The sequence below is a fragment of the uncultured Rossellomorea sp. genome, from assembly GCF_947488365.1.
GTDB lineage: Bacteria > Bacillota > Bacilli > Bacillales > Bacillaceae_B > Rossellomorea.
This window is the reverse complement of record NZ_CANKZT010000001.1, coordinates 633,207-748,549: the sequence shown is the minus strand read 5'-3', so window position 1 is coordinate 748,549 and position 115,343 is coordinate 633,207. Positions and strand designations below refer to the sequence as shown.

116 protein-coding genes, 1 tRNA gene, 1 pseudogene and 1 riboswitch (2 of these 119 cut by a window edge) are annotated in these 115,343 nt (G+C 41.0%); of the genes and pseudogenes, 96 read left to right on the top strand and 22 right to left on the bottom strand.

Going from position 1 to position 115,343, the window contains the following annotated elements:
• From Q1B03_RS04045 to Q1B03_RS04035, 3 genes are all read left to right on the top strand, one after another.
• A protein-coding gene (locus Q1B03_RS04045; RefSeq protein WP_299738448.1) for a metal ABC transporter permease crosses the window boundary here: on the top strand, positions 1-82 show its 3' portion. The gene continues 776 nt to the left of window position 1, outside the view; 82 of the gene's 858 nt are visible here — the last part of the coding sequence; its start codon lies beyond the left edge, outside the window; it ends in the stop codon at positions 80-82.
• A gap of 3 nt (positions 83-85) precedes the next feature.
• On the top strand, positions 86-502 hold the full coding sequence (locus Q1B03_RS04040) for a Fur family transcriptional regulator (RefSeq protein WP_299738446.1): 417 nt from the start codon (positions 86-88) through the stop codon (positions 500-502).
• Positions 503-609: 107 nt separating this feature from the next.
• Complete coding sequence (locus Q1B03_RS04035; protein WP_299738444.1) at positions 610-969, top strand: DUF1499 domain-containing protein; 360 nt, start codon at positions 610-612, stop codon at positions 967-969.
• A gap of 31 nt (positions 970-1,000) precedes the next feature.
• Here the strand turns inward: Q1B03_RS04035 and Q1B03_RS04030 are convergent, their stop codons facing one another.
• The gene (locus Q1B03_RS04030; RefSeq protein WP_299738443.1) at positions 1,001-1,570 is read right to left on the bottom strand and encodes a hypothetical protein; all 570 of its coding nucleotides are present in this window, start codon (positions 1,568-1,570) and stop codon (positions 1,001-1,003) included.
• A gap of 557 nt (positions 1,571-2,127) precedes the next feature.
• Here Q1B03_RS04030 and Q1B03_RS04025 point away from each other — a divergent pair.
• Positions 2,128-2,508, top strand: coding sequence for a DUF4190 domain-containing protein (locus Q1B03_RS04025; protein WP_299738441.1), 381 nt, complete (start codon positions 2,128-2,130; stop codon positions 2,506-2,508).
• An 84-nt stretch (positions 2,509-2,592) separates the two neighbouring features.
• Here Q1B03_RS04025 and ispG read toward each other — a convergent pair whose 3' ends face one another.
• Entirely contained in the window at positions 2,593-3,705 is a 1,113-nt protein-coding gene (gene ispG, locus Q1B03_RS04020; RefSeq protein ID WP_299739614.1) for a flavodoxin-dependent (E)-4-hydroxy-3-methylbut-2-enyl-diphosphate synthase, read from the bottom strand.
• A gap of 123 nt (positions 3,706-3,828) precedes the next feature.
• A complete protein-coding gene (locus tag Q1B03_RS04015; protein ID WP_299738439.1) occupies positions 3,829-4,194 on the bottom strand; it encodes a hypothetical protein in 366 nt (121 codons plus the stop codon).
• Positions 4,195-4,250: 56 nt separating this feature from the next.
• Between Q1B03_RS04015 and Q1B03_RS04010 the strand changes: the two genes are divergently transcribed.
• Both Q1B03_RS04010 and Q1B03_RS04005 read left to right on the top strand, forming a co-directional pair.
• A complete protein-coding gene (locus Q1B03_RS04010) occupies positions 4,251-5,432 on the top strand; it encodes an MFS transporter (protein WP_299738438.1) in 1,182 nt (393 codons plus the stop codon).
• Between the two features lie 80 nt (positions 5,433-5,512).
• The gene (locus tag Q1B03_RS04005) at positions 5,513-7,252 is read left to right on the top strand and encodes a methyl-accepting chemotaxis protein (protein ID WP_299738437.1); all 1,740 of its coding nucleotides are present in this window, start codon (positions 5,513-5,515) and stop codon (positions 7,250-7,252) included.
• 75 nt (positions 7,253-7,327) lie between these two features.
• Here Q1B03_RS04005 and Q1B03_RS04000 read toward each other — a convergent pair whose 3' ends face one another.
• Entirely contained in the window at positions 7,328-8,101 is a 774-nt protein-coding gene (locus Q1B03_RS04000) for a DUF1189 domain-containing protein (protein WP_299738436.1), read from the bottom strand.
• Positions 8,102-8,346: 245 nt separating this feature from the next.
• Here Q1B03_RS04000 and Q1B03_RS03995 point away from each other — a divergent pair, with 245 nt between their 5' ends.
• The 10 genes from Q1B03_RS03995 to phoU all read left to right on the top strand — a co-directional run bounded on the left by Q1B03_RS03995 (position 8,347) and on the right by phoU (position 19,745).
• Positions 8,347-9,975, top strand: coding sequence for a Na/Pi cotransporter family protein (locus Q1B03_RS03995; protein ID WP_299738435.1), 1,629 nt, complete (start codon positions 8,347-8,349; stop codon positions 9,973-9,975).
• Between the two features lie 72 nt (positions 9,976-10,047).
• Positions 10,048-10,527, top strand: coding sequence for a DUF456 domain-containing protein (locus tag Q1B03_RS03990; protein ID WP_299738434.1), 480 nt, complete (start codon positions 10,048-10,050; stop codon positions 10,525-10,527).
• Positions 10,528-10,700: 173 nt separating this feature from the next.
• Positions 10,701-11,309, top strand: coding sequence for a superoxide dismutase (locus tag Q1B03_RS03985; RefSeq protein ID WP_044339644.1), 609 nt, complete (start codon positions 10,701-10,703; stop codon positions 11,307-11,309).
• Between the two features lie 105 nt (positions 11,310-11,414).
• Positions 11,415-12,629, top strand: coding sequence for an MFS transporter (locus Q1B03_RS03980; RefSeq protein WP_299738433.1), 1,215 nt, complete (start codon positions 11,415-11,417; stop codon positions 12,627-12,629).
• A 132-nt stretch (positions 12,630-12,761) separates the two neighbouring features.
• Positions 12,762-14,936, top strand: coding sequence for a penicillin-binding protein 2 (locus Q1B03_RS03975; RefSeq protein WP_341356598.1), 2,175 nt, complete (start codon positions 12,762-12,764; stop codon positions 14,934-14,936).
• Between the two features lie 346 nt (positions 14,937-15,282).
• A complete protein-coding gene (locus Q1B03_RS03970; protein ID WP_299738432.1) occupies positions 15,283-16,218 on the top strand; it encodes a PstS family phosphate ABC transporter substrate-binding protein in 936 nt (311 codons plus the stop codon).
• Between the two features lie 92 nt (positions 16,219-16,310).
• Entirely contained in the window at positions 16,311-17,258 is a 948-nt protein-coding gene (pstC, locus tag Q1B03_RS03965) for a phosphate ABC transporter permease subunit PstC (RefSeq protein ID WP_299738431.1), read from the top strand.
• 2 nt (positions 17,259-17,260) lie between these two features.
• Complete coding sequence (gene pstA, locus Q1B03_RS03960) at positions 17,261-18,139, top strand: phosphate ABC transporter permease PstA (protein WP_299738430.1); 879 nt, start codon at positions 17,261-17,263, stop codon at positions 18,137-18,139.
• Between the two features lie 46 nt (positions 18,140-18,185).
• The gene (pstB, locus tag Q1B03_RS03955) at positions 18,186-18,998 is read left to right on the top strand and encodes a phosphate ABC transporter ATP-binding protein PstB (protein WP_299738429.1); all 813 of its coding nucleotides are present in this window, start codon (positions 18,186-18,188) and stop codon (positions 18,996-18,998) included.
• Positions 18,999-19,085: 87 nt separating this feature from the next.
• Complete coding sequence (phoU, locus tag Q1B03_RS03950) at positions 19,086-19,745, top strand: phosphate signaling complex protein PhoU (RefSeq protein ID WP_299738428.1); 660 nt, start codon at positions 19,086-19,088, stop codon at positions 19,743-19,745.
• Between the two features lie 87 nt (positions 19,746-19,832).
• Here phoU and Q1B03_RS03945 read toward each other — a convergent pair whose 3' ends face one another.
• Entirely contained in the window at positions 19,833-20,180 is a 348-nt protein-coding gene (locus Q1B03_RS03945; protein WP_299738427.1) for a helix-turn-helix domain-containing protein, read from the bottom strand.
• A 352-nt stretch (positions 20,181-20,532) separates the two neighbouring features.
• Here Q1B03_RS03945 and Q1B03_RS03940 point away from each other — a divergent pair, with 352 nt between their 5' ends.
• The 9 genes from Q1B03_RS03940 (at position 20,533) to Q1B03_RS03900 (ending at position 28,722) form a co-directional block, all read left to right on the top strand.
• The gene (locus tag Q1B03_RS03940; protein WP_299738426.1) at positions 20,533-21,240 is read left to right on the top strand and encodes a DUF4912 domain-containing protein; all 708 of its coding nucleotides are present in this window, start codon (positions 20,533-20,535) and stop codon (positions 21,238-21,240) included.
• The gene (locus Q1B03_RS03935) at positions 21,237-23,552 is read left to right on the top strand and encodes a glycosyltransferase (protein ID WP_299738425.1); all 2,316 of its coding nucleotides are present in this window, start codon (positions 21,237-21,239) and stop codon (positions 23,550-23,552) included. The genes Q1B03_RS03940 and Q1B03_RS03935 overlap by 4 nt, the downstream gene beginning before the upstream one ends.
• A complete protein-coding gene (locus Q1B03_RS03930; protein ID WP_299738424.1) occupies positions 23,549-24,556 on the top strand; it encodes a nucleotidyltransferase family protein in 1,008 nt (335 codons plus the stop codon). The genes Q1B03_RS03935 and Q1B03_RS03930 overlap by 4 nt, the downstream gene beginning before the upstream one ends.
• A 6-nt stretch (positions 24,557-24,562) precedes the next feature.
• Positions 24,563-25,144 carry a hypothetical protein gene (locus Q1B03_RS03925; RefSeq protein ID WP_299738423.1) on the top strand — a complete coding sequence of 194 codons (582 nt, stop codon included), beginning with the start codon at positions 24,563-24,565 and terminating at the stop codon, positions 25,142-25,144.
• Positions 25,145-25,201: 57 nt separating this feature from the next.
• A complete protein-coding gene (gene rpmG / locus Q1B03_RS03920) occupies positions 25,202-25,351 on the top strand; it encodes a 50S ribosomal protein L33 (RefSeq protein ID WP_064091498.1) in 150 nt (49 codons plus the stop codon).
• 111 nt (positions 25,352-25,462) lie between these two features.
• Positions 25,463-26,029: a 5-formyltetrahydrofolate cyclo-ligase gene (locus Q1B03_RS03915; protein WP_299738416.1), complete on the top strand. Its 567-nt coding sequence runs from the start codon at positions 25,463-25,465 to the stop codon at positions 26,027-26,029.
• Complete coding sequence (locus Q1B03_RS03910; RefSeq protein ID WP_299738414.1) at positions 26,019-26,801, top strand: DUF92 domain-containing protein; 783 nt, start codon at positions 26,019-26,021, stop codon at positions 26,799-26,801. Before Q1B03_RS03915 ends, Q1B03_RS03910 begins: the two co-directional genes overlap by 11 nt.
• An 87-nt stretch (positions 26,802-26,888) precedes the next feature.
• Entirely contained in the window at positions 26,889-27,068 is a 180-nt protein-coding gene (locus tag Q1B03_RS03905; protein ID WP_299738412.1) for a hypothetical protein, read from the top strand.
• Positions 27,069-27,096: 28 nt separating this feature from the next.
• Positions 27,097-28,722, top strand: a complete 1,626-nt coding sequence (locus Q1B03_RS03900) for a rhomboid family intramembrane serine protease (protein ID WP_299739610.1) — start codon at positions 27,097-27,099, stop codon at positions 28,720-28,722.
• Here the strand turns inward: Q1B03_RS03900 and Q1B03_RS03895 are convergent.
• Positions 28,719-29,597 (bottom strand): hypothetical protein, encoded by an 879-nt coding sequence (locus tag Q1B03_RS03895; protein WP_299738410.1) that lies wholly within the window; start codon positions 29,595-29,597, stop codon positions 28,719-28,721. The two genes, Q1B03_RS03900 and Q1B03_RS03895, sit on opposite strands and share 4 nt — an antisense overlap.
• A 141-nt stretch (positions 29,598-29,738) precedes the next feature.
• On the opposite strand from Q1B03_RS03895, the gene Q1B03_RS03890 reads away from it, so the two are divergent.
• The 7 genes from Q1B03_RS03890 to Q1B03_RS03860 all read left to right on the top strand — a co-directional run bounded on the left by Q1B03_RS03890 (position 29,739) and on the right by Q1B03_RS03860 (position 38,725).
• Entirely contained in the window at positions 29,739-31,199 is a 1,461-nt protein-coding gene (locus Q1B03_RS03890; RefSeq protein ID WP_299738409.1) for a spore germination protein, read from the top strand.
• A 793-nt stretch (positions 31,200-31,992) separates the two neighbouring features.
• A complete protein-coding gene (locus tag Q1B03_RS03885; RefSeq protein WP_299738407.1) occupies positions 31,993-32,199 on the top strand; it encodes a YqgQ family protein in 207 nt (68 codons plus the stop codon).
• A gap of 5 nt (positions 32,200-32,204) precedes the next feature.
• Positions 32,205-33,173, top strand: coding sequence for an ROK family glucokinase (locus Q1B03_RS03880; protein ID WP_299739608.1), 969 nt, complete (start codon positions 32,205-32,207; stop codon positions 33,171-33,173).
• A 359-nt stretch (positions 33,174-33,532) separates the two neighbouring features.
• Complete coding sequence (locus Q1B03_RS03875; RefSeq protein ID WP_299738405.1) at positions 33,533-35,401, top strand: LTA synthase family protein; 1,869 nt, start codon at positions 33,533-33,535, stop codon at positions 35,399-35,401.
• A gap of 101 nt (positions 35,402-35,502) precedes the next feature.
• Entirely contained in the window at positions 35,503-36,696 is a 1,194-nt protein-coding gene (locus tag Q1B03_RS03870) for a M14 family metallopeptidase (protein WP_299738403.1), read from the top strand.
• Positions 36,697-37,298: 602 nt separating this feature from the next.
• On the top strand, positions 37,299-38,411 hold the full coding sequence (locus Q1B03_RS03865; protein ID WP_299738402.1) for a hypothetical protein: 1,113 nt from the start codon (positions 37,299-37,301) through the stop codon (positions 38,409-38,411).
• On the top strand, positions 38,411-38,725 hold the full coding sequence (locus tag Q1B03_RS03860; protein WP_044339666.1) for an MTH1187 family thiamine-binding protein: 315 nt from the start codon (positions 38,411-38,413) through the stop codon (positions 38,723-38,725). Before Q1B03_RS03865 ends, Q1B03_RS03860 begins: the two co-directional genes overlap by 1 nt.
• A 56-nt stretch (positions 38,726-38,781) precedes the next feature.
• Here Q1B03_RS03860 and Q1B03_RS03855 read toward each other — a convergent pair whose 3' ends face one another.
• Positions 38,782-39,135, bottom strand: a complete 354-nt coding sequence (locus tag Q1B03_RS03855; protein ID WP_044339667.1) for a helix-turn-helix domain-containing protein — start codon at positions 39,133-39,135, stop codon at positions 38,782-38,784.
• Positions 39,136-39,343: 208 nt separating this feature from the next.
• Positions 39,344-39,517 (bottom strand): DUF2759 domain-containing protein, encoded by a 174-nt coding sequence (locus tag Q1B03_RS03850; RefSeq protein ID WP_148969664.1) that lies wholly within the window; start codon positions 39,515-39,517, stop codon positions 39,344-39,346.
• Between the two features lie 205 nt (positions 39,518-39,722).
• Here Q1B03_RS03850 and Q1B03_RS03845 point away from each other — a divergent pair, with 205 nt between their 5' ends.
• Positions 39,723-40,358 (top strand): MBL fold metallo-hydrolase, encoded by a 636-nt coding sequence (locus Q1B03_RS03845; protein WP_299738390.1) that lies wholly within the window; start codon positions 39,723-39,725, stop codon positions 40,356-40,358.
• 46 nt (positions 40,359-40,404) lie between these two features.
• Here the strand turns inward: Q1B03_RS03845 and Q1B03_RS03840 are convergent, their stop codons facing one another.
• Entirely contained in the window at positions 40,405-40,650 is a 246-nt protein-coding gene (locus Q1B03_RS03840) for a DUF2626 domain-containing protein (protein WP_113970494.1), read from the bottom strand.
• An 81-nt stretch (positions 40,651-40,731) separates the two neighbouring features.
• Positions 40,732-41,430, bottom strand: coding sequence for a metalloregulator ArsR/SmtB family transcription factor (locus Q1B03_RS03835; RefSeq protein WP_299738385.1), 699 nt, complete (start codon positions 41,428-41,430; stop codon positions 40,732-40,734).
• A gap of 218 nt (positions 41,431-41,648) precedes the next feature.
• On the opposite strand from Q1B03_RS03835, the gene Q1B03_RS03830 reads away from it, so the two are divergent.
• Positions 41,649-42,029, top strand: a complete 381-nt coding sequence (locus Q1B03_RS03830; protein WP_299738382.1) for a Spx/MgsR family RNA polymerase-binding regulatory protein — start codon at positions 41,649-41,651, stop codon at positions 42,027-42,029.
• 233 nt (positions 42,030-42,262) lie between these two features.
• Here the strand turns inward: Q1B03_RS03830 and Q1B03_RS03825 are convergent.
• Positions 42,263-42,334: transfer RNA gene (locus Q1B03_RS03825), tRNA-Gln, on the bottom strand.
• Between the two features lie 81 nt (positions 42,335-42,415).
• Entirely contained in the window at positions 42,416-43,054 is a 639-nt protein-coding gene (locus Q1B03_RS03820; RefSeq protein WP_299738380.1) for a cupin domain-containing protein, read from the bottom strand.
• A 218-nt stretch (positions 43,055-43,272) separates the two neighbouring features.
• On the opposite strand from Q1B03_RS03820, the gene Q1B03_RS03815 reads away from it, so the two are divergent.
• Both Q1B03_RS03815 and Q1B03_RS22145 read left to right on the top strand, forming a co-directional pair.
• Positions 43,273-43,425: a hypothetical protein gene (locus tag Q1B03_RS03815; RefSeq protein ID WP_299738378.1), complete on the top strand. Its 153-nt coding sequence runs from the start codon at positions 43,273-43,275 to the stop codon at positions 43,423-43,425.
• Positions 43,407-44,002, top strand: a pseudogene (locus Q1B03_RS22145) (ATPase, T2SS/T4P/T4SS family). Before Q1B03_RS03815 ends, Q1B03_RS22145 begins: the two are co-directional and overlap by 19 nt.
• 128 nt (positions 44,003-44,130) lie before the next feature.
• On the opposite strand, the gene Q1B03_RS03800 reads toward Q1B03_RS22145, so the two are convergent.
• The 4 genes from Q1B03_RS03800 to Q1B03_RS22135 all read right to left on the bottom strand — a co-directional run bounded on the left by Q1B03_RS03800 (position 44,131) and on the right by Q1B03_RS22135 (position 45,661).
• Positions 44,131-44,367: a WGxxGxxG family protein gene (locus Q1B03_RS03800; RefSeq protein ID WP_299738374.1), complete on the bottom strand. Its 237-nt coding sequence runs from the start codon at positions 44,365-44,367 to the stop codon at positions 44,131-44,133.
• A 128-nt stretch (positions 44,368-44,495) separates the two neighbouring features.
• Positions 44,496-44,735 (bottom strand): hypothetical protein, encoded by a 240-nt coding sequence (locus Q1B03_RS03795; protein WP_299738372.1) that lies wholly within the window; start codon positions 44,733-44,735, stop codon positions 44,496-44,498.
• Between the two features lie 104 nt (positions 44,736-44,839).
• On the bottom strand, positions 44,840-45,058 hold the full coding sequence (locus Q1B03_RS22140) for a zinc ribbon domain-containing protein (RefSeq protein ID WP_366141277.1): 219 nt from the start codon (positions 45,056-45,058) through the stop codon (positions 44,840-44,842).
• Positions 45,059-45,373: 315 nt separating this feature from the next.
• A complete protein-coding gene (locus tag Q1B03_RS22135) occupies positions 45,374-45,661 on the bottom strand; it encodes a cytochrome c biogenesis protein CcdA (protein ID WP_366141271.1) in 288 nt (95 codons plus the stop codon).
• A 594-nt stretch (positions 45,662-46,255) separates the two neighbouring features.
• Here Q1B03_RS22135 and comGA point away from each other — a divergent pair.
• From comGA to Q1B03_RS03755, 8 genes are all read left to right on the top strand, one after another.
• Positions 46,256-47,296, top strand: coding sequence for a competence type IV pilus ATPase ComGA (gene comGA, locus Q1B03_RS03790; protein ID WP_299738370.1), 1,041 nt, complete (start codon positions 46,256-46,258; stop codon positions 47,294-47,296).
• Positions 47,280-48,302, top strand: coding sequence for a competence type IV pilus assembly protein ComGB (gene comGB / locus Q1B03_RS03785; protein WP_299738368.1), 1,023 nt, complete (start codon positions 47,280-47,282; stop codon positions 48,300-48,302). The genes comGA and comGB overlap by 17 nt, the downstream gene beginning before the upstream one ends.
• A 115-nt stretch (positions 48,303-48,417) precedes the next feature.
• A complete protein-coding gene (gene comGC, locus Q1B03_RS03780) occupies positions 48,418-48,723 on the top strand; it encodes a competence type IV pilus major pilin ComGC (RefSeq protein WP_299738365.1) in 306 nt (101 codons plus the stop codon).
• Positions 48,723-49,163: a competence type IV pilus minor pilin ComGD gene (gene comGD / locus Q1B03_RS03775; protein WP_299738363.1), complete on the top strand. Its 441-nt coding sequence runs from the start codon at positions 48,723-48,725 to the stop codon at positions 49,161-49,163. Before comGC ends, comGD begins: the two co-directional genes overlap by 1 nt.
• Positions 49,147-49,473, top strand: coding sequence for a hypothetical protein (locus tag Q1B03_RS03770; protein WP_299738361.1), 327 nt, complete (start codon positions 49,147-49,149; stop codon positions 49,471-49,473). The genes comGD and Q1B03_RS03770 overlap by 17 nt, the downstream gene beginning before the upstream one ends.
• Complete coding sequence (gene comGF / locus Q1B03_RS03765; RefSeq protein WP_299738359.1) at positions 49,400-49,903, top strand: competence type IV pilus minor pilin ComGF; 504 nt, start codon at positions 49,400-49,402, stop codon at positions 49,901-49,903. Before Q1B03_RS03770 ends, comGF begins: the two co-directional genes overlap by 74 nt.
• Positions 49,904-50,255: 352 nt before the next feature.
• Positions 50,256-50,765: a shikimate kinase gene (locus tag Q1B03_RS03760; protein ID WP_299738356.1), complete on the top strand. Its 510-nt coding sequence runs from the start codon at positions 50,256-50,258 to the stop codon at positions 50,763-50,765.
• A gap of 48 nt (positions 50,766-50,813) precedes the next feature.
• Entirely contained in the window at positions 50,814-50,993 is a 180-nt protein-coding gene (locus Q1B03_RS03755) for a YqzE family protein (RefSeq protein WP_044340022.1), read from the top strand.
• 82 nt (positions 50,994-51,075) lie between these two features.
• Here the strand turns inward: Q1B03_RS03755 and Q1B03_RS03750 are convergent, their stop codons facing one another.
• Both Q1B03_RS03750 and Q1B03_RS03745 read right to left on the bottom strand, forming a co-directional pair.
• Positions 51,076-51,867, bottom strand: coding sequence for a YqhG family protein (locus Q1B03_RS03750; protein ID WP_299738352.1), 792 nt, complete (start codon positions 51,865-51,867; stop codon positions 51,076-51,078).
• Complete coding sequence (locus Q1B03_RS03745; protein WP_299738350.1) at positions 51,836-53,536, bottom strand: DEAD/DEAH box helicase; 1,701 nt, start codon at positions 53,534-53,536, stop codon at positions 51,836-51,838. The genes Q1B03_RS03750 and Q1B03_RS03745 overlap by 32 nt, the downstream gene beginning before the upstream one ends.
• 174 nt (positions 53,537-53,710) lie before the next feature.
• Positions 53,711-53,802: riboswitch (glycine riboswitch) on the top strand.
• Positions 53,803-53,981: 179 nt separating this feature from the next.
• Between Q1B03_RS03745 and gcvT the strand changes: the two genes are divergently transcribed.
• Genes gcvT through gcvPB form a run of 3 tightly spaced genes read left to right on the top strand, consistent with a single transcriptional unit; the run spans position 53,982 to position 57,907 of the window.
• On the top strand, positions 53,982-55,088 hold the full coding sequence (gene gcvT / locus Q1B03_RS03740; RefSeq protein WP_299738348.1) for a glycine cleavage system aminomethyltransferase GcvT: 1,107 nt from the start codon (positions 53,982-53,984) through the stop codon (positions 55,086-55,088).
• A gap of 16 nt (positions 55,089-55,104) precedes the next feature.
• On the top strand, positions 55,105-56,451 hold the full coding sequence (gene gcvPA, locus Q1B03_RS03735) for an aminomethyl-transferring glycine dehydrogenase subunit GcvPA (RefSeq protein WP_299738346.1): 1,347 nt from the start codon (positions 55,105-55,107) through the stop codon (positions 56,449-56,451).
• Positions 56,444-57,907: an aminomethyl-transferring glycine dehydrogenase subunit GcvPB gene (gene gcvPB, locus Q1B03_RS03730; RefSeq protein WP_299738345.1), complete on the top strand. Its 1,464-nt coding sequence runs from the start codon at positions 56,444-56,446 to the stop codon at positions 57,905-57,907. Before gcvPA ends, gcvPB begins: the two co-directional genes overlap by 8 nt.
• A 192-nt stretch (positions 57,908-58,099) precedes the next feature.
• On the opposite strand, the gene Q1B03_RS03725 is transcribed toward gcvPB, so the two are convergent.
• The gene (locus Q1B03_RS03725) at positions 58,100-58,336 is read right to left on the bottom strand and encodes a hypothetical protein (protein ID WP_299738344.1); all 237 of its coding nucleotides are present in this window, start codon (positions 58,334-58,336) and stop codon (positions 58,100-58,102) included.
• Between the two features lie 64 nt (positions 58,337-58,400).
• Positions 58,401-58,784: a rhodanese-like domain-containing protein gene (locus Q1B03_RS03720; protein ID WP_044340028.1), complete on the bottom strand. Its 384-nt coding sequence runs from the start codon at positions 58,782-58,784 to the stop codon at positions 58,401-58,403.
• A gap of 212 nt (positions 58,785-58,996) precedes the next feature.
• On the opposite strand from Q1B03_RS03720, the gene Q1B03_RS03715 reads away from it, so the two are divergent.
• The 3 genes from Q1B03_RS03715 (at position 58,997) to Q1B03_RS03705 (ending at position 63,742) form a co-directional block, all read left to right on the top strand.
• A complete protein-coding gene (locus Q1B03_RS03715) occupies positions 58,997-59,833 on the top strand; it encodes a biotin/lipoate A/B protein ligase family protein (protein ID WP_299738342.1) in 837 nt (278 codons plus the stop codon).
• 350 nt (positions 59,834-60,183) lie between these two features.
• On the top strand, positions 60,184-62,754 hold the full coding sequence (locus Q1B03_RS03710) for a vitamin B12-dependent ribonucleotide reductase (RefSeq protein WP_299738340.1): 2,571 nt from the start codon (positions 60,184-60,186) through the stop codon (positions 62,752-62,754).
• A gap of 106 nt (positions 62,755-62,860) precedes the next feature.
• A complete protein-coding gene (locus Q1B03_RS03705) occupies positions 62,861-63,742 on the top strand; it encodes a patatin-like phospholipase family protein (RefSeq protein WP_299738338.1) in 882 nt (293 codons plus the stop codon).
• A 16-nt stretch (positions 63,743-63,758) separates the two neighbouring features.
• Here Q1B03_RS03705 and Q1B03_RS03700 read toward each other — a convergent pair whose 3' ends face one another.
• Positions 63,759-64,124, bottom strand: coding sequence for an SA1362 family protein (locus tag Q1B03_RS03700; RefSeq protein ID WP_299738335.1), 366 nt, complete (start codon positions 64,122-64,124; stop codon positions 63,759-63,761).
• A 310-nt stretch (positions 64,125-64,434) separates the two neighbouring features.
• Here Q1B03_RS03700 and Q1B03_RS03695 point away from each other — a divergent pair, with 310 nt between their 5' ends.
• The 29 genes from Q1B03_RS03695 to Q1B03_RS03555 all read left to right on the top strand — a co-directional run bounded on the left by Q1B03_RS03695 (position 64,435) and on the right by Q1B03_RS03555 (position 90,840).
• Positions 64,435-65,004, top strand: coding sequence for a YqhR family membrane protein (locus Q1B03_RS03695; RefSeq protein ID WP_299738333.1), 570 nt, complete (start codon positions 64,435-64,437; stop codon positions 65,002-65,004).
• A gap of 94 nt (positions 65,005-65,098) precedes the next feature.
• Positions 65,099-65,557, top strand: coding sequence for a type II 3-dehydroquinate dehydratase (aroQ, locus tag Q1B03_RS03690; protein WP_299738331.1), 459 nt, complete (start codon positions 65,099-65,101; stop codon positions 65,555-65,557).
• On the top strand, positions 65,547-66,611 hold the full coding sequence (locus tag Q1B03_RS03685) for a Xaa-Pro peptidase family protein (protein ID WP_299738329.1): 1,065 nt from the start codon (positions 65,547-65,549) through the stop codon (positions 66,609-66,611). The genes aroQ and Q1B03_RS03685 overlap by 11 nt, the downstream gene beginning before the upstream one ends.
• Positions 66,612-66,650: 39 nt before the next feature.
• Positions 66,651-67,208 carry an elongation factor P gene (efp, locus tag Q1B03_RS03680; protein WP_034757996.1) on the top strand — a complete coding sequence of 186 codons (558 nt, stop codon included), beginning with the start codon at positions 66,651-66,653 and terminating at the stop codon, positions 67,206-67,208.
• Between the two features lie 314 nt (positions 67,209-67,522).
• Positions 67,523-68,446, top strand: coding sequence for a stage III sporulation protein AA (gene spoIIIAA / locus Q1B03_RS03675; RefSeq protein WP_299738324.1), 924 nt, complete (start codon positions 67,523-67,525; stop codon positions 68,444-68,446).
• Positions 68,447-68,962: a stage III sporulation protein SpoIIIAB gene (gene spoIIIAB / locus Q1B03_RS03670; protein ID WP_299738323.1), complete on the top strand. Its 516-nt coding sequence runs from the start codon at positions 68,447-68,449 to the stop codon at positions 68,960-68,962.
• A gap of 72 nt (positions 68,963-69,034) precedes the next feature.
• Positions 69,035-69,241, top strand: a complete 207-nt coding sequence (gene spoIIIAC, locus Q1B03_RS03665; protein WP_034758004.1) for a stage III sporulation protein AC — start codon at positions 69,035-69,037, stop codon at positions 69,239-69,241.
• A gap of 14 nt (positions 69,242-69,255) precedes the next feature.
• Entirely contained in the window at positions 69,256-69,648 is a 393-nt protein-coding gene (gene spoIIIAD, locus Q1B03_RS03660; RefSeq protein WP_172655798.1) for a stage III sporulation protein AD, read from the top strand.
• A gap of 25 nt (positions 69,649-69,673) precedes the next feature.
• The gene (gene spoIIIAE / locus Q1B03_RS03655) at positions 69,674-70,873 is read left to right on the top strand and encodes a stage III sporulation protein AE (protein ID WP_299738312.1); all 1,200 of its coding nucleotides are present in this window, start codon (positions 69,674-69,676) and stop codon (positions 70,871-70,873) included.
• 18 nt (positions 70,874-70,891) lie between these two features.
• Positions 70,892-71,515: a stage III sporulation protein AF gene (gene spoIIIAF / locus Q1B03_RS03650; RefSeq protein WP_299738310.1), complete on the top strand. Its 624-nt coding sequence runs from the start codon at positions 70,892-70,894 to the stop codon at positions 71,513-71,515.
• A complete protein-coding gene (gene spoIIIAG / locus Q1B03_RS03645) occupies positions 71,505-72,158 on the top strand; it encodes a stage III sporulation protein AG (RefSeq protein ID WP_299738308.1) in 654 nt (217 codons plus the stop codon). The genes spoIIIAF and spoIIIAG overlap by 11 nt, the downstream gene beginning before the upstream one ends.
• A 14-nt stretch (positions 72,159-72,172) precedes the next feature.
• Positions 72,173-72,721, top strand: a complete 549-nt coding sequence (locus Q1B03_RS03640) for a SpoIIIAH-like family protein (RefSeq protein ID WP_299738306.1) — start codon at positions 72,173-72,175, stop codon at positions 72,719-72,721.
• Positions 72,722-73,439: 718 nt separating this feature from the next.
• A complete protein-coding gene (accB, locus tag Q1B03_RS03635; protein ID WP_299738304.1) occupies positions 73,440-73,949 on the top strand; it encodes an acetyl-CoA carboxylase biotin carboxyl carrier protein in 510 nt (169 codons plus the stop codon).
• 15 nt (positions 73,950-73,964) lie between these two features.
• Positions 73,965-75,317 (top strand): acetyl-CoA carboxylase biotin carboxylase subunit, encoded by a 1,353-nt coding sequence (gene accC, locus Q1B03_RS03630; RefSeq protein ID WP_299738302.1) that lies wholly within the window; start codon positions 73,965-73,967, stop codon positions 75,315-75,317.
• A 23-nt stretch (positions 75,318-75,340) separates the two neighbouring features.
• Positions 75,341-75,751: an Asp23/Gls24 family envelope stress response protein gene (locus Q1B03_RS03625; protein ID WP_034758025.1), complete on the top strand. Its 411-nt coding sequence runs from the start codon at positions 75,341-75,343 to the stop codon at positions 75,749-75,751.
• A gap of 452 nt (positions 75,752-76,203) precedes the next feature.
• Positions 76,204-76,590 (top strand): transcription antitermination factor NusB, encoded by a 387-nt coding sequence (gene nusB, locus Q1B03_RS03620; protein ID WP_299738299.1) that lies wholly within the window; start codon positions 76,204-76,206, stop codon positions 76,588-76,590.
• Between the two features lie 22 nt (positions 76,591-76,612).
• Positions 76,613-77,479, top strand: coding sequence for a bifunctional methylenetetrahydrofolate dehydrogenase/methenyltetrahydrofolate cyclohydrolase FolD (gene folD, locus Q1B03_RS03615; RefSeq protein ID WP_299738297.1), 867 nt, complete (start codon positions 76,613-76,615; stop codon positions 77,477-77,479).
• Positions 77,480-77,597: 118 nt separating this feature from the next.
• The gene (gene xseA / locus Q1B03_RS03610; protein ID WP_299738295.1) at positions 77,598-78,965 is read left to right on the top strand and encodes an exodeoxyribonuclease VII large subunit; all 1,368 of its coding nucleotides are present in this window, start codon (positions 77,598-77,600) and stop codon (positions 78,963-78,965) included.
• Positions 78,952-79,185 carry an exodeoxyribonuclease VII small subunit gene (gene xseB, locus Q1B03_RS03605; RefSeq protein WP_299738293.1) on the top strand — a complete coding sequence of 78 codons (234 nt, stop codon included), beginning with the start codon at positions 78,952-78,954 and terminating at the stop codon, positions 79,183-79,185. Before xseA ends, xseB begins: the two co-directional genes overlap by 14 nt.
• A 21-nt stretch (positions 79,186-79,206) precedes the next feature.
• Positions 79,207-80,079, top strand: coding sequence for a polyprenyl synthetase family protein (locus tag Q1B03_RS03600; protein ID WP_341358005.1), 873 nt, complete (start codon positions 79,207-79,209; stop codon positions 80,077-80,079).
• Between the two features lie 703 nt (positions 80,080-80,782).
• Complete coding sequence (locus tag Q1B03_RS03595) at positions 80,783-81,406, top strand: hypothetical protein (protein WP_299738291.1); 624 nt, start codon at positions 80,783-80,785, stop codon at positions 81,404-81,406.
• Positions 81,407-81,427: 21 nt separating this feature from the next.
• Positions 81,428-83,320, top strand: coding sequence for a 1-deoxy-D-xylulose-5-phosphate synthase (gene dxs, locus Q1B03_RS03590; RefSeq protein ID WP_299738288.1), 1,893 nt, complete (start codon positions 81,428-81,430; stop codon positions 83,318-83,320).
• Positions 83,321-83,322: 2 nt separating this feature from the next.
• The gene (locus Q1B03_RS03585) at positions 83,323-84,156 is read left to right on the top strand and encodes a TlyA family RNA methyltransferase (RefSeq protein ID WP_299739600.1); all 834 of its coding nucleotides are present in this window, start codon (positions 83,323-83,325) and stop codon (positions 84,154-84,156) included.
• 556 nt (positions 84,157-84,712) lie between these two features.
• Complete coding sequence (argR, locus tag Q1B03_RS03580) at positions 84,713-85,162, top strand: transcriptional regulator AhrC/ArgR (RefSeq protein ID WP_044340153.1); 450 nt, start codon at positions 84,713-84,715, stop codon at positions 85,160-85,162.
• A 124-nt stretch (positions 85,163-85,286) separates the two neighbouring features.
• Positions 85,287-86,996, top strand: coding sequence for a DNA repair protein RecN (recN, locus tag Q1B03_RS03575; protein WP_299738286.1), 1,710 nt, complete (start codon positions 85,287-85,289; stop codon positions 86,994-86,996).
• 125 nt (positions 86,997-87,121) lie between these two features.
• Positions 87,122-88,411 carry a SpoIVB peptidase gene (gene spoIVB, locus Q1B03_RS03570; RefSeq protein WP_299738284.1) on the top strand — a complete coding sequence of 430 codons (1,290 nt, stop codon included), beginning with the start codon at positions 87,122-87,124 and terminating at the stop codon, positions 88,409-88,411.
• A gap of 315 nt (positions 88,412-88,726) precedes the next feature.
• Positions 88,727-89,506: a sporulation transcription factor Spo0A gene (gene spo0A / locus Q1B03_RS03565; RefSeq protein WP_299738282.1), complete on the top strand. Its 780-nt coding sequence runs from the start codon at positions 88,727-88,729 to the stop codon at positions 89,504-89,506.
• Positions 89,507-89,733: 227 nt separating this feature from the next.
• The gene (locus Q1B03_RS03560; RefSeq protein ID WP_299738280.1) at positions 89,734-89,919 is read left to right on the top strand and encodes a hypothetical protein; all 186 of its coding nucleotides are present in this window, start codon (positions 89,734-89,736) and stop codon (positions 89,917-89,919) included.
• A 186-nt stretch (positions 89,920-90,105) separates the two neighbouring features.
• Positions 90,106-90,840 (top strand): glycerophosphodiester phosphodiesterase, encoded by a 735-nt coding sequence (locus Q1B03_RS03555; RefSeq protein WP_299738278.1) that lies wholly within the window; start codon positions 90,106-90,108, stop codon positions 90,838-90,840.
• Positions 90,841-90,854: 14 nt separating this feature from the next.
• Here the strand turns inward: Q1B03_RS03555 and Q1B03_RS03550 are convergent, their stop codons facing one another.
• On the bottom strand, positions 90,855-91,094 hold the full coding sequence (locus tag Q1B03_RS03550; protein WP_299738277.1) for a DUF2627 domain-containing protein: 240 nt from the start codon (positions 91,092-91,094) through the stop codon (positions 90,855-90,857).
• 133 nt (positions 91,095-91,227) lie between these two features.
• On the opposite strand from Q1B03_RS03550, the gene Q1B03_RS03545 reads away from it, so the two are divergent.
• From Q1B03_RS03545 to Q1B03_RS03465, 17 genes are all read left to right on the top strand, one after another.
• Positions 91,228-93,297, top strand: coding sequence for a sigma 54-interacting transcriptional regulator (locus Q1B03_RS03545; RefSeq protein WP_299739598.1), 2,070 nt, complete (start codon positions 91,228-91,230; stop codon positions 93,295-93,297).
• 136 nt (positions 93,298-93,433) lie between these two features.
• Entirely contained in the window at positions 93,434-94,342 is a 909-nt protein-coding gene (yqiS, locus tag Q1B03_RS03540; RefSeq protein WP_299738275.1) for a phosphate butyryltransferase, read from the top strand.
• A 42-nt stretch (positions 94,343-94,384) separates the two neighbouring features.
• Entirely contained in the window at positions 94,385-95,482 is a 1,098-nt protein-coding gene (bcd, locus tag Q1B03_RS03535) for a branched-chain amino acid dehydrogenase (protein ID WP_299738273.1), read from the top strand.
• Positions 95,483-95,618: 136 nt separating this feature from the next.
• Entirely contained in the window at positions 95,619-96,740 is a 1,122-nt protein-coding gene (buk, locus tag Q1B03_RS03530) for a butyrate kinase (protein ID WP_299738271.1), read from the top strand.
• A gap of 19 nt (positions 96,741-96,759) precedes the next feature.
• Positions 96,760-98,184 (top strand): dihydrolipoyl dehydrogenase, encoded by a 1,425-nt coding sequence (gene lpdA, locus Q1B03_RS03525; RefSeq protein WP_299738269.1) that lies wholly within the window; start codon positions 96,760-96,762, stop codon positions 98,182-98,184.
• 225 nt (positions 98,185-98,409) lie between these two features.
• Positions 98,410-99,408 carry a thiamine pyrophosphate-dependent dehydrogenase E1 component subunit alpha gene (locus tag Q1B03_RS03520; RefSeq protein ID WP_299738267.1) on the top strand — a complete coding sequence of 333 codons (999 nt, stop codon included), beginning with the start codon at positions 98,410-98,412 and terminating at the stop codon, positions 99,406-99,408.
• 14 nt (positions 99,409-99,422) lie between these two features.
• A complete protein-coding gene (locus Q1B03_RS03515; protein WP_299738265.1) occupies positions 99,423-100,406 on the top strand; it encodes an alpha-ketoacid dehydrogenase subunit beta in 984 nt (327 codons plus the stop codon).
• A 43-nt stretch (positions 100,407-100,449) separates the two neighbouring features.
• On the top strand, positions 100,450-101,760 hold the full coding sequence (locus Q1B03_RS03510) for a dihydrolipoamide acetyltransferase family protein (protein ID WP_299738264.1): 1,311 nt from the start codon (positions 100,450-100,452) through the stop codon (positions 101,758-101,760).
• Between the two features lie 514 nt (positions 101,761-102,274).
• Positions 102,275-106,624: a S8 family serine peptidase gene (locus Q1B03_RS03505; protein ID WP_299738262.1), complete on the top strand. Its 4,350-nt coding sequence runs from the start codon at positions 102,275-102,277 to the stop codon at positions 106,622-106,624.
• A 211-nt stretch (positions 106,625-106,835) separates the two neighbouring features.
• Positions 106,836-108,632: a methylmalonyl-CoA mutase family protein gene (locus Q1B03_RS03500; RefSeq protein WP_299738260.1), complete on the top strand. Its 1,797-nt coding sequence runs from the start codon at positions 106,836-106,838 to the stop codon at positions 108,630-108,632.
• A gap of 37 nt (positions 108,633-108,669) precedes the next feature.
• A complete protein-coding gene (scpA, locus tag Q1B03_RS03495) occupies positions 108,670-110,769 on the top strand; it encodes a methylmalonyl-CoA mutase (protein ID WP_299739596.1) in 2,100 nt (699 codons plus the stop codon).
• Positions 110,769-111,806: a methylmalonyl Co-A mutase-associated GTPase MeaB gene (gene meaB / locus Q1B03_RS03490; protein WP_299738258.1), complete on the top strand. Its 1,038-nt coding sequence runs from the start codon at positions 110,769-110,771 to the stop codon at positions 111,804-111,806. The genes scpA and meaB overlap by 1 nt, the downstream gene beginning before the upstream one ends.
• A gap of 117 nt (positions 111,807-111,923) precedes the next feature.
• Positions 111,924-112,361: a BrxA/BrxB family bacilliredoxin gene (locus Q1B03_RS03485; protein WP_299738256.1), complete on the top strand. Its 438-nt coding sequence runs from the start codon at positions 111,924-111,926 to the stop codon at positions 112,359-112,361.
• 585 nt (positions 112,362-112,946) lie between these two features.
• Positions 112,947-113,729, top strand: a complete 783-nt coding sequence (locus tag Q1B03_RS03480) for a transporter substrate-binding domain-containing protein (RefSeq protein ID WP_299738253.1) — start codon at positions 112,947-112,949, stop codon at positions 113,727-113,729.
• A gap of 69 nt (positions 113,730-113,798) precedes the next feature.
• The gene (locus Q1B03_RS03475) at positions 113,799-114,458 is read left to right on the top strand and encodes an amino acid ABC transporter permease (RefSeq protein WP_299738251.1); all 660 of its coding nucleotides are present in this window, start codon (positions 113,799-113,801) and stop codon (positions 114,456-114,458) included.
• Positions 114,451-115,167, top strand: coding sequence for an amino acid ABC transporter ATP-binding protein (locus Q1B03_RS03470; protein ID WP_299738249.1), 717 nt, complete (start codon positions 114,451-114,453; stop codon positions 115,165-115,167). Before Q1B03_RS03475 ends, Q1B03_RS03470 begins: the two co-directional genes overlap by 8 nt.
• A gap of 107 nt (positions 115,168-115,274) precedes the next feature.
• Positions 115,275-115,343 carry the start of an aromatic acid exporter family protein gene (locus Q1B03_RS03465; RefSeq protein ID WP_299738247.1) on the top strand. The gene runs 918 nt beyond the window's last position, so 69 of the gene's 987 nt are visible here — the first part of the coding sequence; the start codon lies at positions 115,275-115,277; its stop codon lies beyond the right edge, outside the window.

Here is a 115,343-nt window from a genome sequence, read left to right as displayed (position 1 = left end):
GACGGCGATTTTAATCCTTCTCATTACAATTGTGATTAAGAAAATAAGAACGTCGAGTCATTCTTCTAAAGTTGAGGTGTAGAAATTGAATGTAACGGAAGCAATGGACCTGTTAAAATCAAAAGGATATAAGCATACAGGAAAACGGGAGCAATTACTTGAACTGTTTTCCAGCTCTAATAAATATTTGACGGCCAGGGATGTTTTGGAAAATATGAAAGCTGATTATCCGGGGCTCAGTTTTGATACAATCTACCGTAATTTGAGCTTGTTTGTTGAACTTGAGATCTTGGAAGAGACTGAACTCTCAGGTGAAAGACATTTTCGGTTTACATGTGAAAGCCATCACCATCACCATCATTTCATTTGTATGGATTGTGGAAAAACGAAAGAAATTCATACATGTCCCATGGAAGCATTAAAAGAAAATTTATCGGATACAGGGTATGATATATCCGGTCATAAATTCGAAATATATGGTAAATGTCCTCAATGTCAGTAGAGAGATCCTTTTAGGGTCTCTTTTTCTTTAAAATGTTCATAGTTTAAGTGAAGGTAAAAGAGGGAAAAAATGCATTTATACGGAAGAAATTGAGAGGAGATGCAGCCATGGAACCAGTGCCTTTTACTCACTGCCCAACGAATAAAAAAAACTGTGTGAGCACAATTGATCTCACATCATATCATCGAATAGCACCACTTCCCATAAATGGAAGCGTAAAGGATACGAAGGCGAAAATCCACAGCACCCTGGGGAAGTTCGATCATGTAGAGATCAAGGAAGAGAAATCACATTATGTACAAGCGGTTTTTACTTCAAAGTGGTTGAAATTCAAGGATGACCTGGAACTTTATATTGATGAAAACACGAATCTTCTACATATTAAGTCAGGTTCCCGTTTTGGCTATTATGATTTCAAAGTGAACAGAAAGCGCGTGGAACGCTTTAAATCCTTATTTAATGTGTAATAGAAAAAGCCTCTTATGTCAGAGGCTTTTTCTACGATTGATTTTGAAGCCAGCCTTGAACCCAGGTGTTTGCTTCATGCCAGTCATTTACGCGAATGACTCCATCAGGGATCGGCTTTTGATTGTAAGGTGTGTTGAATAACAGAACAGGGATTGACAATTCTTCAGAAATCGAAACGGCATTATCATGTTTATCTTCAAAGAAAATATCGACTTCATGTTTTTTCGCTGTTGAAATTTTATCATGGGAGCCAATTAATTCGATGTGATGGTACATTAAATCTTGTGAACTAAACCATTCTTTCGTTAATTGAATTAGGTCTGATCTTCTTGCGCTTATAAAATAAAGTTCATGTTTTTCTTTCCATTGATCCAATATTTTTTTTGCACCGGGAGCAAGGGGAGATTCTTTGTAGATGACAGGTTCTGCTTCCTTAAACCATTTTCCAAAGGTTTGAGGAGAAATATCCAGAACTTCTGTCAATTCGTATTGGGTGATGTCTTGTAAGGTTAAATTTAATTTAAAATATTCATTTATGTGAGGCAGTAAGGATTCAGGTGATGTAACTGTCCCATCAATATCGATTCCAAAACGTTTCATTCTTCATCATGCTCCTCTTTATAAAAACTCCTTCAAGTTTATCACATTTCTGACCAGTAGATAAACGATGTTTTCAAAAGGTTCTTTTCTTAAAGTCTGTTGCTGTCTTAAAGAAGAAAGTAGTAGTTGATTTCCGCTCCAGGTGCTCGCTTTCCGCGGGGCGTGAGTTGAGCCTCCTCGGGCTTTCGCCCTGCGGGGTCTCAACATTCCCGCTATTCCCGCAGGAGTCGAGCACCTTACACTCCAATCAACTATTTGAGCATGTATCCTTGAAAAATAAATAACATCAAAAATTAGCAAATAACCTCATTTATGGTGAGTAGTGATTGAAATTATTTTTAATAGAGGAGAATTATGTTCCATACGATGATTGACAGAGCTCAGGCAGACCATATGAAGAAACAATAAAATTTATGCAGAAAGAACCCTTTCAAAAGTTATGAATGCTTACAAAAATGAAAGTAAGCTAACAAAAATGACAAACATTAGCATAGTAAAAAAAGCGGAGTGACACACAATAAGAAGGCTCCCAAACACAGAAAGTGAGGGATTGCTGTATGAGTGATGAACGACGCGAATTAAACAGCGTTGATCGAAATCTACAAGATATCGACGTGTATTACGACAATCCGGAAACAGATGTGAGTAAAGAATACCGTGAAGAGACAGCAGCAGAAATTGCTGCTCCAATGAGTGTAAGCCGCGACTTTGAAGAGGATACCGCCGAAGATACGACAACATCAGGTCGTGTATTGGGTTACTCTGCACTTGCCCTATCCATTCTTTCCTTATTCATTCTCCCTGTAATCATGGGGGCTGCTGGGATTGTACTTGGATTTGTGGCAAGAAGAAGAGGAGCAGAAATGCTCGGTGCCTGGGCCATCGGAATTGGGGCCGTATCGATAATTATCGGATTATTTGTACTGCCGTTCTTTTAAAAATAACACTTTTTCTTGAAATTGGGAGCGTTTCAAGAAATGAAAAAAGAGGACTGATCAAAGGTCAGTCCTCTTTACATGCATTTAAACTTCTTGTTCTTCTTGTTCTTTCTTTTCTGCTTCTTGCTGTGCAAAATATTCTTCTGCGATTTTGTCGATTTCCTTCTTTAATTCCTCAACCATTGTCTCTTCAGGAACTTTACGGACGGTCTTTCCTTTTCGGAATAGTAGTCCTTCCCCACGAGCCCCGGCAATACCGATATCGGCTTCTCTGGCTTCGCCCGGTCCATTTACTGCACATCCAAGGACAGCCACTTTAATCGGTGCTTTAATGGTGGAGATGTACTCCTCCACTTCATTGGCGATTGAAATTAAGTCGATTTCGATACGGCCGCATGTCGGACACGAAATTAAGGTAGCAGCATTTGATGCTAATCCAAACGACTTTAAAAGTTCTCTGGCTACTTTAACTTCTTCCACTGGGTCAGCACTTAAGGAAATACGCAGTGTATTACCAATGCCAAGGCTAAGGATCGCACCAAGACCTGCTGCACTCTTCACCGTTCCAGCAAACAATGTGCCTGATTCAGTGATTCCGAGGTGAAGTGGGTAGTCAAAAGCTTTAGCTGCTTTCGTGTAGGCTTCGATGGCTAAATTCACATCAGATGCTTTCATGGACACGATAATGTCGTGAAAATCCAGGTCTTCCAGGATCTTGATGTGATGAAGGGCACTTTCTACCATACCATCAGCCGTTGGGTATCCGTACTTTTCAAGGATTTTTCTTTCCAAGCTTCCGGCATTTACCCCGATACGAATCGGAATCCCTTTTTCTTTCGCTGCTTTGACAACTGCCTCCACTTTTTCACGGCGACCGATATTCCCTGGATTGATTCGGATTTTATCGGCTCCGCCTTCAATGGCCTTTAAGGCTAGTTTATAGTCAAAATGTATATCGACAACAAGTGGAATGTTGATTTGCTTCTTAATATCAGCTATTGCGTCTGCTGCACGTTCATCTGGACAAGCTACGCGGACAACCTGACAACCTGCTTCTTCGAGACGGTGAATCTCTTTTACCGTTGCTTCAACATCATGTGTCTTTGTAGTGGTCATACTTTGGATAACAAGTTCATTGTTACCGCCAATAGTTAAATCTCCGACTTTGACCGGACGTGTTTTTGAACGATGTATAATTTCACTCAAGTGTAATTCGCTCCTTTAGAAAGGTTCTCAAAGTTTCATTATAAGTAATACGAAGCTATTGTAACAGTGTTTTGTGTGAAATGACAAGAAATAGGTGTTTTTTGAATGCTTGGATTATTGATAATTCGGGATCTTATAGGTTTTCCCGATTTGGATCTTTGCAGGCGGCACATCATTTAATTCTTCGAAATCGGTAATCACACGTTCAATGGAAACAGGCATAGAACCATCAAGAAGGTCTTCTACTAGACTTAAGACTGTGTCACCGGGCTTGACTTCCATTTCAACATACGAAATGGAAGAGGGATCTTCTTCAGAAGGAGATTCCAGAGGAGCGGGGGAAGACGTTTGATTCACTTGTGGCTGGGCAGTTGCAACTGTGGCTTCATTATAGAGGAGCCTTAAGGTTCCCTTATTTAAATCATAATAAACGCTATAAAGAAGAATGATAATACCAAAGAATATAGCCATTCGTTTCATACATACCTTCCTCCCATATTGTTAGAGTGAATCGAATAATGAAGGGGTGACGCGTCATGACAAATAAGGTTCTCCAACTGGTAATCGGGCTACTTCCCATATTAATGGTACTTGGTAATTCCATGCTTATTCCCATTCTTCCAAGTATTGAAGCGGATTTACATTTAAACAGCAGCTGGTCTGGTTTTATCCTAAGTTCATTCACCATCCCTGCTGCACTGGTGATTCCTTTCGTTGGAATGTTGTCTGATCGTTATGGAAGAAAACGATTAATCATCGTTTCATTATGGATAATGATTCTGGGAAGTGTGCTTTGTGTTGTAAGCGGAGAAGTAAATGGAAACGTCAGGCTTTTCATGATTGGCCGAGGATTACAAGGTGTGGGGGCGGCTGGGACTACACCTCTGGCCATGGCATTGATCGGTGACATCTTCCAGGGGCAGGAACGCTCGAGGATGTTAGGCTCGTTAGAAGTGTTTAATGGGATAGGAAAGGTAGTCGCACCCATCACCGGAGCCACACTGGCTATCCTTGTCCATTGGAATCATTCATTTTGGGTATTTCCTTTATTGTGCGTAGTGATATTAATCGGACTTAGGGAAACGATTGAAACGAGGCACCATAACCCAAATAAAAAAGCCCATTACTCCATCTTTATAACAAAATGGCGCCTGTTATTCCCTCTTTATACAATGGGAGGAATAGGCTTATTTTTATTATTCGGCATTCTCTTCTTTCTTTCCTACCATATTGAAAATACTTTTCATATTGATGGTTTTTTTAAAGGGTTTACGTTCATCTTTCCTCTTGGTGCGATGACCATTAGCTCTTACTGGTGTGGGGGGAGGCTAAAGACGGATGAGGAACTGGGATGGACGTATATGAAATGTGGACTATTAATGATGTCAGTCCCATTAGGCTTTCTGATCTTTTTTTCATCATTGGGGTTTTTAATGTTCTTTATTACGGTAAGCTTTGGTGGATTAGGCTTGATGCTGCCTGTCATTAATGCCTTTATTACGGGGAGTGTATCGGAACACGAAAGGGGACTTATTGTCAGTATTTATGGAGCTGTGAGGTTCGGTGGGGTTGCACTCGGACCCATTGCTTACAGTTTTTGGAAAGACAATATGGTGGAGATGTATTCGATCACCTTCGCTTTTTCACTAATCAACTTATTGTTATTTATGTTTCTCGCCAAGCGCAGAAAAGGGGTCTATAGTCCTGAAATTCAATAAACCTTTACGACACCTTTACAGTTCCTTCATCTTTCTTTGAGAAAATGAAAGATGGAATGATTAGGGAAGGGTGTATAATTTTGTCGAAAATAATAAACTTCTTAAGGAAATGGCCACAACAGATAAAAATGGTTCCAAATGAGAAAAGGGTACTTCCGTTTTTCAAGATCTTAACCTTAAAGAAACGATTATTCATAGTCATTTTTCTGCTGGTTACCATTACTGGCTCAACAATTGGATGTATATCTTATTTAAAGTCCAAACAGGCTACCATTCATCTGATGGAACAGCGCTTGGATCGTGAAGTGACCTCGATGAGTGAAATTGCACAAAGCTTGATGCTCATTTATATCGGTGAACAGGAACAGTTTGAAAAAAAGCTGAATGATGTAATCAAAAAACAGGATACGGCATTGACCCAGGATAATATAGAAGCACAATTCTATTTTATTAAAGATTCTAAAGCTGTACCCTCTTCAGTTAGTAAAGGTTCTGAATTACAATTTGGGAAACCTCTTATAGATGAAATCGAAGAACTTGAAAAAGGGACCATCGAAACAACCATCAAAGGGGAAACCTATACGGTGGCTTTCCATTCAATTCAAGAGTTGCAAGGAGAGTATGTGATCGTTGTCCCTCAGGAAGAGTATATGCAAGACATTCGGTCAATGGCTGCCTATACACTGGGTATGATTGGGCTTAGCGCTGGGATTGCCTTTATCATTGTCTTGTTATTTGTGAACCGGTTGACTCCCCCGATCGCTCAATTGCGCGAATCGATGAAGAAAATAAGAGATGGTGATCTGGCTGCCAACATCCCAGTCGAAACGACGATGCCGGAAATCGTTTCCCTTCAGAAAAGTTTTGATTCGATGGTAGTGAAAATGAAAGACTTAATACATAATATTCATCAAACAACAGACAGTTTAGCTTCTACAGGGATGCAGCTTCAATCCTCTTCATCTGAACTATTGAAAGAAAATGAGTATATGGTAGAAACGGTACGAATGGTGAAAGCGGGAGCAGAAGAAACGGCAGGTACTTCCGAAGTAAGTGTCAACCACTTCCTAGAAATGAATGTGACTGTAAAATCCATATTTGTGAAAATGAATACCGTCTTTGAAAAAACAAAGGATATGAATGAATCTGCGGGTGAAGGGGAGTACAAAGTTGATAAAATGGTTGGGGGGTTGAACAGGGTATCCGGGGACTTCAAGCAAATGAATAAGATCATTCAAGAAGTCCATGAACAATCATCCTCCATCGTCACCGTGATTTCATTGATTCATCAAATTGCCGAACAAACGAAACTCCTTGCCCTCAATGCCACGATTGAAGCCGCAAGGGCGGGTGAATCCGGTCGTGGGTTTGCGGTGGTGGCAAATGAAGTCAAGAAGCTTGCGGAGCAATCATCAGATGCTACTAAGAATATTAGTGAAACCATTCTTACGATGGAGTCAATCACATTAAATGCTACAAGGCAATTCGATCAATTTTTCAAAGAATTTCAGTACTACGTATCAGAAGCTACTGAAACACGGGAATCGTTTGATTTGTTGAAAAATGAAATAGATGGTGTCAGCATGGATCTGCAAAATATGAAAGAAGATTTGAACTATCTAAAAATATCTCTCCCTAAGGTGGAAGCTTCGACTGAGGCGTTTTCTTCCGTTTCACAAGAAACGTTAGCAGGAACTGAGCAGATGCTTGCTGCCTTTGAAGAGCAGCACGAAAAGGTTAGAAATACCCATGAAGTAGGAGAAAAGCTATTGAGTGCATCCAACCAACTAAAGGAATTAAGCAGGCAATTCAAGTTATAAGGATGGAGCTGAATGTTTCCTATAAAAATGATATAAAAGGAAAATCCCTGTCTCCGGGTGAGACAGGGATTCTTATTATGGCCGGATTCTCTTTTGCGGAATCTCTTTCACGACTAAATACAGAATGACAGTGATCACAAACCAATCCAGAATCGGGGCGGCAGGAATAAAGGTTTGCAGCAATTCCATTAGGGTAAAAAACAATGTAGAAACCGTTGCGGAATAGGCGGTGATTCGAAAGCTTTGACGGTAGTTTACATTTCGTTTAAGAACATTTGCGAACGTAACACCGATTATTGCGAATATCGTCACCTTCAAGAACATCATTCCTGAAGTGAATAAGTAGAGAAAAAATAAGGCTACGGGAAGGAGAATCCATTTCATCCCTATTAAGGAATCTAATAAATCAATTAAGCCATCTTTAGTAAGGGCTGTACTTCCAAACAAAGAATAGGAAGAAGATTGAACGTTTCCTTGGTTAATGACAACGAAACTCTTTTCCAAAAATGCAATCGTATTTTCATTTTCATCAAGGTTTTTTTCTTGGAGGTCACCGGTACTATCAAAGATAATGGTCATACTGTCTTTATCGATTGTAATCGGCTCTGTCTCACTGGATGACAACGAACCATTCTCTATTGAAAAGGATGGAAACTCAGCTTCTACTGATTCTCTGACATTCTCGATGGCACTGGTAGCAAATGATATAAATTGAATAGCTACGGGTAATATAGAAATAAGTGCCAGCAGGAAGACATAACGGATCGTCTTGCCAATTCCCTGAAAGCGGAATGTTGCAATGTCTTTTGGGGAATAGATACTTTTATACAATTGTTGAAATACATTCATCTTTATTTTTTCTCCTTTCATGCATACCCTATCTATTTTATGCCTGTCTTTCTTCTTCAGCAAGTTTCGAACATGTGAACAATTTGTAATAATTACATTTTGTAATGTAATTGTAATAAATGACGAGTTTTATTAACCTATTGTAAATTTGCAGTAAAAAGTATTTACCTTTGCTCTATAATATATTAAAAATGATATGGGGTTTTTGTTGTTTAATGTCGAAAATTTATGTAGGGGTTGAAAAAATGGAATTAAATTGGCAAGAGATGTTGTTTCAGTTCTTTGGAGGATTAGGGATTTTCCTCTTCGGGATAAAGTATATGGGAGACGGACTTCAAAAGTCTGCCGGTGAACGCCTGAAAGAAATTCTTGATAAGTTCACGACCAACCCATTTATGGGCGTATTGGCAGGTATTTTTGTAACCGTCTTAATACAGTCCAGTAGTGGTACGACGGTTATCGTAGTCGGATTAGTAAGTGCGGGCTTCATGACACTTAGACAAGCGATCGGTGTCATCATGGGTGCTAATATCGGGACCACGGTTACAGCGTTTATCATCGGGATCGATATTGGTGAATACGCCTTACCAATTATTGCAGTAGGAACAATTATGTTATTCTTCTTTAAGAATAAAAAAGTACACAATATTGGTCAGATGATTTTTGGTTTCGGTGCATTATTCTATGGATTGGAATTAATGGGTGGAGGAATGAAGCCTCTGCGTTCACTTGAAGCCTTTCATGACCTAACTGTAAGTATGAGTACAAACCCCATTCTTGGAGTAGTGATTGGAACTCTATTTACTGTCATTGTACAAAGTTCATCTGCAACGATCGGTATCTTACAAGAGCTATACAGTTCAGATTTAGTGGATATCCAGGCAGCACTACCTATTTTATTCGGGGATAATATCGGAACGACCATTACGGCAGTTCTGGCAGCTTTGGGTGCTTCAGTCGCTGCAAGACGTGCTGCAGCAGTCCATGTACTCTTTAATCTGATTGGCTCTACAATCTTTTTGATCATTTTGCCATTTTTCACTAAGTTTGTTCTGTTTTTACAATCTTCATTCAACCTGAATGAACCGATGACTATCGCTTTTGCTCACGGCTCATTTAATATAACGAATACAATTATTCAGTTCCCGTTCATCGCCCTATTAGCGGTGATCGTTACGAAATTGATCCCAGGGCAGGATTCACTTGTTGATTATAACTCTAAACATCTAGATCCAATGTTTATAGAACAATCACCTTCTATCGCGTTAGGACAAGCGAAGGAAGAAGTACTTCGCATGGGTAAATTCGCTGTAAAGGGATTGGAAGAAACAAATGAGTTCCTGAAGTCAAAGAGCTCTAAAAATGCGGAGGCAGCTTATCAAATTGAAGGGGCCATTAACAATCTTGATAAGAAAATCACGAATTACCTGGTTGATTTATCTTCTGCTTCATTATCTGAAAATGAATCCGAGCGCCATTCAATCTTAATGGATACCGTACGTGATATCGAACGTGTAGGTGATCATTTTGAGAATATCGTTGAACTGATTGAATATCAACAAACCAACAAGGTTAAAATTACGGATGATGCAATGAACGACCTTGAAATAATGTTTAGTCTAACAATTGAAACAGTGGAAAAAGCGTTAAAATCTTTAGACTTAAACGATACTGACATTGCAAGAGAAGTAGCTGAAAAAGAAGATCAGATCGATAAAATGGAGAGAAAGCTTCGTAAACAACATATTCTGCGTATGAACGAAGGGAAATGTTCTGGACAAGCAGGTATCGTGTTTGTCGACATCGTCAGTAACTTAGAACGTATCGGTGATCATGCAGTCAATATTGCAGAAGCAGTATTGGGTGTAGAATAATACAAATGCTGACCCATTTGATATTTGTCAAATGGGTCAGTTTTTTTTATACTTTATGGGAGGTGTTAAAAGATGGAAATGATTTATTGGAGTATTATTATCGTACTGATGATTTTATCCTTTGTCGGATTGATTTACCCGATATTGCCCAGCGTCGTCTTTCTGATAGGAAGCTTCATTTTGTACGGAGTGTTTTTCAGCTTCGAACCGTTTAGCTGGTTATTCTGGACAGTACAGGTTCTATTCGTGATCCTTCTATTCGGTGCTGATTATATGGCGAATCTTATAGGTGTCAAAAAATTTGGAGGGACGAGAGCTGGAATCTGGGGGAGTACAATTGGCTTATTGATTGGCCCTTTTGTCATCCCCGTGATCGGGATCCTTATCGGCCCGTTTCTAGGTGCAATCATAGGTGAATGGGTAGTGCACAGGTCTGATCTTAAGACTGCCGTAAAGGTAGGCGTAGGATCCGTCGTTGGATTCATCTCTAGTGTCGTGACAAAAGGAATCATCCAGATTGTCATGGCTATCTATTTCTTCGTTATCATTTGACCGGAAAGTATTTTCTTATGACTAGAGAAAAATATATAGGGGATTTTATACTTGTAAGAAAAAGTGAAGAAATGAAGGCAAAATATTTGAACAGATATAGTAGTTTTGGTAATCTTATACTGAAACGGCCTGAATTTATTGTTCAGGAAACTATACATAGGGAGGAATTTATAATGGCTTACGAATTACCGCAATTACCTTATGCATATGATGCTTTAGAGCCTCATATTGACAAGGACACAATGAACATTCACCACACGAAACACCATAACGCATATGTTACGAAAGTAAATGATGCACTTCAAGGTCACGATGATTTACTAAGCAAATCCATTGAAGATCTTGTTTCTAACTTAGACGCTGTTCCTGAAGGTGCTCGTACTGCAGTACGCAACAATGGTGGCGGCCACGCTAATCACTCTCTATTCTGGACAGTATTATCTCCGAATGGTGGAGGCGCTCCATCTGGAGAGCTGGCAGATGCCATCTCTTCCAAGTTCGGAAGCTTCGATTCATTTAAAGAAGAATTCGCTAACGCTGCTGCTACTCGCTTTGGCTCAGGTTGGGCTTGGCTAGTGGTAAACAACGGTGAATTAGAAGTAACAAGCACACCAAACCAGGATAGCCCTCTAATGGAAGGTAAAACTCCTGTTTTAGGTCTTGACGTTTGGGAACATGCTTACTACCTGAATTATCAAAACCGTCGCCCTGACTACATCGGTGCGTTCTGGAACGTTGTAAACTGGGATGAAGTAGCGAAACGTTATTCAGCTGCTAAATAATGTAATCGTACGAGGAGAGAGGTTCTTTCAAGAACCTCTCTTTTTTTTGTATAACTTCCCTCCCTTTTTCACAAGATAGGGGTACGTTAAAGGGGAGTTTTTCAAATGAGTAGCTATAAAAAGTTATTAGGCGATATTGATTTAACGAAAGATCTGACTCTGCTGTTATTGATTGGCGGATTATATTCATTGAGTATTGCGCTCTCAAACACATTTGTAAACATCTACTTGTGGAAGCAATCGGGTGAATTCATTGACTTAGGCATCTATAATTTAACCGTGGTGATCTTTCAGCCGATAACTTTTATATTAGCAGGAAGATTGGCAAAGAAGGTAGACCGGGTGATTGTGTTACGCTTCGGGGTTATTTTTTTGGCGCTATTTTACATATCTGTTCTCGCCTTCGGAGAGTCTGCCGAAAACTTTTTGGTTGTATTGGGGGCGTTGCTCGGGATCGGTTATGGCTTCTATTGGTTAGCATTTAATGTGCTTACCTTTGAAATCACCGAACCTGAAACGAGAGATTTTTTTAACGGCTTTCTTGGTACGTTAACGTCAGCTGGAGGAATGATTGGACCGATTCTCGCAGGTTTTATCATTTCCAGGTTTACGTCATTTAAAGGATATACCATTGTGTTCGGTTTATCTCTTTTGCTTTTTTCGATTGCTGTCCTTATGAGCTTCTTTCTTAAAAGGCGACCTGCCTCCGGAAGATATCTATTCCTCAGAATTCTGGAAGAAAGGAAAAACAATGATAATTGGCGGCACATTACGAACGCTCACTTTTTTCAGGGATTGAGAGAAGGGACGTTTATCTTTATTATTTCTGTATTTGTTTTCATCAGTACGGGAAGTGAGTTTGCCATAGGTACGTTTGGTCTCATCAACTCGGGAATCGCATTCGTAGGGTATTATATTGCCTCTAGAGTGATTAAGAAAAAATTTCGGAAACGAGCGATTCTGATAGGGGGTATCCTCCTCTACTTAGCCATTTTCTTAATCGTATTTGATGTATCGTACACGAAATTATTATTGTACGCAGGCGTCATTGCCATTGCTTACCCCATCCTCCTGGTTCCTTATATTTCAATGACGTATGATGTAATCGGAACGGGATGGAACGCCGCTGAAATGAGAATTGAGTATATTGTAGTAAGGGAGATTTTCTTGAATTTAGGAAGAATTGTGTCAGTCTTGGCGTTCATCATTGCTGTCACATTTTTCAATCAGGAAGAGAGCATCCCCATCCTCCTACTAATGCTTGGAGCGGGTCATACCCTCATTTATTTCTTTGTACGAAAAGTCGAACTGCCCATATAGGATATTAAAGCAAAGAGAGGGAAAGATTTCCTCTCTTTGCTTATGGCTAGATTATCCTTGTGATTTTCTATAAAATAAGATGGGATGGTAACGAAATAAAGAAATTTTTACATAGAGGAAGGGTTGGAACGATTGAAAAGAAATAAGAGAAAAAGGAAGACGCATGTTCCCGTTCGGATGAATCTGCTGTTTTTTGCCGTGTTCTTATTATTTTCTCTTCTTGTTCTTAGACTGGGACTCGTTCAAATCGTGAACGGAGAAAGCTACAAGAAAGAAGTAGAAAGAACAGAGGATGTTGTCGTCAATACAGGCGTGCCACGGGGGAAAATGTACGATCGATATGGGAATGTGATTGTCGATAATGTTCCTTTAAATGCAATCACTTATACACGGGCAAACAATACCAAGGTCGATGAAATGATGGAAGTTGCATCCAAGCTTTCTGAGTACATTGAAAAAGATACGAAAGAAGTTACAGAAAGAGACAAGAAAGATTATTGGATATTGAATAATAAAGAAAAAGCAGACGCAAAGGTTTCAGACAAAGAAATTAAGAAGCTCCAAGACAATGAAGAACTCTCTGAAGACGATGTGAATGCGAAAGTATACCAAATGAGATTAGACCGAATCACCGAAAAAGAGCTGGCGACATTGACTGAAAAAGACTTAGAGATCATTGCGATTTATCGTGAGTTTTCCAGTGGTTATGCTCTAAATCCACAAATTGTGAAGAACGAAGGGGTCACACCGGAAGAATTCGCTGTCGTCAGTGAACATCTCAGTGAACTTCCAGGCGTCAATACGACAACAGACTGGAAGCGATCTTACGTATTTGACGATACGTTAAGAACCATTCTGGGAAACGTGTCTTCTTCACGGGAAGGCTTACCTGAGAATCTAGTAGATTCTTATTTGGCGAAAGACTACAACCGGAATGATCGTGTAGGAAAAAGCTATGTAGAATTAGAATATGAAGATGTCCTGCAAGGGCAAAAGGAACAAATTAAAAACGTCACTAAAGGTGGAAGTGTCTTAGAGTCCGTACTCGTTCAAGAAGGTCAACGGGGAAAAGATATTGTTCTTACCATTGATATGGAGTTACAGCGTGAAGTTGAGAAGATTATTGAAGAAGAATTACGAAAACAGATAGTGAATCGTAGTGAGTCTCCAAACCTCGATCGGGCTTACGTAGTCATGATTGATCCCAATACGGGAGAAATATTAGCAATGGCTGGTAAGCAGTATGTAAAGAATTCAGAAACTGGTAAATACGAGATGAGGGATGCTGCGTTAGGAACCTTTACGTCCTCTTATGAAGTGGGGTCTGTGGTAAAGGGTGCTACCGTATTGACTGGTTATATGACCGGGAATTTAAAACCGGGAGAAGTGTTGATAGACGAACCATTAAAAATCAAAGGGACAAAGCCGAAATCTTCATGGTTCAATAAATACCAGCGAATCCCCATGTCTGACTTATTCGCTCTGGAAAAGTCTTCTAATTCATACATGTGGAAGGTTGCCCTTAAAGTTGCAGGAGGTCAGTATGTTCCGAATGAGCCGATTGTGAATAATCCGGAAGCCTTTGACATCTTTCGGAACCACTTCGCCCAATTCGGATTGGGTGTGCCGACAGGAATCGACTTACCTGGTGAGTCTTCCGGACTTACAGGTACAGACACCACTCCTGGTTTCTTACTGGATTTAGCGATCGGGCAGTTTGATACGTATACAACGATGCAATTAGCTCAGTATATTTCAACCATTGCAAATGATGGTTATCGTGTGGAACCACACATCATGAAAGAAATAAGAGAGCCGACAAACGATCTGGATAGCCTGGGGCCAATCCTGTTTGAGAAAGAAACGAATGTGTTGAATCGAATTGATGCGACTCAAGCCCAAATCGAGCATGTTCAACAAGGTTTCTACCGGGTGTACCACTATCCTGATGGAACGGCGTATGATCAATTTAAGAATGCACCGTATAATGCTGCAGGTAAATCAGGTACCGCTGAGACGTATGTAGATGGAGAGCTGAACTACAACACGACTCTCATCGGGTACGCCCCATTTGATAACCCGGAAGTGGCTTATGCCACAATGGTTCCTGCTTCTCATATTCAAGCAAGCGGAGTAGCCGATCCTTACGTCAATAAATACATCTCTAAACGAGTGATGGATAAGTACTTTGAACTGAAGAAGAAACGTGCAGAAGAAGTGAAGGACCCGACTTCTGTTAATAAGAAAGTAGAAAATGCCGAAGAGGCGGAAGAACAAATGCAAGAGGAAAGAGAACAGAATAACTGAGCAGACTTAAGCTGATTTCCACGAAATGACTTTCTGGAAATCAGCTTTTTTTGAATTCATCTAAGAATGTTAAACATAAGAAACATGGATGCTGATATTAGGATTAAAAGGGACTGGGTAAAAAGCAGGAACAATTATATAAAGAAATGCATAATTTATTAAAGCTTGTCTAACACTATATTCAATAAGGGTTTAGAGGGTTTTAAGCGGATGGGAAAGCTGATGAAATGAAGAAAAATGTCGAATTTACAAAACCTTTACAAACGGTTAAAACCTCATTAACACTCATCTATTAATCTATTACTCGTAGGACAAAACAACCAAGTTTCTTAGGGGGAATTTAGGAATGAAAAGCTTTAAGTATCTGGCAATGTCAGCAATGATCGGATCAGCTCTTGTATTAGGAGCATGTGGTGCTCAAGGTGGAGCAGAGAATGGTTCAGAAGAACAACTATCCGGCAGCGTAAAAATGGATGGTTCATCAACGGTAGCTCCGATCATGGAAGCTGTTAACGAAGAGTATGCAGCTACACAACCTGATGTAAAAGTATCAATCGGTGTATCCGGTTCTGGTGGTGGATTTGAAAAATTCATCGCAGGTGAAACTGATCTTTCAAACGCTTCCCGTCCAATAAAAGACGAAGAAAAGCAAAAGCTAGAAGAAGCTGGTATTGATTTCACTGAATTCGAAGTTGCTAAAGATGGTCTTACAATCGTTGTTAACAAAGAAAACGACTGGGCAGAAGATATGACAGTTGAAGATCTTCAAAAGCTTTGGCTAGAAGATGGAAAGACTAAGAAATGGTCTGACATCAATCCGGAATGGCCGGATGAAGAAGTGAAATTCTATTCTCCTGGTACTGACTCAGGCACATATGATTACTTCAATGAAGCAGTTTTAGAAGAAAAAGATATGGTTAAACAAAACATTCAGCTTTCTGAAGATGATAACGTTCTTGTACAAGGTGTAACAGGTGACAAAAACGCAATTGGATTCTTCGGATATGCTTACTACCTTGCAAATAAGGATCAACTTAAAGCAGTGAAAATTGATGGTGTCGAGCCGAATAACGAAACAATCGAGAGCGGGGAATATACTCCACTATCACGTCCATTGTTCGTATATGCTAAAAACGCTTCTGTTAAAGACAATGAAGCTGTATATGATTTCATGAAATTCACCCTTGATAACTCTGCTGAAATGGCAGAAGCGGTTGGCTATGTGAGTCTTCCGGAAGAGAAGATCAAGGAAGCTAAAGATGCCTTAGAGGGTCTTAAATAATCAAGTATCGTTGGTAAAGTCAAAAAAACAGATGAGAAGCGACTAATACTTGCTTCTCATCTTGTCATGTGGATGAAAGGGGTTTGCATTTTATGGCTTCAAATTCAAAAGAATCATCATATTCTGTTGCAGAGATGATTGCACAAAAAAGAGGAAAAGGCTTTAATCGATCATTCGAGAAGTCAATACCATGGATCTTATTTGCAATAGCAGGGGTTTCAGTATTAACCACGATCGGTATCGTATTTACGCTTATATTTGAAACATTTACGTTCTTTTCGAGAGTATCTGTATTTGATTTCATAACAGGAACGGAATGGTTTCCTTTTTCTATTCAAAATCCGAGCTATGGGATTCTTCCTTTGATCTCAGGTACACTGAAGATTACCGGGATTGCAGTAGTAGTGGCAGTACCTATAGGACTTGCTTCAGCCATTTATTTGAGTGAGTATGCAACGGATCGTTCAAGAAGATTCATCAAACCGATATTGGAAGTGTTAGCCGGGATTCCAACGATTGTATTTGGATTCTTTGCTCTAACATTTGTTACTCCTTTATTGAAGTCATTTATACCTTCGTTAAGTATATTTAATGCATTGAGTCCTGGAATTGTAGTTGGGATCATGATTATTCCCATGATTGCTTCTCTATCTGAAGACGCGATGTCGTCTGTTCCAAATTCCATTCGTGAAGGTGCACAGGCATTAGGGGCAACTAAGTTAGAAGTTGCACTAAAGGTTGTTTTACCAGCGGCCGTATCAGGGATCGTGGCATCCATTGTTCTTGCCATCTCCCGTGCAATTGGAGAGACCATGATTGTAACGGTTGCTGCTGGCGCTTCTCCGAATCTGTCCTGGAATGTTACTGACTCCATCCAAACGATGACGGCGTATATCGTTCAAGTAAGTACAGGAGATGCAGGGTATGGAACGACGATTTATTATAGTATTTATGCAGTAGGTTTCACTTTATTCTTATTCACGCTTGGTATGAACCTGCTTGCCCAATACATCTCTAAGCGATTCAGAGAGGAGTATTAATCATGAAGTATATCAATCATGAAAATGTCTTAAAAAAGATGTCTTCAAGGCTAATGGTGAATAGTGTCTTTAAAGGGCTTTTCTTCCTGGCAACATTATTTGGCTTGGTCGTGTTAAGTGTATTATTATATCGGGTATTCACTCAAGGAATTGGTTACTTGGATCTGCAGTTTTTACAAAGTGTGGGATCAAGGTTCCCTGAAAAAGCAGGAATCTATGCTGCTTTTATAGGAACGATTTGGCTGATGTGCGTAGTTGTTGTAGTTTCGTTCATAATAGCAGTGGGAACGGCCATTTATTTAGAAGAATATGCTAAACAAAACAAAGTCAATAAGTTTATCAAAGTAAATATATCAAACCTTGCAGGGGTTCCTTCTGTTGTGTTTGGTCTCTTAGGTTTAACGATTTTTGCCCGTGCCTTTGCACTTGGTCAAAGTGTTTTGGCAGCAGGGTTGACCATGAGTTTGTTAATATTGCCAGTTATCATTGTTGCCGCACAAGAAGCGATTCGTTCAGTACCAAGAGAGTTAAGGGACGCATCTTATGGTATGGGAGCTACAAAATGGCAGACCATTACTAGAGTCGTTTTACCAGCCGCAATACCGGGAATATTGACAGGGAGCATATTAGCGTTTTCCCGTGCAATCGGAGAAACTGCCCCCCTTGTTGTTATCGGTGTACCAACGATCTTATTATTCACACCAGGTTCCGTCCTGGATACATTTACGGCACTTCCAATGCAAATCTATGATTGGACAAAACGTCCACAAGCAGATTTCCATGATGTGGCAGCTGCAGGAATTATCATCCTGTTAGGTTTACTGTTACTCATGAACTCGATCGCAGTGCTGATTCGTAATAAGTTTCAAAAGAGATATTAATTTCGCTTATTAATTTGGTTTTAATGGATGAAGGAGGCTTTCAAATATGGAAACAACAATGGTGAACAACAATAAAAGAGGTACGAGCAAAAGTTCAGTGGGAAAAGAGCCTGTATATCAAACAAAGCAGCTAAACTTATGGTACGGTACAAATCATGCGTTAAAAAATATTGATTTAGATATTATGGAAAATGAAGTGACGGCAATCATTGGTCCATCAGGCTGTGGTAAATCCACTTATATTAAAACACTGAATCGTATGATCGAGCTGATTCCAAGTGTAAAAACATCAGGTGATATCCTTTATCGTGAGCGTAATATTTTTGATCGTAATTACCGAGTTGAGGAATTAAGAACCAAGGTAGGAATGGTCTTCCAAAAACCTAATCCGTTCCCGAAGTCGATTTATGACAACATAGCATATGGTCCACGAATCCACGGAATTAAAAACAAAAAAGTTCTGGATGAAATTGTTGAAAAAAGCTTAAGGGGAGCAGCGATTTGGGATGAAGTGAAAGATCGTCTGAATCAAAATGCATATGGATTATCGGGTGGACAGCAGCAGCGTATTTGTATAGCAAGATGTCTTGCTATTGAGCCGGATGTCATTCTAATGGATGAACCTACTTCTGCTCTTGATCCGATTTCTACATTAAAGATTGAAGAACTTGTTCAAGAGTTGAAATCAGAATACAGTATTATTATTGTTACCCATAATATGCAACAGGCTGCACGTATTTCTGATCGCACAGCCTTCTTCCTGAACGGGGAAGTAGTTGAATTTGACAAAACCGATAAAATCTTCTCTACTCCATCTGATAAGCGTACAGAAGACTATATTTCTGGTCGTTTCGGATAATTCACATTCAAAGAAGGATAAATACCAATAGGTGTTTAATTCCTACTATTGAGAAGCTAAAGTGTTGAAATAGGAAGGGGCATAATCATGGCAGTAAGAGGACAATTTGATGCGAATTTAAAAGAACTTCAAACCAAACTAATGGACTTGGGGAATATTGCAAAGATTGCACTTGAAAGAAGTATTGTGGCTTTGGAAGAGAAGGATGTTGATACGGCACTTGCCATTATCGAAGGTGACCAAAAAGCCGATGATCTGGAAGAGGAAATCAATGATTTAGCCATTCTGACAATAGCTAAACAACAGCCGGTCGCAACAGATTTAAGAAGAATCATTGTAGCAATCAAAATCGCTTCAGACTTGGAAAGAATCGCAGATTTCGCTGTAAATGTAGCGAAATCAACGATTCGTATTGGGAATGAACCTCTGATCAAACCGATTCATCATATTAAGGAAATGCACGCATTAACATCTGAAATGATTCAGCTCACATTGGAGTCGTTTGTCGAGGAAGATGTGGCGAAAGCGAAGAGAATTGCTGATATGGATGATAAAGTTGATGACTTATATGGTGAAACGATTGTAGAGCTTCTGACACTCAATAAAGAAAAACCTGAATTCACGGCTCAGATTACTCAGCTCTCTTTCATTTGCAGATACCTTGAAAGAGCTGCGGATCATTCAACAAACATTGCAGAAGGTGTGTTCTATCTTGTGAAAGGTCGTCGTTACGACTTGAATGAATAGTCTTCAGATGAAAAAAGCTGCCCATAACCAGGGCAGCTTTTTTTATGATTGTTCGATTTCTTGAATGAAGTATGAATGAATCTTATATTATAGCTTCGAAATAATTTGCTGGACTTCAGATTTAGAAAGTGCAGATTGCTTTGCGATTTGTTCGACAGGTATTCCTTGTTGGTATAATGCAATGACTTGGTTTTTTACAACCTCGTGAATGGGTTTCCTGGCAGGGGTTGCCCTTTTGAAAGGGGCATCGCCATCCACCATCAGCTCTTCTTCCAGTACCCGTATTCTTTTCTTTAACTGATAATGTTCCTGAAGGAAATTAATTGATAATTCTTCCATATCTTTTTCAATATCTCGATACCTATCCCGTTGGAAAAACGAAATGACTAGTAATAGGATTGAGAAACTTACTAATCCGATGAATAGTAAATCCACTAAATCACCTCATGCAGTATTATTCTTCTTTAGTTATAGCATAGATAGTGGCTTATCTCTATAAGATGGAAGGATAAATTTGTGGATTTAACCAATATTTTGTCGAATTCCATTGGGCAATTATGAAAGAATCTTGTCGTTCTAAAAATGTAATCGCTTTATTATCATTTCAGCATAATAATTTGCAAAAAAAATGCATGATAAACCCCATTATCACCACGTTTAACAAGATACGACAAAATGCGTTTATTGTAGGTTTTTGAATAGGGTGTTACGATGAATTCATAGATAATTGTCATAATTTTTAGATTGAAATTATATAATATTTGGTTACTCTTTAGGAGGAATTGTTTTGATCACAGAAATCATTCGGTTAAAAGAACAAGGAGTATCATTCAGGAAAATTGCCAAAGAGCTGAATACCACCGTCGGGAAAGTTCAATATCAGTGGGTGAAGTATCAGAAGGCTCTTGAAAGTTCATCTGGAAGTGAGGTTGCCCAGGTAGAAGTGATGGAGCCGACAACGCCGAAAAAGCGTGTAGGGAGAGCTTCTTTTGGAAGGAAGATGCCTAAGCGCCGTGCAAAAAATCCGCGTGCCACTGAGTTATCGATGATGTTCTCAACGTCATCCCGAATCTATTGCTATTGGAACATTACTCAAGAATGGATTCGCCAAGTAAAAAGTCATTTTAAAATGAATCATGACCCTCAACCTTTTGTCCTTCGTTTGTATGATATTACATCGATTTCCTTTAACGGACATAATCACCACACATACACAGATTCATATGTTCCCCATACGGAGAGTGATTGGTTTGTAAATGGTCTAAAGGAAAACAGAAGCTACTGTATGGAAATTGGATTGCGCTTACCGTCCGGTGACTTTGTTGCATTCACTCGTTCCAATGTACTCCACACCCCAAGAACGTCCCATCATCAGGAGTATCATAGTATGAAAGAGTTATTTGAATATGAGCAAGGATTAATTAAAGAGCCGAAATGGGTGGAGCATGTGAGCACCTATTCGTATTATGTAATGAATCAGGAGGAAAAGGCATGAAAGGACCGTCGGCAGTGATTATATATCCACAATTTAACGAACTGACTTTTTCACAATGTAACGAACGGGAAGATCTTCTCACTTCTATACTTATCGAAAATAGTGCACTGTTAGATCTCCTTCAACGAAATGAAGCATCCCCAATACCTGTTGTGGTGAACCCTACCCTCTTTTCACTTTTTATGAGTGAAGAGTTTAAAGAGAAAGCCCATTCAATCATTCAAGCCAACCTTCTGCAAGCCGAGCCGCATGAAAAGAGTAAATGGCAGCTGATTTATTCTCAATGGTCAACCCATGACATGAATTTCGTACAAGCCTACAAGACTCTGGTGGTTGAAGGCAAAGCCACTGTGATCCCTACGACGGTAAGCTCATTCCCATTGACTCACTACAGGACCCCGAGAGCGATCGAATCTCAGGTTCGAATGAGTACATTGTTGTATAAGCAGTATTTTCAAATGATTCCAAAGGTTTTTTGGTTACCACAGGCAGCGTATGTACCGGGTATTGACTTATACCTTACTAAGCAAGGAATCGAATACACATTTATCTCCTCCTATTCGTATGAACATAGTGAAAAAGAACGTGACAGCGGTGTAATCAGAACACCAAGGGGCTTAAAATTAATACCGGTTTCAGAGGGCAGAATAGGAGCATTGGAAGAGAACGGTCATTCCCTCTCGATTGTTTTCATAGAGAATAGAGAAAGCTACGCTGAATTAAATACCAAAGAGTTCACACACTCATTAGAGGAGAAGATGGAATCTTCTACTGCTCTTTCCAGAGTAGGTTTTGGATATCTTGGAATGGAGAAGCAAACCCCGATTCTATCTGACACGGCCATGAAGAATATTCGAATGGTCCATCGTATGGAAGAGAAACTTGACAATCTGTATTCATCGGCAGAACCGACAGAGTGGACACATCAACTGCTGAGGGAATGGGTAGCAAGCCTCGAAGGTTTGAATATTCAAAATGGCTTGACGTCTGTTCACTTTGACAGCTTACTTGATTTGATACTGGAAGGGCAGAAGGATGAACATTTATTCCTTCATCGCAAAAGGGTCGTTCCCTTTCCGTCTGATGAAATCCTTGAAAAGCTCTTCGCAGGGAATGCAGAAGAAAAGGAGGAGAAACAGGATTCTGTTCTCCTTCTCTCATGGGAATATCCTCCGAATATTGTGGGGGGACTCTCGAGGCATGTGTATGATCTGGCTAATAATCTTGTGAAAAAAGGGAAACAGGTACACGTTCTTACGACCAAAGCAAATGATGCCCTGTCACTTGAGAAAATGGAAGGGGTTACGATTCACCGTGTACACCCATTACATCCATATGAAGAAGATTTCTTTAAGTGGGTATTTGATTTAAATCAGGCGTTCATTCATTACGCTCATGATCTGATGGAAGATGAAAGAATCACTCATATTCATGCCCATGATTGGATTGTGTCCACTTCAGCGATGAAATTGAAAGAGTATTATAGGGTTCCGCTCATCACAACCATTCATGCTACGGAACATGGACGTAATCAGGGGATTTATACCGATTTGCAACACAAGATTCACCGGGAAGAGCAGCTTCTTATTGGTGCATCGGACCATCTTATCGTGTGCAGCGAGCATATGAAAGAGGAAATCAAGAGCTTATTTACCATCGAAGCTCCAATCGCGGTGATACCAAATGGTGTGGAATTGGAGAAACTCGATCAATCTTCTCCTTATAGCTTTGAACAGCGCTCCACTCCGTATTTCTTTTCAATCGGACGGATGGTTCATGAAAAAGGATTCGACACGATTATCCGCGTAGCCTCACAGTTAAAGAGAGAAGGATTTACTATCTCATTTATCATAGCTGGGAAAGGTCCAATGCTAGAGCACTATCGTCAAGTGGTAGACCAAGAAGAATTGAGTGACTGTGTGTCTTTCATCGGATACATTTCCGATAGGGAGCGGAATGACTATTTGAAGAATTGTTTAGCCGTGATCTTTCCAAGCCTTTACGAGCCATTCGGCATTGTTGCACTGGAAGCAATGGCTTTCCGTAAAGGGGTGGTGGCATCAAATACGGGAGGACTGAAATCAATCGTGAAACATGAGCAAACCGGCTTATTATTTGAGCCCAATCATGAACAAAGTCTTTATACACAATTGGTCTCATTAATTGAAAATCCCTTAAAATCGGAACAGCTAGGAAATCTCGGTTTCAAAATGGCCCAATCCATGTTTAGCTGGGATCGAATCGCGGATCAAACCATCCACGTGTACGATGATGTACTTCTTCAATCAAAAGTAGAAGGCATAAAAAGATGAAGGCCGTGATATTGGCAGGTGGAGAAGGCAAGCGATTAAGACCCTATACAATGTCGATTGCAAAGCCGATGGTTCCGATTCTGAATAAGCCAATTCTTGAATACAGCATTAACCTCCTCAGGTCCTATGGAATTAAAGATATTCTAATCACAACCTGTTATAAAAGTGAAACGATTAAAGAGTATTTTGGCGATGGAAAACGGTTCAATGTGAACATTACCTATCTGGATGAAAAAAAGCCGCTTGGAACAGCAGGAGGGATCTTTCTCGCCAGGCACAGGCTGCGTGAACCGTTTTTAGTGTTAAGTGGAGATGCATTCACTAATATTCCAATTGATAAAGTCATTGAATTCCATTATGAGAAAAGAGCGGTTATGACCGTCGTCTCAAAAGAAGTAGTGAACCCAAAAGAGTATGGGATTTGTCATACAGACGAAAATCGTAAATTGGTTGATTTTATTGAAAAGCCGGAAGAGTGGGTAGGAAATGAAGTGAACACAGGGGTATATATGTTAGATCCACGGCTGCTTGATCGTTATGCCCACTTAGGAGCGAGGGATTTCAGCCAGGATTTCATTCCTCAGCTGCTTTTAAATAATGAGGAAGTCTATGTATTTAAAACGAATGCCTATTGGAGAGATATTGGAAACCCTGAAGAATATAAAAGCGCACGTGATGATCTCATGAAGGGTCAGTACGCCCCACCCTCCATAAAAAAAGGCTTTCACCACTCCAAAGACTTTATGGAGCCGTTTATCACCAGGCTCCAAGTAGCGTGTCCAAATGGAAAGAAACCATTCGTACTGGCTAAATTACTGGAAACCGTTCCTTCTTCCTCCAGTCAGAAAGAAGTTGTTTTCGATCATAGAGATGGAGGACGAACGAAAATCATTAGTGATCCGAAAAGAGGATTCATCATTTATTCCAAGGCTGACAGACGAAATCTGGCAAGGGAGCTTGCCAGATATTATGGAATGAAAATAAAAATCTGGCAAAAGGTGTAGAGGCTAATGAAGGACAATCCGAATGAAAAGTTCCATATCCAAGGAATAGCCTGGTGCAGGAATAATGAATATGTACCCCTTTATTCAGAGAAATTAACCTCCCTTACCGGTATAAGTGTAAACATTAACGAAGGGTTGGAAGGATGGGGAGAATCCTTTGCATTCGAAATGGAAAATACCGCGAAAGAAAGCAGGCACCTTAAGGTTTTCTTTTTAATTGAATGGTTGGCTTGTAAGGAAGATGGGGTTGGGGTTCTGTCACTATCGAAGGATACGTTCTGGAATTACAGTGGTAAGCTTGTTGCCATCACCAACATTGTTTCCTGCGCTGCGTCTGTTAAGAAATCCATCTATCCTCTTAATCTGAAAGGTTTGCAGCTATGGAAAAAATCCTTAAATAATGGAAGCCTTTACTACTATCCGATCACCAATGGCCTCAATATGATGGTCTATATGTTAGACTTTTCATTCAAGCCTTTTGAAGTGAAACAAGGCAAAGTATATGCCATTGAAGGGGCAATGGAAGAAGAGGTTTCAAATTTAAGCGATAGAATAAAAAACGGACTAGCATTTCCAAAAGAAAAGTGATATTATAGAAAAGTCGTATGAATAGTAGAAGATGTATATGTTTGGAGGGAAATAATAATGCGTGTAAACATTACTTTAGCTTGCACAGAAACTGGTGAGCGTAACTATATTACTACTAAGAACAAGCGTAACAACCCAGACCGTCTAGAGCTAAAAAAATATTGCCCGAAATTAAAGCGTGTGACTCTTCACCGCGAAACGAAATAAGCAGCCGGATTTTATCCGCTGCTTTTTTTTATGCTCAAAACTGTTACAACATCGCTTTTACATAGAGAATCCATTAAAATAATATCTGTATAGTAAGCATGGAGGGATATTATGTCTAAAAAAGAACTACGGAATCTTCAGCTTCAATCATTAAAATTAATCGATCATATAACGTTTCAACAAAAATGTTTTAGAATAGAACAATTACTTTTTGAATCTCCTGAGTGGAAAAAGAGCGACACCGTCGCGGTGACCATTTCAAAGCCTCCGGAAGTCAATACGTGGAATATCATCAAGCGTAGCTGGGAGGAAGGGAAAATGGTAGTTGTTCCGAAGTGTTTTCCAAAAAAACGTGAATTAGTATTCTATGAGCTTCGTGATTTCCATCAGCTCGAACAATCCTATTTTGATTTATATGAACCAGATCCCATCAAGTCAACCGCTGTAAATAATGACGTTATTGAATTGATGATTGTTCCAGGTCTTGCTTATACGGAAACTGGCTATCGTCTGGGATTCGGAGGGGGATACTATGACAGGCTACTCTCAGCCTATTCAGGTATTACGATATCACTTGCCTTTGAAGAGCAAATGGTCGGGGCATTGCCGATCGAATCATTCGACATACCCGTCGGAACGATTCTGACGGAAAAAGGACGAATCGATTGTGGCCGCTGAGTATTTCTTTGTTCTGCTTTTTATTTGCTCTATCGCCACAGCAGGATGGAAAACCAGTAATTTAAGTCCCTCAGGCGCTGTAATGGCCATAATGATAGGCATTGCAATTGGCTATTCATACGGCTTTGAGGGACTGTTTATACTAGGCGTATTCTTTCTGTCATCAAGTGTTTGGTCACGTCTTTTTAAGAAGAATAAGATAGGAATAGAAGAACGTTTAGCCAAAACGTCCATCAGGGACTGGCAGCAGGTATTGGCTAACGGAGGTCCTGCAGCCATCTTTGCCATATTATTTAGTATTACGGGAAACGAAGTCTGGACACTAGCCTTCATTGCGTCAATCGCTGGGGCAAATGCTGATACATGGGCCTCTGAAATCGGCCCTCTTAGTCATAAAATGCCGTTTTCAGTAAGATCATTCAGGAGAGTACCTAAAGGCACGTCCGGTGCTGTTTCCATCATAGGTACAGTAGCGGCAGTCTTAGGGGCTGCCCTTATTTCACTTGCTTCACTGATTATGGTGAATGATATGGATCTATCTCTCTTTTTGCTCCTTCTCCTTTCTGGGTTTTTAGGGAACATCCTGGATACACTTCTGGGTGCGTTCATGCAACTGGAGTATAGGTGTCCGGTTTGTGGACTTCGAACAGAGTCATCGTTTCATTGTGGACATTACACAGAAAGAGTGAAAGGGATTCCTCTAGTAAATAATGAGTTTGTAAATGCTCTGTCAAGTCTTTTTGCAGGTGTACTTATGCTTATATTCATTTGACGGTATTGAAAGAAAATATCGTTTCCTTAAAATTTAGTGGGATAAGCTTCTCTATAATGATCCAAACTACTATCAGGAGGGATCATCATGAACGGATGGACAAAATGGTTAGTGCTTGGCGGTTTGGTTCTTTTTCTGATTCCAAATCGATACCGATTGTTAAATGTACTTCTCGGAAACTTTCTCATTAGAAAATTTGCTGTGAAAGCGGCGATGGGGGTACCTGGTATTCGCTCAAGATTTATTCAAGGTGCATTTAGGGGATGAGATTACTAAAGAAGACTGTAGAGTGGGTATGAAAACCTCTCTTGCAGTCTTTTTTGTTTTACACTTTAAGAAAGGGTTCGGTATAGTAGGGATAGACAAAGGATCTATTAAAAAGAAAGTAGTGGATGATGTGGATTTACGATATCATTATTTGTTTTGGAAGATAGCTCACTATTTGGTTGAATTTAAACACTATCGAATTCTTAATCTCTCTCCTAATCAGGATGAAATTTGGCTGGAAAACACCGGGGTAAAAGAAGCAAACGTCATTCGTTTGGTCCTAAAAGATTTAGATTGGGGAAACTGGGTCAAGCGGGATATGGAATTGACCTCCGTAAATGGAGAGAAAATCAGGAAGTCCCTGGGGAAAAGGCAGCTTCAAGTGAAGAATATCTATGTCTCAACTTTTCCACCGGTAGATTCAGGTCCTGAGTTGTTCCAGGAACCAATGAACAATCAAAAGACGACCGTCCGGCCTCTCCTTCTTCATGGTGATCATAGTGTTGAAACGCTTAGGCATGACCCTTTTTTCAGTGAAGGAGAATGGGACCTCCCAAAAGAAGTAATGGAAGCCAATGTAGAGTGGGTGAAAAGTATGGCCATGACTGCTTCTTCCAAACAGATACAAAAGGAAAGACAGCTGTTTGAAAAAGGAAAGCCGTTCTTTACCTATTTCTTCATTGCGCTCCAATTGATCATGTTCTTTATTCTCGAACTAAATGGTGGAAGCAAGAATCCGCAAACACTGATTGAGTTCGGTGCTAAGTATAATCCTCTCATGATTGAAGGAGAGTGGTGGCGACTCGTAACCCCGATTTTTCTACATATAGGTATCCTGCATTTACTTATGAACACACTCGCCCTATTTTATCTGGGGACGGCAGTGGAGAAAATGTTCGGAAGAATCCGATTTATATTCATTTATATGATATCGGGAATCACGGGATCTCTAGCCAGCTTTCTTTTTACATCCAATCTTTCTGCAGGAGCAAGTGGAGCAATCTTCGGCTGTTTTGGTGCACTGCTGTACTTCGGTGTATTGTATCCAAAAATTTTCTTCAGAACGATGGGCACCAATATTATTGCGGTTATTCTATTGAATTTAGTCCTTGGCTTTACGATTCCGGGAATTGATAATGCAGGGCATATCGGTGGGTTAATAGGAGGTTTTCTCGCAGCAGGAATTGTCAGCTTGCCAAATGCTCTCCGTCCCCTCCGACAATTACTATTTCTGGTGGGAAGTATCGTACTTATAGGAGTGCTTGTGTCGAGGGGTACTGGTACAGATCCAACCTCTTGGGACGTTGACACGGTGAATGGTGTGGCTCAAGAAAAGATTTCAAATCAACAGTGGGAGGAAGCTGAAAAAATTCTTCTCCCTGTAGTTGAGGAAGGATCACCAAATGCTCAGACCTATTTCTACCTATCATATTCTGAAATCAAGCTGAACAAATTAGCACCTGCGAAAGATCATTTGAAAGCAGCGATTGATGAAAATGAACAATTTCATGAGGCGCACTACAATCTAGCGTTAATTCTGATTGATTCAGGGGAAAGAAAGGAAGCTCTTATTCATGCAAAAAAAGCCTATGAATTAAATAGGCAGGATAAAAAATATGAAAAACTTTATAAAGAATTACAGGAGAACACTTAAATGGAAATCTGTTGTTTAAGTAAAGAAGCTTCTCCGTTTTTATCAATCAGTAACACGAGAACTTCCTTTCGATCATTTTTCACTAATATAAGTGGGATGGCACTGTCTATTGACTCAATGACAGAGCCGTCCTCTTTTTTAATTCCTAAATAATAGTTTTTATAAAGTCCTTCCCATAGGTTTCCGATAAGACGATCCCATTCTCCCTGAGTGAACCCTTCTAAAGGCTGATCTTCTAATTGGGGGAATTGGGTTAATGGAAAGGATGTATACTCTTCAACTGGGATTTGCATGGAAGTGATCGCCTTTTCCCACAGATAGTCGAGCTGCTGCGAGGTCACTTTGTCCAAAATGTTCTTCCATTCTTTTTCTGCATCCGTACCCGGCTCTCGAAAGGCATTTAGCGTGCTGAAATTTGAATCAATCACATACAAGGCATCTTCAGACATTTTCTGTGCGCTTGTAAACTCTGTTTCTGTTTCGTGAATTTCTGAATAATGGAATGAAACAGCTTGAAGGAGGCTGCTTTCTTTACCTTTAATGGTTGATTCCTCCACAATTTGATCGGTGTTTTGTTCCCACTCATTCATGAGTCCCTTCAATCTGCCGTTCATAAATAAAAAGCCGACATCCTGCCGCAAATAGGCCGGTGTATCAAGCTTTGAAGACACCTTCCAATTCACCTCATAATGATCATTCTTCTTCTCGGGTTGAAGCATCAGAATCGTAGTGGCAGATTCATAGGAAACATTTTCATTTATCGGGAAAAAAATAATGCTCTCTTCTGTTTGAGGCTTGTAAATAAATTGTATCCCAAGAGCAACAATGCACATGATGACAAGAAAAGGCATGGCTTCTTTTAGTCTTTGTTTCATTTCGTTCACTCCAGTAGTATGTCCATTTAGTAAATAATATGAGGAGCAGGATATCAATATGATAGGATGTATGTTTTCTAGCTTCTTTGTCTAGGATGGTAAAGATGGAAATTCATGTAAAGGTATTGGGAGTGAAGGCTAATGACAAAACAAAAGAAAAAGCCTGTCTCTACTCAGATTGAAGAAAACACCAATTATCTAAGGGATACCTTAGCAGTAGACAAAAGCTTTGATGTCATTCAATTGGATCTGGAGTATGCTGAGAGAAAAATGGCGATGTTTTTAGTGGATGGCTTTGTTAAAGATGATATTATGCATTATCTTATGAAGCTCTTATCGGGACTTAGTCCTGAGCAATTAGAAGAAGATACTTTAGAAAAATTATTGAAGACGTACATTCCTTATATAGAGATCGAACAAGTGGATGATCTGAACCAAGTGATCGATTTAGTATTGGCAGGTCCTACAGCCCTTGTGGTGGATGGCATTGATAAGGTCATTATGATTGATGCAAGAACATACCCAGTCAGAGGTCCACAGGAACCGGATATTGAACGGGTTGTGAGAGGATCTAGAGATGGATATGTAGAAACGATTGTGTTTAACACCGCGTTAACTAGAAGGAGAGTTCGTGACCCTTCACTTCGAATGGAATATATGCAAATAGGAAGAAGATCAAAAACGGATATAGTCGTCAGTTATATCGAAGACATTGCCGATCCAAATTTAGTCCATAAAATCAAAGATGCACTTTCGAAGATCGACACAGATGGTCTTCCCATGGGTGAGAAGACTCTGGAGGAGTTTATTGCAGGCAGGCACTGGAATCCGTATCCTATGGTCAGGTATACGGAAAGGCCGGATACAGCCGCCGCACATTTATACGAAGGCCACGTCATCATTATGGTGGACGGTTCACCGAGTGTGTTGATTACCCCTACAACCTTTTGGCATCATCTTCAACATGCAGAAGAATATAGAAACAAGCCGTCTGTAGGAGCTTACCTTCGTTTTGTGAGGTTTATCGCTGTCTGGAGCTCGATTTTCTTATTGCCTCTTTATTATTTATTTGCGATCCAACCTGAGCTATTGCCGGAAGCAATGAGGTATGTAGGTCCCAACGATGCAGGAGAAGTTCCTTTATTTCTTCAATTTCTGATTATTGAAGTCGGGATCGATATCCTGCGGATGGCTGCCATTCATACCCCTTCTTCGTTAGCAACGGCCCTGGGTCTCGTGGCGGCGTTAATGATTGGACAAGTGGCGGTGGAAGTGGGCCTCTTAATTAATGAAGTCATTCTTTACCTCGCCATTGCAGCGATCGGTACCTTTGCAACGCCAAGCTATGAGATGAGCTTAGCAAATCGGTTAGTCAGGATTTTCTTGTTGATCTGTACTGCATTATTTGGGGTGTATGGATTTGTTGTGGGTATACTGCTATGGATTATTATGCTTTCAAGAATGAAATCCTTTGACATTCCGTATATGTGGCCATTTATTCCGTTTAATTTAAGAGCATTCAGGGATGTATTCCTGCGTTCGCCTATGCCTTTAAAAAACAGAAGACCACGATTCCTGCACCCGAAAGATCCCGATCGTTAATATAAGTTGGAGAGATTTTCTTAATGGATATTCCATTAGGGAGATCTTTTTTTGTTTTTTAGATAGGCTCTGTTCATAATTTTTTCTTGTAACAGCGATTTGCGAACAAAATGTAGACCGTTCCTTTCCGCTCCAGGCACTTGCTTTCCGCGGGGAGGAAGTCGAGCCTCCTCGGGCTTTGCCCTGCGGGGTCTCGACCTTTCCTCTATTTCCCGCAGGAGTCAAGTGCCTTCCGCTACAATCCACTCTGTGCTACTACATTCTGACTCACTATTTTTGTTATTGTCACTATTAAACTCTATAACGAAAAATCTTTTTACGATGGTGAGGGGAGTTGTCATTAACCAACTAATTAAAATAGTTCTTTCTCAATTGGGATATTTTCCTTTAACCACTTCAAGTTGTTTGCTAAAGTTCTTGTTTTTACTGGATATTTTAAGGATACATGCTTAGAAAGTTGATTCTCGCTGCAGGATGCTCGACTCCTGCGGGAATAGCCGGCTTGCTCAGCCCCGACAAGATAAGATGAATGGGCCTAAGAAGGCGTTCTTTGCCTTCTTGGACCATTTAGCTTATGACCTCGAGGGGCCAGCCCCGCGGAAAGCGAGCATCCTGTAGCGGAAATCAACTATTACTTTCTTCTCTAAGATAGCAACAACCTTTACGTAAAGGGACTTGTAATAAAACAATCTTTGGGAAAGAACCTATAATGGATATTTGACAGCTGCATATTGAGAAGATGGGGATTTTCACTTATACTTTAATGTGAATGATGGAAAGCAGGGTGTATGATATGAAAACGATTTATGATATCCAGCAGTTATTAAAAAGTTACGGGACCATTATATATGTTGGGCATCGTCTTTCTGACCTGCAACTTATGGAAGGCGAATTAATAGAACTTTATCAATCCCAGCTGATTGACACGAGGGATTTTCAAACAGCTTTGTTGTTGTTGCGACATGAAATAGAAATTGAAAAAGAGAAACAGGACAGGTGATAATGATGACAGAAAAGTGGTTGGTTGGTGTAGATTTAGGAGGAACGACGACAAAAATCGCGTTCTTGAATAAGTACGGTGAGCTCTTACATAAATGGGAAATCCCAACTGATAAATCTGAGAATGGGAAGAATATCATTGTAGATATTGCCAAAGCGATTGATAAGAAGCTGGAACTATTAGATCAATCCAAAGAGAAACTAGTCGGGATCGGAATGGGTGCACCGGGACCGGTCGATATGGCAAAAGGAATCATTTACGAAGCGGTTAATTTAGGCTGGGACAAGAACACACCATTAAAGGATTTACTTGAAATGGAAACAGGTTTATCAGCCGTTATCGATAATGATGCAAACTGCGCAGCATTGGGTGAAATGTGGAAAGGTGCAGGAGACGGCGCGAAGGATATCGTTTGTGTGACACTCGGTACAGGTGTTGGCGGTGGAGTTATAACCAATGGAGATGTCGTGCACGGTGTGAAAGGTGCAGGTGGTGAAATCGGGCATATTACGGTTGTTCCAGAAGGTGGATTCCAATGTAACTGTGGGAAGACAGGATGCTTGGAAACGGTTGCTTCTGCGACTGGAGTCGTTCGTCTCGCAAATGAAAAACTGGATGCGACAACGAAAACGTCTGTACTTCGTGAAATCAGGGAGTCCCATGGTACAGTCAGCGCAAAGGATATCTTTGATGCAGCCAGAGAGCATGATGCACTTGCTCTTGAAGTCATTGATCAATTAGCCTTCTATTTAGGATTATCCCTCGCAAATTTAGGGAATGCACTGAATCCGGAAAAGATCGTCATCGGTGGAGGGGTTTCTAAAGCAGGTGATATATTATTAACCCCGGTTGTGAAATATTTCAAACAGTTCTCATTCCCAACCGTCCGTACTTCAACTAACTTGAGTATCGCTACCCTCGGAAATGATGCGGGAGTGATCGGGGCAGCCTGGTTAGTAAAGAATAAAATCTGATGGTAACACAATAGATAGTTATTCAAGAAAAAAGAGCTTTCCTGAAAAGGAGGGTTCTTTTTTCTGTGAATCTAGCAATGAATTGGTAGTCCTTAAGACTTAGGGACATTAGAACCTTTTTGAAGAAATATAGTTATTTTGAAACTTTTAACGGTTTCAATCGTCTAATAGTATGGGTAAGAGAATAAGACTTAAATATTAATTGTACACGTACAATGTGAAATGGAGTTTGACGTATTGTAAAAAAAGTATTAAGATGTTCAAGGCTGCGTTTTGAAAATTACCTTATTTTACCAATAAAAACATTACATGAATGTGTTACATACGAACGAACCGTTTGTAGCAAGGAGGTTGACTAAATGAAATTGAAAAAGACACCAAAGGCTTCTCTTATTATCATCGCTGCATTGCTTCTTTGGATTAAAACGTATATTGTCTATAAAACTAGTTTTGATATAAAAATAGAGAGTACACTTCAAGAACTTATACTCTTTATCAACCCACTGAGTTTCTTACTATTTATCTTCGGAGTAGGGTTACTTCTTAAGAAGGATAAGTCTCGGACCCGATATATTATCGCTGCCAGCTTCGTCCTCTCGTTTGTTCTATACGGAAACGTTGTTTTCTATCGATTTTTTGATGACTTCCTGACACTCCCTGTCCTTTTTCAAACAAGCAATTTTTCTGATTTAGGCACAAGTGCCAGCGCCATTATGAGCTGGAAGGATTTATTCTATTTTACAGATGTCATTGTATTGATCCTTATTATCAAATTAAAGCCAACATGGTTTTCTTTACAAAACTACAGCCGGGCGAATCGACGTGCGTATTTCCTGGTTGCAACGGCATTGGTATTCTTTAACCTGGGCTTGGCGGAATCAGAAAGACCGCAGCTTCTAACCAGAACGTTCGATCGTGAAATGTTAGTAAAGAATATCGGAACGTATAATTATCATGTGTATGATATTTTCTTGCAATCTAAGTCTTCTGCTCAAAGGGCAATGGCTGACGGCAGCGAATTAGCGGATATTGATAACTATGTCCGCGCAAGTTACATCGAGCCTGATAAAGAAATGTTCGGGGTTGCAAAGGACAAGAACTTAATCATTGTATCACTCGAGTCCCTTCAGAACTTTGTCATTAATAGTGAAATGAACGGTCAGGAAATTACACCTTTCCTTAATGAGTTTATTGGAGAAAGCTACTACTTTGATCATTTTTATCATCAAACCCAGCAAGGGAAAACGTCTGACTCCGAGTTTATACTCGATAATTCCCTTTACCCATTGAACCGGGGAGCAGTATTCTTCACTCATTCAGGAAATGAGTTTGAATCCATGACAGAAAAGCTTGGAGAAAATGGATACTTTACCACGGCCATGCACGCAAACAATAAAAGCTTCTGGAATCGTGACATAATGTATGATTCCTTAGGATACGAACGCTTCTACTCTTTACCGGATTATGAAGTAACGGAAGAGAATTCTGTTAACTGGGGTATGAAGGATATCCCATTCTTTGAACAATCTGTCGAGCATATGAAAGAGATGCCTCAACCGTTCAGTACGAAGATGATTACATTAACGAACCACTATCCATTCACATTAGATGAAGAAGATAAGCTAATTGATCCTTACACCTCCAAAGATGGTACGGTCAATCGTTATTTCCAAACGGTTCGTTACATGGATGAAGCTGTTAAGAACTTCATTACAGACTTAAAGGAATCAGGATTATATGAAAACTCCGTTATCGTGATGTACGGAGATCACTATGGTATTTCTGAAAACCATAATAAAGCGATGAGTCAATATTTAGGTAAAGAGGTAACGCCATTTGTAAGCACCCAGCTTCAACAGGTCCCAATGATTATTCACGTTCCTGGACAGGAAGGTAAGACCATTTCTAAAGTTTCCGGGCAAATTGACTTGAAACCAACCATTTTGCACCTTTTAGGTATCGACACGAAGAAGGACATCCAATTTGGTTCAGATCTCTTCTCCAGTCAGCACGAAGACCTTGCCATTCTGCGTGATGGGCGTTTCATTACTGAGGACTATGTTTTTGCTGGTGAAAAATGCTGGGATAAGGAAACAGAAGAAACAACGGATATGAAATACTGTGAGCCATATAAAGAACGTGTAAATGAGGAGTTAGGATACTCTGATAAGATCATCAATGGAGACCTCCTTCGCTTTTACGGTGAAACCGAAAGTAAAGAAGAATAAGTAAGACAGAGCTTGCGAAGAGATTCGCAAGCTTTTTTTGTCATGAATTATTGAACCATTCATACATGTAAGTAAGGACATATGAATGGGGAGGTTCCTTCATGAAAGTGAAAGTTCGCAGTGGTGATTCCTTTTGGTACTACAGTCAGCTGTTTTATATTCCAATTCAATTAATCATTGATTCGAACCCTTCTGTTGATCCAAATGGATTGAAGATAGGGACAGAGATAGAGCTCCCTGGATTTAGAAAAGAAAGCTACTCAATTAAAAGTGGAGATTCATTCTGGACCCTTTCGGAGCAGCGGAATATAGGAGTAGACGCCCTACTCCTCTTGAACGAAGGAGTCAATCCAAATAGTTTGCAAATAGGTTCAAGTATTTTTCTGCCATCGAGAGTCGTTACCCCGATAGTAAATGGGAAACAAGCCTATAGTTCAAAAGCGTTTGAGGATGACGTGAAACAACTAAAAGAGATCTATCCGTTCATCAAGTTAAACTCAGTAGGAGAAAGTGTACTGGGAAAAGATCTCATTGAAATGAGAGTGGGTACCGGAAAGAGAAAGGTTCACATAGATGCATCCTTTCATGCGAATGAATGGATTACCACCTCCATATTGATGACGTTTATTAATGACTATTTGCTATCGTTAACGAATGGGAACCTCATGAGAGGAATTCAGACCCTTCCCTTATATGGGTTGGTGACCATCTCGTTTGTACCTATGGTTAATCCGGACGGAGTGGACCTCGTTTTGAACGGACCACCTGTCGATAGAAGAAAAGAATTAATTGAAATCAATCGGGGAAGTACAGATTTTACTGGATGGAAAGCAAATATAAGAGGAGTAGACCTGAATAACCAATTTCCAGCCAAATGGGAGTTGGAGAAAGGGAGAAAGGAAGAAAAATCACCAGCTCCGAGAGATTTCCCAGGATATAAGCCTCTTTCAGAACCTGAAACAATCGCTATGGCTAAGCTGGCTCAAGAAGAAATGTTTGACCGGCTGTTAGCCCTCCACACTCAAGGGAAAGAATTCTATTGGGGCTACGAGGGCTTGGAACCTCCGGAAGCCGCCAAGTTGGCAGCGGATTTTAACAGAGTGAGCGGGTATGAATCTGTCAGATATATAGATAGCTACGCGGGCTACAAGGATTGGTTTATTAAAGAATTCAAAAAAGCGGGGTTTACCATAGAGTTAGGAAAAGGTATAAACCCCTTGCCTCTCTCTCAATTCAACGAAATCTACCAGGATATGCTCGGAATCTTCCTAGTATCGATTTATCGGTGGTACTAACAAAAGCGGAGGCGGCTCGTTCAGAGGCGACAAGCATAAGACGAACATGCCGGAAAGGCGTCCTTTGCCTTTTTGGCATGTTTGACTTATGACGTCGAGGCTCTAGCCGCCGGAGCTGGATGAAACAAAAGCGGAGGCGGCTCGTTCAGAGGCGACAAGCATAAGACGAACATGCCGGAAAGGCGTCCTTTGCCTTTTTGGCATGTTTGACTTATGACGTCGAGGCTCTAGCCGCCGGAGCTGGATGAAACAAAAGCGGAGGCGGCTCGTTCAGAGGCGGCAAGCATAAGACGAACATGCCGGAAAGGCGTCCTTTGCCTTAAGGCGACATGATTGCTATAAAATTCGACTTATGATAAAAAATCACTCGAAAAATCTTTTGGCATGTTCCAAAAATAACTATTGTAGAAAGTGAAAATCAGGAGTAAAATAAATCATCATCCTACTTAAAGAATAGCCGATTGTGGTGACCCGAATGATGTGCGAGTGAACATCCGGTCATCACTTTTTTGAATTTTTGTAATTTTTTTAATGAAATTGAAACATTTTCTTCTTTTAAACGTACTTATTAATATGGAATAAATGGAGGGAGGGAGAAGGGTATGATTAATAACAAAAAGGTAAGTGTTTTGATATGTTTTCTGTTGAGTATTCTTTGGTTGTCAGCTTGTCAACCTGAAGAAACTCAAACTTCTCCCTCTGAGAAAGAGAAGACTGAAAAGAAAGAGATCGTTGCAGAAATTCTTACCTCTGACAGCTTTGTAGAAAACATCGGCTGGCTTTCGGATTCGGAAATTCTAACCGTGCAAAATGAGGATGGTCAAACCTCGTTCTATATTTATAATCTTTACGATGGTAGCAATATGAAAATTTACGAGATTCCATCTTCATATGTGAGCGCAAGCATTTCACCAGATAAGGAAAAAATACTCATCCATTCAGCTCCTGTATCTTATTCAGCGCAAGTGACTATTATTGACAGGGGAGGCGAAGTGTTGTTCCAAGAGGAGGATGTCCCGTCTTATGAATTAACTCACTCATGGAGCAAGTTTGATGACAATGCTTTGTTAATGACCAGCTTCAGTGAAGATTGGAGCTTTCAAGTCTTTCGTATTGATGTAGAAAAAGGGATAATGGATCCTATTGATGTTGAACAGCCATTTGTACAGTGGCATTCGGACTCTTCCGTTCTTTTTCAAGATTGGAATACGGATGAGATCAGCGTTTCAGCTCCCCTGCTATCTCAGAATATTGTCGACGGGGGGAAAGAAATGATAGTGGATTCCAGTGTCCACTTTAATCAATTCGATGATTCTTTATTATCTATCTTTTCCCGGGAAGAAGAGGGACCGTTTACGTATCAATTCATCACTTCAAGTGGTGAGATTCAGGCAGAATTCACAGTAGATCTCTTGAGCCGTTATTCTGATTGGTTAATCCCATATTATGATATGATAGGTGGGAAGGGTCATTTGATAACATTCAAGGCAAATGAACCAGGCTCTTTTGATACGTACACTGGAACATTCTCATTGATGAAGTGGGACACGGTTTCGGGAAAAGAAGACGTTTTGTTTGATGACCTGCCTTTAGAGCCTATACAATGTTCACCAAATGGGGAATATTGTTTATATGGAAATCAACTTGAGAAAGTAATCGTTTTGACGAACTCAAACATCATTCAACTACTGAAAGAAGAAGGAGCAGATATGTAATGGCAATAGTAGATGTTACAGTTATACCAATCGGAACGGAATCTCCAAGTGTAAGTTCTTATGTAGCGGATCTACATAGAATTCTTAAGGGGTATGAAGAAGAAGGGAAAATACGTTTTCAACTTACTCCAATGAATACGATTATAGAGGGAGAACTTCCTGTTTTGTTTCAGGTCATTCAAGACATTCATGAATCACCTTTCAAACAGGGAATCAAGAGGGTAGCGACAAATATCAGAATTGATGACCGTCGAGATAAGAAAACGACAATGGAAGGAAAGTTATCTTCTGTTCAGAGTAAATTAGATCATTAAGAGCCGGAAAAGGGGTGGGTACCTTAAAGGATACTCACCCCTTTTATCTTATGAAATCATACTTCTTCACTTTCGACTAACACTTCACTTTTGTCAGGATAGGTTTTCTCTATATGCTGTTCACCCCATGCACATAGCATATCCAGAGGTCCTTTTAAAGACCAGCCGTATTCTGTTAATTCATATTCCACTTTGGGAGGAACTTGATTATAAATAATTCTGTTGATTACTCCATCTGCTTCCAGTTCCCTTAGCTGCTGAGTCAACATCTTCTGAGTGATTCCAGGCATTAATTTTTTCAATTCACTCGTTCTTCGCTTGCTTTTAATCAAATGACAGAGAATCACGACTTTCCACTTGCCTCCAATAACTTCCAAGGAAGCTTCTACAGGTATATTGTATTTTTTCATCGATGAACCTCCTATCCCTTACATGTAAAAGATGTGATCCTTTTACAAATAGAATGGGCTACATATTCATATTTATTATAATGTACCCACTATAAAAGTCCATAGGGTACTTTTTGGTGCCTACATTACCTTAGGGTGCCCTTGATGATAGTAAAAAAGCCTTCCGTCAAGAAACGGGAGGCTTTTTTACTATCATTCATTTGTTTGATTAATGACCACCTGGGTAACCAGAGTGAAGGACAGTCATAATTGTAAACCAACCAAAAACACCCAGTGTCGCCAGTGAGAAAAGAATTCCCATAGCGTTCTTGTTTTTGAAAGTGCTTACTACTGCAAATAACGCTAATAATGTAACCAATGCTGTAATAATTACAAGACCCATTTATATGACCCCTTTCATTAAAATGCGATTTACTACTGCGCTTAATAATCATATGTACATAAATGCACTCATTAACATTTTATATTTTTTTCCTCTGTTTGTCGAGGTCGAAAATTTGAAACTTCTATGGCGGGTTTATCTGCCAAATTTTTATGATGCCATAAGTTCTGCTACAATAATAGTATCACAATTGGAGGTGGAAACGGTGCAGTGGAAACAAATTCCTTTAGGACCTTTACAAACGAACTGCTATATCCTGTGGAACACAAAAAATGAATGCTTAGTCATCGATCCAGGCGGTGAAGGGGAGAAGTTGATTCAATGGTTGGAGAGTCAATCGTTAACTCCGTTAGCCATTCTCCTTACTCACGCTCATTTTGATCATATTGGAGCGGTTGATCAAGTACGGGACAACTATGGTATTCCTGTATATGTTCACGAGAAAGAAGCTCAGTGGTTACTAGATCCTGCATTAAATGGATCTCAATTGTTCATGATGGGTGAACTGATTAGATTGAAGCCTGCTGACTACATACTAACAACTGAAAAAAAACTGTCGATAGGCGATTTTCAGCTGCAATTATTTGAAACGCCTGGTCATTCACCTGGTAGTATTTCTTATTATGTACAAGAAAGTGAAATTGTATTAGCTGGAGATACGTTATTTATGGGCAGCATCGGGCGATCCGATTTGCCTGGTGGGAATCATAAGGAGCTGCTGACAAGCATTCATGACAAATTGTTAACGTTGCCTGAGACTACGACGGTTCTACCCGGCCACGGACCGGAAACGTCGATTGAAGGTGAGATGGATTCAAATCCATTTTTGAATGGGTTTTAAATTGTACAAAAAAATTCCCTTTAGCCATAAGCTAAAGGGAATTTTTTTAGTGTCCTCCTGCACCCGGAGTCATCATAAAGGTCGTCCAATAAGTAAATCCAGCAAAGAACACTGTTAAGTAAGCACCGAAAATATAAATATACATACGTTCGGACAGTTTTAAATAGCTTAGCATAATGAAGAATCCTGTTTGGCCTAAAAAGATTAATGATGTCGTGGTCATATCACCAAGATAGAACATTACAGCAAAAATACCAGTCCAAAATCCAAGAACTCTAAACATACGATCCATATGTAACCCTCCTTTACACCCTAAGTCCATCATTCAATATTATAAATGAATACTACCATAAAAGTAAATATCCGTTTGCTTTTAGTTTGTGACGATTACGTGATATCTACACGTGGAACAGTCATTTATCATATTTTCCTCTTGTTTAAATTCTTCCACAGAGTATAGAGTTTCAAACATTCCTTTTAGTAAGGCGTTGTGTAAACCGCATATGAACATGGGTTCCAACTGGGCATTTTCATTAAAAGGGCAATGATCATAGTGGAACTTGATTTGATCTGCATCAGTCATTGACTCATCCAAAGTAAAACCGATTGATGTGCTAATCTCCGATAAAATATGTAACTTTTCAGCTTGTGATAATTCAATTAGGGATAGGTTATGACTTTGAAGGTAGGGGTTCACCAGGCTTTTACCGTACTCATAACCCGTTTCCACCAGAGCCTTAAAACCTTCTTCTCCAAGCTTAGCTAATGAAGCAATGGTGAGACTGCTAAGTAAACGGAAGTCACGAGGAGGAAACGATAATTGCACGACTTCTTCAGAAGAGATATATCGTTTGCCGGGCCTGCCGCCTTTACCTGTCTTTACATATTCTGATTGCAGCACTCGAATCTCTTCAAGCTTCGCTAGGTGTAGTCGAGCAACATTGGGGTGAATATGAAACTCTTCGGCAATGTCTTGAACCGATACCTCTTGTTTTCTCTCGCTAATGAACAAGTAAATGGAATACCTGGTAGGGTCTGAAAGTGCACTTGTAACCTTCAGTGTCATATCCATTCAAGGAACACCTCATTTTTGTTGGTTATAACTCTATTATAAGCTTCAAGAAAAAGAATGGATATGCAAGGAAAGCCTAATATAGCTTGATTGATCGAGTGTTTTAAAAAAGTTCACAAATTTCCAGGGGATATTACTGTACAAAAGTTATACAACTAATATACAATATGTTTAACAAATCATAAACAAGCAAGTTTAAATTTAAGGAGGTCATGAAAGTGAATAACCTGACATTTTTTACTTATCCAAGCTGTACCTCTTGCCGAAAAGCCAAAAAATGGTTAAATGCACATTCCGTTGATTTTGATGAAAGACATCTATTCAGAGAGACGCCTACACATAAAGAACTGATGGAGCTTCTATCCCTAACAACCGATGGACTCGATGAAATATTGGCTACAAGGAGTCAAACCTTCAAAGATTTGGGGAAAGACGTGAACGATTTACCTCTATCGGAAGTGATCAAATTAATTATTGATGAGCCAAAACTTCTCCGCAGACCCTTGTTAACAGACGGGAAAAAGCTGGTGGTCGGCTACAATCCAGATGGATTACAGAGCCTTGCGAATAAGAACAGATCGTTGAAGAAAAGTAGTTAAATGTATAATGGAAAAATGGTTGTATTGAAAAAGGCCGGCACTTTATGAAAAGTGCCAGCCTTTTTCAATGTGGTTTCGGGGCTGAGCAAGCCGCCTCCGCTTTTAAATTGTCCAGTTCCAGGGCTTAGAGGCTCGAGGTCATAAGCTAAGGCACCCAAAAAGGCAAAAAACGCCTTTCCGAGTGCCTCATCTTATGCTTGTCGCCTCTGAGCAAAGCCCTTCCGCTTTTCTAACTGGGCTAGCTGGATTCGAACCAACGCGTGTCGCAGTCAAAGTGCGATGCCTTACCGCTTGGCTATAGCCCATTGAGTCGTCTTTACAAAATATAGTATGGTTGTATTTTGAAATTCTATTCAATAGTTTTAAAAAAAGTTCCCTTCCGCTTTCTAAATGGTTTTCGGAATGCACTGACGGTAATAATAAGGGTTCGGCTGGTATTGATAGTGGTATGGGGAATAGGCGAAATGGGACTGTCGTTTAGGTGAATGCCTTTGAGGTTCTAAGCAACTGGGACCGATGTAGGTGGTTGGTTTCACTTTTTCTGTCGTTTTTATCCATTCGGCTTCATCCATACAATAGTTGTAAGCCATGACGCTTGATGGTGTGAATTTTAAGATATCAGAACCTAAAACTACTTCTGGGGTAGGTGCATTAAATATGGCCAAGAGGTGGGTGTGGTCCTGGGTTGCCTCCTCATAATGCCACCAGCCTTGTGGGACATTGGTCACCTGTCCTGGAGAAATACGGTAATTTAGAACCTGCTTCGTATATGGATTGAGCATGGAAACAGTAGCTCCACCAGAAATGCAATAGACCAGTTCAGCTGCGTTCTGATGATAGTGAGGTTCCACAAAATTATGTTTACTTAAATAGATATCAAGTAGTGAGCTGTTATCCAATGTATTCAATTGATTTACCCCTAAGATATTGATTAAGTTCTGATCATCTTTTTTAAATAAGGGACTTTTATTAACATCAAAAAAGAATTGTGCTTCAGGAGAAGTGTAATCCATGTATTTACTCATGGGGTATCGTCACCACTTTCAATTTTGTGTTTATATTCTTTTTATATATATGGGCGAAGAAGGAATGTGTGAATGACTAAATGGAGTCACATGATTAATAAAGAAGTTTTATCTATGAAAGAAGGATTTTGCAAATTGATGTCGTATATCTTTTAGTTAGGAAAACAGAAAGGTGGTGTTAATTTATATTTCACTCAGTGGAATCCCTATCGGAAGCAATGAGTGGAGAAGCTTTCAGCAGTGAAGCAACAGATATTCATTTAATACCCAGAACCAAAGATTACTTGATTCAATTCAGGGAGCTGGGAGCATTGGTTCCATTCCAGACCATTGACTCAAACCAGGCAGAACGATTAATTACCCATTTATAGTTCATGAACGAAAACCTCAAAGTGGATCCTTCAGCCTTACCGTCCGAAACACACCCCTATCTCTCAGAATTTCTACCTTACCAACGACTCACTTAAAAGAAAGTCTCATCATTCGAATACTCCCTCAAAAATATCAAATACCAATTGGAAAAATGTCACTATATCCTGCCTCGGCAAAAAATTACTTGCACTTCTGATGTATTCCCATGGCCTCATTTTGTTCACAGGACCGACTGGCAGTGGGAAAACAACGACTTTGTATTCACTTGTTCATCATTGTTCGGCAGCCTTGAACCGCAATGTGATCACACTGGAAGATCCCGTGGAGAAGATGCATGAGGATATGGTGCAGATACAAGTGAATGAAAAAGCCGGGATGACGTATTCCACCTGCTTGAAAGCGATCTTACGGCACGACCCGGATATTATCATGGTGGGGGAGATCCGGGATCGGGAAACGGAGGAGATCGCAATAAGGGCGAGCTTAACAGGTCACTCAGTCATATTAAAAGGACCATGCATAGAGTTAAATATAAGAAGAAATGGTTTTAGGGGGGAATCACTCAACTCCGGATAAACGCAATGAAAAATGAAGAAACATGTTCAAAGTAAATGGGATTTTCACATGAACATGTTTCAAGTATTACATTATTTTGAGTTGAGAAAGGAGTTTCTTAATAAGTTAAAATTTGGTCAAGAAATTGTCTATTTTTCATCACGACGTCGTCTCAAACCTAATAAACCTGCTAACCCAATTAGACCTAGCCATCCCCAATCCGTGTCATCATCATCATTTGTATTTTCAGTAGCTACATTTCTGATGCCATTATCCAGATTGTCATTATTAACTTGTTCATAACCGTTATAGGCAAATATAGAACTTGTAAACATCATTGTTAACAATAATAAAGAGCAAGTTAGCATTGTGATTTTTTTAGTCATTTAAATCCCTCCTTTCAATGTTTGGGTTTAGCTTTAGCTTTAAGTGGAGAAAATTATTCATTATCTTTTTAAAAGAGTGGCAATAAATATAAGATATATAAATGGGGCACAGATTCTAGACTCTGCGTTTAAAACTGATCACTAACTCGATCAACCACAATCTTTTTAGTGAACATTTGAAGCAACTTTTTCTTCTCTAGGGCATCAAGTTTGTACCAGTTTGATTTAATGTCTAGGAGAGTTTCTGAAAGATCCTCTGTGTTCATTTTTTCTCCGGCTGGTTGAAGAGAAGAGAGCTGCTTATTTACATCCGCTTCTTTAGAATTTTCCTCTTCCATACGAACAGAAAAATCTTCATCACTAATCATTTCGTTAACCCACGCATATTGCCACTTTTTCTTCCGTTTATCAATTTCATTTATTCTTTATTTAATAAGTTCATTCTATCTTGGCTATCATCAATCTCATCTTCTTAAGTAACGTCATCAACAATGTGGGGGGGGATATTTAATGAGTTTAGATACTTAATGAACTGAGTCTCTATATAACGTTCTGCCATAGATCGTTGATTACATGCTCCAACAACTTTTCTGTTGCAGATATAGCCTTGAGAACGATATTCTTTATTTGCTCTTTTCGAATAACCGTGTTTACCTGATAGAGGAGATCCACAGCGTGCACATTTTGCTATTCCAGAAAAAATAAATTTACTTGTAGCTGACCTTGGATGTGATGTACTTCTGGGATTATTTAACTGAAGGATATGGTTTTCCGACCATCGTAAGAAAATTAAAAGTGGACGAAGCTTATCAATTTGAAGTGGAAAATTCGAAGGGGAAAACTTTCTTTGTTACAGCCAATAAAAAATCAGCCTCAACTTAGGGGCTGATTTTTCTATTAACTTAATAGGTCCTTGAAGATAATATTGAATATTTTTCTCTATATAGCAAAATAAACCATCTTATCGAAATAAAGCATAAACCCAATAATAATCATCACATATCCATCAATTTTCATGAGGATGGTGGAATACTTCAAAAACATTCTTACTTTCCCCTATAAACAATTCCATTATTATAAATGGAATACAGGAACCGAGAGAATATGCAGTAATATTTAGGAAGGTTTGTGTTGGATTTACCATATTAGCGTACATAATAGAACCAAAGATGGGGCCAACGCATGGCGTCCACCCAGCTGCGAAAAAAATACCTACTAATAAGGAATTTAAGTAATGTAGTATTTCTTTTATTATATTGAAATCTAAATTCTCTAAGCATGAACTTTGGGACAAAAAGTCCAGTTAGAAAAAGTACCATAAAGACTAAAAATACACCGCCTAGCATCCTGATTAAATCTTTATAATCTGTAAGAATAGTTCCAATCTTACTAAAGGAAAAATCTAATACATAATATATAAGGATGATATTAACAAGAAATTAGATAAAATTATTGAATTGCTTGAAAAGGAATCTAAATAAACATTAGCTATTTTGATGCTCTATATCTATGGAGCATTTTTTTTGTCACTTTTGAACGTTTTGAGTGAAAAGCGACCTATATAGAGGATATTAATCTCATGCCCTTTCGAAATAATCTCATTTTCGAATTAGAAAATCATTACCATTAAAGCGTGCCACAGTGTATTTGTAGTGTATTAATCTAATGCAGCAAATTTTAATACATGGTCCTATTATTTTCACTGGTCACTTGGTAATTTCTGCGATGCATAAAGAATTTTTACCTATGAATAAATAAGTATATGGTAAGAAAAATTTTTGAAAGAAAAAAGAAGGATTTCGTAAATTGATGTCGTATATCTTTAGTTAGGAAAACAGAAAGGTGGTGCAAATTTATTTTTCACTCAGTAGAATCCCTATCGGAAGCAATGATTGGAGAAGCTTTCAGCAGTGAAGCAACAGATATTCATTTAATACCCAGAACCAAAGATTACTTGATTCAATTCAGGAAGCTGGGAGCATTGGTTCCATTCCAGACCATTGACTCAGATCAGGCAGAACGATTAATTGCCCATTTAAAGTTCATGGCCTCCATGGACATTGGAGAAAAGCGAAAACCTCAAAGTGGATCCTTCAGCCTTACCGTCCGAAACACACCCCTATCTCTCAGAATTTCTACCTTACCAACGACTCATTTAAAAGAAAGTCTCGTCATTCGAATACTCCCTCAAAAATATCAAATACCAATTGAAAAAATGTCACTATATCCTTCCTCGGCAAAAAAATTACTTGCTCTTCTGATGTATTCCCATGGTCTCATTTTGTTCACAGGACCGACTGGCAGTGGGAAAACAACGACTTTGTATTCCCTTGTTCATCATTGTTCGGCAGCCTTGAACCGTAATGTGATCACACTGGAAGATCCCGTGGAGAAGATGCATGAGGATATGGTGCAGATACAAGTGAATGAAAAAGCCGGGATAACGTATTCCACCGGCTTGAAAGCGATTTTACGGCACGACCCGGATATTATCATGGTGGGGGAGATCCGGGATCGGGAAACGGCGGAGATTGCAATAAGGGCGAGCTTAACAGGTCACTTGGTAATTTCTACGATGCATACGAGAGATGCAAAAGGGGCGATCTATCGTTTAATGGAATTAGGAATTGAGTGGCATGACATTGAACAGACACTGCTGGCCGTTTCAGCCCAGAGATTGCTAAAGTTAGTATGTCCGCTTTGCAAAGCAGAGTGTGGTGGGAAATGCCATCGAGGAAAAAATCTGCACATGGCATCGGTATATGAAATTGTAACTGGAAGTGCTTTGAAGGAGGTGCTGAAAGAGGCGAAAGGTGAAAGAGCACAACATCAGTACCACACACTTCAGACGCTAATCAATAAGGGGGTGGCACTAGGATTTGTTTCAGAACTTGAATATAGGAAATGGGTTCATGAAGAAAAGCGATGATCAAGGTAAGTTCCTTAAAAGACTGGGAGACCTTCTTCAAAAGGGGTATAGCTTTTCGGAAGCCATCGATTTTCTCTTGCTCCCTAAAGAAAAGAATACGATCAAATTAAAAAAGAGAATGATTGGATCACTGCAAAAAGGAGAGTCCATCTCCTCAGTCATCAACAAGCAGCTTAACATCCCGGGTAACGTCAGTGCACAAATTTATTTCGCCGAGCATCATGGTGAAATGGGCCCTACTCTATCAGAAGCGGGAAACTATCTTATAAAAAGAAGGAAAAACCAGCAAAAAATACAACAGATCATTCAGTATCCTTTAATGCTTATCATCGTCGCTATTTTAATGATGGTCTTACTTCGAAAGGTGCTATTTCCAAGATTTCAATCTTTGTATACTTCTATAGGATACGAACCTTCAGCGAATCTTAAGTACCTCTTACACTTCATCGAAAGCTTCCCGGTGATTTTTAGTACATTTTTACTATCACTCTTTTTCTGCACCATATTATTCTTCCTGTTCAAACAAAGAATCTCTCCTATTAAAATCTCAGTCATCCTATGCAAAATTCCGTATCTGTCAAATTATTTAAGGCTTGGTCACTCACACTTTTTTGCCAGGGAATTAAGCTTTCTTCTCACCAGTGGAGTATCCATCACTGAGTCACTGCTCATCATTGAAAGTCAATCCTTCCGACCAACATTACAATACATTTCAAAAAAATTGATGAAAGGATTAAAAGAAGGGAAGCCATTTCATGAATGCTTCTCATCGCTCCCGTTTTTTCAAAAAGAGTTATCCATCGTTGTCCACCACGGGCAATCCAATGGACGGTTGTCAGAAGAACTGCGACTTTATAGCGAGATATGTTTTCAAGAATTAGAGGAGAATACCAATGCTTTGCTTAAATATATCCAGCCGATGATCTTTACTTTTGTAGGTCTATTCATCATGGCAATCTACTTCTCCATTATGATGCCGTTATTTCAGATGATGCAGGGGATTTAGAAAATATCTAGAAAGTGCCAATACCTCCGAGGCCAGCGCTCACCAGCAAATTAATGCAAATGCATTGTTCACATTCACACCAGTAACACATACCCAAAACTCAAGGAGGAATATCATGCTCAAAAATGAAAAAGGTTTCACCCTGATCGAGATGATGATTGTATTGTTAGTCATATCTGTTTTGCTTTTTATTACGATTCCCAACGTCACCAACCAAAGCAGTTCGATTAACTCCAAAGGCTGCGAGGCATTCGTTCACATGGTGGAAGGTCAGGTTGAAGCCTACAAAATGGATGGGAATTCACTACCGGTCACCATAGATATGCTTGTCACAGATGGGTATTTAAATGAAGATTATAAAGCCTGCCCCGACGGTAGTGCCATCACCATTGATGCTGAAGGGAAGGTGACCTCTAATTAATGAAGAATATAACGGGGGAAGCGGGTTATACCCTCATTGAGATGCTTGTCGTCTTATTGATTTTCACGACCCTTCTCTCATGGGTCAGCTTTTCCATCCTTCCCATGAAAGGACATAATGAAAAGGACCTCTTCCTTTCCCAGCTTCGATCAGACCTCTATCAGATCCAAAGCTACAGCATCAGTCATCAAGTTCCCATTATTTTATCCTTTTACCCCTTATCGAATAAATACGTTGCGAAAACGATCACGAGACAGACGGTTGTCTCGAGAGAACTTTCAACTTCCATTCACATATCGTCAAACAGCTTGGAAGACATCACTTTCTTTCCCAATGGGAATACGAACCGATTCGGCAAGGTGAATTTTATGATGGGGGATACAATCCTTCAACTCATGTTTCAAATTGGACAAGGGAGATTTTATGTACAAGAATTCTAAAGGCTTTTCACTTCCGGAAACCCTGGTTGCTTTCAGTTGTATACTCATGATTGCCGGTATGTTCATTCCGTTTCTCATTCACTATGCTTCTCAACTAAAGGGACTGCAATATGAAGTAGAGGCGTTGAAGTTTCTTGAAGAAGGGGTGGAGAAGGCAATCGTCAGTCACGAGTATGTGGATCATTCAAGAATATATAGAGGAGTCAGGTATGAGCTTGATTGGAAAGGGGGAGGGAATGAAGAAGCGTGTGTTCATTATCAAAAAAGAGATATCGGGCCTAATGAAGTATGTATCTCCATGGGTGAATAATAAAGGATATACATTAATCGAGTCTCTGTTAAGCTTTACAATATTTTGCATGATTTCACTATGCATTCCTCTCATCATGAATGGTTTTTCTACTATTAAGAATGATTTGGTCCCTCCACATTATTATGAATGGAATCTATTCAATGAAAGCTTGAGGTATGAATTATGGAGAGGCGAAAGTGTTGAGATCACTCCCGATAAGATCTCTTTTATGGTGAATGGTGAATCCATTTCGTATGAAAAGTATAATCAATCGCTTCGGAGGAGGGTAAATAATCGAGGGCATGAAGTCGTTCTACAGGCAGTGGATTCATTTAGCTTTGCTTCCATTATCCAGGGAGTGCATCTGGATTTGGAGTTTGTGGGTGGAGAAAGAGTGGAGGGGGAATTCTTTTATTTTTCTACCCAACAAGGGGAAGGAATGCCTTAACAATAAGGGATTTATATTGCCCTATACTTTAGTGCTTCTGATGATTGTTTTATCTATTGGGTTTGCTGCAAAGGATCTTTTTATAAGTAAGTACCTATACTTGACCAATATGAAAAACATTTATGAAAGAAACGTGAGTGTGTCCCATGCGATATTGTTGGAGATGGAAAGTGGGGTACTTACTTCCAAACAGTTGAAAGGTGAGTATGGTGAAATTCTGACCCGCAGCGAGTCGATAAACCCGGATGAAATACAATTGGAAGTGACTTTCAAATGCGATGAGAAGGTTTTTCTTCCAACGACGGTTGTGTATAATAGGGAAACAAAACATATTATAAGTTGGGAGTAGAATATGAGACCAATTTTCTTCATTGGATTTATGGGAGTGGGAAAAACAACGATCGGAAAACGTCTTGGGGAAGAACTGGATCTTCCGGTCATTGATATGGACAGTTACATTGAGAATAAAGAAAAAAAGCCTATCAAAGAGATCTTTAATCAGCATGGAGAAAAATATTTCAGGGATCTTGAAAGCGAGGTACTTCTTGAGTTAGCCAACGAACAAGCGATTATCACTACGGGTGGCGGAGTGGTTGAAAGGGAAGAGAACCGGGAGATCTTACGTAAACAGGACTTTGTGTTCCACCTGACTTGTCCTTTTGCTTCATTATGGTCCCGTTTAGAAGGGGATGAGAATCGTCCACTCGTGCAAACTAATTCCAAGGAACGTTTATCGAGTTTATTCAATCGCCGCTTACCATTATATGATAGTGGAAGTTCCATAACCATTCATACAGACAATAAAACCGTAGAAGAGGTTATTCAAGACATACTGCCCCATCTAGGGGACGAAGCTGAATAAATTACTTATTTGCAGGGCATACTGATAAAAGCGGGAGGTGGGGCTTTTATGTCAGTGAATGATTATGTTAAATTCATAACACAAACATTTGTCCAACATTATGAAAAATCACCTCATGAACGTAAAAGTATAAAGAAGCAACGGAAGAATGAGCGAGAACCATTCCTATTTCGCTGGTTCGGGATCATCCCATATGCTTTCATGATCATGTTTAAGAAAAACAAATAGTGTGGATAAGGCTACCTTATTGGTAGTCTTTTTGTATGGAGTTAAACGGAGTAAGCGTCTGAAGCACCTACTCCGTTTACCGTTAATTGTTGTTACGTAAATAAAAAATCCCGCCATTGATAATATCAATGGAAATCTTAGGTTCATACTGTTCTTTTAATGCTTGTTGTTCCAAGAAATAGGATTCGGGTTTTTCCTCTTGATCTCCATAAAAGTGATTCAATAATTGTAAATCTTCCTCCCACGTTTTTCGTGCCTGCTCAGCCCATTCAACGGGTTCTTTTTTGATTTCTTCATACAAAAACGTTTGAATTCGGTTCACCCCACTTTTCGGCTTGATGATCGGTGTTAGAGTGAAAGAGAAATCAGGAATCTTGGGAGTCAAGTTTCTGGACATCAATGACGAATGAAAGTTTTCTTGAATGACTCCATTGATCAGGTTTAATCCGATGCTTCGTATGCTGTCTTTTTTACGATTGGATTGATACGATATTTTGATGTTCAGCCCGAGCCACGGATGAAGTGGGATTTGTTGACCACTTGGTGTGTGCCGGTTTTCATATAAACGTATATATCCTGCTAGATTTCGTGTTGAATGAAAGATTTGGTGTAACCTGGGGGAACCGAAGTGAATAGGTTCTCCTTTTAATTCTTCAGGTGCTTTATCTGGATTCGTAATAAGGGATAATGTCATGGGATTTGGGACACCTCCCGTTTTCTCAAGGTAGTGCCAGTAGAATGGACGGTTCATCAGCTCCTTATCCAATTCAATCGTAAGCTGGACGGTCATATGACCATCTCCGTTCGCAACCAGGTCACATCCATTAGCCACGAAGTATCTCTCAAGAAATCGATGTATTTCGTGCTGCTGCATTTGATTTCTCCTCCTTTAATTGTTCAGCAAATTGAATCATACTCGTTAAATTCTCCATTTTAATCTTCATTTCTCCTTCTGATCGGGACGAAGAGAGAATATCGGTTACGTGTTCTTCGAAGTCGCGGAAATCCAGGCGTGTCAGGATTTCATCCAATTGCCCGATCACTCGTTCAAAGAGATTAATTTTTTCATAAAGAAGTTTTAAGATATGTTCTTCTACAGTATTTTTAGTAGCGAAATTGTAGATGTGAACATCCTCTGTTTGTCCGAGCCGGTGTACACGTCCGATTCGCTGCTCTAATCTCATAGGATTCCAAGGCAAGTCAAAGTTGATTACGTGATGACAGAATTGAAGGTTGATTCCTTCTCCGCCGGCTTCTGTGGCAATCAACACCTGGGCATGCTTCTGGAAGAGTTCACGCATCCAGTCCTTTTTCCCCCGCTTGAATCCACCCCGAAACGGTACGGAGCTTATTCCATGCTGTTTTAAGAACCATTGAAGATAGAGCTGTGTCGCCCGGTACTCTGTAAAAATAATCACTTTATCATTGATCGATTGGATGATTTCCAATGCTTTCTGAGCCTTGGAGTTCATTGTCACGTTTTCTACTTTTTTCATAAGTGTACCAATTGTATTTTCAAAAGCTGCTGTCGAGTTCTCCTTCTTTTCCAGCATGTTTTTAAGGGTATAAAATACTGCTTCACGTGAGCTGCATGCTTCTCTTTGAAGTGTCAATAGAGAGAAGGAGCTTGAATTAGCCCACTCATCATAGTCCCCCTTGAGCAAATCGATGCTGTTATATAAATCTCTTTCAGCTTCGTTAAAATCAATTAAAACTGTCTTAACGTGACGTTTCGTCCATTCTATACCCGTATCGCTCCGTCTATTACGAATCATCACTTTGTTAATGAGACTCTTTAAATGTTCATCCTCTTGAAGAGTACGGTCCCCTTTTTTATATCTGTCAGAAAACCCGGATTCATTTCCGAGATGTCCAGGCTTAAGGAGGGAAACTAGATGGAAAATCTCTTCAACACGATTTTGGATTGGTGTGGCCGTCAGCAATAAGCAGAATTTCTTTTTTAAGTTCTGGACAAATTCATAGTTTTTTGTTTTATGATTTTTTAGTTTGTGAGCTTCATCGATAATCACCAAATCATAGTCCTGTTCATACACCTTCTCTCGATGAGGGCTCCTCTTAGCCGTATCCATGGAAGAGACGACAATATCGCACTGATCCCATACGTAACTTTTTCGTTGCGGAACAGCCGGGATGAAAAACTTACTGTTCAATTCATAGGCCCATTGAGAGACCAGGGATGCAGGAACCAATATTAATACTTTCTTCACTAATCCCCTAATCATGTATTCTTTCAATATCAATCCGGCTTCGATGGTCTTGCCTAATCCGACCTCATCTGCAAGGATCGCTTTGCCGTTCATCGTTTCGACAACCTGCTTTGCTGCTTCAAGCTGATGGGGGAGTGGAGTGACATTTGCCAAATGTTTTGGAGCTTGCAGGCCTTCAAAGTTCGGAATTGCAAGATGATGTTCAAATTCGATGGCCAGCTTATAAAGCTCCCAATTTCCCCATGGGCCATCGTTATCAATTAAATTCTCGAGACCCTCGCCCCATTCTTCATCAAATAAAACCTCAACATTCATCTGAAAAACATCTCCTTAATTCTAATAAAAATGATTGCTCAATCCTCGTATTTAATGGTAGGATGAAAATAGATTTTCTAATGTTAAAAAAACTCGAAAATCCGAACATTCACATTTACAACATTTCTTCTGTATATTTCTAGTATGACCAAATGTTTCAAGGAATATTGGCGAATGATAACAAGGGGAGAGACTGTGCATACAGCGCCGAAGGAGCAAGCACTTTTAAGTGTGAATCTCTCAGGCAAAAAGACTCTTGTTGGACGCAACTCTGGAGAGTGTTTCCTTAACGGAAACCACCAAAGGGGAAAGCCGTTCTTCGGTAAACTTTCAGGTGCAAGGACAGAGAAAACTTCTTTATGAAAAGGGGTTTTTCTGTCCTTTTTTCATGGGATAAAACTTGGTTAAGGATTATGCATGTAAGGAAGATAAAGGGGGAAAAGTCATGTCAGAGTTAAAACAAACACCTTTATACGAAGTGTACAAAGAGTATGGAGGAAAGACCATCGACTTCGGTGGCTGGGCTTTACCAGTGCAATTCTCAAGTATTAAAGAAGAACATGAAGCGGTACGATCCCGGGCTGGACTATTCGACGTTTCTCATATGGGAGAAATTGAAGTGAAGGGTGAAGGGGCTCTTGACTACTTACAAAAAATGATGACAAACGATGTCTCCAAAGTAAAAGACGGAGGGGCTCAGTATACGGCTATGTGCTACGAAAACGGTGGGACGGTCGATGACTTATTAGTTTATAAAATAAAAGATAATGATTATTTGCTCGTTGTTAATGCAGCAAATATAGATAAAGATTTTCAGTGGTTGAAAGAACATGAAGTAGATGGCGTAGAAATCAATAACATCTCTGAACATATGGCGCAATTGGCACTTCAAGGTCCACTTGCCGAACAAGTTTTACAATTACTTACAAACGAACATTCACTAAGCGATATCGGATTTTTTAAATTCCAAACCGAAGTGAATATTGATGATAGACTTGCACTTGTTTCACGTACCGGTTACACAGGGGAAGACGGATTTGAGATCTACTGTGATGCTGGTGATGCGGCTGCGATCTGGAAAGCTATCCTGGAAGCAGGAAAGGACCATGGGGTGCTACCATGCGGACTAGGTGCACGTGATACATTGCGTTTTGAAGCCAATCTTGCACTTTACGGACAAGAATTATCTCAATCCATCACGCCGATCGAAGCGGGGATCGGATTCGCCGTAAAGGTGAATAAAGAGGTTCCATTTATCGGTCAGGAAGTGCTGAAACAGCAAAAGGAAGAAGGGGCTTCAAGAAAAATCGTCGGGATTGAAATGATCGATCGCGGAATTCCCCGTCATGGCTATAAAGTATATTCCGGTGAAGAAGAAATAGGGGAAGTCACAACCGGTACGCAATCACCGACATTAAAGAAAAATGTAGGATTAGCATTACTTGATAAAGAGTTTACTTCTTTAGATACAGAAGTACTGGTTGAAATCAGAGGGAAAAAGTTAAAAGCCAAAGTGGTATCGACACCATTCTATAAAAGACCAAAGAAATAGGGGAGGAATGACGGTCATGAAGCATCGTTATTTACCGATGACAGAGCAAGATCAAAGGGAAATGTTAGACAGCATAGGAGTAGACAGCGTTAACGATCTATTTGAAGATATTCCTGAGAAGGTTCGTTTCAAAGGGGATTACAAAATCAAAGAAGCGAAGTCAGAAACGGAATTGGTAAAAGAACTGACCAAATTGGCAGCGAAGAATGCTGACTTGAAAAGTCACACGTCCTTTTTAGGGGCAGGAGTATACGACCACTACATGCCAATCATCGTGGATCATGTATTATCACGTTCAGAGTTCTATACTGCCTATACTCCTTACCAGCCGGAAATCTCACAAGGGGAACTTCAAGCTATCTTTGAATTTCAAACGATGATTTGTGAGCTGACTGGCATGGATGTAGCCAATTCTTCCATGTACGATGGAGGAACGGCACTAGCAGAAGCAGCTATGCTGAGCGCAGGTCAGACCCGCCGTAAAAAGGTATTGGTTTCAAGTACCGTACATCCGGAATCACGTGATGTTTTACGATCTTATGCAAAAGGTCAATATATCGAAGTGGTGGAAATCCCGCACAATAATGGTGTAACGGACGTGGAAGAACTTAAGAAATTAATGAGCAATGAAATTGCAGCGGTAATCGTTCAATATCCTAACTTCTTCGGCCGGGTGGAAGAACTAAAAGCGATCGAAGAAGTGACTCATGCTGAAAAAGCGATGTTCGTGGTTTCCTCAAACCCACTTGCACTAGGTGCACTTACACCTCCTGGACAATTAGGTGCAGATATCGTCATTGGTGATGCACAGCCATTTGGCATTCCAAGTGCCTTTGGTGGACCTCACTGTGGATACTTTGCCGTGAACAAGAAGCTTATGCGTAAAGTACCGGGCCGTCTTGTTGGTCAAACCGTTGATGAAGATGGAATCCGTGGATTCGTTCTGACTCTTCAAGCGCGTGAGCAGCATATCCGTCGTGATAAAGCAACGTCGAATATTTGTTCAAACCAGGCATTAAATGCACTCGCAGCATCTGTGGCCATGACAGCACTTGGAAAACAGGGCGTCAAAGAGATGGCACTTCAAAATATCCAAAAAACACATTATGCAAAAGAAGCCTTTAAAGCAAAAGGATTCTCCATTGCATTTGAAGGTCCAACATTCAATGAGTTTGTCGTTAAGGTAAATATGCCTGTCAAAGAAATCAATCAAAAGCTTCTAGGAAAAGAAATGATTGGTGGATACGATCTTGGACTAGTGGATGACAGCTTGGCACAGCACATGCTGGTGGCTGTTACTGAACTTCGCAGCAAAGAAGAAATCGACGCATTCGTAGCAGAACTGGGGGATTGTCATGAATAAGCAAGATCAACCTCTTATTTTTGAATTATCTAAAGAAGGCCGTGTCGGCTATAGCTTACCTGAATTAGATGTACCACAGGTGGAATTATCGGATCTCATTCCATCAGATTATATCCGTTCGGAAGAACCAGAGCTTCCAGAGGTATCTGAACTGGATATCATGCGTCATTATACAGCATTATCAAAACGTAATCATGGTGTGGATTCCGGTTTTTATCCTTTAGGGTCCTGTACGATGAAGTACAATCCAAAGGTGAATGAAAACGTTGCACGACTGAATGGATTTGCCCATATCAATCCGCTACAAGAAGCAGAAAGTGTTCAAGGCGCGCTTGAACTTATGTATGATCTTCAAGAGCATTTGAAAGAGATCACAGGTATGGATGAGGTGACCCTGCAGCCTGCAGCAGGAGCTCATGGAGAGTGGACCGGTCTTATGATGATCCGTGCTTACCATGAAGCAAATGGTGACACTCACCGTACGAAGGTCATCGTACCGGATTCAGCTCATGGAACGAACCCTGCCAGTGCCACTGTAGCAGGTTTCGAAACAGTAACGGTTAAATCAAACGAGAATGGATTAGTTGATTTGGAAGATCTGAAGCGTGTAGTAGGAGATGATACTGCAGCCCTGATGCTGACCAATCCGAACACTCTTGGTTTATTTGAAGAAAACATTCTGGAAATGGCTGCAATCATTCATGAAGCAGGCGGTAAGCTGTATTATGATGGTGCCAATCTAAATGCAGTATTATCAAAAGCCAGACCTGGGGACATGGGATTTGATGTCGTGCATTTAAATCTTCATAAGACGTTTACGGGCCCTCACGGAGGCGGTGGTCCTGGAAGCGGTCCTGTCGGAGTGAAGGAAGACTTGATTAAATACCTTCCAAAACCGGTCCTGGTGAAAAATGGCGAAAAGTTCGAATTCGATTACAACCGTCCTGATTCAATTGGCCGTGTAAAACCATACTATGGGAACTTTGGTATCAACGTTCGTGCCTATACGTACATCAGAACGATGGGGCCGGACGGACTGAGAGCCGTTACAGAAAACGCAGTCCTGAATGCAAATTACATGATGCGCAGACTGGCTCCTCACTTCGACCTTCCATACGATCGTCATTGTAAGCATGAATTTGTCATCAGTGGAAAACGTCAGAAGAAGCTTGGCGTCCGTACATTGGATATTGCGAAGCGACTACTCGACTTCGGATATCATCCGCCTACGATTTACTTCCCATTAAATGTGGAAGAATGCATGATGATTGAACCAACGGAAACAGAATCGAAAGAAACCCTAGATTCCTTTATAGATGCAATGATCCAAATTGCTAAAGAAGCAGAAGAAACACCGGAAATCGTCCAAGAAGCACCTCATACGACCATCGTCAAACGTATGGACGAAACTCTCGCAGCAAGAAAACCAATACTGCGTTATACAAAAGAAAGCTAAAAGATGTAAAACTGGAAATCCCCGCAGCGGTTCGCTGCGGGGATTTTCTGAGGGACGGACCTTCATTGAAAGAGAAATGGGGCGGAGGTGATTGTGGTGTTATCTCCTGTAATTCAAGTGAAAAAGACGTGATTTGGCCGTTTAAAGGGACTATTAGCATAGTAAGACAAGTAATTAAGCAGATATGGTGGATCACTCAGCAAAATAGGCGCGGAATTCGGTCGTGGTGGTCGATAATCCAGCCAAAGTGAAAGGGAATCCAGCCGATTTGGTCGATAATCCGGCAGAAATGAACAGGAATCCAGCCGTTTTGGTTGATAATCCAGCCGAAATGAACAGGAATCCAGCAGTTTTCAGCAAAAATCCAGCCGAATTACAAATAATCCCATTTGTTGATGGGATTCTACATACTACCACTAGATCCATCAACGCAATCCATCCGACTACTCCCACCGATCAAAAAAAGGATTGCCTCTAAGGCAATCCTTTCACATTATTTTTTATGTTTTACTTTACCTGTCCACTTTTTAAAGCCGCCCTGCAATTGGTGAAGATCTCGGTATCCTTTGCGGTGAAGCATTTGAGCTGCTCGTCCGCTGCGGAGTCCGCTTTGGCAATAAAGGTAAACGGGTTGATCGGCACGGATTTCCTTTTGTCTCATTTTTATTTGAGATAGGGGGATATTTCGTGCGCCAAGTACGTGACCGTTTTCAAATTCATTCGCTTCACGAACATCTATCAATTGAGCTTTACGATATCCTGCTCGAAATTCTTCTTCAGTCAATGTATTCACAATTCTCTTTTGATAGAAGAACGTAAAGAGTGAATAAACAATGATTCCACCAAGTACGACTAAAAGAATATATAATCCTTCCATCATTCATGCTCCTTTCTACAAATGCGCTATCTTCTATTATATTCATGAAAGCTCCGAGAATCAAAACAAATTTATTATTTTATAGCAAACACTTTCCAATCTGTTTTTCTTTGTTTTTTCGATTGGATTTGATAGACTAGTAACGGACTTGAATGAAGTTGAAGGATTACATAATAAAATATCAAAGAGAAGACGTAAATGAGGTATGATGCATGAAAAAGGAAACATGGAGATTCATTGACTCAGGGAATTGTTCCCCTTCTTATAATATGGCCCTTGATGAGGCGCTACTCGATTGGCATAGTGAAGGGAAGATTCCTCCGACGATTCGTTTTTACGGTTGGGATCCCGCGACACTATCGATTGGCTACTTCCAAAAGGTAGAAAAGGAAATCAATCTTGAAGCCGTTAAGGAGCACGGACTCGGATTCGTCAGAAGACCGACTGGAGGCAGGGGGGTTCTGCATGAACATGAATTGACGTACAGCGTCATTGTTTCAGAAGATCATCCTGAAATGCCTAAAACAGTAACGGAAGCGTATCGTGTCATCTCGGAAGGAATTCTAAAGGGATTTCAGGGCCTGGGCCTTGAAGCCTACTTTGCTGTTCCGAAAACAGCAGAAGAGAGGGAAGGATTAAAAAATCCACGTTCAGCTGTTTGTTTTGATGCACCCAGCTGGTATGAACTGGTGGTAGAAGGAAGGAAAGTGGCAGGCAGTGCCCAGACGCGTCAAAAGGGCGTCATCCTCCAGCACGGCTCTATCCTCCTGGATCTTGACGAAGATAAATTGTTTAGTCTGTTTAATTATCCATCTGACAGGGTAAAAGAGCGTATGCAGCGAGCTTTTAAAAACAAGGCCGTTGCGATGAACGAAATCAGTTCTGAAACGGTCACCATGGACATGGCCAAGGAAGCGTTCAAAAAAGGTTTTGAAGAAGGACTGAATATCCACCTGGAACCATATGAACTTTCTGAAGAGGAAACACAATATGTTGTGGACCTTGCCGAAACCCGGTACGAATCAGATGATTGGAATTTTAAACGATAAAATTTTTTTGTAGAAAAAAAGCGATGCTTGTCGCTTTTTTCCTATTTTACCAACTATTACGCGACTTGGATTTATATCAAGTTCTAAATTAATAGAAATGGTCGGAGTATTATATGATTTTCTATTGTTTCCTCCTGTTTTCTATTTTTATTGGCTTATTATCCGTTTGACAAACAAATGACCTATTGACCCGAAACACAATATATGGTGTGTCGAATAATTTTTTGCACACTATATGTTGTGTTTATTTATTGCTTTTCTAATAGAGCTATGATATCGTATTATTTGATATTACACATCAAAGTAAATAACAAACAAATGAAAGATTTGAGATAGAAGGAGTTGTCTTTATGACTGTTGCGTCGAAAAACACAATGAAATTAAACATCGAAAGATTAAATCAGGATATCGGATTATTTCCTCAAGTACATCCCATTACACCGGATATGAATACTACACACAAAGGTGTATCCCGTCTTGTCATGATTGATCGTTATTCTTTCAAAGACACGGAAAAAATCACCCTTTCTGAAGGAGACTTTGTAGTCCTCACCATCAAAGAAGATCCTAAATTCCCTGCAAGAGGGTTAGGTTACATCACAAGCATCGATTGGGAAACGAAGAAAGCAGATGTTTGGATCGAAGAAGAGTACAGAAGTGCCATAGACAAACCTGAAGAAATGGAAACGGGTATCGTTTCTAGAACACTGGATGTAATTGAAAAACCTCTCGAAGTCTACTACGAACAAATTGCAAAGCGTAACGCAACAGGCTTAGCAGAAGTGGAAGAAACTCCTGAAAAGAGACAAGTTTGGTTTGAGAAGTTCTATCATGAATTGGTGAACCTGCATTTTGTTCCTGCTGGTCGAGTGCTTTATGGAGCGGGTGCCGGAACGGATGTTACGTACTTTAACTGTTACGTGATGCCTTTCGTACAGGATTCACGTGAAGGGATTTCAGAACATCGCAAGCAGGTAATGGAGATCATGAGCCGAGGCGGGGGAGTAGGAACGAATGGATCGACGCTTCGTCCGCGCAATACCCTTGCAAAAGGTGTGAACGGTAAATCCTCCGGTTCGGTTTCCTGGCTGGATGACATCGCCAAATTGACTCATTTGGTTGAGCAGGGCGGTTCAAGACGCGGGGCACAAATGATCATGTTATCAGATTGGCATCCCGATATTATCGAATTCATCATTTCTAAAATGCAAAACCCGCGTATTCTGCGTTATCTCCTTGAGAATACAGAAGATGAAACCATTAAAAAAGCGGCACAGGATAAATTGAAATTCACCCCTCTGACGGAACAAGAGGAAGCGATGTATCAAGGAATCCTGAACTATAGACAAATCCCCGGGTATGGTGGGTTTGATGCGAAGATCCTTAAGAATGCAGAAGAAAAGCTGCGTACAGGCGGAACATATAGCGTCCATAATTCAGAGTTTCTGACAGGTGCCAATATTTCTGTTTGTTTAACAAGCGACTTTATGGAAGCTGTGGAAAACGATCGTGAGTATGAACTCCGCTTCCCGGATGTTGAAAGTTACAATGAAGAGCAAATGAAATACTACAATGAAGAATGGCACAATGTCGGTGACGTCCGAGAGTGGGAAAAGCTTGGATACAAAGTCCGTACCTACCGTAAGATCAAAGCGAAAGAGCTTTGGAATCTTATCAATGTTTGTGCAACGTATTCAGCTGAGCCTGGAATCTTCTTTATTGATAACGCGAATGATATGACGAATGCGAAAGCTTATGGTCAAAAGGTAGTTGCTACCAACCCATGTGGTGAACAGCCTCTTGCTCCTTATTCAGTGTGTAATCTGGCAGCCGTGAATCTGGCTCAGTTTGCCAATAAAGAGACGAAAACCGTTGATTTCGAAAAGTTGAAGCGTACCGTTGAAGTGGGTGTTCGCATGCAGGATAATGTCATTGATGCGACTCCGTACTTCCTGGATGAAAACAAAAAGCAGGCCCTTGGTGAGCGACGTGTTGGCCTTGGGGTTATGGGGCTTGCAGACTTGTTGATCTATTGTGAAAAAGAATACGGTTCAGAAGAAGGTAACCAGCTGGTTGATGAGGTGTTCGAAGCCATCGCAACAACCGCTTATCGTGCATCCGTTGAATTATCCAAGGAAAAGGGAAGCTTCCCATTCCTTACTGGAAGTACCGACGAAGAAACGAAGGCTTTACGAAAAGCGTTTGTGGAAACAGGTTTCATGAAGAAAATGCCTGAGGATGTACGGGATGACATTCAACACTACGGGATTCGAAACTCTCATCTGTTAACCGTTGCTCCAACAGGTTCAACAGGTACGATGGTTGGTGTATCTACAGGTCTCGAGCCATACTTCTCCTTCACATATTACAGAAGCGGCCGTCTTGGTAAGTTTATTGAAGTAAAAGCGGATATTGTAGAGGATTACTTAAAGAGAAATCCGGAAGCAGATGCTGACAATCTTCCAGAATGGTTTGTATCTTCCATGAGCCTGGCGCCACAAGCACATGCTGATGTTCAATGTGTCATCCAGAATTGGATTGACAGCTCCATTTCGAAAACCGTTAATGCCCCTCGTGGTTATACGGTTGAGCAAGTAGAAAAAGTGTATGAGCGTCTTTATAAAGGTGGAGCAAAAGGCGGTACGGTGTACGTTGATGGAAGCCGTGATTCGCAAGTTCTTACCCTCAAAGCAGAAGAAAACAGCTTTGATGACGAGCATGAAGCAGAACAAAAAGAGATTCCTACAACTAAAAAGCCGATCGTGTTACTCGATACGATTCAAGACGTGCGTTCAACAGACGTTACCATTGGTTCTGAAGTTGGAAATACGTGTCCTGTCTGCCGTAAAGGAACGGTAAAAGATATGGGCGGCTGCAATACTTGTACCAACTGCGGTGCTCAACTGAAGTGCGGTTTATAATAATAAAGATAGATAGGAGGGGACTGGTTCCCCTCCTATTTTTTTAGTCTAAAATCCTTCTTTGTGAATTAAAGATGTAGTAAGAGAAAAAGAAGGAGTGGAGCCTGTGGACATCGATGGCGTTTTTTCAGGCGGAGGCATCAAGGGGCTCGCCTTGATTGGGGCATATCAAGCATTAGAGGAGAAGGGCTACAGATTTAAGAGGCTCGCAGGAACGAGTGCAGGAGCAGTGATTGCAGCATTTATTGCTGCAGGTTATTCGAGCAGGGAGCTTTTGAAAATCATGGATGATATAGATTTTAATAAATTGCTGGACTCAAACGAGATCATCTCCTTTCCTATTATAAAATGGTTTCGGGTTTACCATCGTTTAGGTTTGTATAAAGGAGTGGCGCTTGAAAACTGGGTGGAAGAAAAGCTGAAGGCTAGAGGGATCTATACGTTCGCCGATTTACCTCCCCATTCACTCCGGGTGATCGCTTCAGATCTATCGAACGGCAGATTATTAGTTCTCCCTGACGACCTTGAGAAGTATGGAATAGCTAAAGAAACCTTTCCTGTTGCAAGGGCGATACGAATGAGTGCGAGTCTTCCTTATTTTTTCGAACCTGTAAAGTTACGATCTTTAGAAGGAATAAGTTTTATGGTGGATGGTGGGGTGCTCAGTAATTTTCCAATGTGGCTGTTCGATCGGGAAAATGTGAAAAAGGTGAGGCCGGTAATAGGGGTGAAGTTAAGTCACGATCTAGTCGGAAAGCCGAAAAAACAAATCAAGAATGCGATTGATATGTATGAAGCCCTCTTTACTACGATGAAAGATGCACATGATTCCAGATACATTTCCAGAAAACATGAAAAAAACATCATCTTTATTCCTACTGAAGGAGTGCTCACAACCGAATTCGAGTTAACCCCGGAAAGGAAAACAGAGCTCATCCGGTACGGAAAATCAAAAGCTGAAGCATTTCTGCAAAAATGGACATATTAATAAAACAATCGAGCTCCTAAAACGAGGCTCGATTGTTTTTCTTATTCTTCTTTCCTTCAATTACAGTCAGATTGGCATTGGATTTCTTGCGTATCGAACGTTTCTTTTGGGCGTTTGATACTTGTTGAGGCCTACTTGAAGACTTCTTCTTATGACGCTTCTTCGATTGCTTGGCTGCTTTAACAAACGCTCTCTGTTCATTACTATTACCAGCCCGCCTCCCGCTGAACCATCTTCGGTATATAAAGTAGATAATCCCGATGACGGCTGCTGTTACCAGTAATTGTTTTGCAAGCCCTAAAGGATTTCCGAATAGGGAAGTTACGAGCCCTACTATAGCTAACAATATTAATGTGGAAACAAAGATATTACGAGCGTTCAACAAAGCCACCTCCTTACAATACAATCCATCTTTAAATAATATCTATACTATTATTCTAGACAATTTCCTTGCTCTTTAATCGTATTTATTATCGTTTTTATGTGATTCATGTTGTACTTATTTTCTGAAACTTGGAAAGATAATATCTATTTTACTAAAAAATGATTCAAAGCACTAGAGGTAGCGATTCATTATACATATTTCCTTCCCTTACGCTGTTTATGAACCCATACCAACATACACACGAAAAATATGCAAAGCATGCAAATGTTTAAATCAATGGGACATACTACGAATGGAGGTGCTAAAGATGGCGGAACAAAAAGGACAACATGAAAAGATTCAGGATGGAACAGAAGAAAGCAAGGAGAATCCCCGATTAGAGCAAAATCAGGGTGAAAAACCACTTTCATTCATGGGAATGGTGGTTGTGACGGGCTTTATTGGTGGAATGTTATGGAGTGCAATTGCCTACCTTTGTTACTTTTTTTCCTTTACGAAAATTGAGCCTAATATCATTTTTGAGCCATGGGCGGTTGGGGACTGGGTGGACAAATGGATTGGAATCGTTCTTTCTATATTGGCTTACGGAGTGATTTCTATTGGAGTGGCCCTTATCTATTATGGTTTATTGAGGAAATTCAAGTCCATGTGGGTTGGAGTTGCTTATGGTGCAGCGTTATACCTGGCTTTCTTTTTACTGCTCAACCCACTCTTTCCGAGCATTCAATCCTTTACATCCATTGATTATCACACCCTGATCACAACCTTCTGCTTGTATATTTTATATGGTGTATTTATTGGCTACTCCATTTCCTATGAAGAAAACGAGTTGAGACATCAAGATCAGAAAGAAAAATCAGGTGAAGTTTCACATTAACAAATCCTTATTATCAGACAATTATGTAGGTATAGGTAAAAGGTTTATGTTAGAATGTTCATGATGAACATTCTATTTTTTTAGGAGTTTACATATGAATAAAATCTTGCTTTTAAATGGTCCTAACTTAAATAGGCTCGGGAAACGTGAACCCGATATTTATGGACATGTCACCCTGCCACAACTTGAGGAAAAGCTTTCGAAACAAGCAGAAGGTGAAGGGTTTCAACTCTTTTCAGCTCAATCGAACCATGAAGGGGAACTGATTGATTACATACACAGGGCAGAGGATGAAGGGTATGGGGGAATCATCCTGAATCCCGGTGCTTTCACGCATTACAGCTATGCGATAAGAGATGCAGTGGCTTCGGTATCAGTACCGGTAGTGGAAGTGCATATATCTAATATCCATGCCCGTGAAGCGTTCAGACATCAATCTGTCGTGGCAGCTGAAACGGTTGGCCAGATCGTCGGTTTTGGACTGTTTGGTTACGAATTGGCTTTACAAGCGATCATAAAGAACATTAAGGGAGTGGAATTGAATGAAGATTGAACGATTAAGAGAGACTTTTTCAGAAAACGAACTTGACGGGATTTTACTTACCAGTACCTACAACCGTCGGTACATGACAAACTTTACGGGTTCATCAGGTGTTGCTCTGATTTCTAAAGACAAAGCATTATTCATAACAGATTTCCGCTACATCGAGCAAGCAACCGAGCAGGCTGCCGATTTTGAAATCGTCCAGCATACTGGACCCATCCATGAGGAAGTAGCCAAACAAGTGAAAAACCTGGGGATCAAGAAACTGGGCTTCGAGAAGAACTACATGACATTCAGTGCGTATGACAGCTATCGTGAAGTGCTGGAAGCAGAACTTGTACCGGTATCAGGGCTGGTAGAAAAGTTACGCTTGATTAAGACACCTGAAGAGCTTAAGATAATTAAGGATGCGGCGGATATCGCCGATGCAGCATTTAAGCATATATTAGATTTTATCAAACCGGGTGTGACAGAGTTAGAGGTTTCCAATGAATTAGAATTCTTCATGAGAAAAGCAGGCGCAACTTCATCATCTTTTGACATCATCGTTGCTTCAGGTAATCGCTCTGCACTTCCTCATGGGGTGGCCAGTGATAAAGTCATTGAAAAAGGTGATTTTGTAACGTTGGATTATGGAGCATACTATAAAGGATATTGCTCTGATATGACACGTACCTTATCTGTAGGAGAACCAAGTGAGAAACTGAAAGAGATCTATGATGTTGTTCTTCAATCACAGCTTCTTGCCATGGAAAAAATCAAGCCTGGTATGACAGGTAAAGAAGCGGATGCGATTGCACGTGATTACATAACAGAAAAAGGGTATGGTGAGTATTTCGGACATTCACTGGGTCACGGAATCGGCCTTGAAGTTCATGAAGGACCAGGATTGTCCTCCCGTTCTGATGTGGTACTGGAGCCTGGAATGATCGTAACGGTTGAACCAGGAGTCTATGTTCCAGGTATTGGCGGTGTTCGAATTGAAGATGATACACTCATAACAGAAGATTCCAATGAAACACTGACACACTCTACAAAAGATCTAATCATTCTACCATTGTAGTCCCGACACAGGTCTACTTGACAATAGGAGGAAATAAACATGATTTCAGTAAATGATTTTCGAACAGGTTTAACAATTGAAGTCGACAACGGGATTTGGCGAGTAATTGATTTCCAACACGTTAAACCGGGTAAAGGAGCAGCATTCGTTCGCTCTAAACTTCGTAACCTGCGCACTGGTGCCATCCAGGAAAAAACATTCCGTGCGGGTGAAAAAGTAGGAAAAGCTCAAATTGATAACCGTAAAATGCAATACCTATATGCTAATGGTGACATGCATGTATTTATGGACAACGAAAGCTACGATCAAATTGAACTTCCTGCTTCTTCCATCGAATATGAATTGAAATACCTGAAAGAAAACATGGAAGTGTCCATCATGATGTACGGAGGAGAAACTCTTGGAGTTGAACTTCCTAACTCAGTTGAATTGAAAGTAACTGAAACAGAACCGGGCATCAAAGGCGACACAGCTTCCGGGGGTTCAAAACCTGCTACAGTAGAAACAGGATTGGTGGTTAACGTACCGTTCTTCGTCAACGAGGGAGACACATTGATCATTAATACAACTGACGGATCTTACGTATCACGTGGATGATTGAGTAAAAAGCCTGAGCGAGATTTTTCTCGTTTGGGCTTTTTTTATTTTTTTTGTTAGTGGCAGGGGAGTGTGTTAGCCGCCTCCGTTTTGGTTTATCTGCCATTCAGCAAATTTTGGAAATTTACGAATCCGCATTCTCCTTCATCTACAACTCTCCAAACAAAAACTCCCAATCCACACCTCATATCTTCCAACTCTACTGTCATAATCTTTTTTTACTAGAATACATTGTATTATCGGGAAGCATGTACGAAGAATTCATTTATGTCGTCCTATATTCCGAAGTGGAACAAGATTAGGAGGTACTTAATATGCAAGAAGTTCTAGCCTTACTACCCAGCACTATTTCTGACAAAGTCCTGAGCCTTCCACAAGATCTTATTGACCGAATTGAAGAAATTAGAGTTCGTACCAACCGCGTGTTGGAGGTCACGGCCAGGGGGAAGCCATATTTTCTTTCTTATACCGTTACCGAGGAAGATAGCGAACAACTCATTAACAAACTATCCCGGCATTCATTTTATACATTGGAAGAGGAACTGAAGAGAGGCTATATCACGATTGAAGGCGGACATCGAGTCGGCCTTGCCGGCAAGGTTATTCTAGAAGGTGGTGTGGTGAAAGGTATTCGGAATCTTTCTTCCTTTAACATCCGGATCGCGAGGCAAAAGCTTGGCATAGCTCAATCATTTTTTCCATATGTTTATGATAATGGCTGGAAGCATACGATGATTATCGGCTCTCCTCAAACAGGGAAAACCACATTACTCAGAGACCTTGCACGTATGATATCGACGGGCGTCCCGGAAAAAAAGATCCCCCCGTTTAAAGTTGGGATTGTCGATGAACGGTCAGAAATTGCCGGCTGTGTAAATGGAATCCCTCAGCTTTTATTCGGGCCAAGGGTGGATGTGTTGGATGCATGTCCAAAAGCTGAAGGCATGATGATGCTGATCCGCTCCATGAGTCCTGATGTCCTGATTGTGGATGAGATCGGACGAATCGAAGATGGTCAAGCTATCCAGGAAGCCGTGAATGCCGGTATTACCCTTGTGATGACGACTCATGGATCAACATTTGGGGAAGTAGCGAAGAGACCCGTTATCAAGGACATTGTGAATCTTCAAACCATCGAGCGGTTTGTTGAACTAAGGAGAGGGGATGAGCCTGGTAAGGTTCATGAAGTGTGGAATGAACATGGTCAATCTCTTCTGAAAAAAGTGAGTGTGACATAAATGATTAAACTAATCGGTGCTGTTTTCATCCTGCTTTCTACTTCCTGGGCTGGTTTCGAAGCGTCTAAATATTTAACGGAAAGACCGAGGCAGCTTCGGTTATTGAAGGTGGCCCTTCAGTCCTTGGAAGCAGAAATCACTTACAGCCATACCCCTTTGCATGAAGCATCGAGAAAGATCTCCAGGCAGCTGCAAAAACCTGTTTCTTGGTTCTTTGAAACGTTTTCAAAGAAATTGACGGAGCAGGAGATTTCAGTGAAGAAAGCATGGGAAGAAAGCCTGAATGATATTTGGAAATTAACCGCTTTTAAAACAGGTGAATACGAAATCCTGAAACAATTCGGAGAAAACCTCGGCAAACACGACATGATGACACAGCAGAAACATATACAGTTAGCGTTAAAACACCTGGAAAGAGAAGAAGCAGAGGCGATAGAAAAGCAGAGGAAATATGAAAAGATGACAAAGAGTTTAGGCTTTTTATCGGGTTTATTACTGATCATTCTATTGCTTTAACGATGCTTCATAACAATTGTAGCTACCGATCGCTTGCGAGAACAGCTGATAGAAACCAGGAGGGAAACAAATATGGGAATTGATGTAGATATTATTTTCAAAATCGCAGGGGTGGGGATTGTAGTGGCCTTTTTGCATACGATTTTAGATCAGGTCGGGAAGAAGGAATATGCACAGTGGGTTACCCTCTTTGGATTCATTTATATTCTGTTTATGGTGGCCTCGATTGTCGATGACCTGTTCCAGAAGATTAAATCTGTCTTCTTATATCAAGGATAGAGGGGGCGTGCGCGATTGAAATCATTCAAATTGTTGGTATAGCACTGGTTGCGACCTTTCTGGCTTTGATCGTGAAAGAGCAGAAACCGAATTTTGCTTTTTTGCTTATTGTGTTTGTTGGATGTTCGATTTTTTTATTTCTGATCGATCAAATCTACTCCATCATTCATATGATCGAGAAGCTTGCTGCGAATGCAAATGTGAATATGGTGTATGTAGAGACCATTCTCAAAATTATCGGCATCGCCTACATAGCGGAATTTGCTTCTCACATAACAAAAGATGCCGGACAGGGGGCACTTGCGGCGAAAGTGGAGCTTGCAGGGAAAATCTTGATTTTAGCAATGGCGGTACCTATTTTAACAGTGATTATCGAAACGATTATCAACATGATCCCAACTGGATAAGCGAAATGTTAAGAGGTGGAAAAAATTGTTGCAAATATATCGAATACTCGTCATAGTACTCGTAATCTTTTTCATTGGAGCCTCTAGTGGACAAGCAGAAGAAGGGGATGAACAGAATCCTCCCGATTCGACGATTCAGCAGCAAGTGATCGATCAACAGTTAGATCAGTTGGGAATTGAAGAATTAAAAGGCTTTTGGAATAGCATCGTTGACCAATACGGTGGTTACCTTCCTGAAAGTCAAAAAGGCAGTTTGGTTGATTTTATAAAAGGAGAAAAAGAATTTTCTTTTAAAGCATGGTTCAGTGGGATATTCAAGTTTGCTTTCCAGGAGCTTGTGATGAATGGGAAGCTATTAGGAACACTGATTATGCTAACGATTTTCAGTATGTTCCTTCAATCCCTGCAGAATGCATTTGAAGGAGGGAGTGTCAGCAAGGTTGCATACAGCATTGTGTTCATGGTCCTGATCATCATCGCCCTTAATAGTTTTCACGTGGCGATTGATTACACCCGGGATGCCATCTCCACCATGATCCACTTCATCATTGCCCTCATACCCCTGATGTTAGCCCTTATTGCAGCTTCCGGGGGAGTTGTATCCGCAGCATTTTTTCATCCTGTGATTATCTTTTTAATGAACACAAGCGGTTTGTTGATCCAAAATGTCGTTCTCCCCCTGCTATTTCTGGCGGCGTTATTAAGTATCGTAAGTACACTTTCCACTCATTATAAAGTGACGCAGCTGGCCCAGTTATTGCGAACATGGAGCATCGGGTTGTTAGGAGCCTTTATGACCGTTTTCCTTGGTGTTATATCCGTACAGGGAGCCACGGCAGCGGTGACAGATGGGATTACGATTCGAACAGCGAAATTTGTTACAGGAAATTTTGTCCCTGTGATCGGAAGGATGTTCACGGATGCGACGGATACAGTGATCAGCGCTTCCGTTCTTTTAAAGAACACGGTGGGAATCGCTGGTGTGGCCATTGTTCTGATCATTGCGGCCTTTCCGGCAATCAAGATCCTCATGATTGCGTTTATTTATAAATTAGCAGCGGCTCTCCTGCAACCCCTCGGTGGCGGCCCGGTGATCGAATGTCTCGATATCATTGCCAAAAGTGTGATTTATGTCTTTGCGGCCCTCGCCATTGTGTCCTTTATGTTCTTTTTAAGTCTTACTGTCATCATTGCAGCAGGAAATATCACGATGATGATGCGATAAAGTGGAAGGAGTACCGTCATGTCATTTCTCACCGATTGGATTACAAATATTATAATCTTTGTTCTCTTAGCAACCGTCATTGACATGCTTCTTCCCAGCTCCAACATGCAAAAGTATGCAAAAATCGTGACGGGCTTATTGTTGATCACCATTATCCTGACACCATTGTTTAAATTGATGGCCACCGATTTTGATACGGTGCTCGAATCAATTGATATAAATGGAGATTCCCGGAATAATTCAGTAGAAAATTTAATAGAAATGAAGAAAAAAGAAATACAAGCCTCACAACGTGCATATATTTTAGAACAGATGGCTGTCCAAATGAAACAACAAGCTGAAAAGGAGATGATGGATGAACACGGTAAAGTCATTGAGAAGGTTGTAGTCAAAGCTGACGACTTAGAGAATATCCCAGATAGTATCACCGAAGTGACAGTGGTTGTAAAAGACAAACAAGAAAACACCACGATTGAAACCGTTCAAAACGTGGAGATCGATACGGGAGATGAAACGAGAAAGAAAACGCCTGATGAGAGTGTGTCCCAAATGGCCTCCTTACTTGCCAAGCAATGGAATCTTACACCAGACAAAATAATCATTACAGTTGAAGGGGGGACTGGGGAAGCAAATGAACTTTAATAAAGGTCCGCTTAACGCATTGAAGGAATGGCTATCAAAGGAAAATACCAATTCACCACCAAAGGAAAAAAAAGGGAATAAATTTCAATACTTTCTCATTGTGCTGTTAATAGGTATCGCCTTCATGCTGATCAGTGATCTTTGGAGCAGGGATAGTAGCTTAGAGGTCTCGAAATCAGTAGACGAAGAAGCACCGGAAGAGGTAGCGACATTCGGCTCCAACCAAAAGGAATCGGATGGCTCCATGAGGGGGTACGAAGATCAATACGAAAACCAATTAAAAGAAGCCCTGGATCAGATTGTCGGGGTGAGTGAAGTACATGTTGTTGTCAATGTAGAGGCAACAGAGTCAAAAGTATATGAAAAGAATGAATCCACACAGTCACAAACAACCTCAGAAGAAGATAAGCAAGGTGGAAAACGATCGATAGAAGATAAATCACAAGAGGAAGAAATGGTCATCATCAGGAATGGAGATAAAGAAGTTCCCATTGTGAAAGAAACTAAAAAACCTAAAGTCAGCGGTGTCCTAGTTGTAGCAAAAGGCGCCGATAATATACAAATCAAAAAATGGATCATAGAGGCTGTTACCCGTGGATTAGACGTACCAAGTCACCGGGTATCGGTCCTGCCCAAAAAATAAGGGGGAAATGATAGATGTTACTTAAAAAACAAACGGTTTGGTTATTAACGATGTTGAGTCTTGTGATCGTGCTATCAGTATACTACATTACTTCTCCAACGCAGCAAGTGACAGATATGGCTTATGAAGAAAAAGACGGAAAAGAACAAGCGAAGGAAGAGGGTAAAGAAACCATGTCTGACATGGAAGTCGTAACGGACGCTGCTGGAAATGAAATGTTCGAAGCTTTAAGAATTGAAGTATTGGACCAGCGCGAACAGCTTCGTGAAGAATTAGAAGCAAAAGTAGCCAACGCCGATGTATCAGCAGAAGAAAAGAGTGCAGCCTATGAAGAAATGGAAAACTTGAGAGAGTTAGCCATGACAGAATCCGTGTTGGAGACGATGATCAAAACAATGGGTTACGAAGATGCCTTAGTCAGAGCTAATGGGGAAAACATCCGTATTACAGTGAAGTCCGACAAAGAGCACTCAACAGCCGATGCGAATGAGATCATCCGCCTCGTGATGAGTGAAGTGGGCCAGATGAAGCCAGTAGCAGTAGAGTTCCAGCCAACAAATTAAAGTAAAATAAAGAGGCTGGGACAAAAGTGTTTTAGTCTAAGTGAAACCCGAACAAATCTACCTTCTAGGAAGCAGATTTGTTCGGGTTTATTATTTATTTCGATACATTTGATTTTAGCTGTTTCCAGCGGTTGATTGGAGTGCAAGACGAAGACTCCTGCGGGAAAAGTAGCTTATGTGAGACTTGTCCAGCTATAGGGCTTAGAGGCAAATGTCATAAGGCAGATCGTCCATGAAGGCAAAGAACGCCTTCAAGGCCGCTCCGCCTTATGCCAACCGCCTCTGAGCGAAGCCCCTCCGCTTTTCTACCCGCAGGCTTGCCGAGGAGGCTCACGGGCTACCCGCGGAAAGCGTAGTCTTGCACGGAAATCATTAGCGGTATTAAGAACCTACACTTCTATTGTTCGGCTTTACATCGTGGCATTTTAGTTTTGTCCCATGCTCATTTTTTTTGAAAAAGGAAGTCCAAAAGGCTTGGAAGGTCCGCTCTATCTGCCCCCATTTGGCTTCAAACCTTATAAATATTCACTCGTTTTAACAGAGAAATAAAAAATCCTTGCTATTATTTTATTTTTTTCCCAAAAAGGTCTAGAATAGAGAGTAGAGTTGTATGCGCTTTACAGAATGGTAGGAATCACATATTGAATTTATACGAGGTATTATCGTATGATATTAGTAGCTAGTCATAATTTTTTAAACTATAAGAGGGGTGTCAACCGTGTTAAAAATTCAAGAAATTCGTGAAATAATCAAACTTGTAAGTCATTCTAGTGTTGATGAGTTTACATACGAACATGAGGGTTCGAAAATAAAACTTAAAAAGAGCAATGGTGTTACAGTAGCTGCGAAGCCGCAAGTTACTCAAGCAGTGGAAGAAGTGAAACCTGCAGCTCAAGCGGTACAACAGGCTCCTGCACCTGTACAGGAGGCAGCTCCTTCTGTAAATACAGAAGAAAAAGAAGCTCCACAAGCAAAAGAAGATTCAAACCTACATAAAATCACGTCTCCTATGGTAGGGACGTTCTATCAATCTTCCTCTCCAGAAGCAGGTCCATATGTTAAGGTGGGGGATAAAGTCGATGAAAGTTCTGTCGTATGTATCGTAGAAGCGATGAAACTATTTAATGAGATTGAAGCGGAAGTAAAAGGTGAAATTACTGAAATCTTAGTAAAAGACGGTCAATTAGTTGAATATGGACAGCCGTTATTCTTGGTCAAACCTGAATAAGGAGCGGAAATAGATATGATAAAAAAGGTATTAATCGCCAATCGAGGAGAAATTGCGGTACGTATTATTCGTGCATGCCGAGATTTAGGCATCGAAAGTGTAGCCGTTTATTCTGAAGCAGATAAAGAAGCCCTTCATGTTCAATTAGCAGATGAAGCGTATTGTATTGGGCCGACTGCATCGAAAGACAGCTACCTAAACTTTACAAACATCATTAGCGTGGCAAAACTGACAGATTGTGATGCCATTCACCCAGGTTACGGATTTTTAGCCGAGAACTCTGACTTTGCAGACCTATGCCGCGATTGCAACATCATCTTCATTGGTCCTTCACCAGAAGCGATCTCGAAGATGGGTACAAAAGACGTGGCTCGTGAAACCATGAGGGAAGCGGGTGTTCCCATTGTACCCGGCTCAAAAGGGATCGTGAAAGATGCAGAAGATGCTGTACAGCTTGCGGAATCCATGGGATATCCCGTTATCATTAAAGCTACTGCTGGTGGCGGTGGGAAAGGGATCCGTGTTGCGAAAAGCCAGGAAGAGCTTGTTAAAGGAGTAACGATCACTCAGCAAGAAGCCATGACTGCATTCGGTAACCCTGGTGTTTACATTGAAAAATTCATTGAAGACTTCAGGCATGTGGAAATCCAGGTGCTGGCTGATAATTTCGGAAACGTGATCCATCTTGGAGAACGTGACTGTACGATTCAGCGCCGCCTTCAAAAACTGATCGAAGAAACACCGTCACCTGCTTTAACAGAAGAAATTCGTGTTAAAATGGGGGAAGCGGCAGTAAAAGCAGCCAAAGCGGTTGATTATACTGGTGCCGGCACGGTAGAATTTATCTATGATTACGTTAATCAAACATTCTACTTTATGGAAATGAATACCCGTATTCAAGTAGAGCACCCTGTAACAGAACAGGTAACAGGAGTTGATTTGATCAAAGAGCAGATTCTCGTGGCATCAGGAGAAAAGCTTTCTCTTACACAAGAAGAAGTAACGTTCACTGGTTGGGCCATTGAATGCCGTATTAATGCAGAGAATCCAGAGAAGAATTTCATGCCTTCAGCGGGCCGGATTGAAATGTATCTTCCACCAGGCGGGATTGGCGTAAGAATCGACTCAGCCGCATATCCTGGATATATGATCCCTCCATATTACGATAGTATGATTGCCAAAGTGATTACCTATGGAGCGACACGTGAAGAGGCCATTTCAAGAATGAAACGCGCTCTAAGTGAATTTGTCGTTGAAGGTATACACACAACCATTCCGTTCCATCTGAAACTATTAGAACATGAAACCTTTGTTGGTGGAGAATTTAATACGAAATTCTTAGAGAAATATGAAGTAATGAAATCCTAGTGTGAATTCAGGAGGTGCCTTAAATGGCGGAAAATCAAAACCTTTTACAAATGTCTCACGGTAAAGACGGTCTTGGGAAGATTGAAATCGCACCTGAAGTGATTGAAGTAATTGCAGGTATCGCCGCTTCAGAAGTTGAAGGCGTATCACAAATGCGTGGGAACTTTGCGACAGGTGTCGTCGAGCGTCTCGGAAAGAAAAACCACGGTAAAGGTGTAAAAGTGGAGCTGGCTGAGGAAGGAATCATCGTGGATGTCTACTGCATCATGAAATTCGGCGTAGCGATTCCGACGGTTGCCCAGAAAATTCAGGATAACATTCGTCAAGCCCTGTTGAACATGACTGCTCTTGAAGCAGACGAAGTGAATGTTCATATCGTAGGCGTTCAATTTGAAAATCAAAAGTTTGAAGCTGAAATTGAAGACGAAATGTAATGGGGGAACGGTCCTTTAGGGGGCCGTTCTTTTTTTGTGCCTGGGGTTGTGTTTAGATTGGTTTTTTTTGTAAAACGGCTGGATTATTGCGTAAATCGGCCGGATTATTACCTGGAATGGCTGGATTCCTAAAGGTTTCGGCCGGATTTTTCATCAAAACGGCTGGAATTATTGAAATTTCGTCCGGATTCTTCTGATGGGGGCCAGCAAAGCCCCTCCGCTTTTCGATTGTCCAGCTCCGGGGCTTAGAGGCTCGAGGTCATAAGCCAAACCTGCCAAAAAGGCAAAGAACGCCTTTCTGACAGGTTCGTCTTATGCTTGTCGCCTCTGGGCAAAGCCCCTCCGCTTTTCTGTCAGAATATTGATTTTTTTACATAGACGTGCGTATTGCCCTTAGTTTGTGCTATTATCAAAGGTATGAAAATTGATGGATTAAAAGGAGTAAATATAAGATGAAGAGAAGAGTTGCTCGTGAAAAAGCCTTACAAGCGTTATTTCAAATAGATATGAGTGGGATTGAGCCGGATGTTGCATTAACCAATGTGCTGGAGGAAGAGGAGAAGATGGATGCCTATCTTCAACAGATTGTTCTCGGGTTTATCGAGAATCAGGAACGTATCGATGGGCACATTCGTGAAAACCTTGAGAAATGGTCATTTGACCGATTGGCAAAAGTAGATCGTAATATTCTGCGTTTAGGAGTGTATGAACTGCTGTTTGTGGAAGATGTTCCGAATAAAGTAGTCATTAACGAAGCGGTTGAAATTGCAAAGATCTTTGGAGATGATCAATCCAGCAAGTTTATCAATGGTGTTCTTTCAAAGGTAAGTCAATCTTAACAATGTTAGGGGGGCGAGTGGAATGACAGCTTCTATAATTGATGGCAAACTCATTGCAGGTCATTATCGTGAACAATTAAAAAGTCAGATCGGGGAGCTGGAGAAAAAGGGTATCACTCCAGGCTTGGCTGTTATCCTGGTAGGGGATAACCATGCTTCTCATTCATATGTCAAAATGAAGAGAAAAGCGTGCAGTAATCTTGGCATTCATTCAGAGCTCTATCAATATGAATCCAGTTTGACTCAAGACGAACTGCTGAATAAAATAGAAGAGTTAAATGAACAGAGCCATATCCATGGAATTCTAGTTCAACTGCCTCTCCCTGAGCATATTGATCCAATAACCGTGATTGAAAAGATTTCTCCATCTAAAGATGTGGACGGATTTCATCCCGTTTCGATCGGGAAAATGGTCACAAATCAAGATACCTTCTATTCCTGTACGCCGCTTGGAATCATGAAGATGCTTGAATATGAAAACATCTCAGTAGAAGGTAAACACGTCGTGATTTTAGGAAGAAGTAACATTGTTGGAAAGCCGGCAGGCCACTTATTCTTGAATCGTAATGCGACGGTTACGTATTGTCATTCGAAGACAAAGAATATGTCATCATACACAAAGCAAGCTGATATTATCGTATCTGCAGTAGGAAAGGCGAATTTAATCGGCGCAGAAGATATTAAGTCTGGAGCCGTCGTCATTGACGTCGGAATGAACCGTGATGAAAACGGCGGACTTTGTGGAGATGTGAATTTTTCAGAAGTGAAGGAAAAGGCTGGGAAAATCACACCTGTTCCTGGTGGTGTCGGTCCTATGACCATTGCGATGTTACTGTACAATACAGTGAAATCTGCAGAATGGGCCGCTCGGAATCGCCAAAACCGCTAAAAAATAGTACACTATAGGTAACATAAAACGGAAAGGGACAGCAAATCGCTGGTCCCTTTCCGTATTCCTACATATAAAAGCCTTTACAAATTGCAAGAAACAAAGGAGTCTCTTGAGCATGGAACTTGATCAATCACGTTATTTAACGGTACAAGCTCTGACAAAATACATAAAACGCAAATTCGATAGGGATCCCCATTTATCCAATCTATTCGTACGGGGGGAAATCTCTAATTTCAAAAGACATTCAAGCGGCCATATGTACTTTACCTTAAAAGACGAAAAAGCCCGTATCTTGTCTGTCATGTTTTCAAGTAATAACCAATCCATGAAATTCAGACCTGAAAATGGGATGAATGTGTTGATTCGGGGGGATGTCTCTGTCTATGAATCGGGTGGTCAATATCAGATTTATGTAAAAGAAATGCAGCCTGACGGAATCGGTGAGCTATATCTGGCCTATGAGCAACTGAAAGAAAAGCTCGAAAAAGCAGGTTATTTTGATCAAAGCCGAAAACGGATGATTCCTAAGTTTCCAAAGCGAATCGCCGTTGTTACCTCCCCTACAGGTGCTGCGATCAGAGACATTATCACAACCATCAAAAGAAGATATCCCATTGGAGAAATCCTCGTTTTTCCTGCTTTGGTTCAAGGGGAGCAAGCGGCAGGATCAATTGCCGGAGCAATAAGAAAGGTAAACGATCAGGGAGATATAGATGTAGTGATTATCGGCCGTGGCGGTGGTTCGATTGAAGAATTATGGGCGTTTAACGAAGAGATCGTGGCCAAAGCCGTCGTTGAGTCAATCGTTCCAGTTATTTCTGCTGTCGGACATGAAACAGACTTTACGATCGCTGACTTTGTAGCCGACCTAAGAGCCCCTACACCAACAGCTGCGGGAGAATTAGCGGTCCCCCACATTGATGATTTGCTGGAAAGAATCATGAATCGGAAATTACGACTGATCAAAGCGTTCAAGACTAAGCTTCAAAGTGAGCGCAGCCGTTTAAATAGTTTAACTAAGTCCTACGCTTTAAGAAATCCGCGTAATCTGTATCAACAAAAAATTGAAACCGTCGACCGTCTGACCGACCAGCTTCAGAAAAGCATAAGCTTGCATGTGAGACAAAACCGTGACCAATTAACCCGGCTTCACTCAAGACTTCAACGTGTGCATCCTTCACAACTCATTACCATTCAACACGAGAGAGTCTTATTTATGAAGTCGAGGGTAGAAAAGCAATTTAAGCAGGTACTGAAAGAAAAGAACAATCGTTTCAGTTCTTCCCTGTCTACCTTGCATGCCCTCAGTCCTTTAAAGATCATGGACAGGGGATACAGCCTGGTTTATCAGGATGATGATACATTGATCAAATCATCCAGGCAAGTCAAAGCTGGTGACCGTCTCGAGATAAATGTCAGGGATGGAAAAATACATTGCGAAGTTGAATCCGTTGAGGAGCGTGAAAATAATGGCAAAGTCTAAAGAAGAACTATCATTTGAAACAGCTATGGAACAACTGGAAGAAATTGTTGAGAAATTAGAAGAGGGAGAAGTTCCTTTGGAGAAAGCGTTAGAGTTCTATCAAAAAGGAATGGATCTTTCGAAATACTGTCATGATACGTTGCAAAAAGCAGAAAACCAATTAACGAAAATGATGACAGATGAAGGGGAAAAAGCCTTCGATCTGGATAAGGAGGAATAAAGGGTGAATCCTCTCGTTGATCTGAAAGAATTTCAACAACAGCATGGAGAATTGATTACCAATCATATGGTCGAGACTGTAGACAGCCTTTCCATGCCCTCTAACTTGAAAAGAGCAATCATCTATTCTTTGCAAGCAGGAGGAAAGAGAATTCGTCCCATCCTCCTTTTGGCAACGATCAAAGCTTTTAACAAGGACCCATTACTCGGGTTGAACACTGCTTCTGCCCTCGAAATGATTCATACCTATTCCTTGATTCATGACGACCTTCCTTCCATGGATGATGACGATTTGAGAAGAGGGAAGCCGACCAATCATAAAATGTTTGGGGAAGCGATGGCGATTTTAGCCGGCGACGGTTTGCTAACCTACAGTTTTCAACTGGTTGCAGAGGACAAGGGCCTTACAAATGATAACAAGATCAGGCTCATCGGTCTTTTAGCAAAGTGTGCGGGACCCGAAGGCATGGTTGGGGGACAAGTAGCGGATATTGAAGGGGAAAATAAGAAGCTTACTGTTAGAGAACTCGAAAGCATTCATGAGCATAAAACAGGTAAGTTACTGATGTTTAGTGTATTAGCAGGCGGGATCATCTCTGAGGCGCCGGAAGAGCAGCTGCAATTACTTGAGCAATTTGCTTATCATATTGGCCTTGCCTTTCAAATCCAGGATGACATTCTTGATATTGAGGGCTCCGAAGAAATTATTGGAAAGCCAGTGGGGAGCGACGAATCCAAACGTAAGAGTACATATCCAAGTCTCTTAACGATAGGAGGAGCGAAGGAAAAGCTTCAATTCCACTTGAAAGAAGCGTTATCCTCACTCGATCAAATGACAATTGATTCCAGTCTCCTTTCCGAAATTGCCCAATTAATCGTTGCCCGGAATCATTAAAACCATTCTATGTTTGAGCAAATTATTTAACATATGTTATAATACGTTTATAATAAAATTTTGGGTGGTGCAGTATTCTAGTCAGTCCACCAATCCTGAAGGTGGGCCTAAAAATCCACTAAAGGGCACATCGATGAAGTTCCTGGAATTGGCTTGAGGCGCCCAGCTTTGGGTCATATCTGGGAGTAAGGCTTGAGGGCGATCCACAATGGCATGTGGGCGTTGACCCTCAAGCCGCGGAGGCTTTGTTTCTTATGCTGGCATAAGCATATGCAATAAGGACAAAGTATGAACCTGCGATGTGATGATTCACTAGCAGCGTAGCCTGCCTTGAGTGAAGAGTGAGGGGATTATGGTTACAAGGTACACATCAGTTGGCCATTGATATGTGCTTTTTCGCCCATATGAAATCCTCTTTGCAAAAGAGGCTAAGGATTGCGTTAAGGACTGTTGAGGAAAACTCCTAGACTGTTCATATTTGGACATATAAAGAGGATTATAGTGCGGACTAAGTGGTAATCCAGTCTAGCTTGTGGTGACGCGGCTAAGTCGGGTTTAAAGGGAAACCGCCGGTATGGCAACATCCGGTACCTGATTGGGAAAACCTACTGGACCTAAGCTGCAATTTTTACTCTTTATATGACCATCCAATTACATAGTATAGATGATATTTACACAATAGAAACGGTGTGTTTAAACGATAATGAATGAAACAATGAAAAACTCAATAAAGTGGAGTGTCAGCATTGCCGTTATCACATTTGTGTTAGCGGCTATTTTTTCAGTTACATCCAATATGGTTTTAAATGGAGTCGCGTGGTATACAGGACTGGTTGTTGTGTTAATCATCGTCTTTATCGGGATCTTCTTTGATATGCTGGGAATTGCTGCAACGGCTGCTGATGAAACACCCTTTCATGCCATGGCGGCTAAAAAAGTTTACGGTGCACGATACTCGATCAAAATCGTTCGGAACGCCGATCGGTTTGCAAGCTTTTGTAATGACGTAATCGGTGACATTTCAGGGATAATAAGTGGTACTGCGTCAGCGATTGTCATCATTCAACTTGCCGTCTCTTTTCAGCTTGAAGGAGGCTCTTTGAGAGAATATATTGTAAGTGTAACATTGACAAGTATCATTGCATCCCTAACCGTAGGAGGCAAAGCGCTTGGAAAAACGTTTGCTATCACCTATTCTAAGGATATAATATTTAGAGTTGGTAAAGTTCTACAATTTTTTGAAGATCGATTTCACATCACATTGATTAAAGATAAAAAAGATAAAAGCAAGAAAAAACGTTACAAGCGTGCGAAACAAAATATTTAGTGATGAAAGTGAGTGGACCCCATGGATTTATTATCAATAAAGGAGCCTTCTTTTCTTAAAAAGATGTCAAATGAACAATTAGAAGAGCTCAGTCAAGAGATTCGCCATTTCTTAATAAAGAATTTATCTAAGACTGGCGGTCATATTGGTCCAAACTTAGGGGTGGTCGAATTAACAGTTGCCCTTCATAAGCATTTCTCAAGTCCCAAAGATAAAATCATTTGGGATGTTGGTCATCAGTCGTATGTACATAAGATCTTGACTGGCCGTGCCAGTCAGTTTGATACATTGCGACAATACAAAGGGTTATGCGGTTTCCCTAAACGCAATGAAAGCGAGCATGATGTATGGGAAACGGGTCATAGCTCTACTTCACTATCCGCAGCCATGGGTATGGCAATCGCCAGGGATGTCAAAAAAGAAGATTCATTCATCATCCCTGTGATCGGGGATGGTGCCTTAACGGGCGGTATGGCACTCGAGGCACTCAACCACATTGGTCATGAAAAGAAAGATATGATCGTCGTTCTAAATGATAATGAAATGTCCATTGCCCCTAACGTAGGAGCCCTTCACAGTGTTCTTGGCCGATTGCGCACTGCCGGTAAGTACAACTGGGTGAAGGATGAAATGGAATATATCCTTAAACGAATCCCTGCTGTCGGAGGCAAACTGGCAAGTACTGCAGAGCGGGTGAAAGACAGCTTAAAGTATTTATTTGTTTCAGGTATGTTCTTTGAAGAATTAGGATTTACCTATCTTGGGCCAATCGATGGCCACGATTATAATGATCTATCTGAGAACATTCAGTATGCGAAGAAAACAAAAGGACCCGTTCTTTTACACGTTATAACGAAAAAAGGTAAAGGGTTTCATCCTGCTGAATCAGACAAGCAGGGCACATGGCATGGTACAGGTCCATACAAGATTGACACAGGAGACCTGATTAAACCTATAAATGCACCACCTTCCTGGAGTGGGCTTGTAAGTGAGACCGTCAGAAAGGTCGCTCGTGAGGACGAACGAATTGTCGCGATCACTCCAGCCATGCCGGTAGGGTCCAAACTGCTTGGATTTGCTGAAGAATTCCCCGATCGAATGTTTGATGTAGGGATTGCCGAGCAGCATGCCACTACTGTTGCAGCGGGTCTTGCTACCCAGGATATGAAGCCATTCCTGGCCATTTATTCAACATTCCTTCAAAGAGCGTACGACCAAGTGGTTCACGATATTTGCCGACAAAATTTAAATGTTTTCATCGGGATTGACCGTGCCGGCTTAGTCGGTGCCGATGGTGAAACGCATCAGGGTGTATTTGATATCGCCTTTTTAAGGCATCTACCGAATATGGTGATTATGATGCCGAAGGACGAGAACGAGGGCCAACATCTTGTCAATACGGCTCTTCAGTATAATGATGGACCAATTGCGTTACGTTATCCTCGTGGGAATGGATATGGAGTGCCGATGGATCCAGAGCTTAACACGATTCCGATAGGAACATGGGAAATCTTGAAACAAGGAACGGATGCGGCGATCTTGACCTTTGGCACCACCATCCCGATGGCAATGGAAGCGGCTGCTGACCTTGAAAAGCAGGGACTTTCCGTTCGGGTTGTAAACGCACGGTTCATCAAACCGATGGACGAGAAAATGCTCAAAAGTATCCTGGAAGAAGAAATGCCTGTGTTGACAATCGAAGAGGCTGTGCTTCAAGGCGGCTTTGGAAGTGGTGTTCTTGAGTTTGCACAGGAACAAGGCTTCCATGACGCCGTGATTGACCGCATCGGTATTCCTGATTACTTCATCGAGCATGGAAGCGTGAAGGAACTATTGAACGAAATCGGCATGACCAAAGAAAACGTAGTGGATCGCATTTTAACGATCACACCAAAAAAACAAAAAAGGGCTTAATGATGAAAGTAAAAAAACAACGTGTAGACGTACTTCTGGTAGAACGAGGATTAATTGAAACAAGAGAAAAAGCTAAACGGGCTGTCATGGCGGGACTTGTTTATTCCAATGAAATGAGATTGGACAAGGCCGGAGAAAAAGTAAGTGAAGATATCCCCCTTACGATCAAGGGGAAAGTGATTCCCTATGTGAGCCGTGGTGGCTTAAAGCTGGAAAAAGCTTTACAAGTCTTTGATGTAGACGTAAAGGATAAAGTGATGATTGATATCGGGGCGTCTACGGGAGGATTTACCGATTGTGCTCTGCAAAACGGGGCAAAGATGTCCTATGCCCTTGATGTAGGGTACAATCAGCTTGCCTGGAAGCTTAGACAGGATGAGAGGGTCGTCGTGATGGAAAGAACCAACTTCCGCTACGTCACCCCAACCGATTTACAAGGAGAAATGCCGAGTTTCGCATCCATTGATGTGTCTTTTATTTCTCTTTCTCTTATCTTACCTGTCTTAAAAACACTGTTAGTGCCTGGTGGAGATTGTATCGCTTTAATCAAGCCGCAGTTCGAAGCAGGTAAGAACCAAGTAGGGAAAAAAGGAATAGTAAGGGACCCGGCCGTCCATAAGATGGTGATCGAGAAGATTATGACACTGGCTACCAAAGAAGGCTATCATATCGCCGGTTTGTCTTATTCTCCTATTACGGGAGGAGATGGGAATATCGAATTTCTGATTCATCTGAAATGGCCCGGGGATGCTAGTGAAGGGGAATCTTTCTTAACCACTACGCCGGATGAGGTTATTGAGGAAGCTCATCATCAGTTAAAAGCGAATACGCAATAAGGAATGGGCTGCTCTTCTTGGAAGAGTGGCTTTTTTTATGTGTCTATGGCAAACGGGATGGTTTTGAAAATAAAATTCTATTTTTGAAAATAAGTGGTTTAGTTTTGAAAATAAAATGGGGAAATTGAAAATAAAGTGATGCGAATTGAAAATAATAAATGGTATCATTCTAAATTGATGTATGTTTAACCCCTCCTGAGCAGCAATTTATCGATTTTTTACCTCATTTTGTTGAAATTACCCCTATCTGCAACTGAAATGGGGTAAATAGCAAATAACTTCACTTGAAAAATTCCGAAATATGCTTGTCGGGCCTAACCGTGCGCCTCCGCTTTTCATTGTCTAGCTTCAGGGGCTTGGGGCTCGAGGTCATAAGTCAAGTAACCCAAAAAGGCAAAAAACGCCTTTCAGGTTTACTCGCCTTATGCTAGTCGCCCCCAGAACGAGCCCCTTCCGCTTTTCTTTTTTATTGTACTTCCATACAAAATAGGCTAACATAAGCGTAGAGGTATATTTATACAGGTTTTAATCAAATGTAAGAGGTGTATGTTCTATGATGAACAAAGGGCAAAGACATATTAAAATAAGAGAAATCATTACGAATAGAGATGTGGAAACACAGGATGAGTTAGTGGAAAGCCTTAAAAATGCAGGATTTAATGTGACCCAGGCTACCGTGTCGAGGGATATTAAAGAATTGCATTTAGTTAAAGTGCCGTTGATGGATGGGAGATACAAATATAGTTTGCCTGCTGATCAGCGCTTTAATCCCCTGCAAAAACTTAAGCGTACCCTGACGGATGCGTTTGTCAAAGTGGACCAAGCCGGGCATATGCTGGTCATGAAGACTCTACCTGGTAATGCTAATGCGATCGGTGCTTTAATTGATAACTTGGACTGGGAAGAGATTTTAGGGACGATTTGTGGAGATGACACATGTTTGATCATCTGCCGCACTGAAGAAGAGACGAAGATTGTTTCAGAACGTTTTTTAGATATGCTTTAAATTGCAGAATCAAAAATAAAATTAATGGGCTGTATGTAAGGCAGCCCTTCATACAAAATCCAATAGGAAGCTTTTCTTTTAAATTGTTTGAGGGAAAAGTTCCTTTTTATTTGAGGTGAATGTTTTGCTACAAGAACTATCAATCAAAAATTTCGCCATAATCGAATCCCTCTCTCTTTCCTTTGAAGAAGGTCTGACCGTTTTATCAGGTGAGACTGGTGCAGGTAAGTCGATTATCATTGATGCCATTCATTTACTGGTTGGTGGAAGAGGATCCTCAGAATACGTGCGGCATGGGGAGAAAAAGGCTGAAATTGAAGGGTTATTTATTCTTGATAATGAAACTCATCCTTGCTTTCTTAAAGCAGCGAGCTTCGGGATAGAGATCGAAGAAGGAATGATCATTCTTCGACGGGATATCTCGAGCAGTGGAAAAAGTGTTTGCAGAATCAATGGTAAGCTCGTGACGATTGCGATTATGAGGGAAATCGGGGCTTCACTTATTGATATACATGGACAGCATGAGCATCAAGAACTGATGAATGAAAGCCTGCATCTTTCCTTACTGGATCAATTTGGAGGGAAAGAGATTGCTTCTGGTCTCTCGAGTTACGGGGAAGTATATAAAGAGTACCTTTCCATTTATAAGCAGCTTAACAGGCTCAATGAGAACGAGCAGGAGATGGCGCATCGTTTGGATCTGATTCAGTTTCAGCTGAAAGAAATTCATGATGCAAACCTGCAATTAAATGAAGATGATGAGCTGCAGGAAGAGAAAAGGAAGCTTATGAACTTTGAAAAGCTTTTTGAGGCGTTGCAGACGTCCTATGACAGCATTCAAGGTGAGAGAAAAGGGCTTGACTGGACTGGACTTGCTATGAGTCATCTCGAGACAGCTGCAGAAGTGGATTCTCAATATGAAAAGACTCTGGAATCTGTTTCGAATGCTTTTTATATGCTTGAAGACGCTGCTCACCAAGTAAGGGGAGAGTTAGATCAGCTGGAATTTGAACCAAACCGTTTGGATCTCATTGAGGCGAGACTGAATGAGATTAACGGTTTAAAGAGAAAGTATGGTTCTTCTGTAGAAGAAATTCTGGCATATAGTTCAAAGATCGAAGAAGAAATTGAAACCATCATGAACAAAGATTCACATGTGGAACATTTACAAAGCAAATTACAATCACTCGAGAAAGATTTATCATTAGAGGCGAAAAATCTGTCGCAGACAAGAAAGCAGTGGGCGAAAAAATTAACTGCAAGTATTCATGAGCAGCTAAAGCAACTTTATATGGATAAAACGAAATTTGAAGTTCGCTTTGTGAAAAGTGGAGAAAATGAATCGTTTTCCTTTCAGCATTTTAAAAAGGATGGTTGGGACACAGTGGAGTTTTACATATCCACCAATCCAGGGGAGCCTTTAAAGCCGTTATCCAAAGTTGCTTCAGGTGGGGAGCTTTCCCGCATTATGTTAGCTATGAAGACGATCTTTTCAAAGCACCAGGGAATTACCTCCATCATTTTTGATGAGGTCGATACAGGAGTAAGTGGAAGAGTCGCACAGGCGATCGCTGAAAAAATTTATCAGGTCGCCATTCATTCCCAGGTGATGTGTATATCTCACTTACCGCAAGTAGCTGCAATGGCAGATTGTCACTTGTTTATTTCGAAAAAACTTTCAGGCGGCAGAACGAGTACAATGGTTAAACGTCTTCGAGAGAAGGAAAAGATCAAAGAAATCTCCAGGATGATTTCAGGAGTGGAAATTACAGATTTAACATTGGAACACGCAAAGGAATTGTTGCAATTAGCAGGATCCATAAAAGAAACATGAAAAGCTATCCAATTGGGGTAGCTTTTTTTCATGATTACCAGTTATAAATGTGGCTTATAAAGGCAAAATTAAAACTGTAGCCAATAGTTAGTGTGTGTGGATTAGAAGCGAGGAGAGTGAATATATTGAGTTTAGATTGGTTAAGAAAATGTATAGGTGGAATTCTCCTTGTTTCGCTTTGTCTTATTGGTTTTTACAAACCGGTTCAACAATTTATCAATGCACCGAACTCTGTAAGGGTAATGGAAGGGGATCAAGTTGCTCTCCCTAAGGCTACATCCGTTACAACGATGGGTTCTTCTGATAATCAACATGTTCAATTTAAAGAAGAGGAAGGTAAGCTCTCGATTCAAGGAAGTTCTGTAGGTAAGGATGAAGTTGTCTTTGAATTAGCTGGTTTACCCATAAAAAAAGTCGATGTAGAAGTGCTGAAAGATTTCAAGGTGATCCCGGGTGGTCAATCCATCGGGGTGAAATTAAATACTGTCGGGGTGTTGGTGGTAGGTCACCATTTAGTTGAAACAGAGGCTGGTAAGATGTCCCCCGGCGAAAAAGCGGGAATACAAGTGGGAGATATGATAACAGAAATAAATGGAACGAAAATTGAAGAGCTTGCGGATGTTGCTCCTTTTGTTCAGAAAGCAGGAGAAGAATCCAAATCTTTAGACGTTGTGATTAAGCGTGAACAAGAGACCGTAAAAACTCAATTGCTTCCGTTAAAAGAAAAAGGGGAAAATAACTACAAATTAGGCTTGTATATTCGTGATTCTGCAGCTGGAATCGGCACAATGACGTTCTTCGATCCGAAGTCCAAGAAATATGGGGCACTGGGACATGTCATTTCAGACATGGATACAAAAAAACCGATTGTGGTTGAAAACGGAGAAATCGTTCATTCAGAAGTAACGTCCATTCAAAAAGGAAAGGACGGAAAACCTGGTGAGAAATTAGCCCGTTTTTCTTCTGATCGAAACGTAATCGGGAACATAACCCGAAACAGTCCATTCGGGATTTTTGGAGAATTAAACCAAACCATTGATAACGACCTGATGGATAAACCGATGTCCATCGCTCTTTCCCACCAAGTAAAAGAAGGACCTGCCCAGATATTGACTGTGGTAGATGGGAAAGATGTAGAAATGTACGATATTGAAATTGTCAGTACCATTCCTCAGAAATATCCGGCAACAAAAGGGATGGTTTTAAAAGTGACAGATCCCAAGCTGTTGGAGAAAACAGGTGGAATCGTCCAAGGCATGAGTGGAAGTCCCATCATTCAAAACGGAAAAGTCATCGGGGCTGTCACACATGTATTTGTAAACGATCCGACAAGCGGGTATGGTGTACACATTGAATGGATGCTCAGTGAAGCTGGAATCGATATTTACAAGAAAAATCATGACCGAGCAAGCTAAAAGTGGAAAACCCTTACTAAAGTCCCGATCGTGGGTGCTTATAAGGGTTCTTTTTTTTCGTGTAAAATGAATGTTTTCACTCAGGACAGTTTGCCAAAACGAGGTATAACTTGTTAAAATAAAGATTATTCGACAAACCCATGAGTAAATATCGAATAGGGTCGAAATATAAAGAAATCTTTAGAAAATCAAAGAAAATATAATATTTTTCAAGTTTTTTTCAAAAATAAAAGGAATTTAGGTTGCATTGTCGAAAAAGTAATTTAGAATAAAATTACAGAGATGAATTAATTAGGATTGAGGAGGAAACCTGTAGTGAAATCGATTAAAGTATGTGTTGTGGATGATAACCGTGAACTGACGTCATTATTGGAAGACTACATTGCTTCACAAAATGATATGGAAGTAGTAGGAATTGCTCATAATGGCCAAGATTGTTTAGATTTGTTAGAAGAAGTGGATCCGGATGTCCTGGTTTTGGATATTATAATGCCTCATTTGGACGGGCTTGCTGTGTTAGAACGACTTCGTGAAAAGAAGAGCATTCCTAATGTCATTATGCTGACAGCCTTCGGTCAAGAAGATGTAACGAAGAAAGCCGTCGACCTTGGAGCTTCTTACTTTATCCTAAAGCCATTTGATATGGAAAATCTAGTGAGTCACATTAGACAAGTCAGCGGTAAATCAAACTCAATCATCAAAAAACCTTCCTCATCCAGAATGCATACCGAGCAGAAACCAAGAAATTTAGATGCAAGTATTACAAGTATCATCCACGAAATAGGCGTTCCGGCACATATTAAAGGGTACTTATATTTAAGGGAAGCGATTTCTATGGTTTATAATGATATTGAATTACTTGGTTCAATTACAAAGGTACTTTACCCTGATATTGCGAAAAAATACAACACTACAGCATCAAGAGTAGAACGGGCGATTCGTCACGCAATTGAAGTGGCTTGGAGCAGAGGGAATATCGATTCAATTTCTTCTTTATTCGGATACACAGTGAGTATGTCCAAGGCTAAGCCGACGAATTCTGAGTTTATCGCTATGGTTGCTGATAAGCTTCGTTTAGAACATATGGCTTCATGAAAGAGTAAGGACTAGTGCTTCATTTTGAAAAGCTGAATAGTAAGATTAAAACCCTATGAACCCAGCTGGTTTCGTAGGGTTTTTTGGTTTAACGATTCCTGTGTCCGGGTCCGTTTCCTCAGTAACAATCGCCTCTTTTTTTTGAATTAAGGAGTACGCCCTTACAGGTTGTCCCTCAATACATAAGATACAATGTAGTGCAAAAATATGAACGGGGAGGTGAGAAAATGGGATGCTTTCGTGATAGAGATGATGTAGCTGGTGCATTCGACAGAGATAGAGACGATTTTAGAGTTCCTGTAAGAGCCTTTATTAGAGGGGAAGATTTCTGCAGAGCTGTACGCCGTTGTGACAGAGACGATGTAAGAGGTATTGAAGACCGCCGCCGCAGAAGAAGATGCTCTTGGTTCTAATAAGATGACACCCTTGACGGGTAAATCGGAAAAATCCTGAGAAACTCAGGATTTTTTTTTGAAAAGGTTTCATCCTTTGAGGAGATTTAAAATAAGTATATAATATGAGTAGACAAACATTCATAAGGGTCGCTAAAGAATGTACATACAGGATTGGATCTTACCTAAAGAAAAGGGAGTGCGCTCATGTCACTAATCTTTGCACACCGTGGCTCAGCCGGGACTCATCCGGAAAACACAATGGAGGCGTTTTATGAAGCTGAAAGAGTGAGGGCAGACGGTATTGAATTAGATGTTCAGCTGACGAAGGACGGAGAAATCATCGTGATTCATGATGAAACGGTTGATCGCACCACGAATGGGAAAGGGTTCGTCAAAGACTATACGCTTAAGGAAATTCAAAAACTGCAAGCGAATTATAAATTTAAAAGTAAGTTGTTTAAAAAAAATCGTGTGCCTTCATTGAGAGAGGTATTTCAGTGGTTAAAGAGCAATGACTTACTTTGTAATATTGAGTTGAAAAACAGTATTATGGACTATCAGGGCTTGGAAGAAAAAGTGATCGGTTTGATTAGGGAGTTTGGATTTGAAGATCGTATCATTATCTCTTCATTTAATCATTACTCGATTGTAGCGTGCTACCGATTGGAGCCTGCAATCGAGATTGCCCCACTATACTCATCAGGGTTATTCATGCCTTGGATTTATGCCCAATCTCTAAGGGCGAAAGCGATACACCCCAACCTGAAGGCAGTCAAGGATGAAATCATAATTGAATCGATGAAAAACGGGATTTGTGTCAGGCCTTACACGGTGAATAAAGTGGAACAAATGGAGAGATTACTGAATGTAGGTTGCACTGCATTTGTAACGGACTATCCTGAAAAGGCATGGAAGCTGAGAGAAAGTAAAAAAGGCTAGCGCATACATAAGCGCTAGCCTTTTTTGTTGAATCGGGACTGTACTTTATTCCGCTTCCGATCTCGGTGTAGAACAAATCCTGCGATAAAACCGAGACCGCATATAAAGAATACTAATCCTATGACAAATTGCAACCATAAATAAGGTATGGGAGGCTGCAGAATGCCAAATAACATATCTCTCATCAATTTAATCCCTAGAGCAGCGAGTGCGCCGGGAATCAACATAATAATCAGGGCAATTAGACGGACCATGAGGTGCATAACTCCTTTTTCGTTTCCATACTAAAATTCTAACTCCAACTAGAAAATTGTCAAGTTTCGAAAAGTAGTGTAACATTATGTTTGTGAAAAAAATTGCAGGTATCGATAATCGGGGTGAAAAATGTTGCAAGAGGTTCTAATTGTCGGCGGGGGTAAGGGTGGAACAGCCATCTTGAAAATCCTCCACGAAGCTTCCGTCATGAAAGTGATCGCAGTTGTAGACCTAAATGAAAACGCTTCAGGGATGTTGTTGGCTAAAGAGCTGGGGATACCGGTTGGTACTGATTGGCGACAATTCCTGAACGATTCTGTTGATATCGTCATTGAAGTGACCGGTGAACAAAAAGTGTTTGAAAATATAAGAGATAGGCGGGGGAAGAACACCGTTATTATTCCAGGCAGTGTTGCCTTTCTTATTTCAAAGCTTCTGGAAGAGAAGGAAGATCTCATCCATCAATTAACAAGTGAATCCTTTAAAAGAGACCTCATTTTTAACTCTACTGATGATGGTATGGTCGGAATAGACGATCAGGGAAATGTGATGCTCTTCAATAAAAGTGCAGAAAGAATGATCGGTAAGGACCAGGAAGACGTAATGGGGCTGCATATTTCTGATGTGATTCCAGAGAGTAAATTAACCACCACGATTGAAACCAGACGAACTGAAATTCATCAGGAAGTTGTTTTGGACAATGGGCTGAAAATCATTTCCAATCGTATTCCAATGATTACGGACAATGATGAAATTATCGGAGCTTTTTCTGTATTTAAAGATATCACGGAAGTCGTGAATCTTGCAGAGGAAATAACGAATCTTAAAGAAATTCAAACGATGCTTGAAGCCATCATTCATTCCAGTGATGATGCAATCTCAGTAGTCGACGAAGAAGGGAAAGGGATATTAATAAACCCTGCTTATACAAGAATCACAGGACTCTCCCAACAAGAAGTAATTGGAAAACCGGCAACGGCAGACATTTCTGAAGGAGAGAGTATCCACTTGAAAGTCTTGCAAACAAGAAGAGCCATCAGGGGAACGAGGATGCGGGTAGGTCCGAAGCGAAAAGAAGTTATTGTTAATGTAGCTCCTATTATCGTGAATGGTAAACTCAAGGGGAGTGTAGGCGTCATTCATGATATGTCCGAGATTCAGTCACTTACTCAGGAGTTGGATCGGGCCAGAAGAATTATTCGCACTCTTGAAGCGAAGTATATGTTTGAAGACATCATAGGGGATTCAGAGGAAATGATGATTGCGGTAGAACAAGCTAAATTAGGGGCAAAAACGCCTGCCACAGTTCTTCTCAGGGGTGAATCCGGTACAGGGAAAGAATTATTTGCACACGCTATACATAATGCGAGTAATCGAAAGTTCAACAAATTCCTGCGGGTCAATTGTGCCGCACTATCAGAGAACTTATTGGAAAGTGAATTATTTGGTTATGAAGAAGGTGCATTTTCAGGAGCGAAGCGGGGAGGTAAGCGAGGTTTGTTTGAAGAAGCGAATAATGGAAGTATCTTTCTTGATGAAATTGGAGAATTGAGTGCCAATACTCAAGCTAAGTTACTGAGGGTCCTGCAGGAAAACGAGATCGTTCGTGTGGGGGGGACAAAATCCATCCAGATTAACGTCAGGGTCATTGCAGCGACAAATGTGAATCTGGAAAAAGGAATCGCTGACGGCTCATTCAGAGAAGATCTTTACTATAGGCTCAATCGAATGCCCATTCAGATTCCGCCACTAAGACATCGTAAATCAGATATTCCCCGCATTGCCGAAACCCTTATTACGAAGATCAATCAGGATTACGGTAGAAATGTTGAAGGGGTAACAGAGCAAGCAATGAATAACTTAATGAATTATCATTGGCCGGGTAATGTAAGAGAGCTTGAAAATGTATTGGGAAGGGCCATTATCTTTATGAATTACAACGAAGTGAAGATAGACATCAAGCATTTACCTCAACTGGAAAATACGTCTAAAACCCTTGTTAAAGAAGTTCCTTATGAGACGGAGGGCACCGTTAAGGACCTTGCAACGCAAGTGGAACAATATGAAAAAAATATAATCCAAAGGGTTTTGGAGCAGAATAATGGTAATAAAACAGCAACTGCCAAAGCATTAAATGTGTCTGTTCGAAACTTGTATTATAAAATTGAAAAATATAACATTGAAATAATTAGCATGAAATAATTTGCGTGGTATGAAAAATATTGCATGAACAAACATGATCGAATAAAGCGTTTTCAGCATATTGAAAGTTGGCACGGTTCTTGCAAGAGGTTTTGTGGGAACATAATAACAGAAAAAAGGGGTTGAAACGACATACATGAATCTACAATCTTTGGTGGAAAAAGCAACCCAGATAGAAAATTCCACTGTAGCGGTTGCTGCTGCAGAAGATAAAGAAGTCCTTGGGGCTGTCGCTATGGCAGTTGAAAAAGATATGGCCAAATTTTTACTTTTTGGCGATAAAGAAGAAATCATCTCTCTTATAGAAGAGGTCGCACCGCAACTTCGATCTCACAGCAGCATTAAAATCAAGCATGCATTTTCGCCGCAGAAATCAGCCGAACTGGCTGTAAAGGCTGTGAAGGAAAATGAAGCAGGTGCCCTGATGAAAGGGAATGTCCCTACTGCTGTTATTTTAAAAGCAGTATTGAATAAAGAGTGGGGTCTCCGCACAGGCAATGTTTTATCACATGTAGCAGCTTTTGAGGTGGAAGGGTTTGATAGACTGACATTTATTACGGATGCAGCGATGAATATTGCACCTGATCTCCAGCAAAAAGCGCAAATTATTGAAAATGCCGTCGAGATTGCCCGTTCGATCGGTGTTTTCCATCCAAAAGTAGCTCCAATAGCGGCAGTTGAAGTAGTGAATCCTTCTATGCAGGCAACAGTTGATGCTGCTTCTCTTACGATGATGAATCAAAGAGGTCAGATCCGAAATTGTGCCGTGGATGGTCCATTAGCCTTGGATAATGCAGTTTCACACCACGCTGCTGAACATAAAGGGATTGAAAGTGAAGTCGCAGGACAAGCGGATATCCTTCTCGTTCCAAATATCGAAACAGGCAATGCTCTTTACAAGTCCCTGATCTATTTTGCAAAAGCGAAAGTAGGGGCTGTGATCGCTGGAGCAAAAGCACCAATCGTATTAACATCCAGAGCCGACAGTGCAGAAAGTAAATTATATTCACTGGCACTGGCTATATGCTCTGCTTCAAATAATTAGTGATACAAATCAAAACATATAAGACTTTAGGGGGAAATGAAAATGAAAATTTTTAGCTATATGGAACAATATGATTATGAGCAATTGGTATTCTGTCAAGATGAATCATCAGGTTTGAAAGCAATCATTGCGATTCATGATACTACACTTGGACCTGCACTTGGTGGGACTCGTATGTGGACATATGAATCCGAAGAAGCGGCGATTGAAGATGCGCTTCGCCTTGCACGCGGTATGACGTACAAGAATGCTGCAGCAGGTCTTAATTTAGGTGGAGGGAAAACGGTCATTATCGGTGACCCTCGCAAAGATAAGAATGAAGAAATGTTCCGTGCATTTGGTCGCTACATTCAAGGACTGAACGGTCGTTATATTACGGCTGAAGATGTGGGGACAACAGTTGCTGATATGGACTTGATCCATGAAGAAACAGATTATGTTACAGGTATTTCACCAGCGTTTGGATCTTCAGGTAACCCATCTCCAGTAACTGCGTACGGCGTATACCGAGGGATTAAAGCGGCAGCGAAAGAGGCATTCGGAACGGATTCACTTGAAGGAAAAACGATCGCCGTTCAAGGAATCGGTAATGTTGCGTACAATATGTGCCGCCATCTTCACGAAGAAGGAGCAAATCTGATCGTTACAGATATCAATAAAGAAGCGGTTCAGCGTGCAGTAGATGAATTCGGGGCAAAAGCTGTTGATATCAACGAAATTTATGGAGTTGACTGTGACATCTTTGCACCATGTGCCCTAGGAGCGATCATCAACGACGAAACCATTCCTCAGCTAAAAGCAAAAGTCATTGCAGGGGCTGCGAATAACCAATTAAAAGAAACTCGTCATGGTGACGCAATTCATGAAATGGGTATCGTTTATGCACCTGACTATGTCATCAATGCAGGTGGAGTCATCAACGTAGCGGATGAATTATACGGTTACAATAGTGAAAGAGCGATGAAGAAAGTGGAGCAAGTGTACAACAACGTTGAGCGGGTTATTGAAATCGCTAAACGTGATAATGTTCCAACTTACGTAGCTGCTGATCGTATGGCGGAAGAGAGAATCGAGAAAATGCGCCGTTCAAGAAGCCAGTTCTTACAAAACGGTCAACATATTTTAAGCAGACGTGGATAATTAGAAGAAAAAACGCTTTACTTCTAACAAGAGTAGAGCGTTTCTTCCCTGTTAATGCGAACATCGAACAGATTAAGGGGTTATCTATCATAGGGGAAAAATTCTACGAACAAACATTACAATAATAGCTACCCAAATGGAGGTAACAACAGTGCAAGAAAACAAACATCGGATATTAGTCATTAACCCTGGATCGACATCAACCAAGATTGGTGTTTTCGATGATGATCGATCTATCTTTGAAAAGACAATTCGTCATGATACAGAAAAGATTAATGAATTTCCAACTATCATTGATCAGTATGAATTCAGAAAGGATACCATTCTTCAAACGTTAGATGAAGAAGGGATCAACATTTCAAAGCTAAGTGCTGTTTGTGGCCGTGGAGGCCTTCTTAGACCGATAGAAGGCGGCACCTACTTAGTGAATGATGACATGCTAAAGGATCTTAAGGAAGGTTTTTCAGGTCAGCATGCATCAAACCTTGGTGGGATTATAGCATTTGAAATTGCTTCTGGATTAAACATTCCGTCTTATATTGTCGACCCTGTTGTAGTGGACGAGCTGCAATCCCTTGCCCGGGTTTCAGGGTTTTCACTCATTGAAAGAAAGAGTATTTTCCATGCATTAAATCAGAAAGCGGTAGCAAGAAGAGTTGCAAAGGAACTCGGAAAGAAATATGAGGACCTTAACCTGATCGTCACTCATATGGGTGGTGGAATTACCGTCGGTGCCCACCGCAATGGGAAAGTCGTAGATGTGAATAATGGTTTACATGGCGATGGCCCATTCAGTCCTGAAAGAGCAGGTACGGTTCCAGCGGGTGATTTAGTTGACCTATGCTTCTCAGGTGATTATTACCGTGATGAAATCATGAAGAAACTCGTTGGTCAAGGTGGCTTAGTCGGTTATCTTGGAACAAACGATGCAGTAAAAGTAGAGAAGATGATTGAAAATGGCGATGAAAATGCCAAAGCCGTGTACGATGCGATGGCATATCAAATTGCTAAAGAGATCGGGGCAGCAAGTGCCGTCCTTAATGGTAAAGTAGACGCCATTGTGCTAACGGGTGGACTTGCTTATGGTAAAGAGTTTGTAAAGGCGATAAGCAATCGAATCAATTGGATAGCGGATGTCGTGATTCAACCAGGAGAAAATGAACTGCAAGCTCTTGCGGAAGGGGCATTAAGGGTCTTGCGAAGTGAAGAAGACTATAAGGTGTACCCTGGAAATGTAAAAGAAGAAGCAAGAGTATAAGAGCAAGGAGGACTCAAGATTGGCAGAAGAATATGATTTAGTCATTCTAGGGGGAGGCACAGGTGGCTATGTAGCCGCCATTCGTGCTTCTCAACTTGGATTAAAAACAGCAATCGTTGAAAAAGGAAAACTGGGGGGGACATGCTTACACAAAGGATGTATACCCAGTAAAGCTCTTCTTCGCAGTGCTGAAGTATATGCTACAGCTAAACACAGTGAAGATTTCGGTGTGAAAATCAATGGGGTAGAATTAGATTTCACAAAAGTTCAATCTAGAAAAGACGGGATCGTTGAACAGCTTCACAAAGGTGTTCAACACTTGATGAAACAAGGCAAGATCGATGTATTTGAAGGACTTGGACGCATTTTAGGACCTTCGATTTTCTCTCCGATGCCTGGGACAATTTCGGTTGAAATGAACAACGGGGAAGATAATGCTATGTTGATCCCTAAGAATGTGATCGTTGCAACAGGTTCCAGACCCCGTTCATTACCGGGACTAGATATTGATGGAGAATACGTATTATCCTCAGATGAAGCGCTTTCACTTGAAGCTCTTCCTAAATCGATCATCATCGTCGGCGGAGGGGTCATCGGTATTGAGTGGGCTTCCATGCTGTCTGACTTTGATGTAGAGGTAACCGTGGTGGAATACGCTGATAAAATCGTCCCAACCGAAGACCATGAGATTTCTAAAGAAATGCAGCGCTTAATGAAGAAAAAAGGCGTCAAAATTGTGACAAGTGCAAAAGTGCTTCCTGAATCCTTAGAAAAAGGGGACGGAGAGGTGACCATTAAAGCTGAGCATAAAGGAGAAGAAAAATCCTTTACTGCAGAAAAAATCCTTGTATCAGTTGGTAGACAAGCGAATGTTGAAGGCATTGGCTTAGAGAACACAGATATTAAAGTTGAAAAAGGCTTTATTGAAGTGAATGATTTCTTCCAAACAAAAGAGTCTCATATTTACGCGATCGGAGATGTCATCGGTGGTCTTCAATTAGCTCACGTTGCTTCTCACGAAGGAATCACAGCAGTGGAACATATGGCGAATGAGAAGCCTCATCCTATTGACTATTCCCTCATTTCAAAATGCATCTATAGTAATCCCGAAATTGCAAGCGTAGGGATTACGGAGCAGGAAGCGAAAGAAAAGGGATATAACCTGAAGACTGGTAAATTCAGCTTCAGAGCAATCGGAAAAGCACTCGTATATGGAGAATCTGATGGATTTGTCAAAATTATAGCTGACAAAGACACTGATGACATTCTAGGTGTACACATGATTGGTCCGCATGTAACGGACATGATTTCAGAAGCGGGACTTGCTAAAGTATTGGACGCAACCCCTTGGGAAATCGCGCACACCATCCACCCTCATCCATCCCTTTCAGAAGCGATCGGAGAAGCCGCATTGGCTGTTGATGGAAAAGCGATTCACTCATAGAAAAGAGAAGCCGACTGTTCTGGCCCGACAAGCACAATGGGGAAATCCCAAAAGGCGTACTTTGCCTTATGGGATTTATCCATTGTGACCTCGAGGGCCAAGGAGGCGCAGCTGGACAAATAGAAAAGCGTATATGGCTTTTTTGGCCGTCTTCAACAAAAAATATTATAAGGTAGAGATCCTCTCTACCTTTCCAACCATTAGATTGTGTAGGAGGTAAACAAAATGGCAGAAAATCGTCATGAAGAGTTAGGACTTTCCAATGAGAAAGTATTAGAAATGTATGAAACCATGCTCCTTGCCAGAAAAATTGATGAGCGTATGTGGTTACTGAACCGTTCGGGTAAAATCCCATTTGTTATTTCATGTCAAGGTCAGGAAGCGGCTCAAGTTGGTGCTGCATTCGCTTTAGATCGTGAAAAGGATTATGTTCTTCCGTACTACCGTGACATGGGAGTGGTATTAACATTCGGGATGACGGCTAAAGAATTGATGTTATCAGGTTTTGCGAAAGCAGAAGATCCAAACTCGGGCGGACGTCAGATGCCTGGTCACTTTGGGCAAAAGAAAAATAATATCGTAACGGGTTCATCTCCTGTAACCACTCAAGTGCCACATGCGGTTGGTATCGCCCTTGCCGGGAAAATGGAGAAGAAAGACGTTGTAACGTTTGTGACATTCGGGGAAGGATCGTCCAACCAGGGAGATTTCCATGAAGGAGCAAACTTTGCTGGTGTACATAAACTTCCTGTTATTTTCATGTGTGAAAACAACAAATATGCGATTTCTGTTCCAATCGAAAAGCAATTAGCATGTGAGAAAGTGTCCGATCGTGCCATTGGGTACGGTATGCCGGGAATCACGGTTGATGGAAATGATCCAATCGAAGTATATAAAGCTGTCAAGGAAGCAGCAGATCGTGGTCGTCGTGGAGAAGGGCCAACTCTGGTTGAAACGGTTTCGTATCGTTTAACTCCTCACTCCTCGGATGATGATGACAGAAGCTATCGTTCTCCAGATGAAGTAGCGAAAGCGAAAACAAACGATCCAATCATCACGTTTGGTGCTTACCTGAAAGAAACAGGCGTTATGAACGATGACATTGAGAAAGAAATCAATGATCGTGTTATGAAGCTCGTGAACGAAGCAACGGATTATGCAGAAAATGCTCCATATGCTGAAGCAGAATCAGCGATGAAGTATGTTTATGCAGAAGAGAAGTAAGGGGGAATTCAATCATGCCAGTAATTTCATATATTGATGCCGTAACGATGGCAATAAGAGAAGAAATGGAACGTGATGAAAAAGTATTCGTTCTTGGAGAAGATGTCGGGAAAAAAGGTGGAGTATTCAAAGCGACTCACGGATTGTATGATCAATTTGGAGAAGAGCGTGTCATTGATACCCCGCTTGCAGAATCGGCTATCGCTGGAGTTGGAATCGGAGCTGCCATGTATGGTATGAGACCAATTGCTGAAATGCAATTTGCTGATTTCATTATGCCGGCAGTTAACCAAATCATTTCTGAAGCAGCACGTATACGTTACCGTTCGAATAATGATTGGAGTTGTCCGATGGTTATTCGTGCTCCTTACGGTGGAGGAGTTCATGGGGCTCTATATCATTCACAATCGGTAGAGGCTGTGTTCGCTAATCAACCAGGATTGAAAATTGTCATGCCATCTACTCCTTATGATGTGAAGGGCTTACTGAAAGCGGCTATTCGTGATGAAGATCCGGTATTATTCTTTGAGCATAAACGTGCTTATCGCTTGATCAAAGGTGAAGTGCCTGAGGATGACTACACTCTTCCAATCGGGAAAGCAGACGTGAAGCGTGAAGGAGAGGACATCACAGTGATCACATATGGTCTGTGTGTTCACTTTGCTCTTCAAGCAGCGGAAAAGCTTGCTCAAGACGGAATTGAAGCGCACATCCTGGATTTACGTACGATTTATCCATTAGATAAAGAAGCGATCATTGAAGCAGCTTCTAAAACAGGTAAAGTGCTCCTGGTGACAGAAGACAATAAAGAGGGAAGCATCATGGGTGAGGTTTCTGCGATTATTGCTGAAAACTGTTTATTCGAGCTTGATGCTCCTATCAAACGCCTTGCTGGTCCTGACGTTCCTGCAATGCCGTATGCTCCGACAATGGAAAAATACTTTATGATTAACCCGGACAAAGTAGAAAAAGCAATGCGTGAACTTGCAGAATTTTAAACACATTGAATATCAATTAAACGCACAGTAAGGAGGGTTCCTCATGGGTATTGAAAATATGAAAATGCCTCAGCTAGGGGAAAGTGTTACAGAAGGTACAATTAGTAAATGGTTGGTGTCACCCGGTGATACCGTCAATAAATATGATCCGATTGCAGAAGTTCAAACAGATAAAGTAAATGCAGAAGTACCGTCATCCTTCACCGGTACAATTAAAGAATTAATTGCTGAAGAAGGAGACACTCTTGAAGTCGGGGAAATCATTTGTTCGATTGAAGTTGAAGGTGGAGGTTCGGCACCTGCTGAAGAAGCTCCGAAAGAAGAGCCTAAAGAGGAAGCAAAAGGATCGGCTCCAGCTAAGCCAAAAGCTCCAAACAAAGATAGTGGAAATAAAGCCAGGTATTCTCCAGCCGTATTAAAACTATCTCAAGAGCATGATATCGATCTGAACCAGGTGGAAGGCACTGGGAACGGTGGTCGTATCACTCGTAAGGACCTAAAGAAGATCATTGAATCAGGTTCTATCCCGAAAGCGGGAGAAGCACCTGCACCTAAAGCTGAAGCACAGGCACCACAACAAGCTGTGAAAGAATCGGCACCGGAGCAACCGGCTAAACAACAAACAGCTGCAGCGAACGTTCCTGTCGTCCCTGGTGATATTGAGATCCCGGTTTCAGGGATCCGCAAAGCGATTGCATCCAACATGGTACGCAGTAAACATGAAGCTCCACATGCATGGACCATGATGGAAGTGGATGTAACCAACCTGGTAGACTACAGAAATTCACTTAAGACAGAATTCAAGCAGCGTGAAGGCTTTAATCTTACTTTCTTCGCATTTTTCGTGAAAGCTGTTGCCCAAGCCCTAAAAGAATATCCACAAATCAACTCTATGTGGGCTGGGGATAAGATTGTGCAGAAGAAAGACATCAATCTTTCCATTGCAGTAGCTACAGACGATGCATTGTATGTGCCTGTGATTAAAAATGCAGACGAAAAAACGATCAAAGGAATTGCCAGAGAAATCACTGAGCTTGCCGGAAAAGTTCGAAGCGGTAAATTGACATCCCAAGATATGCAGGGAGGCACATTTACTGTTAACAATACCGGGTCATTTGGTTCAGTACAATCGATGGGCATCATCAATTACCCACAAGCAGCAATCCTTCAAGTAGAATCGATTGTGAAACGTCCGGTTGTCATGAACAACGGAATGATCGCAGTTCGAGATATGGTGAACTTATGTATGTCACTTGATCACCGTGTTCTGGATGGTCTGGTTTGCGGAAGATTCTTACAGCGTGTTAAAGAAATCTTAGAAAACACTTCAAAAGAAAATACATCTGTATATTAATCGTTATAAGGACTGACCCTGGGTGGTTAGTCCTTATTATTATTTATTTCTAGATAGAATGGTTTATAAAAATTTAATGATAGACTGAACCATCCGGGAAATTCAGGTAGAATATTCCTGGAAGAATATTCTGAAATGATTTATTAAACCACTTATAGGACGTTTTTTAAGTGCCGATATGTAAAAGTATTCTCCTGTGTCTTCTAGCTCAATTATTTCTTGCTTAAATGAAAAAAGTAGAAATACTCCATCCTTTTACCCTATGAAAAGTTCTTTAGTACCCATAATATTCCTCTAGTTATATTCATTTTATTACTATGTACATACGCTCAAAGAGAGTACATGTGACTTTTCTATTAATTTCTGAATATTCAGATTTAATCCGACATAAACTTACAACATTTTACATCATAATTGGTTATGTTTGGTTTAACATCTACTTTTTACCAAGTGGGTGAAGCAAGGAGGTGTCGGATTTACTGAAGGAATTCAAAAATTAGTGGGAGGGAATTAAATGACAGGTAGAAAGCGTAAGGCAAGATGGTTATCCATTGTACTCACCTTAGTAATGTTTGTCCCGTTAATGTTTCCATTCAATGCAGGGGCAGCGAATACCTCACAATCAGCACCAGCCAAAGAAAAACCATCCACTTCAGCAAACGAAACAGCAAAAATAAGTCCACAATCAAAGATCACAACGAAACTGCAGGATCAATTCAAGAAAGATAAGCACGTCACATACTTAGTGAAGTTCAAGGAGCAGCTGGATACAGAAGCTGTAGCTAAGAAGGCGACTGAAAAAGCGAAAAAGCAGAAGCTGTCCGCTAACAGCAAAAAATTACTGAAACGAAATATGGTCGTTTCCGAGCTTCGTGCCACAGCCCTTGAATCTCAAGCAGAAGTGAAAGAATACTTAACGAAACAGAAGAAGTCCGGTGCAGTAAAAGAAATAAAAGACTTCTATGTTGTAAATGGAATGGCCGTTACTTCCACAAAAGAGGTAATGGATAAAATTTCAACATTTGCTGAAGTTGAGAAAATCTTACCGAATGAAACGCGTCAACTCATTCAACCGGCAAAAGCTGAAGGTTCAGCTGCAAATGTTGCAGAAAAAGAAGTTCAAAACAGCCCTGCCTCCATTGAATGGAATATCGACCGAGTGGGTGCACCGGCGGTTTGGGATATGGGAATTGATGGAGCAGGAACCGTTGTAGCATCGATTGATACAGGTGTTCAATGGAACCATCCGGCATTAATGGAAAAATACAGAGGGTATGACCCTCAAAATCCTGATACACCTGATCATGAGTTTAGCTGGTTTGATGCCACTGCCGGTCAAGGTGCACCATATGATGATCAAGGTCATGGTACCCATGTTACGGGTACAATGGTTGGGTCTGAGCCTGACGGAAGCAATCAGATTGGAGTCGCTCCAGGTGCAAAGTGGATTGCTGTCAAAGCATTCACGGCTAATGGAGGAACAGATGTTGATTTATTAGAAGCGGGAGAATGGATTCTTGCTCCTAAGGATGCTGAGGGCAACCCGCATCCGGAAATGGCTCCAGATGTTGTCAATAACTCATGGGGTGGCGGTGCCGGTCTTGACGAGTGGTACCGGGATATGGTGAATGCCTGGAGAGCGGCCGAAATATTCCCTGAGTTTTCTGCAGGTAATACAACATTATTTAATCCTGGTGGCCCGGGTTCAATCGCTAATCCTGCAAATTACCCTGAGTCATTTGCAACGGGCGCAACTGATATTAATGACAACCTTGGAAGTTTCTCACTACAAGGTCCTTCTCCTTACGAGGAAGTTAAACCTGAAATATCCGCACCGGGAGTGAATATTCGCTCTTCAGTACCAGGAAGTAACTACGAAGGCGGATGGAATGGTACATCAATGGCGGGTCCTCACGTCTCTGCAGTTGCAGCATTGTTGAGACAAGTGGATGCAAGTTTGACGGTTGACGAAATGGAAGAAATCTTAATGTCAACTGCTGTTCCATTGACTGACGGTACTTTCCCTGAAACGCCTAACAATGGATATGGTCATGGATTAGTTAACGCATTTGATGCCGTTTCATCCGTAATGAGCGGAATTGGAAAAGTTGAAGGGCAGGTTTCTAAAGAAGGGGATGACACTGAAGCTCCAGTAATCAGTCATGAAGCCCCCGAAGAAGCATTTGAAAGAATGAGTTTGCCACTACAAGCGGAAGTAAGTGATAATGTGAGCGTAACAAATGCTTCATTACATTATCAAAATCAGGATGGCGCATGGGAATCTGTTGAAGCAACAAGATCTGCAGGTGACTATAAATCAGGAACCTATGAAGCGACCATTCCCGGAGAAGCACTGACAGGAGATAGTGTTACCTACAAATGGGTCGCAATGGACTTTGGTGGAAATGAAGTAGAAACGGATGCTTATTCTGTCACTCTTCTTCCAGGAATCACAGTCGGATACGAACAGGACTTTGAGTCTTCCCCTTCTGGTTGGACCTCATATGGCCAAGAGAACAGCTGGGAGTGGGGCGCGCCTGCAAATGGACCAGGAAACGCTGCTTCAGGTGAAAAAGTATATGCAACGAGCCTGGATGGTACGTATGCCAACAGAGCCAATATGTCCTTGCAAATGCCTCCGATTGATTTACCAGAAGGCAATAGCTTCTTGCAATTCAAGCAGTGGCACGAGCTTGAAAGAAACTATGACTACGGGCATGTCTTTGTATCCACTGACGGTGAAACGTGGACACAGGCGCTTCGTGTAAATGGAAATACGGAAGGCTGGATTGACGGAGAAGTGGATCTAAGTCAATATGCCGGTCAGCGAATCTACGTCGCTTTCAATGTTACAACAGATGGAAGTGTAGTGAAACAAGGGTGGTACGTCGATGATGTGAAACTAAGTGGAGAGACGATTCTTCCAGCTAAAAAGATGAACCTTGGATTGAAATCAAAGGACGAGACATCATCGTCTGTTTCAAAGAAAGCAAGTGTGAATCCGAATAAAATCAATTTGGCTAAAAAAGTAACGAAAGAAGCACCTATAGAAGACAAAGCGGCACCGGTATTACTTCCGCTTCAAGCAGAAGTGAGTGTCCTGGAAACAGGCCGTTCTGTGTATACAAACCCTGCAAATGGATCATACGAAATGACGCATGCAGCAGGTGACTTTACACTGCAAGCTTCAACCTATGGTTTCAGATCTCAAACACAAAGTGTAACGATTGAAGCAGATCAAACGTCTAGTGCCAATTTTACACTCGAAGAGATTCCTCAAGGGAATATTACTGGAACAGTCACAAATGAAATCTCTGGAGAACCGGTTGAGGGAGCTACTGTCTTCTTACTGGAAGACGCTGTAGTAGAGCCGGTAGAAACGAACGAAAATGGTGAGTATGAACTGGAGGCATATGAAGGTGAGTACACGCTCAAAGTGGTTGCCCCTTACTACTATAGTAAGGAAGTGAGTGTGACGGTTGAAGGCGGAGAAGTAACAAATGCTGACATTTCATTAGAACCATTCATCGGATATCCAGGTGAGATCGGGTACGATGATGGTACAGCCGAAAACGCCCGTGCATTCTATGATGCAGGAAACGGCTGGGCTGTAAAAATGTCCTTGGAAGATGGGAATGATACAGCTTTGGTGACAGGTGGACTATTCCGCTTCTGGGATACAGAATGGCCTGTACCAGGAGGGACGGAATTCCAGGTCGCTGTTTATGATGCATCAGGTCCTGACGGAGCGCCTGGTAAGAAAATAGCCGGTCCATTTGATGGAACTGCTTTACGTAATGGTGAATGGACACATGTAGATTTAAGCCAGCATGGCATCATGGTGGACGGCGATTTCTACATGGTTTACATTCAATCAGCTCCAAATCCGAATGCACCAGGACTTGGAACAGATGAAGATGGGGAAAATGCCGCAAGAAGCTGGCAATTTGTTGGAGGAGCATGGTCGCCATCTCCAGAAGATGAAGGGAACTACATGATTCGTGCAACGGTGAATTATGAAGTCACTGCACCAGTCATCACATCACCAAAAGGTGGATCATTCACGAATACGGAAACGGTTACGGTTGAAGGGACTTCTGCTCCAACCACAACGGTTCATCTCTTTAATGGTGACGAGGAAGTGGTAACAGCAGAAACAATGGAAGATGGCACATTCTCCGCAGATGTTTCTTTACACGATGGAGAGAATACGATAACAGCGAAAGCAGCAACCGAACAAGGTATGACAGGGCCATCTGAGCCTGTAACCATCACCCTTGATCAAGTGAAGCCTGAGCTTGCCATCACGTCTCCGAAAGAAGGAATGAAAACGAATCGTGAGGCCATCACTGTAGAAGGAACGATCGTCGATGATAACCTCGCATGGGTGAAAGTTAACGGAGAGAAAGCTTCAGTTAGCGATGGTGAGTTCACTCACAGATTGCTTCTGAATGAAGGTGAAAATATCATCCAGGTCGTAGCGAAGGATAAAGCGGGAAATAAAAAGAAACAAAGCGTGACAGTTTTCGCTAAATTTGGTGACATTTCCATTAACAATCTCCTTCCGGATGAAGATATTTATCTGAAAAGTGGTGAATCTGTGAAAATTGAATTTGACAGTGAGCCTGGATTAGAAGCAACGTTTGTTATCCAAATGCCACTGACAAATACACGAACGCAAGTAACAAACGCCAATGAGCTGCCGATGATGGAAACATCTGAAGGTCATTACGTTGGTTACTATACGGCCACTTCAAACGTAAAAGCACCTGGGGCCCTGATTGAAGTGAAAATTTCCGATGATTACGGAAATGTAACGACGAAACGTGCAGAAGGTAAATTGTATATCAATACAAAAAAATAGAGCTTAATGGGAGAAGAGTCGACCACGTCGACTTTTCTTTCTTTTTGTACACATCTTCCAGATACATTGAAGAAATACGATTTTTTTTATATACTAAAATAGTATTAGTATAAACATTTCGAATTTTCAATGCGCACTCCTACTAGTTTAGTGAAATTCTTCAAGTGAATATGTAAACGATTACAAAAATGCAGGTTGAAAGAGGGGTATTATGAAGCTTAGTGATATGAAAGAACAATCATTCAGTCGACGAACACTTACAGAATGGCAGGAAGCAGCTGAAAAAGCGTTAAAGGGGAAAGGGATTCGTTCTTTACATACAAAAACCTATGAAAATATTGAACTTAAACCGTTATATACAGCGAAAGATGTACCAGAACGGGATAGGGTGAGAGCCTATATCCCAGATGTCAAAAGAAGAATGGAGCGTACTCCGAAGTGGTTTATTGCTCAACCAATAAAAAGGGGATCATGGGAAGAACTTGCATCAGCAATGAAGGACGCATTATCCCGGGGGCAAAACTGTCTTTCATTTGCAGTTGGAGAATTAGACATAACGGATGGCTTCGATCATTTTATCAAAGAAGTAACAGAGTACCATGCTCCTATATTTGTCATTGAAAAGAATACGGCATCCTCCATTCAGCGCATGAAGGATATACCTGAACTGAAGGAAATCATCGGTGTCATAGGATTCGACCCTATTTCCGAGAGTGCATTTACAGATGGGCCTGAAATAGGGAACTGGTTAGAGGTTGTAGAAGAAGCAGACAAGCACCTTCCGGGTGTAAAGTCGATTATTATCAATTCTGCATCGTATCATAATAAAGGAGCGAGTGCCACACAGGAATTGGCTTATGCCCTTAGTGAAGGGGTCTCTTATATTGAAGTACTGCAGGAAAAAGGCTGGTCCATCGCTAGAATTGCTGAGAAAATGCATTTTCACTTTTCAGTCGGAAGCCATTTCTTTATGGAAGTAGCCAAAATCCGGGCCTTCAAGAAATTATGGCAAGAGGTATTATCTTCTTATGGGCTATCAGATGATATCATTGCACAATCCATCAGCACCAGTGCAGAAACGTCTCAATATAATAAATCCACGCTCGATTCATATGTCAATATGCTCCGCGGGGGTGGAGAAGCATTTTCTGCGATTCTTGCAGGAGTAGACTATCTTGTCGTTTCTCCCTTTAATGAAGTGAGTGGGGAAGTGAACGCATTTTCTGAAAGAATTGCCCGGAATACTCAACTGATCCTCGGTGAAGAAGCTCACTTGGATAAAGTGGTGGACCCTGGAGGCGGTTCTTATTATGTGGAATGGTTATCAGAAGAAATAGGGAAGCTATCATGGAAGGAATTTCAAGACGTTGAAGGAGACGGGGGAATTCTTGCCTGTCTGAAAAATGGTTCCATATATGAAAAAATAAATAGAGTGAGAGAGTCGCGTATTCATGATTTAGCCACAAGAAAAAACTCGATGATCGGGACGAATATCTATGCGAATCTGGATGAGACACTTCCCGCTCTTCCTTTAACCGGGCCGGACAGATTATCCCTTCCTTTTGAAAGATTAAGGGGAAGAGCCCAGAATTTGAAAACAAAACCAGTTGCAGGTCTTATTGGATTAGGCGATCTAAAAACATATAAGCCCCGTGCAGATTTTGTGAAAGGCTTTCTAGCTGCTGGGGGCATTCATGCAAGTCAGAGTAAAGAGTGCTTCTCTAAGGAAGAGGTTCTTCAATTCGTAGAGGAAACCCGCTATCCGTACTATGTGGTTTGTGGGAAGGATGAAGAGTATCAAGACAAACTCACTATGCTGATAGAATCGATTCATCATATAGATCCTGCCATTGTCATTGACATAGCTGGGCAAATTCCAGATAAGCATAAAGGTGAGTGGTTTGGTAACGGCTTAAACGGTTCCGTTTACAACAAACAAAATATACTTGAAAAAGTCGATGAGCTATTAACCATCTGGGAGGAGGGAACAGAAAATGACAAAGCCTGATTGGCAGCAAATCAACCCCTATTCGAACGAAGGTAGAATGAAAGGTATTCCTCTATCGGGCGACACATATGAAACGAATGAGAAGATTGTCATTAAGTCTCTTTATTCAGAACAGGACTCTAAGAATCATGGAGAAGACCTCCCAGGTTTGGCTCCATATACAAGGGGACCGTACCCAACCATGTATGTGAATCGTCCTTGGACGGTACGGCAGTATGCAGGATTTTCAACAGCAGAAGAAAGCAATGCGTTCTATAGAAGAAATTTAAGTATGGGGCAGAAAGGACTGTCTGTCGCTTTTGACTTAGCCACTCATCGCGGTTATGATTCCGATCATCCGCGGGTAGTGGGGGATGTAGGGAAAGCGGGAGTAGCCATTGATTCGATTCTGGATATGAAGATTTTGTTTGATGGGATTCCTCTTGATCAAATGTCTGTTTCCATGACAATGAACGGAGCGGTATTACCCATCCTTGCGTTTTATATCGTGACGGCAGAAGAACAAGGTGTTTCACAGGATAAGCTGTCCGGTACGATTCAAAATGATATTTTGAAAGAGTATATGGTTCGAAACACATATATTTATCCTCCTGAAACATCCATGAAGATCATTGCCGATATCTTTGAGTATACGTCCAAACATATGCCTAAGTTTAATAGCATCAGTATTTCCGGGTATCACATGCAGGAAGCGGGAGCACCTGCCGATATTGAGTTAGCTTATACATTGGCGGATGGTCTTGAGTATGTTCGGACTGGTTTGCAGGCAGGAATCGATATCGACTCATTTGCACCGAGATTATCATTCTTCTGGGCCATCGGCATGAATTATTTCATGGAAGTAGCCAAAATGAGAGCGGCAAGAAGGATTTGGGCAAGAATGATGAAAACATTCGACCCTCAGAATCCTAAATCCATGGCGTTAAGGACTCACTCCCAAACATCCGGGTGGAGTCTAACGGAGCAGGATCCTTATAATAATGTCATTCGTACGTTACTTGAGGCGCATGCAGCAGCCATGGGCCACACACAATCCCTTCATACCAATGCACTGGACGAAGCGATTGCCCTGCCGACAGACTTTTCAGCGCGGATCGCCCGTAATACACAGCTGTATCTTCAAGAGGAAACCGGTATTACGAAGGTGATTGATCCATGGGCAGGATCCCATTATGTTGAATCCTTAACCGATCAGCTGATGGAAAAGGCATGGGAGCACATTGAAGAAATTGAAGAGCTTGGCGGCATGACGAAGGCGATTGAAACTGGATTGCCGAAAATGCGGATCGAGGAAGCGGCTGCCAGAAGGCAGGCGATGATTGATTCAGGAGACGAAGCGATTATAGGCGTAAATAAATATCGCCTCGACAAGGAAGACCCGATTGAAACATTGGATATCGATAATACGGTTGTAAGACAAAAACAAGTAGAACGAATCCGAAAGCTTAAAGAAGAAAGAAATCAAGAGAGAGTGATCGAAGCCCTTCAAGCATTAACCCATGCAGCAGAAACAGGGGAAGGGAATCTCCTTGAGAAAGCGGTTGAAGCAGCGAGGGCACGTGCCACATTAGGAGAAATATCCGATGCGATAGAAAAAGTTTCAGGACGACATAAAGCGACGATTAGAAGTATAAGCGGGGTGTACAGCTCGAATTTTTCAAATGAACAAGAAATCAATGTAGTAAAAGAGATGACAGAAGAGTTTTTGGAAAACGAAGGAAGAAGACCCCGTATCCTTATTGCGAAGATGGGACAGGACGGTCATGACAGAGGTGCTAAGGTGATTAGCACGGCGTTCGCAGACCTTGGCTTTGATGTGGATATCGGACCATTGTTCCAGACGCCGGAAGAAACGGCCCTGCAAGCAGTCGAAAATGACGTTCATGTCATCGGTGTAAGTTCATTAGCCGCAGGACATAAAACACTCCTGCCTCAATTGGTAGCGGAACTAAAGAAATTAGGCAGAGAAGACATTCTCGTTGTCATTGGTGGAGTGATTCCGGCTAAGGATTATGACTTCCTATTGAATAACGGAGCCTCTGCCGTTTTTGGACCAGGGACGATCATACCCGTTGCTGCACAAAAAGTCATCAAAGAAATTTATGAAGTGCTGGGTTATGAGGAAGTGGCTGAATAATGGCAGAGCATGATTCAGGGCGAAAGAAGCGGTTTGTGAAGAAAAAAAAGGGATCTGTATCGATTACCGAATTAAAGGACGGGGTCTTGAATGGCGACCGTAGCTCCTTGGCGAAGGCCATCACGCTGATTGAAAGCAATGCTGAGCAGCATTATGCCAAGGGACAGGAACTGTTGCAAGAGCTCCTTCCTTATACAGGAAAAAGCTTTCGGATCGGCATCACTGGTGTACCGGGTGCGGGGAAAAGTACATTTATAGAAGCTTTCGGGGAAATGTTATGCGAATCTGGACTCCGGGTTGCCGTCCTTGCGATTGATCCAAGCTCCTCCATTTCCGGGGGGAGTATTTTAGGGGATAAAACAAGGATGGAACAATTATCGAAAAATCGCCGTGCCTTTGTCAGGCCATCCCCCACTGCCGGTACACTGGGAGGGGTTCATCGAAAGACAAATGAAACCCTCCTCTTATGCGAAGCGGCTGGATATGACCTGATCATTATCGAAACCGTTGGGGTTGGCCAAAGTGAAGTAATGGTGAGACAAATGGTGGATTTCTTCCTCCTGCTTGTCATCACTGGCGCCGGGGACGAGCTACAAGGCATGAAAAAAGGAATCATGGAGCTTGCCGATGCTCTGCTTGTCAATAAGGCCGACGGAGAGAATAAGCTTCTCGCCGAGAAAACCAAAAGAGAGCTGAACCAAATCCTGCACTTTCTCACTCCAGCAACAAAAGGCTGGAGTTCAAAGGCTTATACCTGTTCAGCTTTAAAAAATGATGGATTACAAGAAATGTGGGATGTGATTCAACAGTTCCAGAAGCAAACAAAAGAACAGGGCGTCTTTGAAGAAAGACGACTTCTCCAAAAGCAGGAATGGTTTCATACGATGTTGAAAGAAAGGGTTCTCTCAGACTTCTTTTTTCACCAAAACATAAAGTCTTCCCTTCCTCATATGGAAAATCGAGTGAAAGAAGGAGATTTTACGACTTCTCAGGCAGTAGAAGAATTGCTAAAGTTGTACAAAGGAGCAATTCATTGAATGGTTTAGTTAATTTTAATTGAAAGATATGGTTTGAAATTGTTATGATAGTGGTACATCAAATTTCCTGTTTTTATGGAGAATGATTAAGTCAGCGATTAAAAGGAGAGTTCAAGTATGGATATAGATTTCAACTTATTTATGAACGACGTTGTTCGTCAGGCTCGTCAAGAAATCGAACAAGCCGGTTATACTCAATTAACTAGTGAAGAAGAAGTAGTTCAAGCTTTCGCTAAAGAAGGTACTACACTTGTTATGATCAACTCTGTTTGTGGTTGTGCAGGAGGAATCGCTCGCCCAGCAGCAGCTCATTCCATTCACTACGATAAACGTCCGGATCAATTAGTGACGGTTTTCGCTGGCCAGGATAAAGAAGCTACAGCGAAAGCGCGCAGCTACTTTACAGGTTACCCGCCATCCTCACCGTCATTTGCTCTATTAAAAGACGGAAAATTATTGACGATGGTAGAAAGACATGAAATTGAAGGTCACGACCCAATGTCGGTTGTGAACAAAATTCAATCGTACTTCGATCAGTATTGTGAAGAAGTGTAAGTAAGATGAAAATAGCCCGTCAGGTTTCTCACAGGTAGAGTGAGAAGCTTGACGGGTTTTTTATGTTGGTTGGAAGTGGGGAGTTGACATATTCCTTTGTTTACCAAAAAACGCAATTCCTTATTAAAATGACGCAAATAATGGAAAAACGACGCAATAAATTAAATAATGACGCAATTCCCTCCCGAAATGACGCAATAAAGGATTATGAAGGGGAATATGGCCCTTAAATTGCCAAGAACCTTTATCCATATCCAAAGTCTCCATTAAAATGATCCTTTTTTACAGGATCCATACTCAATTCCTCTCAATTATTAGTGAAACTTCCCTCAATTGTGACAGCCAGAAGTTTCGAGACGCTCAATTCCACTATCAATGCATATTATTTGAATAATATTTATCCTTCTCCATTTACTCTAACTTATAAAAATCTAATAAAAAGCACATTAATTTTCAGAAAATATAAACATTTTTCTATAATTATAAAAACTATTGCATAAAAATTTATCTCTGCTACAATACGAATATAGTAATTAATATACATTATATATTATATTTATACATTATAATCAAGGAGGAATTACATTGAAAAAGATATTATCTCTAATATTAGTATTAATCGTTTCTACTACTCTTGCAGCGTGTGGTGCAGGAGAAGAGAATGCAGGAACCGCTTCAGGAGAATCAAAAAAACTGATCATGGGTACCTCTGCGGACTATAAACCATTTGAATACGTCGATACGGCAAACAGTGATGAATTTATCGGGTACGACATTGACTTGGCTCAGATGCTGGCAGATGAACTTGGGTATGAAATCGAGATCAAAGATATGGAGTTCAGCGGTTTAATTTCAGCACTTAAAACCGGCCAGGTGGACTTTGTGCTTTCAGCTATGACCCCTACCCCAGAACGACAAAAGAATGTTGACTTCAGTGATGTTTATTACACTGCCAAGGATATGATCATCTCAACTAAAGAAAGCGGAATTGAAAGCGAAAAGGATCTTGATGGGAAAACGGTTGGCGTTCAGTTAGGTTCCATCCAACAGGAAGCTGCAGAAGAACTTTCCACATCCATCCCATTAAAAGTAGAGACCCGTGATCGTATTCCTGAGCTGATACAGGATCTGCAAAATGGACGTTTTGATGCCATTATCATCGAAAATACCGTAGCAAATGGGTATTTGGATAAAAATAAAGAACTTCAAGGAAATACAATGGACGTGAACGAAGAAGAAGCCGGTTCTGCCGTTGCACTTCCAAAGGATAGTGAGCTTACAAGCGAATTCAACGATGCATTGAAAAAGCTCGAGGAAAATGGAGAATTGGATAAACTGGCTGAAAAGTGGTTTAACGGAGAACAGTAGATTGATAGAAGGGCTAACCCATCATCGGTTAGCCCTTCCTATTTAACAGCACGATTGGAGGAGAATACAATGCCACTTGATTTTCAACAACTGATCCCTTCGATTCCTTTTATTTTGGAAGGATTGAAGGTCACTCTTAAAATTGTCGGGTTAGCAGGAATACTTGGATTCCTATTCGGTATTCTGCTTGCTCTTTGTAAAATAAGTTCCATCAAACCTTTAACATTACTTGCAGATATTTATACATCGGTTTTTCGGGGGACTCCTTTAGTTCTGCAATTGATGATCATCTTTTATGGCTCGCCTCAGCTTTTTGGAACTCAGATCGAACCGTATACAGCAGCGATCCTTTCTTTTTCCCTTAATTCAGCTGCCTATATTTCCGAGATCATCCGTGCGGGGATCAATGCAGTGGATAAAGGGCAAAAGGAAGCGGCCATGGCCCTTGGGGTTCCATATCGTTTGATGATGAAAGATGTGATCCTGCCTCAGGCCATTAAAAACATCTTGCCTGCCTTAATGAACGAATTCATCACCCTTACGAAGGAATCTGCCATCGTCACTGTTATCGGGGCAGCCGATGTGATGAGACGTTCGTATATGGTAGGTAGTGATTTGTATTCCTTTTTCGAACCACTATTATTTGCCGGACTGATCTATTATGTGCTTGTCATGGTTCTAACCTTATTGGGAAAAGCGCTGGAAGGGAGACTACGTGGAAATGATTAAAGCAGAAAAGATTACAAAGTCGTTTGGTAAGCTTCAAGTATTAAAAGGGATCGATTTCTCCGTAGAAAAAGGGGAGGTTGTAGCATTGATCGGTCCTTCCGGTTCTGGGAAGTCCACTCTGCTCCGCTGCCTGAATTATTTAGAGGAACCAACTTCAGGATCGATATACTTTGAAGAAGCTGTTGTGAAAGGCAAAATTATAAGCAAAGTGAGACAAGATATAGGCATGGTATTTCAACATTTTCATCTCTTTCCTCATATGACAGCGTTGGAAAACGTGATCTACGCTCCAGTGAAAGTGAAGGGCCTAAACAAAACAGAAGCTAAAAAATTAGGGACGGACCTTCTAACAAAAGTCGGTTTGAAAGAAAAAAGTGATGAGTACCCTAACCGTTTATCAGGTGGCCAAAAGCAGCGTGTAGCCATTGCAAGGGCACTTGCCATGGAACCGAAAGTGATGTTGTTTGACGAACCGACATCTGCACTGGATCCTGAAATGGTCAAAGAGGTGCTGGAAGTCATGAAGTCACTTGCTCATTCAGGGATGACAATGATCATTGTAACCCATGAAATGGGCTTTGCCAGAGAGGTGGCAGACAGAGTCTTATTCATGGATGATGGAAAGATCGTGGAAGAAGGAGAGCCTCTTCCGTTTTTCTCGAACCCGCAAAGCGACCGGGGAAAAGAATTCTTAGAGAAAATACTGTAAACGATGGAAGGATTAGCGAACAGTTTCGTTAATCCTCCTTTTTTATGTTCAAGGGGAATTATGGTATTCTAAAGAAGCTAATAAAGAAAGAGTTAGGAGAAATATGAATGTTTCGAATCGGGTATCGAACACTTAAAACTGGGATCGGCACTGCAGTTGCAATCAGCATTGCACAG

Excerpts from the sequence above, each read along its gene's own strand:
- yqiS (WP_299738275.1), top strand. The coding sequence starts at position 93,434 with ATGAATCTACAATCTTTGGTGGAAAAAGCAACCCAGATAGAAAATTCC.
- Q1B03_RS03555 (WP_299738278.1), top strand. The coding sequence starts at position 90,106 with ATGTCACTAATCTTTGCACACCGTGGCTCAGCCGGGACTCATCCGGAA.
- Q1B03_RS03550 (WP_299738277.1), bottom strand. The coding sequence starts at position 91,094 with ATGGTCCGTCTAATTGCCCTGATTATTATGTTGATTCCCGGCGCACTC.
- Q1B03_RS03685 (WP_299738329.1), top strand. The coding sequence starts at position 65,547 with ATGAAGATTGAACGATTAAGAGAGACTTTTTCAGAAAACGAACTTGAC.
- Q1B03_RS03510 (WP_299738264.1), top strand. The coding sequence starts at position 100,450 with ATGGGTATTGAAAATATGAAAATGCCTCAGCTAGGGGAAAGTGTTACA.
- Q1B03_RS03595 (WP_299738291.1), top strand. The coding sequence starts at position 80,783 with ATGAATGAAACAATGAAAAACTCAATAAAGTGGAGTGTCAGCATTGCC.
- Q1B03_RS04025 (WP_299738441.1), top strand. The coding sequence starts at position 2,128 with ATGAGTGATGAACGACGCGAATTAAACAGCGTTGATCGAAATCTACAA.
- Q1B03_RS03520 (WP_299738267.1), top strand. The coding sequence starts at position 98,410 with ATGGCAGAAAATCGTCATGAAGAGTTAGGACTTTCCAATGAGAAAGTA.
- Q1B03_RS03985 (WP_044339644.1), top strand. The coding sequence starts at position 10,701 with ATGGCTTACGAATTACCGCAATTACCTTATGCATATGATGCTTTAGAG.
- spoIIIAA (WP_299738324.1), top strand. The coding sequence starts at position 67,523 with ATGCAAGAAGTTCTAGCCTTACTACCCAGCACTATTTCTGACAAAGTC.
- Q1B03_RS03800 (WP_299738374.1), bottom strand. The coding sequence starts at position 44,367 with ATGACTAAAAAAATCACAATGCTAACTTGCTCTTTATTATTGTTAACA.
- Q1B03_RS03970 (WP_299738432.1), top strand. The coding sequence starts at position 15,283 with ATGAAAAGCTTTAAGTATCTGGCAATGTCAGCAATGATCGGATCAGCT.
- Q1B03_RS03820 (WP_299738380.1), bottom strand. The coding sequence starts at position 43,054 with ATGAGTAAATACATGGATTACACTTCTCCTGAAGCACAATTCTTTTTT.
- Q1B03_RS03500 (WP_299738260.1), top strand. The coding sequence starts at position 106,836 with ATGAAGCTTAGTGATATGAAAGAACAATCATTCAGTCGACGAACACTT.
- argR (WP_044340153.1), top strand. The coding sequence starts at position 84,713 with ATGAACAAAGGGCAAAGACATATTAAAATAAGAGAAATCATTACGAAT.
- aroQ (WP_299738331.1), top strand. The coding sequence starts at position 65,099 with ATGAATAAAATCTTGCTTTTAAATGGTCCTAACTTAAATAGGCTCGGG.
- Q1B03_RS03695 (WP_299738333.1), top strand. The coding sequence starts at position 64,435 with ATGGCGGAACAAAAAGGACAACATGAAAAGATTCAGGATGGAACAGAA.
- folD (WP_299738297.1), top strand. The coding sequence starts at position 76,613 with ATGACAGCTTCTATAATTGATGGCAAACTCATTGCAGGTCATTATCGT.
- pstB (WP_299738429.1), top strand. The coding sequence starts at position 18,186 with ATGGAAACAACAATGGTGAACAACAATAAAAGAGGTACGAGCAAAAGT.
- Q1B03_RS03585 (WP_299739600.1), top strand. The coding sequence starts at position 83,323 with ATGAAAGTAAAAAAACAACGTGTAGACGTACTTCTGGTAGAACGAGGA.
- Q1B03_RS03770 (WP_299738361.1), top strand. The coding sequence starts at position 49,147 with ATGTACAAGAATTCTAAAGGCTTTTCACTTCCGGAAACCCTGGTTGCT.
- pstC (WP_299738431.1), top strand. The coding sequence starts at position 16,311 with ATGGCTTCAAATTCAAAAGAATCATCATATTCTGTTGCAGAGATGATT.
- Q1B03_RS04010 (WP_299738438.1), top strand. The coding sequence starts at position 4,251 with ATGACAAATAAGGTTCTCCAACTGGTAATCGGGCTACTTCCCATATTA.
- Q1B03_RS03835 (WP_299738385.1), bottom strand. The coding sequence starts at position 41,430 with ATGGATATGACACTGAAGGTTACAAGTGCACTTTCAGACCCTACCAGG.
- Q1B03_RS03935 (WP_299738425.1), top strand. The coding sequence starts at position 21,237 with ATGAAAGGACCGTCGGCAGTGATTATATATCCACAATTTAACGAACTG.
- Q1B03_RS03840 (WP_113970494.1), bottom strand. The coding sequence starts at position 40,650 with ATGGATCGTATGTTTAGAGTTCTTGGATTTTGGACTGGTATTTTTGCT.
- comGC (WP_299738365.1), top strand. The coding sequence starts at position 48,418 with ATGCTCAAAAATGAAAAAGGTTTCACCCTGATCGAGATGATGATTGTA.
- nusB (WP_299738299.1), top strand. The coding sequence starts at position 76,204 with ATGAAGAGAAGAGTTGCTCGTGAAAAAGCCTTACAAGCGTTATTTCAA.
- Q1B03_RS03795 (WP_299738372.1), bottom strand. The coding sequence starts at position 44,735 with ATGATTAGTGATGAAGATTTTTCTGTTCGTATGGAAGAGGAAAATTCT.
- gcvPB (WP_299738345.1), top strand. The coding sequence starts at position 56,444 with ATGAATAAGCAAGATCAACCTCTTATTTTTGAATTATCTAAAGAAGGC.
- Q1B03_RS04000 (WP_299738436.1), bottom strand. The coding sequence starts at position 8,101 with ATGAATGTATTTCAACAATTGTATAAAAGTATCTATTCCCCAAAAGAC.
- Q1B03_RS03990 (WP_299738434.1), top strand. The coding sequence starts at position 10,048 with ATGGAAATGATTTATTGGAGTATTATTATCGTACTGATGATTTTATCC.
- Q1B03_RS03505 (WP_299738262.1), top strand. The coding sequence starts at position 102,275 with ATGACAGGTAGAAAGCGTAAGGCAAGATGGTTATCCATTGTACTCACC.
- Q1B03_RS03855 (WP_044339667.1), bottom strand. The coding sequence starts at position 39,135 with ATGAAAAAATACAATATACCTGTAGAAGCTTCCTTGGAAGTTATTGGA.
- spoIIIAF (WP_299738310.1), top strand. The coding sequence starts at position 70,892 with ATGTCATTTCTCACCGATTGGATTACAAATATTATAATCTTTGTTCTC.
- Q1B03_RS04035 (WP_299738444.1), top strand. The coding sequence starts at position 610 with ATGGAACCAGTGCCTTTTACTCACTGCCCAACGAATAAAAAAAACTGT.
- meaB (WP_299738258.1), top strand. The coding sequence starts at position 110,769 with ATGGCAGAGCATGATTCAGGGCGAAAGAAGCGGTTTGTGAAGAAAAAA.
- Q1B03_RS03905 (WP_299738412.1), top strand. The coding sequence starts at position 26,889 with ATGAACGGATGGACAAAATGGTTAGTGCTTGGCGGTTTGGTTCTTTTT.
- Q1B03_RS03485 (WP_299738256.1), top strand. The coding sequence starts at position 111,924 with ATGGATATAGATTTCAACTTATTTATGAACGACGTTGTTCGTCAGGCT.
- Q1B03_RS03850 (WP_148969664.1), bottom strand. The coding sequence starts at position 39,517 with ATGGGTCTTGTAATTATTACAGCATTGGTTACATTATTAGCGTTATTT.
- Q1B03_RS03900 (WP_299739610.1), top strand. The coding sequence starts at position 27,097 with ATGAAAACCTCTCTTGCAGTCTTTTTTGTTTTACACTTTAAGAAAGGG.
- gcvPA (WP_299738346.1), top strand. The coding sequence starts at position 55,105 with ATGAAGCATCGTTATTTACCGATGACAGAGCAAGATCAAAGGGAAATG.
- Q1B03_RS03875 (WP_299738405.1), top strand. The coding sequence starts at position 33,533 with ATGAAATTGAAAAAGACACCAAAGGCTTCTCTTATTATCATCGCTGCA.
- bcd (WP_299738273.1), top strand. The coding sequence starts at position 94,385 with ATGAAAATTTTTAGCTATATGGAACAATATGATTATGAGCAATTGGTA.
- gcvT (WP_299738348.1), top strand. The coding sequence starts at position 53,982 with ATGTCAGAGTTAAAACAAACACCTTTATACGAAGTGTACAAAGAGTAT.
- Q1B03_RS03895 (WP_299738410.1), bottom strand. The coding sequence starts at position 29,597 with ATGAAACAAAGACTAAAAGAAGCCATGCCTTTTCTTGTCATCATGTGC.
- accC (WP_299738302.1), top strand. The coding sequence starts at position 73,965 with ATGATAAAAAAGGTATTAATCGCCAATCGAGGAGAAATTGCGGTACGT.
- Q1B03_RS03720 (WP_044340028.1), bottom strand. The coding sequence starts at position 58,784 with ATGGAAGGATTATATATTCTTTTAGTCGTACTTGGTGGAATCATTGTT.
- comGA (WP_299738370.1), top strand. The coding sequence starts at position 46,256 with ATGATTGGAGAAGCTTTCAGCAGTGAAGCAACAGATATTCATTTAATA.
- spoIIIAG (WP_299738308.1), top strand. The coding sequence starts at position 71,505 with ATGAACTTTAATAAAGGTCCGCTTAACGCATTGAAGGAATGGCTATCA.
- xseB (WP_299738293.1), top strand. The coding sequence starts at position 78,952 with ATGGCAAAGTCTAAAGAAGAACTATCATTTGAAACAGCTATGGAACAA.
- xseA (WP_299738295.1), top strand. The coding sequence starts at position 77,598 with ATGGAACTTGATCAATCACGTTATTTAACGGTACAAGCTCTGACAAAA.
- Q1B03_RS03750 (WP_299738352.1), bottom strand. The coding sequence starts at position 51,867 with ATGCAGCAGCACGAAATACATCGATTTCTTGAGAGATACTTCGTGGCT.
- Q1B03_RS03880 (WP_299739608.1), top strand. The coding sequence starts at position 32,205 with ATGACAGAAAAGTGGTTGGTTGGTGTAGATTTAGGAGGAACGACGACA.
- Q1B03_RS03890 (WP_299738409.1), top strand. The coding sequence starts at position 29,739 with ATGACAAAACAAAAGAAAAAGCCTGTCTCTACTCAGATTGAAGAAAAC.
- comGD (WP_299738363.1), top strand. The coding sequence starts at position 48,723 with ATGAAGAATATAACGGGGGAAGCGGGTTATACCCTCATTGAGATGCTT.
- scpA (WP_299739596.1), top strand. The coding sequence starts at position 108,670 with ATGAAAGGTATTCCTCTATCGGGCGACACATATGAAACGAATGAGAAG.
- Q1B03_RS03755 (WP_044340022.1), top strand. The coding sequence starts at position 50,814 with ATGTCAGTGAATGATTATGTTAAATTCATAACACAAACATTTGTCCAA.
- efp (WP_034757996.1), top strand. The coding sequence starts at position 66,651 with ATGATTTCAGTAAATGATTTTCGAACAGGTTTAACAATTGAAGTCGAC.
- buk (WP_299738271.1), top strand. The coding sequence starts at position 95,619 with ATGGAGGTAACAACAGTGCAAGAAAACAAACATCGGATATTAGTCATT.
- Q1B03_RS03870 (WP_299738403.1), top strand. The coding sequence starts at position 35,503 with ATGAAAGTGAAAGTTCGCAGTGGTGATTCCTTTTGGTACTACAGTCAG.
- Q1B03_RS04030 (WP_299738443.1), bottom strand. The coding sequence starts at position 1,570 with ATGAAACGTTTTGGAATCGATATTGATGGGACAGTTACATCACCTGAA.
- Q1B03_RS03515 (WP_299738265.1), top strand. The coding sequence starts at position 99,423 with ATGCCAGTAATTTCATATATTGATGCCGTAACGATGGCAATAAGAGAA.
- Q1B03_RS03560 (WP_299738280.1), top strand. The coding sequence starts at position 89,734 with ATGGGATGCTTTCGTGATAGAGATGATGTAGCTGGTGCATTCGACAGA.
- Q1B03_RS03745 (WP_299738350.1), bottom strand. The coding sequence starts at position 53,536 with ATGAATGTTGAGGTTTTATTTGATGAAGAATGGGGCGAGGGTCTCGAG.
- Q1B03_RS03925 (WP_299738423.1), top strand. The coding sequence starts at position 24,563 with ATGAAGGACAATCCGAATGAAAAGTTCCATATCCAAGGAATAGCCTGG.
- Q1B03_RS03885 (WP_299738407.1), top strand. The coding sequence starts at position 31,993 with ATGAAAACGATTTATGATATCCAGCAGTTATTAAAAAGTTACGGGACC.
- rpmG (WP_064091498.1), top strand. The coding sequence starts at position 25,202 with ATGCGTGTAAACATTACTTTAGCTTGCACAGAAACTGGTGAGCGTAAC.
- Q1B03_RS03710 (WP_299738340.1), top strand. The coding sequence starts at position 60,184 with ATGACTGTTGCGTCGAAAAACACAATGAAATTAAACATCGAAAGATTA.
- Q1B03_RS03760 (WP_299738356.1), top strand. The coding sequence starts at position 50,256 with ATGAGACCAATTTTCTTCATTGGATTTATGGGAGTGGGAAAAACAACG.
- Q1B03_RS03995 (WP_299738435.1), top strand. The coding sequence starts at position 8,347 with ATGGAATTAAATTGGCAAGAGATGTTGTTTCAGTTCTTTGGAGGATTA.
- Q1B03_RS03915 (WP_299738416.1), top strand. The coding sequence starts at position 25,463 with ATGTCTAAAAAAGAACTACGGAATCTTCAGCTTCAATCATTAAAATTA.
- comGF (WP_299738359.1), top strand. The coding sequence starts at position 49,400 with ATGAAGAAGCGTGTGTTCATTATCAAAAAAGAGATATCGGGCCTAATG.
- Q1B03_RS03860 (WP_044339666.1), top strand. The coding sequence starts at position 38,411 with ATGGCAATAGTAGATGTTACAGTTATACCAATCGGAACGGAATCTCCA.
- pstA (WP_299738430.1), top strand. The coding sequence starts at position 17,261 with ATGAAGTATATCAATCATGAAAATGTCTTAAAAAAGATGTCTTCAAGG.
- Q1B03_RS03980 (WP_299738433.1), top strand. The coding sequence starts at position 11,415 with ATGAGTAGCTATAAAAAGTTATTAGGCGATATTGATTTAACGAAAGAT.
- spoIIIAB (WP_299738323.1), top strand. The coding sequence starts at position 68,447 with ATGATTAAACTAATCGGTGCTGTTTTCATCCTGCTTTCTACTTCCTGG.
- Q1B03_RS03865 (WP_299738402.1), top strand. The coding sequence starts at position 37,299 with ATGATTAATAACAAAAAGGTAAGTGTTTTGATATGTTTTCTGTTGAGT.
- Q1B03_RS03715 (WP_299738342.1), top strand. The coding sequence starts at position 58,997 with ATGAAAAAGGAAACATGGAGATTCATTGACTCAGGGAATTGTTCCCCT.
- comGB (WP_299738368.1), top strand. The coding sequence starts at position 47,280 with ATGAAGAAAAGCGATGATCAAGGTAAGTTCCTTAAAAGACTGGGAGAC.
- Q1B03_RS03640 (WP_299738306.1), top strand. The coding sequence starts at position 72,173 with ATGTTACTTAAAAAACAAACGGTTTGGTTATTAACGATGTTGAGTCTT.
- Q1B03_RS03475 (WP_299738251.1), top strand. The coding sequence starts at position 113,799 with ATGCCACTTGATTTTCAACAACTGATCCCTTCGATTCCTTTTATTTTG.
- phoU (WP_299738428.1), top strand. The coding sequence starts at position 19,086 with ATGGCAGTAAGAGGACAATTTGATGCGAATTTAAAAGAACTTCAAACC.
- Q1B03_RS03470 (WP_299738249.1), top strand. The coding sequence starts at position 114,451 with ATGATTAAAGCAGAAAAGATTACAAAGTCGTTTGGTAAGCTTCAAGTA.
- spoIIIAC (WP_034758004.1), top strand. The coding sequence starts at position 69,035 with ATGGGAATTGATGTAGATATTATTTTCAAAATCGCAGGGGTGGGGATT.
- dxs (WP_299738288.1), top strand. The coding sequence starts at position 81,428 with ATGGATTTATTATCAATAAAGGAGCCTTCTTTTCTTAAAAAGATGTCA.
- Q1B03_RS03815 (WP_299738378.1), top strand. The coding sequence starts at position 43,273 with ATGAGTGGAGAAGCTTTCAGCAGTGAAGCAACAGATATTCATTTAATA.
- Q1B03_RS03625 (WP_034758025.1), top strand. The coding sequence starts at position 75,341 with ATGGCGGAAAATCAAAACCTTTTACAAATGTCTCACGGTAAAGACGGT.
- Q1B03_RS03930 (WP_299738424.1), top strand. The coding sequence starts at position 23,549 with ATGAAGGCCGTGATATTGGCAGGTGGAGAAGGCAAGCGATTAAGACCC.
- Q1B03_RS04015 (WP_299738439.1), bottom strand. The coding sequence starts at position 4,194 with ATGAAACGAATGGCTATATTCTTTGGTATTATCATTCTTCTTTATAGC.